The sequence below is a fragment of the Klebsiella sp. 10-1 genome (assembly GCF_009758445.1).
In the GTDB taxonomy this organism is placed as follows: domain Bacteria; phylum Pseudomonadota; class Gammaproteobacteria; order Enterobacterales; family Enterobacteriaceae; genus Klebsiella; species Klebsiella scottii.
The window spans coordinates 114525-228868 of record NZ_WQRE01000005.1 but is presented as its reverse complement, the minus strand read 5'-3'; the positions used below and the strand labels follow the sequence as shown (position 1 = coordinate 228868).

The window sequence follows — 114344 nt, the reverse complement described above, 5'->3', positions numbered from 1 at the left end:
ACGCCGGGGAAGTTGTCTCATTGTGTGGCGAAAATGGTTCCGGCAAATCCACCCTGATGAAGGTGCTGTGCGGCATTTATCCGCACGGCAGCTATGAGGGCGAGATTATTTTCTCTGGCGAAACCCTGCAGGCCGCCAATATTCGCGATACCGAGCGTAAGGGCATCGCCATCATTCACCAGGAGCTCGCGCTGGTAAAACACTTAACGGTGCTGGAGAACATTTTCCTCGGCGCAGAAATTTCCCGCCACGGCCTGCTGGATTATGAAACCATGACCCTACGCAGCCAGAAGCTGCTGGCTCAGGTCAATTTGGCGATATCACCCGATACGCGCGTCGGGGATTTAGGTCTTGGCCAGCAGCAGCTGGTTGAAATTGCCAAAGCGCTCAACAAACAGGTGCGCTTACTGATTCTCGATGAGCCCACCGCTTCATTAACCGAACAAGAAACGGCAATTCTGCTGAACATTATTCGCGATCTGCAAAATCACGGCATCGCCTGTATTTACATCTCCCACAAGCTCAACGAAGTAAAAGCGATCTCCGACACCATCTGCGTGATTCGCGACGGCCAGCATATTGGCACCCGCGACGCCAGCGGCATGAACGAAGATGATGTCATTACCATGATGGTCGGCCGCGAGCTTACCGCCCTTTACCCCAGCGAACCGCACACCCACGGCGACGAGATTTTGCGCGTCGAAAATTTAACCGCATGGCATCCGGTCAATCGCCATATCAAACGGGTGAACAATATCTCCTTCTCTCTGCATCGCGGCGAAATCCTCGGCATTGCCGGACTGGTCGGCGCCGGGCGCACCGAGGCGGTCCAGTGCCTGTTTGGCGTCTGGCCGGGTCGCTGGGAGGGGAAAATCTATATTGACGGTCAGCAGGTGGCGATTCATCACTGCCAGCAGGCGATTGCTCACGGTATCGCCATGGTGCCGGAGGATCGCAAAAAAGACGGCATCGTGCCGGTGATGGCGGTCGGTAAGAATATCACCCTGGCCGCGCTGGACCAGTTTAGCGGCCCGCTAAGCAGCCTCGATGACGCCGGGGAGCAGCTGTGCATTCAGCAGTCTATCCAGCGGCTGAAAATCAAAACCTCGTCGCCGGATCTGGCCATCGGCCGACTCAGCGGCGGTAATCAGCAGAAAGCGATCCTCGCCCGCTGCCTGCTGCTGAACCCGCGCATTTTAATCCTTGATGAGCCCACCCGCGGCATTGATATCGGCGCGAAATACGAAATCTACAAGCTGATTAATCAGCTGGTGCAGCAGGGGATCGCCGTTATCGTTATCTCATCGGAGCTTCCGGAGGTGCTCGGACTCAGCGATCGGGTGCTGGTCATGCACGAAGGCAAACTGAAAGCGAACTTAATCAACCAGGGTCTGACCCAGGAACAGGTAATGGAAGCCGCACTGAGGAGCGAACACCATGTCGAAAAACACGTCGTCTGAGATAAAACTGGCCCCATCAGCCTCCGCCACCCTGCCCGGATTAAAGGGCCTGAATCTTCAGGTTTTCGTCATGATCGCCGCCATCGTGGTCATCATGCTGTTCTTTACCTGGGTTACCGATGGCGCCTACTTAAGCGCGCGCAATATTTCGAACCTGCTGCGGCAGACGGCCATCACCGGCATCCTCGCGGTGGGGATGGTCTTTGTGATCATTTCCGCCGAGATTGACCTCTCCGTCGGCTCAATGATGGGGCTTCTCGGCGGCGCGGCGGCCATCTTCGACGTCTGGCTCGGCTGGCCGCTGCCACTCACCATCGTGGTGACGCTGGCGATGGGGCTGCTGCTGGGCGCCTGGAACGGATGGTGGGTCGCCTATCGCAAGGTGCCCTCGTTTATCGTCACCCTTGCCGGCATGCTGGCGTTCCGCGGCATTCTGATCGGCATCACCAACGGCACCACGGTCTCCCCGACCAGCCCGGCGATGTCGCAAATCGGGCAGAGCTACCTGCCGGACGGCATTGGCTTCGGTATCGGCGTCGTCGGCATGGCCGCTTTTATTATCTGGCAGTGGCGCGGCCGCCTGCGCCGCCAGGCGTTGGGGTTAACCACCTCCGCCTCAACCGCTACCGTCGGCCGCCAGACCCTTACCGCCGTTTTTGTTCTCGGCGCAATCTGGCTGTTGAACGACTATCGCGGCGTCCCTACGCCGGTGCTGCTCCTCGCCGCGCTGCTGCTGGCCGGCATGTTTATGGCCACCCGCACCGCCTTTGGTCGACGGATTTACGCCATCGGCGGCAACCTTGAAGCGGCCCGCCTGTCGGGTATCAGCGTAGAGCGGACTAAGCTGGCGGTGTTCGCCATCAACGGCCTGATGGTCGCCATTGCCGGGCTGATCCTCAGCTCGCGGCTGGGGGCCGGCTCGCCGTCCGCGGGCAACATCGCCGAACTCGACGCCATCGCCGCCTGCGTTATCGGCGGTACCAGCCTTGCCGGCGGCGTAGGCAGCGTGGCCGGCGCGGTCATGGGGGCCTTTATCATGTCCGCGCTGGATAACGGCATGAGCATGATGGACGTCGCCACCTTCTGGCAATACATCGTTAAAGGCGCCATTTTGCTGCTGGCGGTGTGGATGGATTCCGCCACCAAGCGGCGCGCCTGAGACGCTGGACAACAGAATGCCCGAATTATTTGCGCTACCGCCAGATTTACGCATAAGTAGCTTGTAATAGTTCGGGCATTGGCCGGTATTGTATGGCCAGCAAGAGAGACCAGGGAACGAGATTATGTTTGAAAAGCGCCACCGTATTACGCTGTTATTCAACGCCAACAAAGCCTACGATCGGCAGGTTGTGGAAGGCGTTGGCGAATATTTACAGGCGTCGCAGCTGGAGTGGGACATCTTTATCGAAGAGGATTTCCGCGCCCGGATAGAGAACATCAGAGAGTGGCTGGGAGACGGGGTGATCGCCGATTATGACGACCCCGAAATTGAAAAGCTGCTGGCCGGCGTCGAAGTACCGATCGTCGGCGTCGGCGGCTCCTACTATCGCCCCGAGGATTACCCGCCGGTTCACTATATCGCCACCGATAACGCAGCCCTGGTTGAGAGCGCCTTTCTGCATCTTAAAGAGAAAGGGGTTCACCGTTTCGCCTTTTACGGGCTGCCCACCTCCAGCGGCAAGCGCTGGGCCGTTGAACGCGAGCACGCATTTTGCCAGCTGGTAGCAAAAGAGAAGTATCGCGGCGTGGTTTACCAGGGGCTGGAGACGGCGCCGGAAAACTGGCAGCACGCGCAGAACCGCCTGGCGGACTGGCTGCAAACGCTGCCGCCGCAAACGGGGATCATCGCCGTTACCGACGCCCGCGCGCGCCACGTTTTGCAGGCCTGCGAGCTGCTGCATATTCCGGTACCGGAAAAGCTCTGCGTCATCGGCATCGATAACGAAGAGCTGACCCGCTACCTGTCGCGCGTTGCGCTATCGTCGGTGGCGCAGGGCACCCGCCAGATGGGCTATCAGGCGGCAAAGCTGCTGCACCGCCTGCTGGATAAAGAAGCGCTGCCGCTGCAGCGCAGGCTGGTTCCCCCCATGCGCGTCATTGAGCGACGCTCGACGGACTACCGCTCCCTCTCCGACCCTTCGGTTATCCAGGCCATGCACTACATCCGCAATCACGCCTGCAAAGGCATAAAGGTCGAGCAGGTGCTGGACGCCGTCGGGATCTCGCGATCGAACCTCGAAAAGCGCTTTAAAGAGGAGGTGGGCGAAACCATTCATACGGTCATTCACAGCGAGAAGTTAGAAAAAGCGCGCAGCCTGCTGGTTTCGACGACGCTGTCGATTAATGAAATCTCGCAGATGTGCGGCTATCCGTCGCTGCAATATTTCTATTCCGTGTTTAAGAAAGAGTACGACGTCACGCCGAAGGAGTACCGCGACCGGCACAGCGAAGTAATGATGTAGCGGGAAAAGAGCGAAAAAAATGCCCGGGCATGCGCGCCGGGCATTTTTCATTATAGGATTTGCATTACATATGTGCGGCAATCAGACGCTGGTTATCCTGATACATCGCGAAGAGATAGTTGTTATAGCTCGACCCTTTGGTCGAATAGCCCTTCAGCTTATGAATCATCGTGCTGGCGGTCACTTCCTGGTCCGTTTTACGCAGCTGCGCACGGGAGGTGCGGAAGGATTTATACGCCGGATGCGTGTTCAGGTTGGTCACATAGGCCTGCACCGACTGTTCTACAGAATCAAACTGAGAATAGCCTTTCATCGCACCGCTGCAGTTGCCGCCGCCGCACTTCATACCAAACAAATTGTTGTTCATGCGCGCCAGCTTCGACGTACCCCAGCCGCTTTCGGCCGCCGCCATTGTGGCAACCATGCTGTTAGGAATAATGTCGACGCGGTCCATCAGCGTGTTCCACGGAATACGGCGCGTATTGCCGGACCATTTCACCTTATAGCGCGACGTTATATCTTTCAGACGCGTACGCTCGCTCGGCGACCAGCGGGAATCATACTGCTTGGTAACAAGCCAGTCACGATCGGCAGTAATCACCTGATTCTGCTTGGTAATATAAGGCATCACTGTCCGGAGAAACGCTTTTTTCCTTGGTGTTCCGGAAGGGTATTTTCGCAAATCAGGAAGTGAACTGCTCTTTACACTATTGCGAGAATACTCTTGTTTACCGCTGACCTTAACACTACTGCTTTTCTTTACTATCGGGGCTTTATGACTCGTTGTTGCCGTGTGGGTTGTTGCCAACGCACTACCTGAAAATATGCAGGTAAGTAACATGAGTATCGCGGCCCCATATCGTCGAATGGGAATCGATATCATTAGATCTCCTGGTCGGATATATGCATTCCAACACCTTGTTTTATGCGAAAAAACGTTAATTGAATCGCGAATAGTATCAAAAATACCCAGTGAGAGCACTAACAGAAATAGTCCAATTCCTAAAAGCTGTCATCTGAAATCGGTTTCTGCCCGCTGGAAACGTCGTAAAAATGCTAGCGCAGTCTCATTTTTTGGCTATTTTTTGAACTGAATCACTCACCCCTTTTCATCATCCCCGTAAAAGCGCAGGTGGGATGAGTTCATCCTGCGGTCAGACGGGCAAACTGAACAAAAAACCGCTTACAGGACTTCGGCATGAAACTCGCTGCTCTCGCGTCGCTACTGTTGCCTGGGATGGCCTTCGCCGCCTGGACCACCGCTAACTTTCCCACCTTCACCGAAGAAGGCACCGGCAGATTTATTAGCCAAAATGAGGTGGCGAAGGGTACACGTCCGCTGCAAATAAATTTTGACCAACAGTGCTGGCAGCCCGTCGGGACCATAAAACTTAACCAAATGCTCTCCATGGAGCCCTGCCGCGGCGCGCCTGCGCAGTGGCGAGTTTTCCGTGAAGGCCTGTACACCCTTGATGTCGATACCCGCTCCGGCACGCCGACGCTGATGATCTCCCTCAAAGAGAACGAAACGGCGTCAGCGGCGACGCCCCAGCTGCGTCAGTGCCCGAAATGGCAGGGCCAGCCGCTGACGATCGCCGTCGGCCAGACTTTTGCCGAAGGCAGCAAGGTACGTGATTTTTACAGCGGCAACATCGCGACGGTGAGCGGCGGCAAAGTCACCCTACAGCCGGCCCCCAACAGCAACGGCCTGCTGCTGCTCGAACGCGCGGAAACCGACGCCGCCGCGCCGTTTAGCTGGCATAACGCGACGGTCTATTTCGTTCTCACCGACCGCTTTGTTAACGGCAACCCCGCGAACGACAATAGCTACGGGCGGCACAAAGACGGCATGCAGGAGATCGGCACGTTTCACGGCGGCGACCTGCAGGGCCTGACCAGCCGGCTCGACTATCTCCAGCAGCTGGGCGTCAACGCGCTGTGGATCAGCTCTCCGCTGGAGCAAATTCACGGCTGGGTTGGCGGCGGAACCAAGGGAGACTTCCCCCATTACGCCTATCACGGCTACTACGCGCAGGACTGGACGAAGCTGGATGCCAACATGGGTACCGAAGCCGACCTGCGTCGTCTCGTCGATGAGGCCCATAAGCGCGGCATGCGCATCCTGTTTGATGTCGTGATGAACCACACCGGCTACGCGACGCTCGCCGATATGCAGGAGTTCAAATTTGGCTCTCTCTATCTGCAAGGCGATGAGCTGAAAAAGACGTTCGGCGAACGCTGGACCGACTGGAAACCCGGCCCGGGGCAGAGCTGGCACAGCTTTAACGATTACATCAACTTCAGCGATAAGGCCGGCTGGGAAAAATGGTGGGGGAAAAAGTGGATCCGTACCGATATCGGTGACTACGACAACCCCGGCTTTGACGATCTGACCATGTCCCTGGCCTTCCTGCCGGACCTGAAAACGGAATCGACAACGCCTTCCGGCCTGCCGAACTTCTATCATCTGAAAGCGGATACCGCAGCCAAAGAGATCCCCGGCTTCACGCCGCGCGATTACCTGACCCACTGGCTCAGTCAGTGGGTGCGTGATTACGGTATTGACGGTTTCCGGGTCGATACCGCCAAGCACGTCGAGCAGGCCGCCTGGCAGCAGTTGAAAACGCAGGCGACGGCGGCGCTGGCGGAGTGGAAAAAGGCCAACCCCGATAAGGCGCTGGATAGCGCGCCGTTCTGGATGACCGGCGAGGCCTGGGGCCACGGCGTCATGCAGAGCGATTACTATCGCCACGGTTTTGACGCGATGATTAACTTCGATTATCAGGATCAGGCGGCGAAAGCGGCGGATTGTCTGGCAAATATGGACCTCACCTGGCAGCAAATGGCGGACAAGCTGCAGCAGTTTAACGTCCTGAGCTACCTCTCATCGCACGATACGCGCCTGTTCCGCGAAGGCGGCAGCTCGGCGGCCGAACTGCTGCTGCTCGCCCCTGGCGCGGTGCAAATCTTCTACGGCGATGAGTCCTCGCGGCCCTTTGGCCCGACCGGCTCAGATCCGCTGCAGGGCACGCGTTCGGATATGAACTGGCAGGACGTCACGGGCAAAGCCGCGCTTAGCGTGACGCACTGGCAGAAGCTCGGTCAGTTCCGCGCCCGCCACTCCGCCATCGGTATGGGTAAGCAAACCACCCTTTCCCTGCCGCAGGGCTACGGTTTTGTGCGCGAAAACGGCGATGATAAGGTCATGGTCGTGTGGGCAGGCCAGCGCTAACCAGCGGATAAGCGACGCCCTCGGCAGCCGAGGGCGTCATAACAGAATAAATATCTATAAAAAACAAATATCTCAGCATAATAACAAAAGCCTCTCCGCATCCGCAGATTTGCACCTCGCCAACGCTGGCGTTATGGTTACCCACTTTCCAGACATACCGACAGATTATCCGCGATGACATTTTCACTTTTCGGCGACAAATTCACCCGCCATTCGGGCATTACCCGTTTGATGGAAGACCTTAATGACGGCCTGCGTACGCCGGGAGCAATCATGCTGGGTGGCGGTAATCCCGCACAAATACCGGAAATGAATGACTACTTCCACGGCCTGCTTGCCGACATGCTGGCTAACGGTAAAGCCCTTGATGCGCTTTGTAATTACGACGGCCCGCAGGGTAAAAGCGAACTGCTGAGCCTGCTGGCGCAGATGCTGCGTGACGAACTCGGCTGGGAGATTGAACCACAGAATATTGCACTGACAAATGGCAGTCAGAGTGCATTTTTCTACTTATTTAACCTCTTTGCCGGACGCCGTGCGGATGGCACGACCCGTAAAGTGCTGTTCCCGCTGACCCCGGAATATATCGGTTACGCCGATTCGGGTCTCGAAGAGGATCTGTTCGTCGCCACCCGCCCGAATATCGAACTGCTGCCGGAAGGCCAGTTTAAATATCATGTGGATTTCGAACACCTGCAGGTGACGGAAGAGACGGGCATGATTTGCGTCTCCCGACCGACCAACCCCACCGGTAACGTGATTACCGACGAAGAGTTAATCAAGCTGGATGCGTTGGCCAATCAACACGGCGTGCCGCTGGTCATTGATAACGCGTACGGCGTTCCCTTCCCGGGGATTATTTTCAGCGACGCCAGGCCGCTATGGAACCCCAATATCGTTCTGTGCATGAGCCTCTCCAAGCTGGGTCTGCCGGGCAGCCGCTGCGGAATTATCATCGCCAATGAGAAGATCGTTACCGCCATCAGCAATATGAACGGCATTATCAGCCTTGCTCCCGGCGGTATGGGCCCGGCGATGATGTGCGAAATGATTAAACGCAACGACCTGCTGCGCCTGTCGGAAACGGTTATTAAGCCGTTCTATTACCAGCGGGTTCAGGAAACCATCGCCATTATTCGCCGCTATCTGCCGGCAGAGCGCTGCCTGATCCATAAGCCGGAAGGCGCCATTTTCCTCTGGCTGTGGTTTAAGGATCTGCCTATTTCCACCGAGCTGCTCTATCAGCGCCTGAAGAAACGCGGCGTGCTGATGGTGCCGGGCGACTACTTCTTCCCGGGCCTTGATAAGCCCTGGCCGCACACCCACCAGTGCATGCGCATGAACTACGTACCGGACCCGGAGAAAATTGAAGCGGGCGTGAAGATTCTCGCCGAAGAGGTTGAACGCGCCTGGGGTGAACAGGGCGCGTAATCGCACGTTTTGTCGCCCGCCTAAATCGCCAGCGCCGTCCGCCGACGGCGCTCGCCGCTTAATCTCTCCAGCTCCGCCGACGTCATGCAGTACAGCGCCTGGGTCGGACAGGCCGCCACGCAGGCCGGGCCGTCTTCGCGATGGCCGCACAAATCGCATTTCAACGCCTGTACGCCATCGTCGGTCATCATCACGGACATCGCGCCGTACGGACAGGCCAGCATGCAGCTTTTGCAGCCAATACAAAGGGATTGTTCAACGTACACCGCGCCGCTGACCCGGCTAATCGCCCCCACCGGGCAGACGTTGGCGCAGGGCGCATCTTCGCAATGATGGCAGGTCACGGCGGTTGTAAAAGACCCGCTCTTCACCACCCAAATGCGGGCGCTGAAGGCTTTTGGAGAAAGTGCGGCGCAATCCTGATTTGCCTGGTGTGACACCACGCAGGCGACTTCGCAGGTACGACAGCCAATGCATTTAGCCGAATCCGCAATGATAAAACGGTTCATTTTCCACCCCGCCTGACGTTGATTAGCGTCAGAGTGCCAGAAAACGAACCGCCTTCGCTTTGATCCTGGCGGGGATTGTTGCCAGATCTGTCATCTGCCTAACCGCATCTGGCTTTTTGCCTACACGCGTAAGGTAAATCCCAGTTCGTTAGAGATGGCCTGTGCCGTGTCGCGCAGCGGCTTGAGCAAATTTTTCTCACCAATCTGTTTCAGACGTGACGTCGAGAGTGAGATGGAGATGGCATACGGCACACGGTGTTGAATATCAAACACCGGAACAGCAATGCAGGAAACGCCAAGCTCATTCTCTTCGCGGTCCATCGCCATCACGCTTTCACGAATTTGCGCCAGCTCATCGTACATCGCAGGTAGCCCCGTAATGGTGTTGCGCGTCAGAGGCTGAATCTGCTCCTGATGCGTCTCCCAGTACTCTTTCACATATTCCTGCTGACCAAACGCCATGTAAATCTTACCCATTGCCGAACAGTACAGCGGCATATGTTGGCCGATATAAGCGCGGGTACGCAGCATCCCGGTCGTCGGTTCCAGCTTATAAATCAGAATGGCGTGATCGTCCTCACGGCTGGAGAAGTTGATGGTTTCCCCGGTAGAGAGGTTTAGCGCTTCCAGATGCGGCGCCGCCACGTGGATAATATTCAGCGACGTCAGGGCTTTTTGACCGACGGCGATAAATTTCGTGGTTAAACGGTAACTCCCGGCGGCGGGCGCGGGAGTGACGTAGCCACAGGATTGCAGCCCTTGTAGTAATCGGTGCACGGTGCTTTTGTTCAGCCCGGCCAGTTCTGAAAGATGCGCCAGCGGGCAACCGTTGGGGTAATTGCTTAAGATTTCTATCAACATCAAACCGCGAAACAAGCTTTGGCTTCCAGCCGGCCGCTCTTTCTCCGGCGTGTTTTCACTCTCTTTTGTGTTCATCGCTTCCGCTCTCCATTCTGTGGCGACCTGATGGTAGCGCAAAGTGTGTTTCACTTCACGATCTGAACAGAAATTTTGTAATTAACTGATTTTATTGAATTTCAAAAACATCCTCCCCGATTGCTTTGTGAAATCATGATCGATATATTTGAAATCAGATTTCGCATAGTGAAATTTATAGATTGTAAAACGTTCTTATTCCCTCAGCGGGAGGTCACCTTAAATGGCAGAAGCAGCAGTGTTGTCTCCGTTGTTATCCATGCGCCACATTATCAAGCGCTTTGGTGGAAATGTGGCGGTCAATAACGTCAGTCTGGATATTTATCCGGGCCAGGTTGTGGCGCTGCTGGGAGAAAACGGTGCCGGTAAATCGACGTTGATTAAGGTGCTGGCTGGCGTCTATTCCCGTGATGGTGGCGAGATCCTGTTTCGCGGTCAGCCGGTGGATTCTGCCGCCGCGTTACGTCAGGGCAACGAACAGCCTATCGCCTTTATTCATCAGGATTTAGGCCTGGTAGAGTGGATGACCATCGCCGAAAACATGGCGCTGGTGATGGGGTTTCCCCGTCGCTTCGGCCTGATTGACTGGGCGGCCACCAAACGCCAGGCGCAAAAAGCGCTGGAAGATATCGGCATTCAGCTCGACCCGGATGACCGCGTGTTTGACCTTTCCCGCACCGAAAAATCCCTGCTGGCGATTGCCCGCGCGGTGGCAGTTGACGCCTCGGTGCTGGTGCTCGATGAACCGACAGCCTCGCTGCCTGCCGACGATGTACGCCACCTGTTCCGCGTCATGAACATCCTGCGCGAGAAGCAGGTAGGCATGATTTACATCACCCACCGCCTGGATGAGGTGATGGAGATGGCTGATACCGTTTGCGCCATGCGCGACGGCTGCTACGCCGGGGGCGGCGATATCGGCCGCTACAGCCTGCGTGGTCTGGTCGAACTGATTGTGGGCGAAAGCCTGCGCGATGACCAGCGTCAGGCCTTACCCGATGCCAGCGCCCCGGTGCTGTTGAAAATGGACCACGTCAAAGTGGGCGATACCGGGCCGGTCTCCTTCGAGCTGCGTGCCGGTGAGATGGTGGCACTCGCCGGTCTGCGTGGCGCCGGCCAGGAAGAGATTGGACGTTTACTGTTTGCCTGCCGGACGCAGGAAAGTGGACAAATCACTTTAAACGGCGTGCCGTTTACGGCGACAACACCAGGGGAGGCGATGTCCGCAGGCGTCTCTTTTGTCGCAGGCGACCGTCTTCATGAAAGTCTGATCCCGGGCATGATGGTGCGTGAAAACCTGTTTATGAACCCCTGTAAACACGGTCATGCGCTGCTTTCCCGCTATAACGAAAAAAGCGAAGCGCCGCTGAGCCGGGAGAAAATCCGCCAGTTCGACGTGCGCCCTTCGCAGATAAATATTGAAATCAGTGCACTGTCGGGCGGCAACCAGCAAAAAGTGGTAATGGCACGCTGGCTTTCGCTCAATGCCCCTCTGCTCATCCTGGAAGATCCTTCTGCTGGCGTCGACGTGGGCGCACGCGCAGAAATTTACGATTTACTCAATCAGGCGCTGCAAAACGGCGTTGCCATTCTGGTCATCTCCAACGACCTGGAAGAGGTGGCGCACATCTGTAACCGGGCGCTGGTGTTTAACCGCGGGCAGATCGTCGGCGAACTTCTCAACCAGGATGTCACCTTTGCCAGATTGCTTGAGCTGGCATCGGGCAGCGGCACCATACATTAAGTCGGAGTGCGTTATGGCTAAAACATCAATGAAATCGACGGCCCTGGAATCACGCGTATCACTTCATGAACACGGTGCGGCCACCTGGCTTGGACAATTGACCACCCGTTACGGTTTACCCGCGATCTGCGTGGTGCTGGTTATCGTTTTTTCACTGACAACGCCTTCGTTTGCCTCCCTGTTGACGTTGCAGGCGATTCTCGACAGCAAATCGAAAATCGCCCTGCTGGCGCTGGCAGCAACCATTCCGATGATTGTCGGCAAAATCGACCTGAACGTCGGCTTCGGCATCGTACTCTGGCACATCCTCGCCATCACTTTGCAGGTTGAATATGGTTTCTCCTGGCCCGCCGCGGTGGCGATCGTGCTGGTGCTCTCCGCGCTCTACGGGTTGCTGAACGGTATTCTGGTGGCGCTGGCGGATATCGACAGCTTTGTTGCGACCCTGGGTTCCGGTACGGTGCTGTACGCCGTCGCGCTCTGGCACTCTGGCGGTCGGCAGATCGTCGGTGACCTACCGGACGCCTTTATCGCCCTGCATCACTCCGACCTGTTTGGCATTCCGGTGGTGGCCTTCTACGTCCTTTTTGCCGCCGTGGTGTTGTGGATTATCACCGAACATACCCCGATTGGTCGCTGCATGTATGCGGTGGGCGGTAACCCGGTCGCCGCAGCGCTCAACGGCATTTCCGTTAATCGGTACATCATCGGGGCATTTATGACTTCCAGCACCTTAACCGGCTTTACCGGGGTGATCATCGCCGCCGAGCAGGGCGTGGGCCAGGCCAGCGTCGGTATGGATTATCTGCTCCCGGCTCTGGTGGGCGCGTTCCTCGGCAGCACCACCATTCGTCCCGGCCGGGTGAACGTCTGGGGCACGGTGGTAGGTATTGCGGTGCTGGCGATTGGTATTGCGGGCATCCAGCAGTTCGGCGGCGCGTTTTGGGTCGAACCGCTGTTTAACGGCGCGACGCTGCTGCTGTCGATTACCCTGGCAGGCTACGCCCAACGCCGTCGGGCATTAAATAAGAAACTGGTGCAGCGGGCACAATCGCCAGCATCAGGCTCCTCCGTTACCCAATGACTCTCGCGTAAGGAACTGAAAATGAATAACAAAATAGTTCAATACTGTCTGGCTGCCGGGTTGATGATGGCAAGTGGTTTCAGCCTCGCCGACGATACCTTTGTTCAGCAGGCGAAAACGGCGATTGCCAAAGCGACCGCGCCAGTCACCGCATGGGATGGCCCAACCCAGGGCCCGGTGCTGCAGCCTAATAAAAAGATCATTTTCATCGCCTCGGACATGAAAAACGGCGGCGTGCTGGGCGTTAAAGAGGGTCTGGAAGAAGCGGCGAAAACCGCAGGCTGGCAGCTGGATGTGCTGGATGGCGCAGGTTCGGTGAAAGATCAACTGGCGGCACTAAACCAGGCGATCGCCCGCAAACCGGACGGTATCGTCATTGGCGGCTGGAACCCGAACGTCGCCAAAATTCCGCTGAAAAAAGCGGTGAAAGAGGGCATCGTGCTGACCGCATGGCATGCGGTTCCCGCGCCTGGCCCGGTTCCGGCTTACAACATTTTCTACAACGTGACCTCCGACTCGAACGAAGTCTCGCGCATGGCGGCGCTGTATGCGGTGGCGAAATCCAACGGCACCGCCAAAGTGCTTATTTTCACCGACTCGCTGTACCAAATCGCGCTGGATAAAGCCAACGCGATGAAGAAGGTGATTGAGCAGTGCAGCGGCTGCCAGGTGGTGGAGTTTATCGATACCCCGCTTGCCGACACCTCCAACCGCATGCCGGGCATGACCTACAGCCTGATCCAAAAATATGGCGACAGGTTCGAATACTCGCTGGCGATTAACGACCTGTACTTCGACTTTATGGCCCCAGCCCTGCAAACCGCGGGCAAAGGCACCGGAGATAAACCGCCGTACAACATCTCCGCTGGCGATGGTTCCGTCACCGCCTACCAGCGCGTGCGTGAAGGCAAAGCGCAGATCGCAACCGTACCAGAGCCGTTGAAACTGCACGGCTGGCAGCTGCTGGATGAATTTAACCGCGCCTTCGCGGGCAAAGAGCCGTCTGGTTATGTCACCCCGGCACATCTGGTGACCAAAGAGAACATCGGCGCCGACGGCGGCCAGAACAACGAATTCGATCCGGACAACCATTATCGCGATCGCTACAAAGCCATCTGGGGCGTGAAGTGAGATGTTAGCCGTTACGGGAAGTTTTGAACGCCTGTGCTCACCGGCGATCTGGGCGGAAGGCCCGGTGTGGCTGGCAGACCAGCAGTGTCTGATTTTCAGCGATGTGAAGGGCAACAGGATGTTCCGTTGGGATGCGCAAAATGGAGTCAGCGTGTTTCGTGCCGAATCCCACTACGCCAACGGCAACGCGCTGGACAAGCAAGGGCGTTTGTTGACCTGCGAGCACGGTCGGCGCGGTATCAGCCGTACCGACGCCGCGGGCAATCACACCCTGCTGGTGGATAAAGTCGACGGGCTGCGTTTTAACTCCCCCAACGATATCGCGGTGCGCCAGGACGGGTCGATTTGGTTTACCGATCCGCCCTACGGCATCGTCGGTGACGAAGAGGGCTATCGCGCCGCAAGCCAGGTAATTGGCTGCTACGTCTACCGATTTGATGAAGCGCGTAACCAGGTCGCTATTGCCATCAGCGATACCCAGCGCCCCAACGGGCTGGCCTTTTCGCCGGATGATAAATGGCTATACGTGGCAGATATGTCGGTTATTGATTTTCCGAGCCAGGGCCGCCGGGAAATTCGCGCTTACCGTCTTGAAGGCGATAACGCGTTATTTTCCCACGTCGTAACCCAGGTCAAACCGGGTATTCCGGACGGATTCTGCGTCGACCAGGACGGGAATATTTACTGCAGCTGCGAGACAGGGATTTTGATTTTCTCCGCCGCAGGCGAATTACTGGAAACCATTGCGGTCCCCGAGCGCGTCTCTAACTGCACCTTTGGCGGCCCCGACGGGAATACGCTTTTTATTACGGCGACGACATCGCTGTACCGGGTGAGCCTCGCCCCATCCCGCCTTCAGGGATAAACCGGAGTAACACCGAAACGCACCGGTCCTGCCGGCGCGGTTTTGCAACCCAACACTATTTAGTGGAATAACATTCCACTATGTGAAACAAAAAGATGTAATGGAGAAAGCGTATGTTATTGAGTTTTTCTGACCTTAAAAATGAGTTTAACCGTGTCCTGCTGGCACGCGGCGTGGCGGCTGAAACCGCCGATGCCTGCGCGGAAATGTTCGCCCGCACCACCGAGTCAGGGGTCTATTCACACGGCGTAAACCGTTTCCCGCGCTTTATTCAGCAGCTGGAAAACGGCGATATCATCCCGGAGGCCCTGCCAAAACGCACCGCTTCGCTGGGGGCGATTGAACAGTGGGATGCCCGGCGATCCATCGGCAACCTGACCGCCAAAAAAATGATGGACCGGGCAATTGAACTGGCTTCTGACCACGGTATTGGCCTGGTTGCTGTGCGAAACGCCAACCACTGGATGCGCGGCGGCAGCTACGGCTGGCAGGCGGCGGAAAAAGGCTACATCGGCATCTGCTGGACCAACTCCATTGCCGTAATGCCGCCGTGGGGCGCCAAAGAGTGCCGCATCGGGACTAATCCGCTGATCGTCGCCATTCCGTCTACGCCGATCACCATGGTGGACATGTCCATGTCGATGTTCTCCTACGGCATGCTGGAAGTGAACCGTCTGGCAGGCCGCCAGCTGCCGGTTGACGGCGGCTTCGATGACGAAGGCAACCTGACCAAAGACCCGGCCCCCATCGAGAAAAACCGCCGTATTCTGCCGATGGGCTACTGGAAAGGTTCGGGCCTCTCCATTGTGCTGGATATGATCGCCACCCTGCTCTCCGATGGCTCTTCCGTTGCTGCGGTAACTGAAGACAACAGCGACGAGTTCAACATTTCGCAAGTCTTTATTGCTATCGAAGTGGACAAGCTGATCGACGGTGCCACCCGCGACGCCAAGCTGCAACGCATCATGGATTACATCACCAGCGCCGAACGTGCCGACGAAAACGTGCCGGTCCGTCTGCCCGGTCATGAGTTTTCCCGTCTGCTGGAAGAGAACCGCCGCAACGGAATCACCGTTGATGACAGCGTGTGGGCAAAAATCAAAGCGCTGTAAGGAATATCATCATGATTTATGGACATATTTCTCAACCCAACGCCTGCCGGTATCCGGCAGCGATTGAAAAAGCACTGGAATTTTTGCGCACCACGGACTTCAGCAAGCTGGAGACCGGGGTGGTCGAAATTGAGGGGCGCACGATCTTCGCGCAGATCCTCGACCTGACCACCCGTCCGCACGATGAGCTGCGCCCGGAAGTGCACCGCCGCTACCTGGATATCCAGTTTTTATATTCCGGTGAAGAGCAGATCGGTGTCGCTATCGATACCGGCAATAATGCAGTAAGTGAAGAATTACTTGAGCAGCGGGATATTATTTTCTATCACGACAGCGAAAACGAATCGTTAATAGAAATGAGGCCGGGGAACTACGCCATATTTTTCCCGCAGGACGTTCACCGCCCCGCCTGTAATAAATACCGGGAAACGGCAATCAGGAAAATAGTGGTTAAAGTTGCTATTTCCGCTTTAGATTAATCCGTAATTTATTTGTCGAACACCGATAAATAAAAGGAGTGAAAAATGGAAAGAAATGACGCCGGTTATATCATCGGCGCATACCCTTGCGCGCCTTCATTTCACCAAAAGAGCGAACAGGAAGAGACGGAATTCTGGCGCTTACTCGCGGACACGCCCCACATCCGTGGCCTGGAGCAGCCATGCCATGAAAACTTTCACCCCTATGGCGATGAGTGGTTGCTCCAGCATACGCCGCAGGAGTGGAAGATGGTGGTGACTGCCATCCCGGAAACCATGCGTCGCCGTGGCGGCGGCAACACGGCTTTCGGCCTGGCCTCCAGCGATGAAGAACAGCGCCTGGCGTGCGTCGAATTCCATCGTCATTTACGCAACAAAATCAATGCGCTAAACAAACGCTTTGCCGGCAAGGTCATCTCCCTTGAACTGCAGGCGGCACCGCTTGCGGGCAATGCGAACGTAGAGCAGGCAGCCGATGCCTTCGCGCGCTCAATCAAAGAGATTGCGGGTTGGGACTGGTCATGCTCACTCGTACTGGAACATTGTGATGCCATGAACCAGCCCGCGCCACGCAAAGGCTTTCTGCCGCTGGAAAACGTGCTGGAGATCCTGGCAGGTTACAGCATTGATATCTGTATCAACTGGGCGCGTTCGGCGATTGAAGGGCGTGACGCCGCCCTGCCGCTGACGCACGCTCAGGCGGTACATGCCGCAGGCAAACTGGGGGCGCTGATGTTCTCTGGCACCGCGACCGAAGGGCCGTACGGCGAATGGACTGACCTGCACGCACCGTTCGCACCGTTCTGCCCGCAAAGCCTGTTAACGGCGGATCACGCAAAAGAATTATTTAACGTGGCTGATTCAGCAAATTTACAGTTTGCCGGTATTAAGTTACTGGAAATTGATGAGAATGCTGATGCGAATCATCGCATAGCCATATTACGCGATGGCATTAACGCGTTAAACATAGCCCAACAATAAATATAAAGCGTCAATTTAATCGCAAGGTCAGTTAATTTAAACAAGAGATTAATATGAACACTTCCTCTTACGCTACAACCGCGGATATTCCGCGCCAACGCTGGTTAAGAATTATTCCTCCTATTCTTATCGCGTGTATTATTTCTTATATGGACCGCGTGAATATTGCCTTTGCCATGCCCGGCGGGATGGATCAGGATTTAGGCATCACCGCGACTATGGCAGGCCTGGCTGGCGGTATTTTCTTCCTCGGCTATCTATTCTTACAGGTGCCAGGCGGCAAAATCGCCGTTCACGGCAGCGGCAAAAAATTCATCGGCTGGTCGCTGGTCGCGTGGGCGGTGATTTCCGTGTTCACCGGGCTTGTTACCAACCACTACCAGCTGCTGGCACTGCGCTTCCTGCTGGGTGTGGCGGAAGGCGGCATGCTGCCTGTGGTACTCACCATGATCAGTAACTGGTTCCCGGATGCCGAGCGCGGTCGCGCTAACGCCATCGTCATCATGTTCGTGCCGATCGCCGGGATCATCACCGCCCCACTCTCTGGCTGGATCATCACCGCCCTCGACTGGCGCTGGCTGTTCATCATCGAAGGCCTGCTCTCCCTCGTCGTGCTGGTGATGTGGGCGCTGACTGTTTACGACCGCCCGCAGGAAGCCCGCTGGATTTCCGACGCAGAGAAAAAGTACCTGGTGGAAACCCTGGCCGCTGAACAGCGCGCCATTGCCGGTAAAACCACGGTAAATGCCTCTCTGGGCGCCGTGCTGTCTGACCGCACTATGTGGCAGCTGATTGCCCTGAACTTCTTCTACCAGACCGGGATTTACGGTTACACCCTGTGGCTCCCGACCATCCTGAAAGAGCTGACCCACACCAGTATGGGCCAGGTCGGGATGCTCGCCATTCTGCCGTACGTGGGTGCGATTGCCGGGATGTTCCTGTTCTCTTCCCTGTCTGACCGCACCGGCAAACGCAAGCTGTTCGTCTCCCTACCGCTGATTGGTTTCGCCACCTGCATGTTCCTTTCCGTTGTGCTGAAAGAGAGCGTCTGGCTGTCGTACACCGCGCTGGTCGGCTGTGGCTTCTTCCTGCAGTCCGCTGCCGGGGTGTTCTGGACCATTCCTGCGCGTCTGTTCAGCGCCGAAATGGCCGGCGGCGCACGCGGTGTGATCAACGCCCTCGGCAACCTCGGCGGCTTCTGCGGCCCGTATGCCGTGGGCGTGCTGATCACTCTTTACAGCAAAGATGCGGGCGTTTACTGCCTGGCGATTTCACTGGCGATTGCCGCGCTGATGGCGCTGCTGCTGCCGTCCAGGTGCGACGCCAACAGTTCGTCTATCGGTACGGTAAACGCACCGAAACGCGCGATCTGACGCCTTCACCCCAACCCTCTCCCACCGGGAGAGGGTGCAAACCAGGAAAAAAAGATGAGTGAAAAAGAGACCTTCTGGCTGGGTATCGATTGTGGCGGTACTTATCTGAAAGCAGGCCTGTACAACAGCCAGGGTAAAGAATTCGATATTGAACGCCAGTCCGTTCACACCCTCAGCCCGCAGCCCGGTTGGGCGGAGCGCGACATGGCGGCATTGTGGCAGCACTGCGCGGCAACCATTTCCCGTCTGCTGCAGCGCACCGGCATTCGCGGGGAACAAATCAAGGGCGTCGGTATTTCCGCTCAGGGCAAAGGACTGTTTTTACTGGATAAAAATGACCAGCCGCTGGGCACCGCGATCCTCTCTTCCGATCGCCGCGCGATGGAGATCGTCAAACGCTGGCAGCAGGACGGCATTCCACAAAAGCTCTATCCGTTAACGCGCCAGACCTTATGGACCGGGCACCCGGCTTCACTGCTGCGCTGGGTGAAAGAGCACGAGCCGCAGCGTTACGCGCAAATTGGCTGCGTGATGATGGGCCACGATTATCTGCGCTGGTGTCTCACCGGCGTGAAGGGATGCGAAGAGAGCAATATCTCTGAATCCAACCTCTACCATATGACCTCCGGGCAGTACGATCCCTGCCTGACGCAGTGGCTTGGCATCAGCGAAATCGACGCTGCGCTGCCGCCCATTGTCGGTTCATCCCAAATCAGCGGTGAAATCACCTCTCAGGCAGCCGCCATTACCGGTCTCGCGGCGGGAACTCCCGTCGTGGGCGGTCTGTTTGATGTGGTTTCTACCGCTCTCTGCGCCGGGCTGGATGACGAGTACACGCTGAACGCCGTAATGGGAACCTGGGCGGTCACCAGCGGCATCGCCGAAGGGCTGCGCGATAACGAAGCGCACCCCTTCGTCTACGGACGCTACGTCAACGATGGCCAGTACATCGTCCACGAAGCCAGTCCCACCTCCTCCGGCAACCTCGAATGGCTGACCGCACAATTTGGCGACATCAGCTTTGATGAAATCAACAAGCTCGTCGACAGCCTGCCGAAAGCCACCAGCGATGTCTTCTTCCTGCCCTTCCTGTACGGCAGTAACGCCGGGCTTGATATGACCAGCGGCTTTTATGGCATGCAGGCGCTGCACACCCGCGCGCACCTGTTACAGGCGGTCTATGAAGGGGTAGTGTTTAGCCACATGACGCACCTCAACCGCATGCGCGAACGCTTTACCGAGGTACGTTCCCTGCGCGTCACCGGCGGCCCGGCGCACTCTCCCGTATGGATGCAGATGCTGGCGGACGTCAGCGGCCTGCCCGTTGAACTGCCGCAGGTGGAAGAGACCGGCTGCTTTGGTGCCGCCATTGCAGCCCTCGTCGGCACCGGCGTTTACGCAAACTTCACCGACGCCCAGCAGACCCTCAGCTACGAAATGCGCACCCTGACGCCGGACATGAACGCCCACGCGGCCTACCAGCGCAAATACCGCCGTTACCAGATTTTAATTGAAGCACTTCAGGGCTTTCACGCCCGTATTAAGGAGCACTCTTTATGAGCCGACCATTACTGCAGCTGGCGCTCGATCACACCGACCTTGCCGCCGCCCAGCGCGATGTTGCGTTGTTAAAAGACCGCGTGGATATCGTAGAGGCAGGCACCATTCTCTGCCTGAGCGAGGGGCTAAATGCCATTCGCGCCCTGCGCGCCCAATGCCCGGAAAAACTGATCGTCGCCGACTGGAAAGTCGCTGACGCCGGGGAAACCCTGGCCCAGCAGGCGCTGGAAGCGGGGGCCAACTGGATGACCATCATCTGTGCCGCACCGCTGGCCACCATCGAGAAAGGTCACGCCGTTGCTGCTGCGCGCGGAGGCGAAATCCAAATCGAGCTGTTTGGTAACTGGACCTTCGACGATGCCCGCGACTGGTACAGCGCCGGCGTGCGTCAGGCGATTTATCACCGTGGGCGCGACGCCCAGGCGAGCGGCCAGCAGTGGGGCGAAGTGGATCTGGCGCGCATGAAAGCGCTGTCGGATATCGGCCTGGAGCTCTCCGTCACGGGGGGCATCACCCCTGCCGACCTGCCGCTGTTCAAAGAGATTAACGTGAAGGCCTTTATTGCCGGACGCGCCCTTTCCAGCGCCGCCGATCCGCAGCAGGTGGCTGAAGAGTTCCACGCCCGCATTCGCGACATCTGGAGAGCGTAATTATGCGTAACCATCCATTAGGTATTTATGAAAAAGCGTTATCGAAAGACTTATCCTGGCCGGAGCGTCTGGTTCTGGCTAAAAGCTGCGGATTCGACTTCGTGGAAATGTCCGTCGACGAAACCGACGAGCGCCTGTCGCGACTCGAATGGACCACCGCCCAGCGCGCCTCGTTAGTGGAAGCGATGCTGGAAACCAATGTGTCGATTCCCTCGATGTGCCTTTCCGCGCATCGCCGTTTTCCGTTCGGCAGCCGCGACGAAGCCGTGCGTGAGCGTGCCAGAGACATCATGACCAAAGCCATCAAGCTGGCGCGCGATTTGGGCATCCGCACCATCCAGCTCGCCGGTTACGACGTCTATTACGAAGAGCATGACGCGGGCACTCAGCAGCGCTTCGCCGAAGGGCTGGCGTGGGCCGTTGAGCAGGCCGCAGGGGCTCAGGTGATGTTGGCGGTGGAGATTATGGACACCGCGTTTATGAACTCCATCACCAAGTGGAAAAAATGGGACCAACTGCTCGCCTCGCCGTGGTTCACCGTCTACCCGGACGTGGGCAACCTCAGCGCCTGGGGTAATGACGTCCCGGCAGAGCTGGCTCTGGGCATCGACCGCATCGCCGCTATTCATCTGAAAGACACGCAGCCGGTCACCGACACCAGCCCAGGCCAGTTCCGTGATGTGCCGTTTGGTGAAGGATGCGTCGATTTCGTCAATGTCTTCAGCACATTACAAAACCTGAACTATCGCGGTGCATTTCTGATTGAGATGTGGACCGAAAAAGCCAAAGAGCCGGTACTGGAAATCATTCAGGCCCGTCGCTGGATTGAAGCCCGTATGGAGGAAGGAGGATTCGTATGTTAGAGCAACTGAAAGACGAGGTGCTGGCGGCAAACCTGGCGCTGCCCGCTCACGGGCTTGTCACCTTCACCTGGGGTAACGTCAGCGCGGTGGATGCAACCGGCAAACTGATGGTGATTAAGCCTTCTGGCGTGGAGTACGCCGTGATGAAAGCCGAAGATATGGTGGTGGTGGATATCGCCAGCGGCAAAGTGGTGGACGGCAGCAAGAAACCCTCTTCCGATACGCCAACGCACCTGGCGCTATATCGTCGCTTCCCGGAGATCGGCGGCATTGTGCATACTCACTCCCGCCACGCCACCATCTGGTCACAGGCCGGACTGGACCTGCCCGCCTGGGGCACCACCCACGCGGACTATTTCTACGGGACGATCCCGTGCACTCGCCTGATGACCTCTGAAGAGATCGGCGGCGAGTACGAGTACGAAACCGGCGAAGTGATCATCAAAACGTTTGAGGAGCGCGCCCTGAACCCGATGCAGGTTCCGGCGGTACTGGTGCACTCCCACGGCCCGTTTGCCTGGGGTAAAAATGCCCATGACGCGGTGCACAATGCGGTAGTGCTGGAAGAGTGCGCCTATATGGGCCTGTTCTCGCGCCAGCTGGCCCCACAGCTGCCGGATATGCAGGATGAATTGCTGGATAAACACTACCTGCGTAAGCACGGAGCGAATGCCTATTACGGGCAGTGAGCGCGTCCTCTGCGGCCCCCTGGCGATCTTCCTGTAGGAGAGCGCCAGGGGTCAGGGCATCAGACCGCGCAATGCTAAAGCCTCATCCCGAATTAATATGCTCCTTACAATACCGCCGCTTCCATGCGGCGGGCGTTATGCCGGTATGCTTGCGGAAAATCTGCCGAAAATAGCCCACATCGTGAAAACCGCACTGCTCCGCCACCTCTTTTAGCGACAGCGAATCGCTGATCAGCAGCTTCTCCGCTGCCCGTACACGCTGGCGGTGAATGGCTTCGGTTAACGTCAGACGAAAGGCCCGTCGGTAAACCCGGCCTAAATAGTCCACATTGCAGTGCAACTCTTTCGCCAGCAGCGACGCCGAAATGGGCAGATGAAAGTGCGTACCGATCATCTGACGGGCTTTCCAGGCCAGCGCAATGCCCGGGTTATTCCCCGCCCTTTCGCTTAAAGCGGAGGCTGATATCTGCTGCAAAATCAGCAGCAAAATACATTCCAGCGCTACGCTTCGGTGCACATTTTCCTGCTCATTTAAGAATTGTCGAAATAACCCGGTCATATATTGTGGGTCACTTAACGTTGTGTGCTGCGGTAACATCAACACCGATTGATGCGCTTTTTTTTCCACCGTCGGAGTTAATTCAAAATGCAGCCAGTAGAACTTTAAATCTGCCGGAAATTCCCCCACGCCGACATGACGGCGTTGCGGCCAGAGTAATAAACTTTCGCCTGAATTTACCGTGAAAACCTTATCCTCTTCACGGATCGTTAATATCCCCTTTTCAACAAAAATAACTTCCCAGGAATGCAGGGTACGCGACGGGTGGCTCCCCACGCCGCGAGAAATAAATAACCCTCCGTTTTGCACCCGGATCGGAAGTGCTATGGATAATTCGAGCATAACTATGTCAACTCTCGCTATTACGTGATGAAAATAACCACCTTATTATTGATTATTAACGAAAACAGAATAACTGAGCAGATCGAAATCACATTTTCTCAATCAGGTCGGAATCATCACCTTTTTGTACTTTTCCCTTCCCTTGTTGTGTGGTGAATTCAATGCAAAATAAAAAGGTACTTTGCAAACTACACAACAAGAGCCACAACCAGGCGGCTTATTTTCTGGAAACAAAATCTCCGAATACGTGAGGCGTTCTCCATGACTTCGACATTAATTTCCACTACCGATTCGGCGCCAAAAGCGCTGGACGATAAATTATCCGTACGTGAAAAAGTAGGCTATGGGCTGGGGGATGCAGGCGGAACGGTCATTACCTGCCTGATCATGAACTTTTTAACTTTTTTCTATACCGATGTCTTTGGGCTGACGCCCGCGCTGGTCGGGACCCTGTTCCTGGCCCTGCGCGTTTTCGACGCGATTTCCGACCCAATCATGGGCGTTCTGGCCGACCGAACTCAAAGCCGCTGGGGGCGTTTTCGTCCCTGGCAGCTGTGGATTGCCGTGCCGATCGGCATCATCGGCGTACTGACGTTTACCGTACCTGATGCCAGCATGGGGGTAAAAATCGCCTGGGCATTCGGCACCTATCTGCTGCTGTCGATGAGCTACACCGCGATTAACGTGCCGTACTGCGCGCTGATCAACACCATGACCACTCGCCATAGCGAGGTTATCTCGTGTCAGGCCTGGCGCTTTGTCCTGTGCGGCGTAGCGGGTTTTTTGGTCTCCGTCGGGCTGCCGTGGCTGGTAAAAGCGCTCGGTCGGGGCAACACAGCCCAAGGCTATCAGTATGGCGTCGGCGTACTCTGCGCCATCGCGGTGGTGATGTTCCTGTGCTGCTTCTTCTGGGTACGCGAACGCGTCTCGCTGGACATGATGGGTAAATTTACACTGCGGGAGCATATCGCCGGTCTGCGTAAAAACGACCAACTGCTGCTGATGCTGGTGATGTCGTTCCTGCTGATCAACGTCTTTAATATCCGCGGCGGCGGCTACATGTACTTCATCACCTACGTCCTTGAGGGGTCCACCGGCTACACCTCGCTATTTTTCACCATGGTGACCTTCGCGTCGATTTTCGGCTCCGTCATCATCAACCTGCTTTCACGCAGCTTCGATACCGTCAGGCTCTACTACTACACCAACCTGGTGCTGGCCGCCCTGGCCATCGCGATGTGGTTTTTACCGACCGGCCAGGCATACCAGACCCTGTGGCTGGTGGCGATCCTCGGCAACGGCATTATTCTCGGCTTCACCCTGCCGCTGCACTTCTCGTTGATGGCCTTCTCTGACGACTACGGCGAATGGAAAACCGGCGTGCGTTCTTCCGGTATGAACTTTGCCTTCAACCTGTTCTTCATCAAGCTGGCGTGGGCCTCCAGCGCCGGAATTATCAGCCTGATTTTTATCTACGTGGCCTATCAGCCGGGCGCCGGCAACCAAACGGCCCTGTCGCTGTCCGGGATCGCCTCAATGGAAACCCTGCTGCCCGCCCTGTTCCACCTGCTGCTGGCCTTTTCGATCCGCGCCTGCAAGCTCAATAATCCGATGATGGCGCGCATTGCCACCGACCTGCGCGCGCGTCACGTTCAGCCTTAAGGAGTCCGTCATGTCTGTAATGGAAGTCAATCTACGCAAACTGAAAATCAGCGACCCGTTCCTCGGCCAGTACCAGCAGCTGGTGCGCGATGTGGTGATTCCCTACCAATGGGATGCACTTAACGATCGCATCGACGAGGCCGATCCGAGCCATGCGATCGAAAACTTCCGCATCGCAGCAGGGCTGCAGGAAGGGGAGTTTTACGGGATGGTATTTCAGGACAGCGATGTGGCGAAATGGCTGGAAGCCGTGGCCTGGTCGCTGTGCCAGAAGCCGGACGCCGGGCTGGAAAAAACCGCCGATGAGGTGATTGAACTGGTGGCCGCCGCCCAGTGTGAAGATGGCTATCTGAACACTTACTTCACGGTCAAAGCGCCAGCAGAACGCTGGACTAACCTTGCCGAGTGCCACGAACTATACTGCGCCGGGCACATGATTGAAGCGGGCGTCGCCTTCTTCCAGGCGACCGGTAAGCGTCGGTTGCTGGAGGTGGTTTGCCGCCTCGCCGACCATATCGACAGCGTGTTTGGCCCCGGAGAACATCAGCTGCACGGCTATCCTGGGCACCCGGAGATCGAGCTGGCGTTAATGCGCCTGTATGACGTGACCCAGGAGCCGCGCTATCTGGCATTGACGAACTATTTCGTCGAGGAGCGCGGAGCGCAGCCGCATTTTTACGATATCGAATATGCGAAACGCGGCAAAACGTCCTACTGGAATACCTACGGCCCGGCGTGGATGGTGATGGATAAGCCCTACAGCCAGGCGCACCAGCCGATTTCTGAACAGCCCGTCGCCATCGGTCATGCGGTTCGCTTTGTTTACCTGATGACCGGCATCGCCCATCTCGCCCGCTTGAGCCAGGACGAAGGCAAACGTCAGGACTGCCTGCGCCTGTGGAACAATATGGCCCAGCGTCAGCTGTATATTACCGGCGGCATTGGTTCGCAGAGCAGCGGTGAGGCCTTCAGCAGCGACTATGACCTGCCAAACGACACGGTCTATGCCGAAAGCTGCGCATCCATCGGTTTAATGATGTTTGCTCGCCGAATGCTGGAAATGGAGGCCGACAGCCAGTACGCCGACGTGATGGAACGCGCGCTGTATAACACCGTGCTGGGAGGAATGGCGCTGGATGGCAAGCACTTCTTCTACGTTAACCCGCTGGAAGTGCACCCGAAGTCGTTAAAATTCAATCATATTTATGACCACGTGAAGCCCGTTCGTCAGCGTTGGTTCGGCTGCGCCTGCTGCCCGCCGAATATCGCCCGCGTACTCACGTCTCTGGGGCACTATATCTATACGCCGCGTGAAGAAGCGCTCTACATCAATCTGTATGTCGGCAACAGCGCGGAGATCCCGGTTGGCGATAAGACCTTGCGGCTGCGTATCAGCGGTAACTATCCGTGGCAGGAGCAGGTGAAAATAGCAATCGACTCGCCCATACCAATCGACCATAGCCTGGCGTTACGCCTCCCGGACTGGTGCGACAAGCCACAGGTGACGCTGAACGGTGTGCCCGTTCCACAGGATGTGCGCAAAGGCTATCTGCACATCAGCCGTCGCTGGCAGGAAGGCGACATTATCCTGCTAACGCTACCTATGCCGGTGCGTCGCGTTTATGGTCATTCGCTGGTGCGCCATCAGGCCGGCCAGGTCGCCGTACAGCGAGGCCCGCTGGTTTATTGTCTGGAACAGGCGGACAACGGCGAGCAATTGCATAACCTACAGCTGCCGCGTCACGCACGGTTCAGCGCTTTTGAAGGCAAAGGGATTTTTGCTCACAAGATACTTCTCCAGGCGCCGGGCTATAAGCAAACGGCGGAGAATGCCGAAAGCCAGGCGCTGTGGAATTACGACCGTGCGCCGGCCGCGCGCCAGCCGCAGACCTTAACCTTTATTCCGTGGTTTAGCTGGGCCAATCGCGGCGAAGGAGAGATGCGCATCTGGGTGAAAGAAGCGGACGAATAAACACGCAGGACCTGGCTATCTCCCCTGCGCTTAGCGGGGCGACAACCTGCCGCCAGTGGGTAGCCCGGACGGGCGCGTTAAGCGCCTTCTCCGGGAATGACCCTATGATGCTTACAGAAACAGCGCTTTATCGCGCAGAATATGATCGTTTCCGCGCCGGCGGGTGAAGCCAATACGGTCGAAATACTCGAGGATTTGGATCGCCAGCTTTCTGCCGACGTTCAGCTTATCGCGAAAATCAGCGGCACAGGTCGATCCCCTTTCGAGATCAAGCTCGCGGATCAGCCCGGCGAATTCGACAATCCGATCGTTGCGGTAATAGCGATCCTTCACGATCGCGGTAATCATTCCCTGCTGTGCCGCCTGGCGCAGCACCGCGCGCATTAAGGGCTCTTCGACGCGGCTCTCTTTTGCCAGGTCGCGCACCCACCAGGGCTCATCGGCAAACAGGTCAACCACCCGTAGCCAGATGGCCTGCTGCTCATCGGTAAAGCCCGCTTTGTGTTCCGGCAGATGCAGCCAGCCGTGGTGGCTGTGGAGAACCCCGCTTTCGCGCATCTGCTCAATCAGCAGCAGCACCAGCGCTTCGTCTTCCATCGGCAGCGCGATGCGCCGCAGGCGTTCGCGTCCCGTACCCGGCTCATCGCGATGCTGATCGTGATAGCGCGTCAGCGCGTCGACTAATTTCGTCTGCCAGCGCGCCGCCAGCGGGGCGCTTAGCAGGCTGTTGCCCGCCTGCAGATTGCCGGGTTGGCCCATCAGCGCGGCCAGGCCGGTTTCGCTAAGCTGCCGGGCCCAGGCAAAATCATCGAGACGCACCGCATCACGCTGGAGATGAACCTCCAGCGCCCGGGCGTCGTCGTCGGCGGTCGCCAGCGTATGCAGCCACTGCAGGTATTCCGGCCTACGCTTGCCGCGGCGCGGCGGATTCAGCGTCACCACTCTGGCGCCTGCCAGCGTGGTGCGGGCGGAGATATCGCGCAGCACCAGGCGATCGTTATCCGCCAGCCACAAAGGGTTATCAAGCACCAGCTCGGCCAGCGCTCCCTCCAGCAGCGACACGCGTCCGGTAATATGGCGGGCAGCATGATGGATATGTAATGACTGCCACTGGGTTAGCGGCGAGTGGCACTGCAGCTCGACTATCACCCGCCCGGCCGGTTCGGGAGGCTGAACCGACAGCAGCCAGTCGCCGCGGTTTAGCGCCTCTTTTTGCGCATCGCCGACGATATTCAGCGCGATTCGCTGACCCGCCCGCGCCTGCCCGACCGGCTGATTTTGCGCGTGCAGGCCGCGCACGCGCACGGGCTTACCAACGCCGGTAAGCCACAGCGTATCGCCGACCTTAACTTCACCGCTGAGCGCCGTACCGGTGACAACCAGCCCCGCGCCCTTAACGGTAAAGGCGCGATCGATCGCCAGGCGAAAGCGCTGATGCTGCGGATGCCCGCGCTCGGAGAGCTGCAGCAGGTGCTCGCGCAGCTCGCTTATCCCACGACCGACCGGTGCGGCGGTGGCGAATAGCGCCGCGTGCGCAAACCCAAACTCTGCCAGCACCGCTTCTACGTCGGCGCGCACCTCGTCAACGCGCTGCGCCTCGACGCGATCGGCCTTCGTTAGCGCAACCGTCAACGACGGTTTTCCGGTCAGCTGCAGGATCGCCAGATGCTCGCGGGTTTGCGCCATCACGCCATCATCACAGGCTACCACCAGCAGCGCGTGGTCAATACCGCCCACCCCCGCCAGCATATTGGACAAAAACTTTTCATGGCCCGGCACGTCGATAAAGCCCAGCACCCGGCCGTCAGGCTGCGGCCAGTAGGCATAGCCCAGATCGATTGTCATCCCGCGGGATTTCTCTTCCGGCAGGCGATCGGCGTTGACGCCGGTAATCGCCTGCAGCAGCGTGGTTTTGCCGTGGTCAACGTGTCCGGCGGTGGCAATAATCATGGTAATAACATCTCCATAAACCTCGATTCATCTTCGAGGCAGCGCAAATCCAGCCACAGGCGGCCATCGCTAACCCGCCCAATCACCGGCACCGCCAGCGCCCGCCAGCGGGCGGCCAGCGCCTCCAGCCGGCTGCCCCGGCCGTCGCGCGGGGTGAAGGTCAGCGCGGCGCCGGGCAAACGGTCCACCGGCAGCGAGCCGCTGCCGATTTGCGACAGGCAGGGCTCTATCCGCACCTCAAAGTCAGCGTAGTGCGCGGCAAGCTGCGGCTGCAGGCGCGCCGCCTGGGTATGGATCTCCTCGGCGGTGCGGGTCAGCAGGCGCAGGGTTGGCAGGCGCCCGGCGAGGGTTTCCGGATGCAGGTAGAGGCGCAGGGTGGCCTCCAGCGCCGCAAGGGTTATTTTATCGGCGCGCAGCGCGCGCTTGAGCGGGTGCTGCTGCAGGCGGGCAATCATCGCCTTTTTACCGACGATAATCCCCGCCTGCGGGCCGCCCAGCAGCTTATCGCCGGAGAAGCTCACCAGGCTGACGCCGGCGGCGATCGCCTCCTGCGGCATCGGCTCCTTAGGCAGGCCGTATTCGCTCAGGTCCACCAGCGAACCGCTGCCCAGATCGACCACCACCGGAATATCCAGCTCGCGGCCCATCGCCGCCAGCTCCGCCTCATCAACGGTTTTAGTAAAACCGGCAATGCTGTAATTGCTGGTATGCACCTTCATCAGCAGGCCGGTATTCTCACCCACGGCCTGGCGATAATCTTTAGCGTGGGTGCGGTTGGTGGTGCCCACCTCATGTAAAATGCAGCCCGCCTGACGCATCACGTCAGGGATACGAAACGCGCCGCCAATCTCCACCAGCTCGCCGCGCGAGAGAACGACCTCTTTGCCGTTAGCCGTTGCCGCCAGCATCAGCAGCACCGCCGCGGCGTTGTTATTGACGATACAGGCGTCTTCCGCGCCGGTCAGGCGGCACAGCAGGTCCGCCAGCGCGCGGTCGCGGTGGCCGCGTCCACCGTCGTCGAGGCTATATTCAAGGGTAACCGGCGCCCGCATCGCCTGCGCAACCGCCTCCACCGCGGCCTCGGCCTGAATCGCGCGGCCTAAATTAGTGTGCAGGACCGTTCCCGTCAGGTTGAAAACCGGGCGCAGCGCGCTTTCCGTTGTTTGCGCCAGCCGCCGTTCGGCCTCCCGCGCCCAGTCGCCGCACCAGTCGGGCAGCGCCAGGCTCAGGCGAATGTGCTCTCGCGCCTGCTCCAGCATCTGGCGCAGCAGGGCGACAACCTGGACATGGCCATATCGGGCCAGCACGGACGAAAAAGCGGGATCGCGGAGCAGACGGTCGGTGGCCGGAAGCTGGGTGTAAAGCGCACGAGTATCGATAGTCATGAATGAGCCTGGCGATAGGTTATTTTCCCCCTCCCGACGGGAGAGGGAGTCAACAATTGAGCAGCAATTGTAACGCCTGCGCGCAGAAACTGTTACCTGCCTGGGTCAAGTCCTTGGCGGTTCCGTGCGGGCAAAACTGGCGCGCTGAAAGAGTGCCTCAACCAGCGCAATCAGCCGAGGCCGCGTTGCGCACCAGCCCGGCGCCACGCGGCGGAAGTTAAGATAGGCAATGGCGCAGGCGGCAGATATGGACGCCAGATTGATCTCATCGCCGCGCAGGCTGCCGTCGGCCGCGTAGGCCTCCAGCGCATCGAGGCCGCGAGCCACCTTCTCTCGCTGGCGCAGCAGTTCCGTTTCCGACTGCTGGGCCGGCGGACGCGCCTTTTCACGCACCAGCGCCTGGGCCGCTTCCATCACGCCGTCAGCCAGCGCCTCCAGCTGGCGTATTTTCAGCGCCGCCTTCGGGTCGGTCGGGAGCATATCTGGCATCACGCCGAGCAGCTCCAGATATTGCGCAATAATCGGCGAGTCGAACCAGCACTCGCCGTCGTCGGTGACCAGCGCCGGGACCTTGCCTAACGGATTATATTTTGCGACGCCGCTGGCTTCGCTGTAGGGGAATTCATTGACGAACTCGAAGGGGATATCTTTTTCCAGCAGTATGACGGAGATTTTGCGCACAAAGGGACTGGTGTAGCTGCCGATCAGTTTCATAGCCTGCTCCTTTCGCCAACAAAAATCTAAGTATGGTTCAGGAGCAGGCAAAAGGCAGGAAGACTTAGCGTCGGCCTGCCGGTACCCGCCTTAATGATCCAGATAGAGATAGTGCATCCAGCTGGTCATACGCAGCAGGACTTTTCGCATCACCGAAACGTGGGTGAAATGGTCGGAATAGACCGCAACCTGAGCAAAAATACCGTCCGGGAGCGCCTCCACGTCGGCATTAGGATCCAGCTCAATGGTTGCCAGAACGCCATCGGAGCCCGGCGTCATGGTCAGCGACTGCAGCGCGCCCTGCGCCTGATAGCTCCCGCCGGGCACCACCGGTAAAATAGCGGTCAGCCTGCCGTGAAAGACCTGCCCGGGCAGGGCGCTAAAGACCACCTCCGCGTCATCGCCGTTTTTCAGCCGCAGCAGCGAGTTTTGCCGGAACTGCGCCACGATCAGCCGCTTCTGTTCGGGGATAAACACCATCACCGGGCGCAGCGGTAGCGAAGCCGCGTAGGTTCCGGGACGAATCAATACCTGCGTGATGTAGCCATCGCTCGGCGCGCGAACGACGGTCTGATCGAGGTTATATTTTGCCTCGGCCAGCTGCGCACGCAGGCTGACGACCTGCGACTGCTCTCCGCCGACCATACTGTCCAGCTGGCTTTGTATCTGCGCCTGTTCCGCCACCGAGGCTTTCACCATCGCATCCTGGGCGAGGTAGTTTTGTCGGGCGTTATCAATATCGCTTTCAGAAAACGGATTAACCCGCGCCTGGCTGCCTTTCAGGTAGCGCTGATAGTCTTTATAGAGCCGGTCACGTTCTGCGGAAACGCGGACGGTATTGGCCTGCGCTTCCGAGAGCTGCGCCTTCAGGGTATTAATGCTGTGCAGCGCGGTCACCAGATCGGCCTGCAGCCTGTCCACCCTTGCCTGATAGCGCACGGGGTCGATGGTAAAGAGCACCTCGCCTTTACTCACCCGCTGATTCGCTTTATCCGTCACGCTGCTGACCACGCCAGTAACCTGAGGCGTAACGGGAATAGAGATAACCGCCTTCTGCGCGGTAAAAGTATAGGGATGGTTGTAGTTCATTAATAAGATTAGCGCACTAACAATAAATATACCGCCTAGCGCGGCGGTGGGTACCGTCCATTTATTTACCGGGATTTTAAATATTTTAAATATCGACCAGGCAAGAGCCACGTAAGTTAAAATAATCAGCAGATCCATGGTTATTTCTCCGGGGATCGGGCGGAAGCGTGGCGCTGAGCCACTCTTTTCTCAAGGTCGGCAATGCGCTGCCGGAGCTGCGCCAGATCCTGCTCTTCTGTCGCGTCTGCCAGGCCCCCGTCCGGCCGATGCTGCATGCCCCAGCCGCGCTCAGGCTGATAGAGCGTGGCCCAGATCCAGAGGAATGGCCAAATAACATGTAGAGTAAACAGACTGACCCATCCCGCGACGTGAATGGCATCTGCATGTGGGTGGTTACGCTTCTTCGCGATCAGGTAAGGAATATCATGCAGGATGATGATTCCATAAAAGATAACCAGAAAAACGAAGATCAGAACGCCCAGCGCAAAATAATTGAGAAACATATTTTCCTCGAATTTACGCTAATAATTTATATCAGGATGTAGACAGTCAAATAGAATCCCGACTGATGATTTGAGCATAATTCACGCATCTCATTTTTACCATCTGGCGAGAAAAAACGATCGCCAGCGCGACGCGCGTCGCCGTTACATCCCGGCGTATGAAACGGCGGGGAATCTGTCTGAGATCACAGGCGCTAAAAACAAGTCACGATATTTTGTGATTAACATCACATATAAATAATTATTCACAGATTAAAAATTGAGATATGCGTCACATTAAAGCGCATTTTCGGCACCAAATTATCCCTCAGCCGCTTTTTTGCACAGCCATTATGTGACACATATCACTATATACACCTCACGATCGCCTATATTCACGTGATGCAGATCACATAAAGACCCGGTCACTGGACAGTTCTATGATTCAGTGCCAGATTTCGCTTTATCAATCAGGGTCCGGCTTCCTCTGCCGCCACATTAACAACAAGCCTCAGGCTTTTAGCCTACGCGATAAGCAAAACAGAAAAAGGGGTGTTTTATGTCATCCGATATCAAGATCAAGGTGCAAAGCTTTGGTCGTTTCCTTAGCAATATGGTGATGCCAAACATCGGCGCGTTTATCGCGTGGGGTATCATCACCGCACTATTCATTCCGACAGGATGGCTGCCAAGCGAGACGCTGGCGAAGCTGGTCGGCCCGATGATTACCTACCTGCTGCCGCTGCTGATCGGTTACACCGGTGGTAAGCTGATTGGCGGCGAGCGCGGCGGCGTGGTCGGCGCGATTACGACTATGGGCGTGATCGTCGGCGCGGATATGCCGATGTTCCTCGGCGCGATGATTGCCGGTCCGCTGGGCGGCTGGGCGATTAAACATTTTGACAGCTGGGTAGACGGTAAGATTAAGTCCGGCTTCGAGATGCTGGTGAATAACTTCTCCGCCGGCATCATCGGGATGATCCTGGCGATTCTGGCGTTTCTCGGCATTGGCCCTGCGGTTGAAGTCCTGTCCAAAATTCTGGCGGCGGGCGTTAACTTCATGGTTGTGCATGACATGCTGCCGCTGGCGTCTATCTTCGTAGAACCGGCGAAAATCCTGTTCCTGAATAACGCCATCAACCACGGCATCTTCTCGCCGCTGGGTATTCAGCAGTCCCACGAGCTGGGCAAATCAATCTTCTTCCTGATTGAAGCGAACCCGGGTCCGGGGATGGGCGTGCTGCTGGCGTACATGTTCTTTGGTCGCGGCAATGCTAAGCAGTCCGCAGGCGGCGCGGCAATCATCCACTTCCTCGGCGGTATTCACGAAATCTACTTCCCGTACGTGCTGATGAACCCGCGTCTGATCCTGGCCGTTATCCTCGGCGGTATGACCGGCGTATTCACCCTGACTATCCTCAACGGTGGCCTGGTGTCTCCGGCTTCTCCGGGCTCCATCCTGGCGGTACTGGCAATGACTCCGAAAGGCGCCTATTTTGCTAACATCGCTGCGATTATCGCCGCTATGGCCGTCTCCTTCGTGGTCTCCGCCATTCTGCTGAAAACCAGCAAAGTGAAAGAAGAAGAGGATATCGATGCGGCAACCCGCCGTATGCAGGATATGAAGTCAGCCTCCAAAGGCGCGGCGACTCCGCTGGCCGCAGGCGATGTCGCTAACGACCTGAGCCACGTGCGCAAAATCATCGTTGCCTGTGACGCCGGTATGGGTTCCAGCGCAATGGGCGCGGGCGTGCTGCGTAAGAAAGTACAGGATGCGGGACTGAGCAATATCTCCGTCACCAACTGTGCGATTAACAACCTGCCGCCGGACGTCGACCTGGTGATTACCCACCGCGACCTGACCGAACGCGCCATGCGCCAGGTACCGCAGGCTCAGCATATTTCGCTGACCAACTTCCTCGATAGCGGCCTGTACACCAGCCTGACCGAACGTCTGGTCGCGGCGCAGCGTCATACCGACAATGAAGAGAAAGTTCGCGGTAGCCTGAAGGACAGCTTTGACGCTGCCGATACTCACCTGTTCAGGCTCGGGGCGGAAAATATCTTCCTCGGTCGTCACGCGGCGACCAAAGAAGAAGCCATTCTCTTTGCCGGCGAGCAGCTGGTCAAAGGCGGCTACGTTGAACCGGAATACGTGCAGGCGATGCTGGATCGCGAAAAGCTGACCTCAACCTATCTGGGTGAGTCCATCGCGGTACCGCACGGCACTATCGAAGCGAAAGATCGCGTCCTGAAAACCGGCGTGGTGTTCTGTCAGTACCCGCAGGGCGTTCGTTTTGGCGAAGAGGAAGATGACATTGCCCGTCTGGTCATCGGCATCGCCGCCCGCAACAACGAGCACATTCAGGTCATCACCAGCCTGACCAATGCGCTGGACGATGAAAAAGTGATTGAGCGCCTGACGCACACCACCAGCGTGGAAGAAGTGCTGGCGCTGCTGAACAAAGCGTAGCCTGCTGCCCGGATAAGGCGCCTGCGCCGACGTCCGGGCCGTTCTCCGCCGGCGCCGCAACGCGCCCCGAAGCGACGAGAAAGACACCAGCCTCTCTCCACATGCTGGAGAGAGGGTTAGGGTAAGGGACAAGCCTCACCCCAGCCCTCTCAGGTAAAAACATTAATTGAAGGTTAATACTATGAAAGCATTACATTTTGGCGCAGGTAATATCGGGCGTGGCTTTATCGGTAAACTGCTGGCCGACGCGGGAATCACCTTAACGTTTGCCGATGTGAATCAGGTCGTTCTGGATGCCCTGAACGCCCGTCATAGCTATCAGGTTCATGTTGTCGGCGAAAATGAGCAGGTGGATACCGTATCCGGCGTCAATGCCGTGAGCAGCATCGGCGATGAGGTCGTTGAGCTGATTGCCAGCGTTGACCTCATCACCACCGCCGTCGGCCCGGTCGTGCTGGAGCGCATCGCCCCGGCCATTGCCAAAGGCCTGGTAAAGCGCAAGGCGCAAGGGCTTGAAGCCCCGCTGAACATCATTGCCTGCGAGAACATGGTGCGCGGAACCACGCAGCTGAAGGGCCACGTGTTTAACGCGCTGGCCGAAGAAGACAAGGCCTGGGTAGAAGCCCACGTCGGCTTCGTCGATTCCGCCGTCGACCGTATTGTGCCGCCGTCCGCGTCCGCAACCCACGACCCGCTGGAAGTCACCGTGGAGACCTTCAGCGAATGGATTGTCGATAAAACCCAGTTTAAGGGCGTCCTGCCCGCTATCCCAGGCATGGAATTAACCGACAACCTGATGGCATTTGTCGAACGTAAGCTATTCACCTTAAACACCGGACATGCTATAACCGCCTACCTCGGAAAACTGGCGGGCCACCAGACCATTCGCGACGCGATCCTCGATGAGAAAATTCGCGCCGTAGTCAAAGGGGCCATGGAAGAGAGCGGCGCGGTACTGATCAAACGCTACGGCTTTGATGCCCGGAAGCACGCCGCCTATATCCAGAAGATTCTTGGTCGTTTCGAGAACCCGTATTTGAAAGATGACGTTGAGCGCGTTGGCCGCCAGCCGTTGCGTAAACTCAGCGCGGGCGATCGGCTGGTTAAGCCGCTGCTCGGCACGCTGGAATACGCCCTGCCGCACCAGAACCTGGTGCAAGGGATCGCCGCAGCAATGCATTTCCGCTGCGCTGAAGACCCGCAGGCGCAGGAGCTGGCCGCGCTGATCGCTGAGAAAGGGCCGCAGGCCGCGCTGGCACAGATTTCCGGTCTGGATGCCGCAAGCGACGTGGTGCTGGAGGCCGTTAACGACTATAACGCCATCAAATGAGGCACGAACAGGCGCGGCACGAACCGCGCCCACTACTACTCCTGTCAGATATGCAGGCAATAATGGAAGAAACACAGGCATTTGAAAACCGTGTGCTTGAGCGTCTGAATGCTGGCAAAACCGTACGAAGCTTCCTGATCGCCGCCGTCGAGCTACTCACTGAGGCGGTTAATATCCTGGTGCTTCAGGTATTCCGCAAAGATGATTACGCGGTGAAATACGCAGTGGAACCGTTGCTGGACGGCGACGGGCCGCTGGGCGACCTTTCCGTACGCCTGAAGCTGATTTACGGCCTTGGGGTGATTAGTCGCGCCGAATACGAAGACGCCGAGCTGCTTATGGCCCTGCGCGAAGAGCTCAACCACGACGGCAACGAGTACGGCTTTACTGACGATGAGATCCTCGGGCCTTTTGGCGAACTGCACTGCGTCAGCGCGCTGCCGCCTCTGCCGCTGTTTGATGATAGCGATGCGGAACTGCTGGCAATGCAGAAGCTGCGCTACCAGCAGGTTGTACGCTCAACGATGATGCTGTCTCTGACCGAGCTGATTTCCCGAATCAGCTTAAAAAAAGCTTTTCAGAAACTAACGCTCTGACTCCCGCTCATGCTCACCGCATGCTGGCCGATACAGCTGCCTGTAATACTCCAGACGACTGAGAAACAGCTCCTCTTTATTCTGCGGAATCTCGCTCGGCACGTGCTGCAAACGCGGGGATTTCTTCAAATACTCCATAAAAGCCTGGCTTGAAGCCATAAAATCAACCGTCTTATCGATAATAAGCGGTACGCCGTCGCCAATTTTCGCCATTATGACCTCCTCTTCTTAAGGATACTCTTATTAAGAATTAGCTAAAAAAGGGGGCGCGGTTAAGGAAAACGTGCTTAAGTTTCGTCAAGCTTCACAGAATCGAAATTCAGCGTTATTTTAGTAATAATAGTTTTATTATTCAATTAATTAGAATTTACACTGAATGATGCTTCGCCGGGCAAAGCCGCGAGATTTCGATAAATAACTACCCACAACAGAACTCACAGCCCATACTATATGGCGTTGAACCCCCTTTATTAATAGATTAAATCACCATGAAAGAAGTCGAAAAGAATGAAATCAAGCGTTTGAGCGACCGTCTCGACGCCATCCGCCATCAGCAGGCCGATATGTCGCTGGTTGAAGCCGCGGACAAATACGCCGAGCTGGAAAAAGAAAAAGAGACCATTGAAGCGGAAATCGTGCGCCTGCGCGACGTTCAGGGTCAGAAGCTGAGCAAAGAAGCGCAAAAGCTTATGAGCCTGCCGCACCGCCGCGCGATCACTAAAAAAGAGCAGGCCGATATGGGCAAGCTGAAAAAAAGCGTGCGTGGCCTGGTTATCGTTCACCCGATGACCGCTCTGGGGCGTGAAATGAAGCTCACAGAAATGACCGGTTTCTCTAAAATCGCATTCTGATCCCCCTTCCCTCTCCGCCCGGAGAGGGGATTCTCCATTCTCAAAACGCTTCCCCCTTAATTCCGCCCCAATTGGCCCAACCAATTATTTCTTAAACCGTCCAATAGTTCACATATCCATCATTTTTAGTCACAACCATATTGCTCATTAATAACATTTGGTTAACCATTCGTTGTCGTTAACCCTACAACTACCTTTTGGCTGGGCCAGTTTTACAAATGGTGTGACCTGCAAAGAGCGCAGACTCAGCACAGCATCGTGGTGGCCCGATGGAGACCTGCATGAATCTCTGGCAACAAAATTACGATCCGGCCGGTAATATCTGGCTCTCAAGCTTTATCGCATCGCTACCGATTCTGTTTTTCTTTTTTGCCCTGATTAAGCTCAAGCTCAAGGGGTACATTGCCGCCACCTGGACCGTCGCGATCGCGCTGTCGGTGGCGCTGCTGTTCTATAAAATGCCGGTCGATCGCGCGCTGACTTCGGTAGTCTACGGCTTCTTCTACGGCCTGTGGCCCATCGCCTGGATTATTATTGCCGCCGTATTCGTCTACAAAATCTCGGTGAAAACCGGGCAGTTCGAGATTATCCGCTCGTCCATTCTCTCCATTACCCCCGACCAGCGCCTGCAGATGCTGATCGTCGGCTTCTCCTTCGGCGCCTTCCTCGAAGGGGCCGCGGGCTTTGGTGCTCCGGTGGCGATTACCGCCGCGCTGCTGGTTGGCCTCGGCTTTAACCCCCTGTACGCTGCGGGCCTGTGCCTGATAGTAAACACCGCGCCGGTTGCCTTCGGGGCGATGGGGATCCCCATTCTGGTCGCCGGCCAGGTCACCGGTATCGACAGCTTTGCCATCGGCCAGATGGTCGGACGCCAGCTGCCGTTCCTGACGATCATCGTGCTGTTCTGGATTATGGCGATTATGGACGGCTGGCGCGGTGTCAAAGAGACCTGGCCTGCGGTCATGGTCGCCGGCGGCTCCTTTGCAATTGCACAATACCTCAGCTCAAACTTCCTTGGCCCGGAGCTGCCGGACATTATCTCCTCGCTGGTGTCGCTGGTCTGTCTGACCCTGTTCCTCAAGCGCTGGCAGCCGGTGCGCATCTTCCGCTTTGGCGATATGGGCGCCGCGCAGGTCGATCAAACCCTGGCGCGCACGCATTACACCGCTGGGCAGGTCATTCGCGCCTGGTCGCCGTTCCTGTTCCTGACCGCCACCGTCACGCTGTGGAGCATCCCGCCGTTTAAGGCCCTGTTTGCTCCGGGCGGCGCGATGTACGACTTCGTGATTAATATCTCCGTGCCGTTCCTCGATAAGATGGTCGCCCGCATGCCGCCGGTGGTCAGCGCCGCGACGCCTTACGCCGCGGTGTATAAATTCGACTGGCTGTCGGCCACCGGTACGGCGATTCTGTTCGCGGCTATACTTTCCGTGGTCTGGCTGCGCATGAAGCCGAAAGACGCGCTGATCACCTTTGGCAGCACGCTCAAGGAGCTGGCGCTGCCGATTTACTCAATCGGCATGGTTCTGGCGTTCGCGTTTATCTCGAACTACTCCGGACTGTCGTCAACGCTGGCTCTCGCTCTGGCGCATACCGGCCATGCGTTTACCTTCTTCTCGCCGTTCCTCGGCTGGCTGGGGGTGTTCCTGACCGGTTCAGATACCTCGTCGAACGCGCTGTTCGCCGCGCTACAGGCCACGGCGGCGCAGCAAATTGGCGTTTCCGATATCCTGCTGGTTGCCGCCAACACTACCGGCGGAGTTACCGGGAAGATGATCTCCCCGCAGTCCATCGCCATCGCCTGTGCGGCGGTAGGCCTGGTGGGCAGGGAGTCCGATCTGTTCCGCTTTACCGTAAAACATAGCCTGATCTTTACCTGTATGGTCGGCGTCATCACCACGCTGCAGGCCTACGTCTTAACCTGGATGATCCCGTGATAGTTATGCCTAAGCGCCTCGCAGACGACGTCGCCCGTCGCGTGCGGGAGCTGATTGAAGAACAAAACCTGGAGGCGGGCATGCGATTGCCCGCCGAACGGCAGCTGGCCGCTCTGCTTGGCGTGTCGCGTAACTCGCTGCGCGAGGCGCTGGCGATGCTGGTGAACGAAGGTCTCCTGCTGAGCCGACGCGGCGGCGGAACCTTTGTCCGCTGGCAGCACGAGGCGTGGTCGGAACAGAATATCGTTCAGCCGCTGAAAACGCTGCTCGCCGACGACCCCGACTACAGCTTTGATATTCTGGAAGCCCGCCACGCCATCGAGGCCAGTACCGCCTGGCATGCCGCGATGCGGGCTACCGATGCCGAAAAAGAGAAAATCCGCCTGTGCTTTGAAGCCACCCAGAGCGAAGATCCGGATCTGGCCTCCCAGGCCGACGTCCGCTTCCACCTGGCGATTGCCGAAGCGTCGCACAACGTCGTGCTGCTGCAAACCATGCGCGGTTTTTTCGACCTCCTGCAATCGTCGGTCAAGGAGAGCCGCCAGCGGATGTACCTTGTTCCGCCGGTTTTCGCCCGCCTGACCGAACAGCACCAGGCCGTTATGGACGCCATTTTTGCCGCTGACGCCGAGGGCGCGCGTCAGGCGATGATGGCCCATTTAGGCTTTGTGCACGCCACGATTAAACATTTTGATGAAGACCAGGCCCGCCAGGCGCGCATTACCCGCCTGCCCGGTGACCACAATGAGAATTCCAGGGAGAACTCGTGATGATTATTTCAGCCGCCAGCGACTACCGCGCCGCCGCCCAGCGTATCCTGCCGCCGTTCCTGTTCCACTATATCGACGGCGGTGCCTACGCCGAGCACACGCTGCGCCGCAACGTTGAAGACCTCTCCGACGTGGCGCTGCGCCAGCGGGTGCTGAAAAATATGTCGGACCTGAGTCTGGAAACCACGCTGTTCAAAGAAAAGCTCTCCATGCCGGTGGCGCTGGCTCCGGTCGGGCTGTGCGGAATGTATGCCCGTCGCGGCGAAGTGCAGGCGGCGGGAGCGGCGGATGATAAAGGCATTCCGTTTACCCTCTCCACGGTTTCCGTATGCCCGATTGAAGAAGTGGCCCCGACCATCAAGCGCCCGATGTGGTTCCAGCTGTACGTCCTGCGCGACCGCGGCTTTATGCGCAATGCGCTGGAGCGCGCCAAGGCTGCGGGCTGTTCAACTCTGGTCTTTACCGTTGATATGCCGACGCCGGGGGCCCGCTATCGCGACGCCCATTCCGGCATGAGCGGCCCGAATGCGGCGCTGCGCCGCTACTGGCAGGCGATGACCCACCCGCAGTGGGCATGGGACGTTGGCTTAAACGGCCGCCCGCATGACCTCGGCAATATTTCCGCCTATCTCGGCAAGCCGACCGGTCTTGAAGACTATATCGGCTGGCTGGCCAATAACTTCGATCCGTCTATTTCCTGGAAAGACCTTGAGTGGATCCGCGAATTCTGGGACGGCCCGATGGTGATCAAGGGGATCCTCGATCCGCAGGATGCACGGGATGCGGTGCGCTTCGGCGCCGACGGGATCGTGGTTTCCAACCACGGCGGCCGCCAGCTCGACGGCGTCCTCTCCTCCGCCCGCGCGCTGCCCGCTATCGCCGATGCGGTGAAGGGCGATATCGCGATTCTTGCCGATAGCGGTATTCGCAACGGCCTCGACGTGGTGCGGATGATTGCGCTGGGCGCCGATAGCGTGCTGCTCGGCCGCGCCTATCTGTACGCCCTGGCGACGCACGGTAAGCAAGGGGTAGCGAATTTGCTGAACCTGATTGAGAAAGAGATGAAGGTGGCGATGACCCTGACCGGAACCAAAACCATCGGCGAAATCAGCCGCGACTCGCTGGTGCAAAACGCCGAAGCGCTGCAGACCTTCAGCGCGCTGAAGCAGGGTAACGCCGCGTAATCCGCTCCCCCGGCTCTCTCCCGCAGGGATGAGGGCCGGGGAAATATCTGCTATTCTGCCCCCCGCACTCAAGAGCCTAATGAGACAGGGCAGCATGCTGAACATTGTACTATTCGAACCAGAGATCCCGCCGAACACCGGCAATATTATCCGCCTGTGCGCCAACACCGGCTTTAGCCTGCATATCATCGAGCCGATGGGCTTCGCCTGGGACGATAAGCGCCTGCGTCGGGCCGGGCTGGATTATCACGAGTTTACCGCCGTTCAGCGACATCACGATTATGCGGCTTTTGTCGCAAGCGCCAGCCCGCAGCGCCTGTTTGCGCTCACCACCAAAGGCACGCCCGCCCACAGCGCGGTGAGCTATCAGGACGGTGATTTTTTGCTGTTTGGCCCGGAAACGCGCGGCTTGCCTGCCGATATTCTTGACGCGCTGCCGGCACAGCAGAAAATCCGTATTCCGATGATGCCGGACAGCCGCAGCATGAACCTGTCAAACGCGGTGTCGGTGGTGGTGTATGAGGCCTGGCGCCAGCTGGGATATCCCGGCGCGGTATTGCGTAGTTAAGGCGCTACCCGCGATTTGGGCATTTTCGGCGCAGTCTGGAATGGACTGCGCGCAGCGCGTGAGGACGGCCAGCGCGGCCCGACGCCAGGCCGGCCGCTAAGATTGCCCGATTCTAGATCCCGTCGCCGTACTCAAACGTATGGTGGATGCCGTTAAAGTGCTGATCCATATCCATCGCCGGCTTATCGCTCTCCGGCTTGCCGACGATGCGCGCCGGAACGCCTGCGGCGGTGGTATGCGGCGGAACGGGCTGCAGCACCACGGAGCCGGCGCCGATTTTGGCTCCGCGTCCCACTTCGATATTGCCGAGGATCTTCGCCCCGGCGCCAATCATCACGCCTTCGCGGATTTTCGGATGGCGATCGCCGCTGGTTTTACCGGTACCGCCGAGGGTGACGGACTGCAGAATAGAGACATCGTTCTCGATCACCGCCGTTTCGCCAACCACAATGCCGGTCGCGTGGTCGAGCATTATTCCCCGGCCAATATTCGCCGCCGGGTGAATATCGACCTGGAAGGAGACGGAAACCTGGTTTTGCAGGAAAATCGCCAGCGCGCGCCGGCCCTGATTCCACAGCCAGTGCCCGATGCGGTAGGCCTGCAGCGCGTGAAATCCTTTGAGGTACAGCAGCGGCGTGGAGTATTTATCGACCGCCGGGTCGCGGGTACGCACGGCCTGAATATCACAGGCGGCGGCGGCGATCATTTCCGGGTCGGCGGCATAGGCCTCTTCCACCACTTCACGAATCGCGATGGCGGGCATAATCGGCGAGGCCAGCTTGTTAGCCAGCATATAGCTCAGCGCGCTGCCCAGGTTTTCGTGCTTCAGCAGCGTGGCGTGGTAGAAACTGGCGAGCATCGGCTCACAGTCAGCTAAAGCCCGGGCTTCGGCTTTAATATTATTCCAGACGATATCCAGTTCTTCACACGGCATTGCTGACTCCAGGCGATAGCATAATGACCGGCCAGTTCTACGCTGACCGGGTCATCGAGGTGACAAAGGTTCCTTTAAGGTTAATTGCTGCGCTCGTCCTTGCGTGCGCGACCTAACAAGGTCAATGCTGCCTCGCGCGCAATTTTTCCGCAATACAATACCTGATAAATTTGCTCGGTTATTGGCATTTCTACGCCTAAACGCTGTGCCAGAACGCGGACTTCCTTGGTATTGCGGTAGCCTTCAACCACCTGACCAATCTTATCCTGCGCGCTTTGCACATCCATGCCCTCACCGAGCATCATGCCGAAGCGGCGGTTACGCGATTGGTTGTCGGTACAGGTCAGCACCAAATCTCCCAGACCCGCCATCCCCATAAAGGTTTCCGGATCGGCGCCCAGCGCCGCGCCCAGGCGAGACATCTCGACCAGACCACGGGTAATCAGCGCGGTGCGCGCATTGGCGCCAAAGCCGATACCGTCGGACATCCCGGCCCCAATGGCGATAACGTTTTTCACCGCGCCGCCAAGCTGGACGCCAATGAAGTCCGGATTGATATAGACGCGGAAGCTTTTACCGCAGTGCAGCAGGTGCTGCAGATCGTCCGCAAACTGCGGGTCCGTCGAGGCCAGGGAGATGGCCGTCGGCAGCCCTGCGGCCAGCTCTTTCGCAAAGGTCGGGCCGGAGATCACCGCCAGCGGAATATCATCCCCCAGCGCTTCCCGCGCCACGTCCTGCAGCAGGCGGCCGGTTTCGGCCTCAAGGCCTTTCGTGGCCCAGACCAGGCGCGCGTCGGAACGCATTAGCGGCTTAATCTGACGCAGAACCTGGCCGAAGACGTGGCTCGGGACCACAACCAGGATATCACGACTGGCGGCCAGGGCGGCCGACAGGTCGCTCTCCAGATGCAGCGTGTCAGGGAAGGGAACGTCGGGAAGAAAAGCGGCGTTGCAGCGATCGTTTTGCAGCGTCGCGATGTGCTTAGGGTCATGGCCCCAAAGCACAACGTGATGGCCATTTCTTGCCAGGGTGATGGCAAGAGCGGTGCCGTACGAGCCGGCACCGATCACAGTCATTGCAGCATTAAGTTCGTTCATCAGGCATCCTGATGCTGTTCGGCACCTTCGCCAGCCTGCTGCTGCAGATAGTTCATAAACAGCGCATCGAAGTTCACTGGCGCAAGGTTCAGTTGCGGGAAGGTACCGCGAGAAACCAGGCTGGTGATGCACTCACGCGCATACGGGAACAGGATGTTCGGGCAGTATGCACCGAGGCAATGCGCCATCTGGTTGCCGTCAATGCCTTCGATGGAGAAGATGCCGCCCTGCTGTACTTCGCACAGGAATGCGGTTTCTTCGCCCAGCGCGGCGGTTACGGTCACACGCAGCACCACTTCATAGACGCCTTCAGCCAGCTGGCTGGAAGCGGTATCCAGATCAAGTTTAACCTCTGGCTGCCAGTCTTTCTGGAAAACTTGCGGAGCATTCGGCGCTTCGAAGGAGATATCCTTGGTATAAATACGCTGGATCTGGAAAGTCATTTCGGTGCTGTTTTGTTCTGACATAGTAAAACCCTTTCGTGTTGTCCTTAAATACGCCTACCCGGACTGGGTGGACGCAAAATTAGCGCAGCAGGGGATCAAGTCCACCACGTGAATCAAGCGCATACAAGTCGTCACAGCCGCCAATGTGCTGTTCATCAATAAAAATCTGCGGAACCGTGGTCCGACCGCTGCGTTGAATCATCTCTTCGCGCTTCGTCGCGTTGCCATCGATAGGCAGTTCGTTGAACGTTACGCCTTTGCTGTTCAGCAGCGCTTTAGCGCGCACGCAGAACGGGCAGGTCGCTTTGGTATAGATATCAATATTGGCCATGACTTCACTCCTGTTTTTACCCTGGGGATTTTAGGCCGCAAACAAGGCGCTCCCCCAGCGGATAGCCGCAATGAGGGAACCCTGCTACGTCATAAAGGCGTGGGGTAAATTATTTGCCGCGTACCAGCGGAAGGTTTTCGCCACTCCAGCCGGCAATGCCTTCTTTCAGTACAAAGACCTTCTCGAATCCGGCTTTATTCAGCGCGCTCGCAGGCTCTTGTGCCTGCATACCGGAACCGTCTACCACTATAATGGGTTGTGCTTTGTGCTTTTCCAACTCACCAACGTTATTTGCCTTGATATCGCTCGGCAGCAGGTTGAGAGAACCAGCAATGTGGCCTTTACGGAAATCGTCACGCTGACGCAGGTCGACAACCACCGCATCTTCTTTGTTAATCAGACGCGTCGCTTCACCACGGGTAATGACTTTAATTTTCGACGTCAGCCCTTTAAAGGTGGTGAACAGCACCGCACCCAGCAGCGCGATCCACGCGATGCTCAGGACGGGATGACGGCCGACGAATTGCATAATTTCTTGCATGGGGGGTTACAACTCCCGACTAAGTGATAAAAAACCAGGCAAGGAGTATACCTGTGCATTGCGGCAAATACAGCCAGTGAGCGTGATGTAATGCATTTTCTGCGGCACGCCGCGAAAAAAACTCCCCCTTGCCGCTCCCCTTCGCCCCGGGCGCTCCCTTTCTTTGATCTTTAACGGTGATTTGATCGATTCAGCTGTAGTAAAATTACGCAAATTTTCTGTCTTTGAGCATGAGGTTGTCGCAATGTCGGTTTCTAAAAAACCTATGGTACTGGTCATTCTGGATGGCTATGGCTACCGTGAAGACCAGCAGGATAACGCTATTTATAGCGCAAAAACCCCCGTCATGGACGCGCTGTGGGCGAAACGTCCCCATCTGCTGATTGACGCTTCAGGCCTGGAAGTAGGCCTGCCGGATCGCCAGATGGGCAACTCCGAAGTGGGCCACGTTAACCTTGGCGCCGGTCGTATCGTTTACCAGGACCTGACCCGTCTTGATGTTGAAATCAAAGAGCGGACGTTCTTTGCTAACCCGGTACTGACCGCGGCGGTAGACAAAGCGGTTGCCGCAGGTAAAGCGGTACACATCATGGGCCTGATGTCTCCTGGCGGCGTTCACAGCCACGAAGACCACATCATGGCGATGGTTGAACTGGCGGCAGAGCGCGGCGCGGAAAAAATCTACCTGCACGCGTTCCTCGACGGCCGCGATACTCCGCCGCGCAGCGCGGAAAGCACGCTGGCGAAGTTCGAAGACAAATTTGCCACCCTCGGTAAAGGCCGCGTGGCCTCGATTATCGGTCGCTACTACGCCATGGATCGCGACAACCGCTGGGATCGCGTGGAGCAGGCGTATAACCTGATGACCCTGGCGCAGGGCGAGTTCCAGGCCGATACTGCCGTTGCGGGTCTGCAGGCCGCCTACGCCCGTGATGAAAACGACGAATTCGTCAAAGCCACCGTGATTCGCGCCGCGGGCCAGGCCGATGCGGCAATGGAAGACGGCGACGCGCTGATTTTCATGAACTTCCGCGCCGACCGCGCCCGTGAAATCACCCGCGCCTTCGTGAACGCCGATTTCGACGGCTTTGCGCGTAAAAAAGCGGTTAACCTTGATTTCGTCATGCTGACCGAATACGCCGCTGATATCAAAGTCGCCTGCGCCTACCCGCCGGCTTCGCTCGCGAACACCTTCGGCGAGTGGATGGCGAAAAACGATAAAACGCAGCTGCGTATCTCCGAAACGGAAAAATACGCGCACGTCACCTTCTTCTTTAACGGCGGCGTCGAAGAGCCGTTTAAAGGCGAAGAGCGTATTTTGATCAACTCTCCGAAAGTCGCGACCTACGATCTGCAGCCGGAAATGAGCTCTGCCGAGCTGACTGAAAAACTGGTTGCGGCCATCAAAGGCGGCGAGTACGACACCATTATCTGCAACTATCCAAACGGCGATATGGTCGGCCATACCGGGGTCATGGAAGCGGCGATTAAAGCCGTTGAAACGCTGGATAACTGTGTCGATCAGGTGGTTAACGCGGTCGAAGCCGTCGGCGGCCAGCTGCTGATCACCGCCGATCACGGCAACGCTGAGCAGATGCGCGATCCCTCCACCGGCCAGGCTCATACTGCCCACACCAACCTGCCGGTACCGCTGATCTACGTCGGTGATAAAACCGTGAAAGCAGCCGCAGATGGCAAACTTTCCGATATCGCTCCGACCATGCTGTCGCTGATGGGAATGGAAATCCCGCAAGAGATGACTGGCAAGCCGCTGTTCATCGTGGAATAATCCTTCCCCATGAGGGGAAAGGCGACTTATTCAAATACATGGATCGCAACGACAGTACGATCCGTTCTTTACGCCAGCGCGTTCAGCGCTGGCGTATTGCTGTGCGCCGTACCTGCCCATGCGGACGATCGCGATCAGCTAAAATCCATTCAGGCCGATATTGCCGCTAAACAGCGTGCGATACAGCAGCAGCAGCAGCAGCGCTCTTCCCTGCTCGCTCAGCTAAAGACGCAGGAAGAAGCGATCTCTGCCGCCGCCCGCAAGCTGCGTGAAACCCAGGCCACCCTGACCCAGCTGAACAAGCAGATTGACGAGATGAACGCCTCTATCGCCAAACTGGAGCGCCAGCGCGCCTCGCAGGAGCGCAACCTGTCCGCCCAGCTGGACGCCGCGTTTCGTCAGGGGCCGCACACCGGCATGCAGATGATCCTCAGCGGCGAAGAAGGCCAGCGCAACCAGCGTATCCAGGCCTACTACGGTTATCTCAACCAGGCCCGCCAGGAGACTATCGCCCAGCTGAAGCAGACGCGTGAAGAGGTCACCGCGCAAAAGGCCGAGCTGGAAGAGAAGCAGAGCCAGCAGCAAACGCTGGTCTACGAGCAGCGCGCGCAGCAGGCTAAGCTTGAGCAGGCGCGCAACGAGCGTAAAAAGACGCTTTCAGGCCTCGAATCCTCTATCCAGCAGGGTCAACAGCAGCTGAGCGAAATGCGGGCCAACGAATCGCGTCTGCGCGGTCGCGTTGCCCAGGCAGAAGCGGCGGCTAAGGCTCGCGCGGAGCGCGAAGCCCGCGAGGCGCAGGCGGTTCGCGATCGCCAGCAGGATGCATCCCGCAAAGGTACCACCTATAAACCATCCGAAAGTGAACGTTCCCTGATGTCCCGCACCGGCGGACTGGGTTCGCCGCGCGGCCAGGCCTACTGGCCGGTTCGCGGCACGCTGCTTCACCGCTATGGCGAACAGCTGCAAGGTGAACTACGTTGGAAGGGGATGGTTATCGCCGCGTCTGAAGGCACCGAGGTCAAAGCGATAGCCGATGGCCGGGTGATCCTCGCCGACTGGCTGCAGGGCTACGGCCTGGTGGTGGTCGTGGAGCACGGTAAAGGCGATATGAGCCTCTACGGCTATAATCAAAGCGCGCTGGTCAGCGTCGGGACTCAGGTCCGCGCAGGCCAGGCGATTGCCCTCGTCGGCAGCAGCGGCGGTCAAGGCCGTCCGTCGCTCTATTTCGAAATTCGTCGCCAGGGTCAGGCGGTCAATCCACAGCCGTGGTTGGGAAGATAAGTTTTGCTTCAATTTCGCAGAATTGCACTCGCGGTAGCCGGTACGCTGGCTTTCGCCGCGCCGGCTTTTGCTGGCAAACTCTCCATTGTTATCGACGACTTTGGCTATCGTCCACAGACGGAAAACCAGGTGCTGGCGCTGCCGGCCACGATCTCCGTCGCCGTATTACCGAATGCACCGCACGCCCGTGAAATGGCGACCAAAGCGCACGGCCTCGGCCATGAGGTGCTCATTCACCTGCCGATGGCGCCGCTCAGCAAGCAACCGCTGGAAAAAGACACCCTGCGTCCGGACATGAGCAGCGCCGAGATTGAGCGCATCATCCGTGAAGCCTACGGCAAAGTGCCGTACGCCGTGGGTCTGAACAACCATATGGGCAGCGCGATGACCTCCAGCCTGTTCGGGATGCAGAAGGTGATGCAGGCGCTGGAGCGCTACAACCTCTACTTCCTCGACAGCGTGACCATTGGCAACACCCAGGCGATGCGCGCCGCGCAGGGCACCGGCGTGAAGGTGATTAAGCGCAAGGTGTTCCTCGACGATACGCAAAACGAAGCGGATATCCGCACCCAGTTCAATCGGGCGATCGCCCTGGCGCGGCGTAACGGTTCGGCGATTGCTATCGGCCACCCGCACCCCACCACGGTGCGCGTGCTGCAGCAAATGGTCTATAGCCTGCCGTCGGACATTACCCTCGTGCGCCCGAGCAGCCTGCTAAACGAGCCGCAGGTGGATACCTCCACGCCAAATAGCGCACCGCCGTCGCAGACCGTGCCGCCAACGAAGCCGCGTAACCCGTTCCGCGGCGTGAAATACTGCAAGCCGCAGCGTCCGCCTGAGCCGGTGAACGCCAGCCGGTTCTTTACTATTCTGAGCGAAAGCATTAGTCAGAGCGCACTGGTGCAGTATTACCAGCTGAAATGGCAGGGCTGGGATAATCCGACAAACTAGGGGGAGCGGGAATCCGGGCGCTTTTCGGCCGCAGGTTCCCGTTTATCTCCTTCGGCATACCAGGCTTTAAAATATTTCAGGAAGCTGTACAACGTTGCGTACAGCCCGGTCACGACCCCGACCTTTCCGCTACGCCACGCCCCGCTGAACAGATACCACTTAAAAAACGCGCCAGCCGCGCCGATCGCTCCCCGGCTCAGTGACGGCCTGATCTTCTGGTGTTTAACCAGCCGGGTGGTATAGCTATTGAGCTTATTAAAAACTTCATGCAGCGAGTAGAAGGTATCGTGACGTACGCGGCCGGGCAGCTTGATTGAGCGGCTGTGGCCGACGACGCGATCGTCCACCGGGCGGTCGTTAAAGGCCGCCACGGTGCGGTTGAACAAGCGAACCGGGTAATCAGGCGATGAAACGGGATAAATGGTTCTGACGGACTCCCCCAGCACGTACCAGTAACGCGGCAGGCGCCACGCGCAGGTCGGATCGATCTCCGGCCCGGCTTTAAGCCTTAGAATGGCGGCGACAACTTCGCTATCGAGGATTTCGTCACTGTCCATACACAGCACCCAGTCATGACTGGCCAGCGCCGTGGCGTAGTTCATCTGCGCTCCGTGGGCGGTATAGGCGTGGTGATGAACCTGCAACCCGAACTGCTGGCAGATATCCAGCGTCGCATCCGTGCTCCCGGAATCAACGACAATACACTCATCCGCCACTTTTAAAAGCGGGGGCAGAACGTCGCGCAGCAGGCGGGCGGAGTCACAGGTTAGCAGGCAGACGGTGAGTTTAGGCATAGCGTTTATAAGGTTAAAACATGGGTAAACAAACTGTATAAACGACCTGGCAAAAAATCGATTTAGAAATAGTGCGTTTGCAATGAAGTATGTTTGAAATGTTATCCACATCCCAATAAAAAAGCGCCCGCTGGCGCTCAGAATATGCGCCAGCAAACGGATTTCCATCTGCTGGCGCGGCGGATAACGGAGGTTTAATCCCAGCTCAGAATCACTTTACCCGACTGGCCGGAGCGCATCGCGTCAAAGCCCTGCTGGAAATCATCAATGCCGAAACGGTGGGTGATAATCGGCGACAGATCTAAACCAGACTGGATCAGGGCCGCCATCTTGTACCAGGTCTCAAACATTTCACGACCGTAAATCCCTTTGATGAACAGCCCCTTAAAGATGACTTTGGTCCAGTCGATGGACATATCGGACGGCGGAATACCCAGCATCGCAATACGGCCACCGTGATTCATGGTGTCCAGCATGGTGCGAAACGCCGGCGGCGCGCCGGACATCTCCAGACCCACATCAAACCCTTCGGTCATGCCGAGCTCGGCCATCACGTCGGCAAGGCTCTCCTGCGCAACGTTAACCGCGCGGGTCACGCCCATCTTGCGCGCCAGGCCCAGACGGTACTCGTTCACGTCGGTGATCACCACGTTGCGCGCGCCGACGTGCTTAGCGACCGCCGCCGCCATGATGCCAATCGGACCGGCGCCGGAAACCAGCACATCTTCGCCGACGAGGTCGAAGGAGAGCGCGGTGTGTACGGCGTTGCCAAAGGGGTCAAAAATCGACGCCAGATCGTCAGAAATGTTGTCCGGAATTTTGAAGGCATTGAAGGCCGGGATCACCAGATATTCGGCAAAACAGCCGGGGCGGTTAACGCCAACCCCAATGGTGTTGCGGCACAGATGCGTGCGCCCGGCGCGGCAGTTACGACAGTGGCCGCAGGTAATATGACCTTCGCCAGAAACGCGATCGCCCAGCTTAAAGCCGCGAACTTCCTGACCGATACCCACCACTTCACCCACGTATTCGTGCCCTACCACCATCGGCACCGGGATGGTCTTCTGCGACCATTCGTCCCAGTTATAGATGTGTACGTCGGTACCGCAAATTGCGGTCTTACGGATTTTAATCAGCAGATCGTTGTGGCCGACTTCCGGTTCCGGTACGTCGGTCATCCAGATGCCTTCTTCCGCTTTCAGTTTGGATAACGCTTTCATCTCACACCCTCAGGCAATGACGCCCAGTTGTTTACCGATGCGGGTAAAGGCTTCCACCGCACGTTCAATTTGTTCAGGGGTATGCGCCGCAGACATCTGGGTGCGAATACGCGCCTGGCCTTTTGGTACCACCGGATAGAAGAAACCGGTGACGTAAATACCTTCTTTTTGCAGCTCGCGCGCAAAATTCTGCGCCACGGTCGCTTCGCCGAGCATCACCGGGATAATGGCGTGATCGGCGCCCGCCAGGGTAAAGCCCGCAGCGGTCATTTTTTCGCGGAACAGGCGCGCGTTGGACCACAGACGGTCGCGCAGCTCGGCGCCGGATTCCACCATCTCCAGCACTTTGATGGAGGCGGCGACGATTGCCGGAGCCAGCGAGTTGGAGAACAGATACGGACGCGAGCGCTGGCGCAGCCACTCAACCACCTCTTTGCGCGCCGCGGTATAGCCGCCGGAGGCGCCGCCCAGCGCTTTACCGAGGGTGCCGGTGATGATATCCACCCGCCCCATCACCTCGCAGTACTCGTGGGAGCCGCGGCCGTTTTCGCCGACGAAGCCGACGGCGTGAGAGTCGTCGACCATGACCAGCGCGTCGTATTTATCCGCGAGGTCGCAGACGCCTCGCAGGTTGGCAATCACGCCGTCCATGGAGAACACGCCGTCGGTGGCGATCAGCACGTGCCGCGCACCGGCCTCACGCGCCTCTTTCAGCCGCGCTTCCAGCTCCTGCATGTCGTTGTTGGCGTAGCGGAAACGCTGCGCTTTACACAGGCGCACGCCGTCGATGATCGACGCGTGGTTCAGGGCATCGGAGATAATGGCGTCTTCCGCGCCCAGCAGGGTTTCGAACAGGCCGCCGTTGGCGTCAAAGCAGGAGGAGTAGAGAATCGCATCTTCCATGCCGAGGAACTCGGCCAGCTTCTTCTCAAGCGCTTTGTGGCTATCCTGGGTCCCGCAAATAAAACGCACGGAGGCCATACCGAAGCCGTGACTGTCCATGCCGGCTTTCGCCGCGGCAATCAGCTCCGGGTGGTTGGCGAGGCCGAGATAGTTATTGGCGCAGAAGTTAATCACGCTATTGCCGCCGACGGTAATATCCGCCTGCTGCGCCGATGTGATAATGCGTTCTTCTTTAAACAACCCCTCCGCGCGAGCGGTATCCAGGCTATTGGTTAACTGTTGATAAAAATCACCACGCATTGCAACTCTCCAGATTCGGCAAAATTTGGCACATATTACCCAAAGCTATACGCTGATACGAGATGATGCATGCCTGAATGAATTATTTGCAGCATAAATCACGCACGCCCAGCACCTTTTCTGCGAAGGGCTGAAGCCTGTCTCATGTGGTGATATGATAGAAGCATTCATGTCCGGATTATCTCTGGACTCCATACTTCAAAGGTTACTGTTATGATCATCGTTACCGGCGGCGCAGGGTTTATCGGCAGCAATATCGTCAAGGCCCTGAATGACAAAGGCATTACCGACATTTTGGTCGTAGATAATCTGAAAGATGGCACCAAGTTTGTGAACCTGGTTGACCTGAACATCGCTGATTACATGGATAAAGAAGACTTCCTGATCCAGGTTATGGCGGGCGAAGAGTTCGGCGAAGAAATTGAAGCGGTATTCCATGAAGGCGCCTGCTCCTCCACCACGGAGTGGGACGGCAAGTACATGATGGATAACAACTATCAGTACTCTAAAGAGCTTCTTCACTACTGCCTGGAGCGCGAGATCCCGTTCCTGTACGCCTCTTCCGCAGCCACCTACGGCGGCCGTACCAGCGACTTTATCGAATCCCGCGAATACGAGCAGCCGCTCAACGTCTACGGCTACTCCAAGTTCCTGTTTGACGAATACGTGCGCCAGATCCTGCCGGAAGTCGATTCGCAGATAGTCGGCTTCCGCTATTTCAACGTCTACGGGCCGCGCGAAGGCCATAAAGGCAGCATGGCAAGCGTGGCGTTCCACCTCAATACCCAGCTGAATAATGGCGAAAGTCCGAAACTGTTCGAAGGCAGCGACGGCTTCAAGCGCGACTTCGTCTACGTCGGCGACGTGGCGGCGGTCAACCTGTGGTTCTGGGAGAACGGCGCGTCCGGTATTTTCAATCTCGGCACCGGCCGGGCGGAATCCTTCCAGGCGGTAGCCGACGCCACTCTGGCGTTCCACCAGAAGGGCAGCATCGAATATATCCCGTTCCCGGACAAGCTGAAGGGCCGTTACCAAGCGTTTACGCAGGCAGATCTCACCAACCTGCGTGCGGCAGGCTATGATAAGCCTTTCAAAACCGTGGCCGAAGGCGTCACTGAGTACATGCATTGGCTGAACCGCGACAGCGATACAAATTCACAAAATCATTCGGGCAGCTAAGTGAATCTCCGGGAGCTTACAAAAGCAAGTGACCGGAGTGAACGCAGGTAGCCAACGCAGAGACCGTTTGAAGGATGAAGTGAATGAAAATACTGGTGATCGGCCCGTCATGGGTGGGCGACATGATGATGTCGCAAAGCCTCTATCGCACGCTCAAGGCGCGCTATCCCCAGGCAATCATCGACGTGATGGCGCCCGCGTGGTGCCGTCCGCTGCTGTCACGGATGCCGGAAGTCAACGAAGCCATTCCCATGCCGCTCGGCCACGGCGCGCTGGAGATCGGCGAACGGCGCAAGCTCGGGCTCAGCCTGCGCGAACGTCGCTACGATCGCGCCTACGTGCTGCCGAACTCGTTTAAATCGGCGCTGGTTCCTTTCTTCGCCAACATCCCACACCGCACCGGCTGGCGCGGCGAGATGCGCTACGGCCTGCTGAACGACGCCAGAACGCTGGATAAAGACGCGTGGCCGCTGATGGTTGAGCGCTACGTGGCTTTAGCCTACGACAAAGGCGTTATGCGCGGCGCGAAAGATCTGCCTCAGCCGCTGCTCTGGCCGCAGCTGCAGGTGCATGAAGGGGAAAAGTCGCAGGTCTGCAACGCCTTCAATATTTCCGCCCATCGCCCCATTATCGGCTTCTGCCCCGGGGCTGAGTTCGGTCCGGCCAAGCGCTGGCCGCACTACCACTATGCCGAACTGGCCAAACGGCTGATCGATGACGGCTATCAGGTGCTGCTTTTCGGTTCGGCCAAGGACCATGAGGCTGGCAACGACATTCTGGCCGCTCTCAGCACCCAGCAGCAGGCATGGTGCCGTAACCTGGCCGGCGAAACCCAGCTTGAACAGGCGGTGGTACTGATTGCCGCCTGCAAAGCGGTTGTCAGCAACGACTCCGGGCTGATGCACGTCGCCGCCGCGCTCAATCGTCCGCTGGTCGCGCTGTACGGCCCGAGCAGCCCAGACTTTACGCCACCGCTGTCGCATAAGGCGCGGACAATCCGCCTGATCAGCGGCTACCACAAGGTGCGGAAAGGAGATGCGGCTGAAGGATATCATCAGAGCCTGATCGATATTACGCCGCAGCGCGTACTGGAAGAGCTGAACCCGCTGCTGCAGGACGAACCGGAAAAAGAGGAAGCGTAGCGGATGCGGGTATTGATCGTTAAAACCTCGTCCATGGGCGACGTTCTGCACACGCTGCCCGCGCTGACCGACGCCGCGCAGGCCTTTCCCGGGATTCGTTTCGACTGGGTGGTCGAGGAGGGCTTCGCCCAGATCCCCTCCTGGCACCAAAGCGTTGACCGCGTGATTCCGGTGGCCATTCGCCGCTGGCGCAAGGCCTGGTTTTCCGCGCCGGTTAAGACCGAGCGTAAAGCCTTCCGCCAGGCGCTGCGGGCGGAGAAGTACGATGCAATCATTGACGCCCAGGGTCTGGTGAAAAGCGCCGCCCTGGTCACCCGGCTGGCGCACGGCGTGAAGCACGGTATGGACTGGCAAACCGCCCGCGAGCCGCTGGCCTGCCTGTTCTACAACCGTCGCCACCACATTGCCAGGCAGCAGCACGCCGTTGAGCGTACCCGCGAGCTGTTTGCCAAAAGCCTCGGCTATGCCAAACCAGAGACTCAGGGCGATTACGCGATTGCCCGCCACTTTCTGCGCCAGGAAGACGCCGGTGCCGCGCCGTACCTGGTCTTCCTCCACGCCACCACCCGCCATGATAAACACTGGCCGGAAGAGAACTGGCAGGCGCTTATCGCGCTGCTGGCCGACAGCGGCCTGCGGATTAAGCTGCCGTGGGGCGCGCCGCACGAAGAGGCGAGGGCCGGGCGGCTGGCGCAGGGGCACGATTTCGTCGAGGTGCTGCCGCGCATGAGCCTGGAGCAGGTCGCCCAGGTTCTGGCCGGCGCCCGCGGCGTGGTTTCCGTCGATACCGGCCTGAGTCATTTAACCGCCGCGCTCGATAAGCCTAATTTTACCCTCTACGGCCCGACCGATCCGGGTCTTATCGGCGGCTATGGGCAAAACCAGTACGTCGTGCGTCCGGAAAACGGCAGCAGCACGGGGGATATTAGCGCCTCACGGGTTCTGCAATTGTTGACCTCCCAGGGACTGGCCTGATGGGCTCATTGTTTAAGCAAATCTATCGCTACACGCATCCGCGTGCCTTTCGCCATAATGAAAACCTGTGGCCGTGGGCAAAGATAACCCGCGCAGCGTCGGGTGAGATTTGTTCACTAATTTACAAAGGCAAAACGGTACCGCTGTGCAGCCTGAGCGAGCTGAAAAATAGCTTTTCCGGACCACTGCTACTGACCGCCACGGGGCCATCGGTTAAAGATATTGATTTTTCCGTTACCCCTCGTACCGTACCGGTAATGGGCGTGAATGGTGCCTTCTCACTGGAAGGAAAACTCAGTTTCTCCTTATACCTTATCGTGGATATGGAATTTTTCGACCGCAAGCCGGACATCATTTCCGCTATTGTCAGCAATCCGCAGATTCTATTTTTCACAACCGCCCACGGTATTGCCAAAATTATCGATCGCACAGGCATGGAGAATATCCGCTGCCGACTGGCGCTGATTGAAGATGCCTGCTACAAAATTTATCAACCTCGGGTAGTCAGCAAAGATATTCGCGCCCGGTTTACCGACTTTGACACGGTAATATTGCACGAGCGTATTGATAACATTGCTTTTTCTATCGATATTCGTCAAGGGATATTCGATGCAGGCACCGTAGCCTACTGGGCGCTGCAAATTATTGCCTACCTTGGGTTTGATAAAGTTATCATCGCTGGTCTGGATATGAATAATTTCAATCGGCCACGATTTTATGAAAATGATGCAAATAAGCTGCCTTCTTATCTCGAAAGCAAGGTTACTGCGCTGATTTTCCCTGCGCTTGCACTGGCCAGCCGCTATATGCAAAGCTCCGGAATCAACATTATCAATACCTCAATAAATAGCGCGGTTCCTGTCGATATATTCAGTAAAGTGCCGTTCAGCCAAATTGTGAAAGAAGTGACCGAACAGGCCACCTCTTTCACCTGATCATGCTCGCGCTTGTTTGGCTCCCGATAGGCCCGCGAAAATAATGAGACCGGTGATGAGCATGACAATAAATCGGTCATGAATAAAAAGCGAATCCACCGAGCCGAACAAGATAACCGGCGCACATAAAAAAGCGGTGCCGCACGACAATATCCCTTTTCTACGAACATAGAAAACCATTGCCGTGTACAGGCACAGTAAGATGATTCCACCGATAACGCCTTGTAATGACATCGTCTCAATGAGGTCGTTGTGCAAATGGTAAACCATGTTACGCATTCCCTCCGGATTACCATGCTCTTTCTCTTGCATTAACTGCGACAGAATTTCATAGCGGTCCTGAGAGCTGACCCCTGAAGGATGGTGGTATATCTCATAGACCCCCGTATGCCACATACTTAATCTGGCACCCAGCGAGGTATTGTTATCGTTTTGATATTCAGACAGTTCGCTAACGGCCTCCACCGCCCGCACCTTGATGGTCGGAAAAGCAAACTCAATCATCACCAGTGAGGCTAATAAAGACGCCACACACAGCGCTATAAATTTTGCCCTGGACAGCATTTTGCTTTTCAGCAAACAATATAACAAAATTGCCGGGTAAAAAATTAACACTGACCGGGTTTGCGTCAAAAATATAATCCATAACGATAAAACAACAACTGTAATAATTATCGGAGCACGGTAGCGAATTTTCACACATGATAAAGCGTAAAGCGTAATCATGGTATAGAACGCATAAATATAGGCACTTAACGTTGCTGAACTATCTATTCTCAGACGATCATCAGAAATAAAGAAGTGGAAATGCAGTGCATATAATGTTAAATAGGCGAAACCTAATAGCAGCATGTAGTTAATAAACTGCCCTGGATACGGTTTAATTAGGCGTAGCACTGCTGAAATCAGCAGCATCACTACTGAACCAATAATCAAATAGGCACCCGTTCGTGCATAGCTAAGATCAGCCATATAAACTTCGGTAGCATTAGCAGGGAATCTATATGTCCACAGCAACTGTGAAACTCCCATCAAAAAAAGAGTAGCTGCCAGCACAACTTCTTCAGTTTTGAAACGCAGTGCTTTAAAGTTTATTGCTGCATAACTAACGGTAATCATTGAGGAAAGGTAAAAAAGGTTTCTCCCCATTATTTTTTCTGGGGTTACTACCGCGCAAGATAATATTGCCGCCAGCAATATTATTAACGGAAACTTATCTCTGATCATGTCTGATTAGCTTTTCACAAATGGGGGTACCCATACTTCACCGCAATCCCACGGTCTTGGTTTTCCATGGAAGCATACAATTCGAGTTCCGACAGGCACGGAACCGTTTCCGATCGCATGCTCATTTTTCTTCTTACTAATGACATGCTTTTTATAGCTGACAATTTGTCCAGGCAATATGTCCTGCCAGATCGACGCTTGAGGATATATTTTACTAATAAACTCCTGATCCCCACCGCTCTGATAACGCGTCATAAACAACTGTGGATAGCGTCTGAAAGCTTCCCATACTTTAAATTTCTCTTCATGCGGGATACGCATTATTGCCGAGTTTTTAGTTTTCTGCGGAAAGAAGAAATCGCTTAACATAGTCAGGCGGGTATTTTGCAAAATATCCGTAATGTCACCTACGACAACCACATCTAAATCTATATAGAAAATATCATCGTCGACTTTTTGCGGATCAAATATTTCAATTTTTGACCACCAGCCGGGAAGATTTTCAGTCAGTTTAATCGTCTGAACGCCCGGAATGATGAGGTCAGTAAAGCAAATCTTCTCGATATTATCCGGTAATTGCTTATACAACCACTGAACATGATCATGATTATAATCACCACCAGAACGCAATACCGTTACTATCTTCATGAATACCTCAGAAAATGAAAACACACCGTACAGAAAGAACCCGAAAGCTCAATATATAAACGCGGATAATGTTACACCAGAAAGGTCAGATATCTCTATGATACCTGACCTTTTTAGGTAGGATTTCTCCGGAAGGCAGAGTACTCCGCCAACGTCATCCCTTTGACCTGCGGCGCCAGCCAGCTGAAGAAGCTTTCGAGATCCGCATACAAACGTTCGATATCCTGCTCGTTTTTAAACGTCGGGCTGCCGCCGGGCATGTACTCAGAAGAGTGGAGCATATATTCGACGTAGTCATTACCCTGAGTCAACGTCTGTTCGACGACCTTTTTCATCGTCTCAACGTTACCGCCCATCGGCCGCAGCCAGTGAACCGACGGCGAGCGCACCTTGCCGCGCAGGCGGTCATAGCCCTGCTTAATGCCGTTCATCAGAGCACTGTGTTTGTACTGGATGCTCATCGGCACCTCCAGCAGCGAAGAACGCCCTTCCCGGCTGATATCGTTCTCGTCGAGGAAATAGGCGTGCTGCGGGAAGCGGCGATAATCGGTGCCGCCATCGCCCTGCGGGGCGCCTTTCGCCGTTTTCCAGTTGACCCGCGGCGTCACCGAGCAGTCGACCTGATAGCCATGCTCCACCAGCAGGCGCGCATAGCGCTCATCAAACGCCCAGCGTCCGGCGCGATGGCTGACCATTTTAGTCTGGAAGGTCTCTTCCAGCAGATGGGTCATATAAGCGACTTTTTCACGCATCGCCGCATCGCTGTATTCGATAAGATAGGGCTTATGTCGCCAGTCATCGGCGGTCAGCGGGTCGGTCGGCGGGCTGTTCCAGGCATGCAGGTGCATGCCGATTTCGGCGGTGCCGCGGGCAATCACATCTTTGGCGAATTCGATATAGAATGGATCTATCGCCATCTCGTAGTTGGTTAAATAGACCGGCTTAAAGCCATACTTTTCGCAAAGCTGCTGAAAACGCGGTAAATAACGCGCATTCTCGGTGGTAATGCTGTCATGTTTTTGCCAGAGGTTATCACCCTCGGTATCAATCGTGATGAGAAATGCGGGATTGTGCACGAAAACGTCCTCAGACCATACGTATCGGGTCATGGTAGAGCAAGACAACGCTTCTCTCAATCTATCTGATCCCCTAGAATCGGAACCCTGATACTGAATGAAGAACAGAGAATGACGCCTGAAACCCGCTCTCCCGGTCCCGTGAACCCGGCGCGCATCCTGGTCATCAAGCTGCGCCATCATGGCGATATGCTGCTGATCACGCCGCTCGTTCACGCCCTCAAACGGCAGTATCCCGCGGCCAGCGTTGATGTGCTGCTTTATGAAGAGACCCGGGATATGCTCGCGGCGAACGCGGATATTAACCAGATTTACGCGATTGACCGCCGCTGGAAAAAACAGGGAACCGTCCATCAGCTCAAAATGGAGCTGCGGCTGATCCGCACGCTTCGCCAGCAGCGCTACGATCTGGTGCTCAACCTTGCCGATCAGTGGCCCAGCGCCATTATTACCCGCTTAACCGGCGCCGCCACGCGCATCGGCTTTGATTTCCCGAAACGCCGCCATCCGGCCTGGCGCTTCTGCCATACCGCCCTGGCCTCCACCCGGGAACATCAAAGCCTGCATACGGTGCGGCAGAACCTCTCCATTCTGGCCCCGCTCGGTCTGGCAGCTAACGACGCTCCGGCGCGCATGGGCTACAGCGAACAGGACTGGGACAGTAGCCGAACGCTGCTGCCGGAGGGGTTTGAGGATAACTATATCGTCATTCAGCCCACCTCCCGCTGGTTCTTTAAATGCTGGCGGGAAGAGCGGATGAGCGCGCTGATTAACGCGCTCTCCGCGGCGGGACATGCCGTGGTGCTAACGTCGGGGCCCGACGCGAAAGAGAAGCGCATGGTGGAGACCATTATCGCCGGCTGCCCGGACGCCCGCCTGCACTCTCTTGCCGGCCAGCTGACCCTGCGCCAGCTGGCGGCGGTCATCGGCCACGCCCGCTTATTTATCGGCGTTGATTCCGTACCCATGCATATGGCTGCCGCCCTCGGCACGCCGCTGGTCGCGCTGTTCGGCCCATCAAAGCTAACCTTCTGGAGCCCGTGGCAGGCGAAGGGCGAAGTCATCTGGGCCGGAGACTTTGGTCCTCTGCCCGACCCTGACGACATTGATACCGGTACAGAAGAACGCTATCTCGATTTAATTCCCGCCGACGTCGTTATTGCGGCGGCAAAAAAGGTGCTGGCATGAGCAAATTCAGGCTCGCCCTGGTGCGGCAGAAATATCGCCCCGACGGCGGTGCGGAGCGTTTCGTTTCCCGCGCGCTGGAGGCCCTCGATAGCAGTAATCTTGAACTGAACGTCATTACCCGCGAATGGCAGGGGCCGGTGAAGCCCGAGTGGAATATTCGCATCTGCAACCCACGCAAATGGGGACGCATCAGCCGTGAACGCGGCTTTGCCGACGCCGCGCGCCGGCTGTGGCAGGCCGAAAACTTCGACCTGGTTCAGAGCCATGAGCGCATCCCGGGTTGCGATTTGTATCGCGCCGGCGACGGCGTGCATCGCCGCTGGCTGCAGCAGCGCTCGCGCATACTGCCCGGCTGGAAAAGCCGCCTGCTGTTTGCCGATCGCTACCACCGCTACGTCATGCGGGCCGAACGCGAGATGTATCACGACCCGCACCTGCGCGGGGTCATCTGCAACGCGGAGATGATTAAACAGGAAATTATTGCAGACTTCGGCCTGCCGGCGGAGAAGATCCGCGTTATCTATAATGCGATTGATAACCAGCGCTTCCTGCCGCCAACGGAAGAAGCCTTTATCGCGCTGCGTGACCAATGGAACCTGCCGCGCCAGGCAACCTGCCTGATCTACGTGGGCTCCGGCTTTGAACGCAAGGGGCTGGAGGCGGCGATTCGCGCCATCGCCCCCACCGATCGCTATCTGCTGGTCGTGGGCAAAGACAAAGAACAGAGCCGCTATCAGGCGCTGGCTAACACGCTGAACTGCGCAGAGCGGGTACGCTTCTTCGGCATGCAGTCAGAGACCCTGCCCTTCTACCAGATGGCCGACGGGCTGCTGCTGCCTACGCTGTACGATCCGTTCCCTAACGTTATCCTTGAAGCGATGGCCTGCGGCCTGCCGACGATCACCACCACCGGCTGCGGCGGATCGGAGTTTATTATTCAGGGCAGCAACGGTTTTGTTTGCGACGCGCTGGATATTTCGGCGCTGCAGCAGGCGGTAGCCGCGCTCCCCGCCCGCGCCTTAGGTTCAGCGGAAGGCATCCGGGCGCGCGAACGCATTATGACCTGCACCAGCGAGCGGCTATCGGCGCAGCTGCTCTCTTTCTATCAGGACCTGGTAAAATAGCTATGCGCATACTGTTTGTCATCGACGGCCTGCCCGGCGGCGGAGCGGAAAAAGTGGTGCTCACGCTGGCGGAACATTTTTTGCGCCAGGGAGAGCGCGTCTCGCTGTTTTCACTGCGCGACGTTTGCGACTACCCTCTGCCGGAAGGGCTGGATTACCGGGTAATTACTGACCGCTGCCGAAAACCGTGGCGCAAGCTGACCGAGCTGTCGCGCCGTGCGGGCCAGCTTGACGCGGCCATCGCCGAGTCTGAGCAGCAGGGCAGTTTCGATCTGGTGCTCTCCAATCTGCACAAAACCGACCGCATCGTCGCCCGCAGCCGCGCGCTCGCGCAGCGTAACGTCTGGTTCTGCCTGCACGGCGTCTTCTCTACGTCGTATCTCGGCCACCGCACCGGCTTTGACCGCTGGATGAAACAGCAGAAAATCAAACGCGTCTATCAGGGACGCAATGTGGTAACCGTCTCCGATGCGGTCGGGGAGGATCTGGTCAGGCAGTTCGCCATTCGCCCGGCGCAGCTGAAAACGATTTATAACCCGTTCGATATTGCCGCCCTGCGGGCCGGCGCGGAGATGCCGGGCGAGCAGCCAACCGGCGACTATATTATCCACGTCGGGCGTTTCCACCCCGGGAAGCGCCACGATCGGCTGATTGAAGCCTATGCCCAAAGCGGTATCCAGGCGCCGCTGGTTCTGCTGGGACAGGGCAAGCCGGAGCAGGAACAGCGCCTGCGCCAGCTGGCAGAGCGGCTACAGGTCGGCGATCGCGTGCTGTTTAAAGGCTTTCAGAAAAACCCGCTGCCGTGGATTAAACACGCGAAGATGCTGGTGCTCAGCTCGGATAGCGAAGGCTTTGGCAACGTGATCGTGGAGGCGCTGCTGCTGAATACGCCGGTTGCCAGCACCCGCTGCCCGGGCGGGGTAACGGAGATTCTCACCGGCGAATTAGCCCGCGGCCTGGCCGAGCTCGACGGCCCGGCTCTGGCTCAGACGATGCAAAGCATTTACCATAACCCGCCTGTCATCGAACAATCCGCGCTGGAAAAGTTCAGCGTCGATACGATTTGTCAGCAGTACCGTCAGCTGCGCCGCGCCTGACGCCGTTATTTAACCAGGATCGAATGATTTATGAGTCAAACGCCTTTACTGAGCATCGTGGCCGCCGTCTATAACGGCGAAAAATTCCTTGCGCAATTCTTTGAATGCCTTGAGCAACAGCAGCTGGAAAGCTATGAACTGATCCTGGTGAACGACGGCTCAACGGACGGTAGCCTCGCGGTTATCGATGCGTGGAAAGCGCGGCTACAAAACGTGAGGGTGCTGGAGCAGGAAAACCAGGGAGTTTCGGTCGCGCGCAACACCGGGCTGGCGGTAGCCACCGGTAAATACCTGGCGTTCCCGGATATCGACGACAAGCTTTACCCCGGCATGTACCGCAGGCTGCTGGCGATGGCGGAGCAGGGCAATCTCGATATCGCCACCTGCAACGGCCGCTACGTGTACGAGAGCAAAAATGATATTCACCCGATCCTGCCTCCGGACCGGCTGCCGTCTACCGGCGTGCTGCCGGGCCACGTGTGGCTAAAACAGGCGCTGGATTCGCGTAAGTTCCTGCACGTGACCTGGCTGAATATCTACCGCCGCGAATTTATCATGCAGCATCGCTTTCACTTCGAGCCAGGCCTGCGCCATCAGGATATTCCCTGGACCACCGAGGCGCTGCTGGCGGCCGAGCGCGTGCAGTACACCAGCGAACAGTTTTACGATTACTATATCCATTCAGAATCGGTATCGCATAAGCCGGATAACGACGACACGCTGATGCGCTCAGCCCGCCACTATATGAAGATTCTGGAGATGCTCGACGCCATTAACCAACGCTATCCTGATAAGGTGCGTCATATTTCCGCCTGTCGCTGGCAGATTGCGAAAGAGGGTCTGGGAATTATTCATACCTTCGATAGCATGAAAGATGAATCAAAAAAGCATATTATCATTACCGAGTTCTTCGACCGCGGCATCTGGCACCTGATCTGGAAAAATGCCCGAACGTTCCGCTTACGCTGGCGCCTTGGACGGCGCTACCTGCGTATTAAGCGCTATCGCAACGCGGCCTGACGCTGAATCCCTTTGTTTCCGCCAAAGGGATAGCTTTACATGGGCTAAATGCTTAGAATTTGCCCGCTAAAACATAAAACGGATAAATCGCTTGGAATTGCTTTATACCACCCTACTCTATCTTATTCAGCCGCTGGTATGGCTGCGACTGCTGCTGCGCAGCCGTAAGGCCCCCGCCTACCGCAAACGCTGGGCTGAACGTTATGGCTTCTGTCAGAACAAGGTAGCGCCGGATGGGATTCTGCTGCATTCCGTTTCCGTGGGTGAGACGCTTGCTGCCATCCCGCTGGTACGCGCCCTGCGCCACCGCTATCCTTCGCTGCCTATTACCGTCACCACCATGACGCCCACGGGCTCCGAGCGCGCGATGTCCGCATTCGGCAAAGACGTGCACCACGTCTACCTGCCTTACGATCTCCCCTGCGCGATGAACCGCTTCCTCAACACCGTGCAGCCGAAGCTGGTTATCGTGATGGAAACCGAGCTGTGGCCAAATATGGTCGCCGCGTTGCACAAGCGTAAAATTCCGCTGGTTATCGCTAACGCCCGCCTGTCAGAACGCTCGGCGAAGGGTTATGCCAAACTGGGCAAATTTATGCGCCGTCTGCTGAGCCGCATTACGCTTATCGCCGCGCAGAACGAAGAAGACGCCAGCCGCTTTATCGCCCTCGGGCTGAAGCGCAACCAGCTGGCGGTCACCGGTAGCCTGAAGTTTGATATTTCCGTCACGCCCGAGCTGGCCGCCCGCGCCATCACCCTGCGCCGCCAGTGGGCGCCGCACCGCAAGGTGTGGATCGCCACCAGCACCCATGACGGCGAAGAGCAAATCATTCTGCAAGCGCATAAAAAGCTGCTGGAAACCTTCCCCGACCTGCTGCTGATCCTCGTCCCTCGCCACCCTGAACGCTTCGGCGACGCGCGGGAGATGGTGCAGAAAGCGGGGATGAGCTTTACCCTGCGCAGCACCGGCGAGATCCCCTCCAATAGCACCCAGGTGGTGATTGGCGATACTATGGGTGAGCTGATGCTGCTGTACGGCATTGCCGATCTTGCCTTTGTCGGCGGCAGCCTGGTCGAGCGCGGCGGTCATAACCCGCTGGAGCCAGCGGCGCACGCCATCCCGGTCCTGATGGGCCCGCATACCTTCAACTTTAAAGATATTTGCGCCAAGCTGCAGCAGGATGATGGCCTGATCACCGTGACCGACCTGAACTCACTGGTCACGCAGGTTTCTAATCTGCTGACCGACGAAGATTACCGCCTGTGGTACGGCCGTCACGCGGTGGAAGTGCTTCACCAAAACCAGGGCGCACTCTCCCGTCTGCTACAGTTACTGCAACCTTATCTGCCACAGCGGAGCCACTAATGTCGATCCGACTGTCCGTCGTGATGATCGCCAAAAACGCGGCGGATCTGCTGCCGGACTGTCTGGCGTCGGTAAGCTGGGCCGATGAGATCGTGCTGCTGGATTCCGGCAGCAGCGACGGCACCGTCGAGCTGGCGCGCAGCCTGGGTGCTCAGGTTTTTATCAACACCGACTGGCAGGGCTACGGCATTCAGCGCCAGCGCGCCCAGGATTACGCCACCGGCGACTATGTGCTGATGATTGATACCGACGAGCGCGTCACCCCGGAACTGGCACAGTCCCTTCGTCAGGCGCTGACGGCGCCAAAAGAGGGCGCTATCTACAGCATTGCCCGGCGTAACTATTTCCTTGGCCGCTTTATGCGCCATAGCGGCTGGTACCCCGATCGCGTGATGCGCTTGTACCCGCGCCATAGTTACCGCTATAACAATAATCTGGTGCACGAATCGCTCGATGCCAAAGGCGCGCAGATTATCGAACTTGCCGGCGATCTGCTGCATCTGACCTGCCGCGACTTCTCCGGCTTTCAGCAAAAGCAGCTGGCCTACGCCACCGCCTGGGCGCAGGAACGTCATCAGAAGGGGAAAAAAACCTCTCTGCTGAGTATCTTCGGCCATACGCTGGGGGCATTTGTCAAAACGCTGCTGCTACGCGGCGGCGTGCTGGATGGTAAACAGGGCTGGCTGCTCGCCGTGGTCAACGCGCAGTATACGTTTAATAAATACACCGAGCTGTGGGCGCTGAGCCGCGGCTACTCGGAGAGAGTGTAATTATGAGCACAAAAGCGATTTATCCGGGTACCTTCGACCCTATCACCAACGGTCATATCGATATCGTCACCCGCGCGGCCAGCATGTTTGACAAAGTGCTGCTGGCGGTTGCTGCCAGCCCGAGCAAGAAGCCGATGTTCAGCCTCGACGAACGCATTGCGCTGGCGCAGCAGTCAACCGCGCACCTGGTCAACGTTGAGGTCATCGGCTTTAGCGATTTAATGGCCAATTTCGCCCGCGCGCAGCAGGCCAACATTTTGATTCGCGGCCTGCGGGCGGTAGCGGATTTCGAATACGAGATGCAGCTGGCGCATATGAACCGCCACCTGATGCCGACCCTCGAAAGCGTCTTCCTGATGCCGTGCAAAGAGTGGTCGTTTATCTCGTCATCGCTAGTCAAGGAGGTCGCGCGCCATCAGGGCGACGTTTCCCACTTCCTGCCGGCTAACGTGCACCAGGCGCTGCTGAAAAAGCTCTAATCTTTACGCCTTCGGGGACGCGGCCCTACTTCTGACACTGGCGACAATAAAACGTCGCCCGCTGGGCGTGCTTGCCGGCGATAATCGGCGTACCGCAGGTGCGGCAAGGCTCGCCCTTGCGCCCGTAGACCTGCAGCTCCTGGGCAAAATATCCCGGCTTACCGTCGCTTTGCAGGAAATCCTTCAGCGTTGTCCCGCCCTGCTCAATCGAGCGGAGCAGCACGGCTTTAATCACCTTAACCAGCCGCTCGCACTCTTCATACGATAGCGACGATGCCAGCCGATCCGGATGGATCCCGGCGGAAAACAGCGATTCGCTGGCGTAGATATTCCCGACCCCCACCACCAGCTTGTTATCCATCAGCCAGGGCTTAATGGCGGTTTTCTTTTTCGCGCACCTCAGCTGCAGGTAGGCGCTGTTGAAATCATCGCTCAGCGGCTCCGGACCGAGATGCGCCAGCGCCGGATGCCCTTCCAGCTCTTTGGTCCACAGCCAGGCGCCAAAGCGTCGAGGGTCGGTATAGCGCAGCACCTTGCCGTTGCTCATCACCAGGTCGACATGGTCATGCTTCTCTGCGGGCAGCTCTTCGCTCAGAATGCGCAGGCTTCCTGACATTCCCAGGTGAATGATAATCCAGCCGCCAGGCAGCTCCAGCAGCAGGTATTTGGCGCGTCGACGCACGCTGAGCACCGGCACGTCGCTCAGACGATAGATCTCTTCAGAAACCGGCCAGCGCAGGCGTCCATTGCGAATAGCGGCGTGCAGAATGGTTGCGCCAACCAGATGCGGTTCAATCCCGCGTCGGCTGGTTTCCACCTCAGGTAATTCAGGCATAGCGTCTCCGGCTGTATTGCAGATGTCTTTATTATGGGGATGGCCAGAAAACAAAAAACCCCGCCAGGGCGGGGTTTTTTTTACATCGAATCTAAAATTATTTGATTTTAGCTTCTTTGTATAAAACGTGCTGACGGACAACTGGATCGAACTTTTTCAGTTCCAGTTTTTCCGGCTTAGTACGCTTGTTCTTCGTGGTGGTATAGAAGTGACCAGTACCAGCAGAAGAAACCAGCTTGATTTTCTCACGAATACCTTTAGCCATGATTTATTTCCTCTTAGTACTTAGTACTTTTCGCCACGGGCACGCAGTTCGGACAGAACTGTATCGATGCCTTTCTTATCAATAACACGCATACCTTTAGCAGATACGCGCAGGGTGACAAAACGCTTTTCGCTCTCAACCCAGAAACGGTGAGAGTGCAGGTTCGGCAGGAAACGGCGTTTGGTCGCGTTCAGTGCGTGGGAACGGTTGTTACCGGTCACCGGACGCTTGCCAGTAACTTGGCAGACTCGGGACATGTCTATTCTCCAAAAATCAAATTAGCTCGAGCTTCGTATGGGGTATTGGCGCCTCGTCAGGCTTTACAGCCCGGTCATCGCAGTTCTACACGTCATCCTTCAGGCCGCCTTGATGCAACCTGAATGATTGGGTGTCTAAGTGAACCATCGATTGCCAGGCCCAAATGCCAAACCCGAGATTCTCAAAGGTGGCGTAGTATACGCTGACTCGGCGATGTGCTCAAGTCCCGAACAGACAAAGATCCCGCAGGATCGCGTGATCGGGGCTAAATCCAGCCGCGCTCGGCAAAAGATACGTACGCACCGCGGCCAATAACAAGGTGATCGAGCACGCGTATCTCCATGAAACCACAACACTTTATCACTCTTTCGGTAATCAACCTGTCGGCCTTACTCGGCTCGGGGCTACCGGATGGATGATTATGTGCCAGGATCACCGCAGCGGCGTTCACTTTGATGGCTTCGCGTACAATTTCTCGCGGATGCACCTCAACGTGGCTAAGAGTACCAGAAAAAAGCCGGCTATGTTTCAATACCCGATTCTGATTATCTAAAAAGATCACCATAAAGATCTCCCGCTCCTCGTCCATCAGCTGGCTTTGCAAAAACTCCCGCGTCATCAGCGGCGTCACCAGAGAAGGCTCCTCAACCAGCCGCCGGCTAAAATAGCGCCGCGCCAGCTCAGCGACGCCTTTTAGCTGGGCGTATTTCGCCAGTCCAATCCCGTCGATCTCGTCGAACTGCGCCTTGTCCGCCGATAGCAGACCGTATAGCGAGCCAAAGCGCGCGAGCAGGTCGTGCGAAAACGTCATCACGTCCCGCTCCCGCGTGCCGGTACGTAAAAACAGCGCCAGCAGCTCAACGTCCGACAGCACTTCGATACCGTAGAGCAGCATTTTTTCCCTTGGCAGCAGGGGTTCCGGTAAATCCATCGCAGCCTCTCCTTTCCAGTGCGCCCCACATCCTGGCATAGCCTCTCGCCGCTGCCGACGGTCGCCTTTTACCCTTGCGTAGCGACTCGCAAAGTCAATTCCAGGCAGGCGCACGACGCCGACGGGATTGTGGTAAGATGCGCGAATTCTGGTGTACTCCAACAGGAAAGAATCATGATGAGTCTGGCTGGTAAAAAGATCGTTCTCGGCGTGAGCGGCGGCATTGCTGCCTACAAAACGCCTGAACTGGTACGCCGCCTGCGCGACCGCGGCGCCGATGTACGGGTCGCCATGACGGAAGCCGCGAAAGCCTTCATTACGCCACTCAGCCTGCAGGCGGTATCAGGTTATCCGGTTTCCGATAGCCTGCTCGACCCGGCAGCAGAAGCCGCGATGGGCCACATTGAGCTGGGGAAATGGGCCGATCTGGTTATCCTCGCTCCTGCAACCGCCGATTTGATCGCCCGCGTTGCGGCCGGCATGGCGAACGACCTGGTCTCCACTATCTGCCTCGCGACGCCGTCTCCGGTCGCGGTGGTGCCCGCAATGAACCAGCAGATGTATCGCGCCGCCGCGACGCAGCATAATCTTGAGGTCATCGCCTCACGCGGCCTGCTGGTCTGGGGCCCGGACAGCGGAAGCCAGGCCTGCGGCGATATCGGCCCGGGCCGAATGCTTGACCCGTTGACCCTCGTCGATATGGCGGCCGCGCATTTTTCGCCTGTCAAAGATTTGCAACATCTCAACATCATGATTACCGCGGGTCCCACCCGCGAGCCGCTGGATCCGGTACGCTATATCAGCAATCAAAGCTCCGGTAAGATGGGCTTCGCTATTGCCGCCGCTGCGGCAAACCGCGGCGCCAACGTCACGCTGGTCAGCGGCCCGGTTTCGCTACCGACGCCGCCGTTTGTACAGCGGGTTGATGTCACTACCGCTTTGGAAATGCAGGCCGCGGTCGACAGCGGCGTCCGACAACAGCATATTTTTATTGGCTGTGCGGCCGTCGCCGACTACCGCGCCATCACCGTTGCTGAGAAAAAAATCAAAAAGCAAGATGATGAATTAACAATAAAAATGGTCAAAAACCCGGATATCGTTGCCGGGGTCGCTGCGCTAACGGATAGCCGACCTTATGTCGTTGGGTTTGCTGCCGAAACGAATAATGTGGAAGAATACGCGAGGCAAAAACGCGCTCGCAAAAATCTCGACCTGATCTGCGCCAATGATGTATCTAAGCCAAATCAGGGATTTAACAGCGACAGCAACGCATTACACCTTTTCTGGCAGGATGGAGATAAGCGCTTGCCACACGAGCGCAAGGAACTCCTCGGCCAATTATTACTCGACGAGATCGTGACCCGTTATGATGAAAAAAATCGACGTTAAGCTTCTGGACCCGCGCGTTGGCAAGCAGTTTCCGCTGCCAACCTATGCCACCTCCGGCTCTGCCGGACTTGACCTGCGGGCCTGTCTCGACGCCGCCGTAGAGCTTGCGCCGGGCGCAACAACCCTGCTGCCAACCGGCCTGGCTATTCATATCGCCGATCCGTCTCTGGCGGCGGTCATCCTGCCGCGCTCCGGGCTGGGCCATAAGCACGGCATCGTGCTGGGCAACCTGGTGGGTCTTATCGATTCCGACTATCAGGGGCAGCTGATGGTTTCCGTCTGGAACCGCGGCCAGCAGAGCTTTACTATTGAACCCGGCGAGCGTATCGCTCAAATGGTATTTGTACCCGTCGTACAGGCGGAATTTAACCTGGTGGAAGATTTTGACACCACCGAACGTGGCGAAGGTGGCTTTGGTCACTCAGGGCGCGCATAGGCCCGGCCACACAAAACCTGCATCCCAAAGCGCAATAATGCAATAACATCGCCGCAAATGACCATTTGCGGCCGCTTTGTGGATGTCTGCCTGACAAGTGCTTATTTTCAGGGGTATTTTAAAACATGGCAGAAAAACAAACTGCGAAAAGGAATCGTCGCGAGGAAATACTTCAATCTCTGGCGCTAATGCTTGAATCCAGCGATGGTAGTCAACGTATTACCACGGCGAAACTGGCGGCGTCCGTCGGCGTGTCCGAAGCGGCGCTGTACCGTCATTTCCCCAGCAAAACCCGCATGTTCGATAGCCTGATTGAGTTTATCGAAGACAGTCTGATTACGCGCATCAATTTGATTTTAAAAGATGAAAAAGACACATCCGCGCGCCTGCGCCTGATTGTGCTGCTGATTCTTGGGTTTGGTGAGCGTAATCCTGGGCTGACGCGAATTCTGACCGGCCATGCGCTGATGTTTGAACAGGACCGTCTGCAGGACCGGATCAACCAGCTGTTTGAACGTATTGAAGTTCAGCTACGTCAGGTCATGCGCGAGAAGAAAATGCGCGAAGGCGAAGGTTTCGTCACCGATGAATCTTTGCTGGCCAGCCAGCTGCTGGCGTTCTGCGAAGGCATGCTGTCGCGCTTTGTTCGCAGCGAGTTTAAATATCGTCCGACGGACGATTTTGACGCCCGCTGGCCGCTGGTCGCCGCACAGCTGCAATAATCCTAAGCCCGGAGGCATAACGCCCCGGGCTTTGTTACCTATACGCCAAACTCTTCGCGATACGCACGCACCGACGCCAGATGCCCGGCCATCTCCGGCTTCTCTTCCAGATAGCTAATCAGGTCCTTGAGGGTGACGATAGAAATTACCTTGCAGCCGTAATCGCGTTCAACTTCCTGAATCGCGGAAATTTCGCCGCGACCGCGCTCCTGGCGATCCAGCGAGATCAGCACGCCGGCGAGCTCGGCGCCGTTGGCCTGGATAATCTCCATCGATTCGCGAATAGCGGTACCTGCGGTTATCACATCGTCGACCAGCATGACGCGACCCTGCAGGGCGCTGCCAACCAGATTGCCGCCTTCGCCGTGCGTTTTGGCTTCTTTACGGTTAAAGCAGTACGGTAAATCCCGGTCGTGATGTTCGGCCAGCGCAACCACCGTGGTAGTAGCGATGGGAATGCCTTTGTAGGCCGGGCCAAACAGCAGGTCAAAATCGATTCCGGAGTCGACCAGCGCTTCTGCATAGAAACGGCCCAACAGTGCCAGATCGCGCCCGGTGTTAAACAGGCCGGCGTTGAAGAAATAGGGGCTCTTGCGCCCGGATTTCAGCGTAAACTCGCCAAACTTAAGAACCTGTTTGTTAAGCGCAAACTCAATAAACTGGCGCTGATATGGTTTCATGGATTCGCTCCTCATCATGCTTTCTATGGATCTACGGACAAAAAAAAGGCGACTTCTCAGTCGCCTTAAAAACTAGTTTTCTAACGCCGCCTTCTGCGTCGCGACAATGGATTCGATACCCCCTCGGGCCAATGCCAGGAGGGTCAGGAGCTCTTCATGGGTAAACGGCTCGCCTTCCGCCGTGCCCTGCACCTCGATGATGCGGCCGTCTTCGGTCATCACCACGTTCATATCGGTTTCCGCTGCGGAATCTTCCACGTACTCCAGATCGCAAAGCGCTTCGCCGTTAACGATACCGACGGAAACGGCAGCAACCATGCCTTTCATCGGGTTAGTTTTCAGCTTGCCGGCGGCGACCAGCTTGTTCAGAGCGTCGGCCAGCGCCACGCAGGCACCGGTGATTGATGCGGTACGGGTACCGCCATCGGCCTGCAGCACATCGCAATCGAGGGTAATGGTGAACTCGCCAAGCGCCTTCAGGTCTACCGCAGCGCGCAGCGCGCGGGCGATAAGACGCTGGATTTCCATGGTACGACCGCCCTGCTTACCTTTGGCGGCTTCACGCGCGTTACGGGTGTGCGTAGCGCGCGGCAGCATGCCGTATTCTGCGGTGATCCACCCCTGGCCCTGGCCTTTCAGAAAGCGCGGTACGCCTTCATCGATCGACGCGGTGCACAGCACTTTGGTGTCACCAAATTCGACCAGAACAGAGCCTTCAGCGTGTATGGTATAGTTACGGGTCAGGGTTACGGGACGCACCTGATTAGCGCTACGGCCTGCTGGACGCATGATGTTCTCTCCGGCTTGAAACGAATATGGCTGCGCATTATACGGATAATGGTTGCTTATTCCTATCCTGATAAGGCCCTGAAAGCTATAATCCCCCCCACTCTCCTTTAAAAACAGGAACGTCTATGATCCGCAGTATGACCGCCTATGCCCGTCGTGAAATCAAGGGCGAATGGGGCAGCGCCGCGTGGGAACTGCGCTCGGTAAACCAGCGCTACCTGGAAACCTATTTCCGTCTGCCGGAGCAGTTCCGTAGCCTGGAGCCCGTCGTGCGCGAGCGTATTCGCGCGCGTCTGACCCGCGGCAAAATCGAATGTACCCTGCGTTTTGAACAGGATCCCAGCGCTCAGGGTGAGCTGATTCTGAACGAAAACCTGGCAAAGCAGCTGGTCAACGCCGCCAACTGGGTAAAAATGCAGAGCGATGAAGGGGAAATCAACCCGGTTGATATCCTGCGCTGGCCCGGCGTAATGGCCGCGCAGGAGCAGGATCTCGACGCCATTGCCTCCGATATTCTCACCGCACTGAACGGCGCGCTGGACGACTTTATCGTCGCTCGCGAGACCGAAGGCCAGGCGCTGAAGACGCTTATCGAACAGCGCCTGGAAGGCGTCAGCAGCGAAGTCGGCAAAGTTCGCGGCCATATGCCGGAAATCCTGCAGTGGCAGCGCGAGCGCCTGGTATCCAAGCTGGAAGACGCGGAAGTTCAGCTGGAAAATAATCGTCTCGAACAAGAGCTGGTGCTGATGGCGCAGCGCATCGACGTTTCCGAAGAGCTGGACCGTCTGGAAGCGCATGTCAAAGAGACCTACAACATTCTGAAGAAAAAAGAAGCCGTTGGCCGTCGCCTTGACTTTATGATGCAGGAGTTCAACCGCGAGTCGAACACCCTGGCGTCAAAATCGATTAATGCGGAAGTCACCAATTCTGCCATTGAGCTGAAAGTGCTGATTGAGCAGATGCGCGAGCAGATTCAGAACATCGAGTAACCGCAGGCACATCGATTAAAGGCTGGTTTTACCAGCCTTTTTTTATCTCTTCAATTCAGAATCTGTACTTTCCGTCCAGTATCCGACAGGTCATAAACGCGCCCGCAGCGCACAGCAGCGTGGGGGCCAGATAGCTATGGTCCATATGGGTAAACTCCATCACCAGCGCAACCGCCGTCAGCGGCATCTGCATTGACGCCGCCAGAAAAGCCGCGGCCCCAACCAGCGCAAAGCTGCTGGCGTCGCCGCCGGGCACCAGCTGCTGCCAAAGCATACTCAGCAGCAGGCTCATCAGGCTTCCCACCGCCAGGCCAGGGGTCAGCAGCCCTCCTTCCGCACCGCCGCGCAGCACCGCCAGAATAACGATCGCTTTCAGGACCAGAAGTACCAGCGCGCTATGAAATCCCAGCCCGTCGCCGATCGCAAGCTGCAGTGGGCCTTTGCCATTGCCGGGTAGCTGAGGAAAATAGAGGCTCAGCCCGGCAAGAAGGGCAAACGCCAGCAGGCAAAATAGCGGCATCTGCCAGTTCGCCCTGACCCGCGCCCGCGCGGCGCTGGTAGCCTGACGAAACAGCCACGCCGACGCCCCAAGCAGCGGACTGACGATTATCGCCCACCACATAAACGAGCCCGGGAGCGCCCCGGAGATAAAGTGATACTGAGACTCATCCCCCAGCCCCAGAGCTGCCGTCCAGGCGGCAACGGCGGACGTCACAACGGCCGCCAGGGTCTTCTCCCAGCTAAACGACAGCAGCATCACTTCGAGGCTAAACAGGGCGCCGGCCAGCGGCACGTTATATACCGCCGCCAGCCCGGCACCGGCGCCGCAGGCAATCAGCGTGCGGGTTTCATCTTCATGCAGGCCCATTCTGCGCGCCACGATACCGGCCCCCAGCGCCCCCATCTCTCGCGGCGCAACCTCCCGACCGAGCGGGGAGCCCAGCGCCACGGTGACGATCTGCAGCAAGGCGTGCAGGGTTGTCGTGCCAGCGGGCATCGGCACCGCGGGCGTGGCGACGGCGGCGGAAATCGATACCCGCTTCTGGCCGTAGCGGCCCAGCAGCCACCAGCCAAACCCGGCGATCGCTCCGCCGACCGCGATGGCCGTGAAACGTCGAGGCCAGGAGGCGTCCGTTACGCCCTGCAAAAATGACTCCGTGCCGATAATACGATCGAGGCTGTATCCAAAAGCAACGTGTTGAATAGCGTGCAAAATCATCGCCAGAACCATTCCCGACAGGCCGGCCAGGACGCCGGTCAGAACAACGGCAGCCAGGCGGAGCAGGTAGTTTTTCTCGCCGGTCACTCCGGTCATATTCACAAGCCTCGGAAAGAGGAAAATAAAATGATAAAGGTCGTGAGTTAAATATTAAGTATTTATCGCGTATTTTCCTGACCAGCGCTGGCTGAGCCTGAATCATTACTTTTTCTAATCTTAAAACTAAAATAAAAATCCTTTAAACCCCACAAATAAAGGTAATTGAGAAAATCAGGCATTATTTTTTCAAGGCATAAATCGTTCACCTTAGAAAATCTCAGTCGTGATCCTGCGCACAAATCGCTAACCTGCCCGCTCTCATCGTGGGGGATCTATGCTGCTTCATATTCTGTATTTAATTGGTATTACCGCGGAAGCGATGACCGGCGCTCTGGCAGCCGGACGCCGTCGTATGGATACCTTCGGCGTTATCATTATTGCGACCGCCACCGCGCTGGGCGGCGGGTCGGTGCGGGATATTCTGCTCGGCCACTACCCTCTGGGCTGGGTCAAGAACCCGGAATACGTCATCATTGTTGCCGTCGCCGCGGTGCTCACCACGATTGCCGCCCCGGTTATGCCCCACCTGCGTCGGCTGTTTTTGGTCCTCGATGCCCTCGGCCTGGTGGTGTTTTCGATTATCGGCGCGCAGATTGCCCTCGATATGGGAGAAGGACCGGTTATCGCCTCCATCGCGGCGGTCATCACCGGCGTATTCGGCGGCGTACTGCGGGATATGTTCTGTAAGCGCATCCCGCTGGTGTTTCAGAAAGAGCTGTATGCCGGGATCTCTTTTGCCGCCGCCATTCTGTATATCGCCCTGCAGCACTATGTCAGCAGCCACGACGTAGTGGTCATCGCCACCCTGCTGTTCGGCTTCACCGCCCGCATGCTGGCCCTGCGCTGGAAGCTAGGTTTGCCTGTCTTCCACTACAATCACAGCGCGCACTGAGCGGGTTAAAACCCGGAGATGCCCTGGCCGCGGAGCCACTGCGCCAGCGCGGCAACGTCCGGATGCCGAAGAAAGGCCACCAGCTGACGCGCTTTTTCATCCCCCACTCCCGGCAGGCGTCGCCACTGCTCTGCGTTTCGCGCCAGCAGGCGCGGCCAGCTATCTCCGGCCAGGCCCGCCAGCGCCGCCTGCGGCAACGGCACTCCCAGGGCCTGCACCCAGCGCAGAAAGGGCTGCCGGCGGGCGAGGTTAAACTGGTGCCAGAGCCGCTGCCCGCGTAGCGCAGAGATCCCCGGGACTGACTGCAGCTGCTGAGGGGTAAACGACAGCCACGAAAAAAGATGCTCCATACGGAGAGAGTGATAGGCGGTGCGCCACGCGGACTCACCGACGCTGTCCAGGTCCAGTACGGATTTTGACGATAGCCAGACCAGCCTTGAAACAAACTGCCCGGCGCACTCGGGGGAGGAAAAATAGCAGGTCAGCGCGTTAAAATGCGCCGGAGGCGGTTGCGGCTTCTGACGCTGGGCCGTTCGCCACACTACGCCGTCTATCCGCGGTATTCCCTGTCCCGCCAGGCTAATTTGCAGCTGATCGCCAATAGCAATATCCAGACTTTGCCAGCGGGCCACCGACCCGACGTTCACGCGTTTTACCTGCTTATCATCCAGCCGCTGCGGTTCAAGCCCTGCCACCACGGCAATTTTCCCGCTACGCCCGACGTAAAAGCGGATGTCGCGCACCTCCATGATGCGGATGGCCGGAGGGTACTTCCACGCGGCGACCCAATCACCCTGCCCCGGCGACCAGAAGCGCCCGGCTGGTTCTCTCCCAAGACGCACAACGACGCCATCGGTAGCAAAAGGCAGCGCTGACGTTAGCCAACGTTCGCGCCAGCGCGCAACCTCCGCCACGTCCGATACCGGCTGAGAAAAGCCCGCGCTGTCGCTAAACCCGGCCTTCTGCAGCAGAGCCCGGCGTTGACGCATCTCGCCGGGCCCATCCGGCCATGCCCAGATAAAGACGCCCAGATCCGCTAACGATGTCGACATATCCCGCCGCATCATGGCGCCGGCCGCTTTCGCCCGGGCATTCACTCCCCCCATCCGCTTCTGGATATGTCCGGCGCGGCGGAGAAACAGCTCCCCTTGCAGCACGCTATTTGCCAGCGCGCCCTTCGTGGCCCTCGGCACGCCGGAAATCTGCCGCACTTTTGCCGTCCAGTCTTCGCCAGCTCGGCCATCTCCCCGGCTGATTGCCTGTACCAGCCGCCCGCGGCGGTAAACCAGCGTCACCGCAACGCCATCCACCTTTGGCTGCACCCACAGATCGGTTTTGCCCCGCATCCAGCGCGCAACGTCGGTTTTTTCCGCCAGCTTGCGCACGCCGGTGTGGGCAACCGGATGCCGGACCTCGCCGCGGGGCGGCGGTAAATCATCGATTACCGGCGCTTTGATGGCAAAACAGCGCCGCCACTCGATTAACCGAGCTAAAAGCCGATCGTAGACGTCATCAGCGACTTCGCTGCTGCCGCGCAGCCAGTAGTCGTTTTTCCACCCGGCAATCTGCTGACTCAGGCGGCTGACCTCCTGTTCAGCCCGCGCCTGCGTCCAGGTGGGACAGGCCGACTGACAGTATCCCGCCGTCATCCACACTCCTATCGCCCAAAGCCATTTTTGCACAACGCTACCCTCCTTTTTTGCCCACCGGCATTCTGCCGCCGACGGGGCCTCATCGGCGATAAGGGCTTTTCCGCGCCGCGAGCCGGCTTCCAGGGTTTGTACGTCATTGCGGCAATTCACAGAGAAATCAGGGAAACAGCAGGCAAAATGAAAGAAACAGAGGTAAAAAGTGTGACAGGGACTACGTCACAGCGCGGCGGCGTGTATAATAGGCTCGTATGTAGTTTCTCTTTCGACCATCACATACAAAAGACTCTCATGGCTCAAGGCACGCTTTATATTGTTTCCGCCCCAAGTGGCGCGGGTAAATCCAGCCTGATTCAGGCTTTATTAAAAACCCAACCGCTGTACGACTCCCAGGTCTCTGTTTCGCATACCACGCGCGCGCCGCGTCCTGGCGAAGTGCACGGTGAACACTATTTCTTTGTTAATCACGACGATTTCAGAGCGATGATTGGCAGAGATGCATTTCTTGAGCACGCAGAAGTTTTTGGCAACTATTACGGCACCTCGCGCGAAGCCATCGAGCAGGTACTGGCAACCGGCGTTGATGTCTTCCTCGATATCGACTGGCAGGGCGCTCAGCAAATCCGTCATAAAATGCCGGGCGCGCGCAGCATTTTTGTTCTGCCGCCGTCCAAAGATGAGCTTGACCGTCGCCTGCGTGGCCGCGGCCAGGACAGCGAAGAGGTGATCGCAAAACGTATGGCGCAGGCTGTTGCAGAAATGAGCCATTACGCGGAATATGATTACCTTATTGTGAATGATGATTTTGATACCGCCCTCGGCGATCTGAAAAACATCATCCGCGCCGAACGCCTGCGCATGAGCCGCCAAAAGCAGCGACATGGCGCTTTAATCACCAAACTGTTGGCAGACTGAACCGACATTCAGTATCATGCCCAGTCCTTTCTTCATCTGTGGAGCATTTTAAGTATGGCACGCGTAACTGTTCAGGACGCTGTAGAGAAAATTGGTAACCGTTTTGACCTGGTACTGGTCGCCGCGCGTCGCGCTCGTCAGATGCAGGTTGGCGGAAAAGATCCGCTGGTAGCGGAAGAAAACGATAAAACTACCGTTATCGCACTGCGCGAAATCGAAGAAGGTCTGATCAACAACCAGATCCTCGACGTGCGCGATCGTCAGGAACAGCAAGAGCAGGAAGCCGCTGAATTACAAGCAGTTACCGCTATTGCTGAAGGTCGTCGTTAATAACGCAGTGGGTCGCCCTTGTATCTGTTTGAAAGCCTGAATCAGCTGATTCAAAACTACCTGCCGGAAGAGCAAATCAAGCGTCTTCGGCAGGCGTATCTCGTTGCACGTGACGCTCACGAGGGGCAGACACGTTCAAGCGGTGAACCCTATATCACGCACCCGGTTGCGGTAGCCTGCATTCTGGCCGAGATGAAACTCGACCACGAAACGCTGATGGCTGCCCTGCTGCATGACGTGATTGAAGATACCCCTGCCACCTACCAGGATATGGAGCAGCTCTTTGGTAAAAGCGTTGCCGAGCTGGTAGAAGGGGTATCAAAACTTGATAAGCTCAAGTTCCGCGATAAGAAAGAGGCGCAGGCCGAAAACTTTCGCAAGATGATTATGGCGATGGTGCAGGATATCCGCGTCATCCTCATCAAACTTGCCGACCGCACCCACAACATGCGCACGCTGGGCTCATTACGCCCGGATAAACGCCGCCGTATCGCCCGCGAAACGCTGGAAATCTACAGCCCGCTGGCCCACCGTTTAGGTATCCACCACATTAAAACCGAGCTCGAAGAGCTGGGCTTTGAAGCGCTGTATCCCAATCGTTATCGCGTCATTAAAGAAGTCGTTAAAGCGGCGCGCGGCAACCGTAAAGAGATGATCCAAAAGATCCTCTCCGAAATCGAAGGGCGTTTACAGGAAGCGGGGATCCCCTGTCGCGTTAGCGGTCGCGAGAAGCATTTGTACTCCATCTACTGCAAAATGGTGCTTAAAGAGCAGCGTTTTCACTCGATCATGGATATCTACGCGTTCCGCGTAATCGTGCATGATGCCGACACCTGCTACCGCGTGCTTGGCCAGATGCACAGCCTCTACAAGCCGCGTCCAGGGCGGATGAAAGACTACATCGCCATTCCGAAAGCGAACGGCTATCAATCTTTGCATACCTCGATGATCGGCCCGCACGGCGTCCCGGTTGAGGTACAGATTCGTACCGAAGACATGGACCAGATGGCGGAAATGGGGGTTGCGGCGCACTGGGCTTATAAAGAGCACGGCGGCGAGAGCAGCACCACGGCGCAGATCCGCGCCCAGCGCTGGATGCAGAGCCTGCTGGAACTGCAGCAGAGCGCGGGCAGCTCGTTTGAATTTATCGAGAGCGTCAAATCCGATCTGTTCCCGGATGAGATTTACGTTTTCACCCCGGAAGGGCGCATTGTCGAACTTCCCGCCGGCGCGACGCCGGTGGACTTTGCCTACGCGGTGCATACGGATATCGGCCATGCCTGCGTTGGCGCACGCGTTGACCGCCAGCCGTATCCGCTGTCGCAGCCGCTCTCCAGCGGCCAGACGGTAGAGATCATCACCGCACCGGGCGCGCGTCCGAACGCCGCATGGCTGAACTTTGTCGTCAGCTCGAAAGCGCGCGCGAAGATCCGCCAGCTGTTGAAAAACCTCAAGCGCGATGACTCCGTCAGCCTTGGCCGCCGGTTGCTCAACCACGCCCTCGGCGGCAGCCGTAAGCTGGCTGAAATCCCGCCAGAGAACGTTCAGCGCGAGCTTGATCGCATGAAGCTGGCGACGCTGGACGATCTGCTGGCGGAAATCGGCCTCGGCAACGCGATGAGCGTGGTGGTGGCGAAAAACCTGCAGCAGGGTGAAACCGTCACCGCACCGGCGCAAAGCGCCTCTTCAGGCCACGGCCATCTGCCGATTAAAGGCGCCGACGGCGTGCTGATTACCTTTGCCAAGTGCTGCCGCCCGATTCCCGGCGACCCGATTATCGCCCACGTCAGCCCCGGCAAAGGCCTGGTCATTCACCATGAGTCCTGTCGTAACATTCGCGGCTATCAGAAAGAGCCCGAGAAGTTTATGGCCGTCGAATGGGATAAAGAGACCGCCCAGGAATTTATCACCGAAATTAAGGTGGATATGTTTAACCACCAGGGCGCGCTGGCGAACCTCACGGCCGCGATCAATACCGCCGCTTCCAATATTCAAAGCCTGAATACGGAAGAAAAAGATGGCCGCGTCTACAGCGCCTTTATTCGCCTTACGGCGCGCGACCGCGTGCATCTGGCGAATATCATGCGCAAAATTCGCGTGATGCCGGACGTGATAAAAGTCACCCGTAACCGGAACTAGTTTTCAACACAACAGCATTCGGGTTGCATCACAAAATACTTTAGCGTTTTGCACAGCGTTTACGCTGGCCCGTAAGGGCGAGGCTCATGGATGAGCCGAGTAATCAGAAGCCAACGCCGAGGCAATTTGAAGGATGAAGTGGTTATGAATTCGCAGCGTTATGCGCGTATCTGTGAGATGCTCGCCAGGCGTCAGCCTGACCTGACGGTCTGCATGGAGCAGGTCCACAAACCTCATAACGTCTCTGCGGTGATTCGTACCGCAGATGCCGTTGGCGTGCACGAAGTGCACGCTATCTGGCCCAGCAGCCGCATGCGCACGATGGCTTCCGCCGCCGCGGGCAGCAACAGCTGGGTCCAGGTCAAAACACACCGTACCATTGGCGATGCCGTCGGCCACTTAAAGAGTCAGGGCATGCAGATCCTCGCCACCCATCTTTCTGATAAAGCCGTCGACTTTCGTGAAATCGACTACACCCGGCCCACCTGTATCCTGATGGGCCAGGAAAAAACCGGCATCACCGCGGAAGCGCTAGCGCTGGCAGACCAGGACATCATTATTCCGATGACGGGCATGGTGCAGTCGCTAAACGTCTCCGTCGCCTCCGCCTTAATTCTGTATGAAGCACAGCGCCAGCGGCAGAACGCGGGCATGTATAAACGCGAAAACAGTACGCTGCCGGAAGAAGAACAGCAGCGCCTGCTGTTTGAGGGCGGTTATCCGGTGCTGGCGAGGGTGGCAAAACAAAAAGGCCTGCCCTATCCCCACGTCAACGGCCAGGGCGAAGTTGAAGCCGACGCCGCGTGGTGGGCCACGATGCAGGCAGCGAGGTAAACCGATGCAAAGCCGTCTGCTGGATGCTGTCCCGCTCAACACGTTAACCGGCGTTGGCGCAGCGCAGAGCAGCAAGCTGGCGAAAATCGGCCTGCACACCGTGCAGGATCTTCTGCTGCATCTGCCGCTACGCTACGAAGACCGTACCCATCTTTATCAAATCGGCGAACTGCTTCCTGGCGTCTACGCCACCGTTGAAGGCGAAGTTCTCAACAGCAATATCACCTTCGGCGGCCGCCGGATGATGACCTGTCAGATAAGCGATGGCTCCGGTATTCTCACCATGCGCTTCTTCAACTTCAACGCCGCGATGAAAAACAGCCTTGCCGCCGGCCGCCGGGTGCTGGCCTACGGTGAAGCGAAGCGCGGCAAATACGGCGCGGAGATGATCCACCCGGAATACCGCGTGCAGGGCGATATGAGCACGCCCGACCTGCAGGAGACCCTTACTCCGGTCTACCCCACCACCGAAGGTATCAAACAGGCCACGCTGCGTAAGCTGACCGATCAGGCGCTGGAGCTGCTGGAGACCTGCGCTATCGCCGAGCTGCTGCCGCCCGAGCTGGCGCAGGGGATGATGAGTCTCCCGGAGGCGCTGCGCACGCTGCATCGCCCGCCGCCGTCGCTCCAGCTCAGCGAGCTGGAAACCGGTAAGCACCCGGCCCAGCAGCGCTTAATTCTGGAAGAGCTGCTGGCGCATAACCTGAGCATGCTGGCGGTTCGCGCTGGCGCCCAGCGTTTCCACGCCCTGCCGCTCAGCGCGAACGACGCTCTGAAAAACAAGCTGTTGGCTTCTCTGCCCTTTAAACCTACCGGCGCGCAGGAGCGGGTTACCGCTGAAATCGAGCGGGATATGGCGCTCGATGTACCGATGATGCGCCTGGTACAGGGCGATGTCGGCTCCGGTAAAACGCTGGTTGCCGCCTTCGCGGCGCTGCGGGCCATCGCCCACGGCAGGCAGGTGGCGCTGATGGCGCCGACGGAGCTGCTGGCGGAGCAGCATGCCGCCAACTTCCGCAGCTGGTTTGCACCGCTGGGCGTTGAGGTCGGCTGGCTGGCCGGCAAACAAAAAGGCAAAGCGCGTCAGGCGCAGCAGGATGCCATCGCCAGCGGGCAGGTGCAGATGATTGTCGGCACCCACGCTATTTTTCAGGAGCAGGTCCAGTTTAGCGGCCTGGCGCTGGTGATTATCGATGAACAGCACCGCTTCGGGGTGCATCAGCGCCTCGCGTTATGGGAAAAGGGCCAGCAGCAGGGCTTCCATCCGCATCAGCTGATCATGACCGCAACCCCCATTCCGCGCACCCTGGCGATGACCGCTTACGCCGACCTCGACACCTCGACGATCGACGAGCTGCCGCCGGGCCGTACGCCGGTCACCACGGTGGCTATCCCGGACACCCGCCGCAGCGATATTATCGACCGCGTGCGCAACGCCTGTATCCAGGAAGGGCGTCAGGCCTATTGGGTCTGTACGCTGATTGAAGAGTCGGACCTGCTGGAAGCCCAGGCGGCAGAAGCCACCTGGGAAGAGCTGAAGCTGGCGCTGCCGGAGCTGAATATCGGCCTGGTGCACGGCCGGATGAAGCCGGCGGACAAGCAGGCGGTTATGCAGGCCTTTAAGCAGGGCGAGCTGCATCTGCTTATCGCCACCACGGTTATCGAGGTCGGGGTGGACGTGCCTAACGCCAGCCTGATGATTATCGAAAACCCGGAGCGCCTGGGGCTGGCGCAGCTGCATCAGCTCAGAGGCCGCGTCGGGCGCGGCGCGGTGGCCTCCCACTGCGTGCTGCTCTATAAATCGCCGCTGTCGAAAACGGCCCAGCTGCGCCTGCAGGTCCTGCGCGATAGCAACGACGGTTTCGTCATCGCGCAAAAGGACCTCGAGATCCGCGGCCCAGGCGAGCTGCTCGGCACCCGACAGACCGGCACCGCCGAGTTTAAAGTCGCCGACTTACTGCGCGATAAGGCAATGATCCCGGACGTTCAGCGCATTGCCCGCCATATTCATCAACGTTACCCACAGCAGGCTCAGGCGCTTATCGAGCGCTGGATGCCGGAAACCGAACGCTATTCCAACGCCTGACGCGTCTGTTCCCGCAGGAGCAGACGGCGCCGCGCGCAATTTTCCTTCAGAACGAGTGAATTATGAAACGAGAACTGGCCATCGAATTTTCGCGTGTTACCGAAGCCGCCGCGCTGGCGGGCTATAAGTGGCTGGGCCGCGGTGATAAAAACACCGCCGACGGCGCCGCGGTCAACGCCATGCGTATTATGCTCAACCTGATTAATATCGACGGCACTATCGTCATCGGCGAAGGTGAAATCGATGAAGCGCCGATGCTCTATATCGGCGAAAAGGTCGGCACCGGCAGCGGCGACGCGGTGGATATCGCCGTCGACCCGATCGAGGGCACGCGGATGACGGCGATGGGCCAGGCGAACGCGCTGGCCGTCATGGCGGTTGGCGATAAGGGCTGCTTCCTGAATGCGCCGGACATGTACATGGAAAAGCTGATTGTCGGCCCGGGGGCTAAAGGGGCGATTGACCTGAATCTGCCGCTGGCTGAGAACCTGCGTAACGTGGCGAGCGCGCTGAATAAGCCGCTCAGCGAGCTGACGGTGACCGTGCTCGCCAAGCCGCGCCATGATGCGGTGATTGCCGAACTGCAGCAGCTGGGCGTTCGCGTCTTCGCCATTCCCGACGGCGACGTGGCGGCCTCTATTCTGACCTGCATGCCGGATAGCGAAGTTGACGTCCTGTACGGCATTGGCGGCGCCCCGGAAGGCGTGGTTTCCGCCGCGGTTATCCGGGCGCTGGACGGCGATATGCAGGGCCGCCTGCTGGCCCGCCACCACGTCAAGGGCGACAGCGAAGAGAACCGCCGTATCGGTGAGAACGAGCTGGCGCGCTGTAAAGAGATGGGCATTGAAGCCGGTATCGTGCTGCGCCTCGACGAGATGGCGCGCAGCGATAACGTGGTCTTTTCCGCCACCGGGATCACCAAAGGCGACCTGCTGGACGGCATCACCCGCAAGGGCAATATGGCCACCACCGAGACGCTGCTGATCCGCGGAAAATCACGCACCATCCGCCGTATCCAGTCCATTCACTATCTCGATCGTAAAGATCCGGATATCCAGCTGCATATCCTGTAAGCCCTTCGGCCTGCGGGCAGGCTGAAGCAGGCGCTAATATTTGATCAATAGAGCTTTCCGGCCCCGTTGGGCTGGAAATCTTTGTCGTCTGCAACGAAGATAGGGCAACGCTTCGCAACGGGAGAAGATCATGGCGGACTGGATTAGCGGCAAAGTAACAAAAGTAGAATACTGGACCGATGCGCTGTTTAGTTTGCACGTACGGGCCCCTGTTCATCCGTTTACCGCCGGGCAGTTTGCCAAACTGGGCCTGGATGTTGACGGCGAGCGCGTGCAGCGCGCCTACTCCTACGTTAACGCCCCGAGCAATCCCGATCTTGAATTCTACCTGGTGACGGTTCCGGAGGGCAAACTCAGCCCACGGCTGGCCGCGCTGCAGCCGGGCGATGACGTGCAGATCGTCAGCGAGGCCGCCGGTTTCTTCGTGCTCGAAGAAGTGCCGGATTGCGATACCCTGTGGATGCTGGCCACCGGCACGGCAATTGGCCCGTACCTGTCGATTCTGGAAGAAGGCAAGGACCTGGAGCGCTTTAAAAACCTGGTGCTGGTCCACGCCGCGCGCTATGCCGCCGATCTTAGCTATCTGCCGCAAATGCAGGCGCTGGAGGAACGCTATAAGGGCAAGCTGCGCATCCAGTCGGTGGTCAGTCGGGAAACCGTACCGGGCATGCTAACGGGGCGTATTCCGTTCCTGATCGAAACCGGCGCTCTGGAAGAGGCGGTTGGCCTGCCGATGAACGCTGACAATAGCCACGTGATGCTCTGCGGCAACCCGCAGATGGTGCGGGATACCCAGCAGCTGCTGAAGGAAACCCGGCAGATGAGCAAACATCTGCGCCGCCGGCCGGGCCATATGACAGCCGAACACTACTGGTGATCAGGACTCCGCCTTCCAGCGAACGTCCTGCGTCTCTTTACCAAATTTATTTTCGCCCTGGGTGCCGACGAATGCCCCCAGGTCGATCAGCATCATCACCATAATCAGCGTCGGCACAAAGCGGCCGACAACCCACTGCCAGGCCCCCGGGAGCACCGCCCAGTTCCCCGCCAGCAGCATCCACGCCAGAACCATCAGCAGCGCCCAGATACCCGACCTGCCGCGATCGTGCAGCCGTTTGATGGTCACCGCCGCCGTTGGCCAGAGCAGGCAAACCAGCATAAAGGCCGCAGTCTGTAGATTAAGCAAATTTGACCCGGCCAGGGTGAACAGCGCGCTCATGGTCAATATCCAGATAACAATCCAAATCCAGAAATCACGGCGTCCAATACGCCCTTTAATTGAGAACATCCACTGCTGTAGGGTCATGTTTTATTCCTTATCATCATCATTCGCGTAGTTTACCCTGAAGCGGTGACTTTTTGACAAGCGCGACGGTTCCCGTTTTAATCGTCAGCAGGCAAAAAAAGGAAGGACGGGTATGAAGAAGTGGGCAACCTTATGTTTGATTGGGCTGACAGCGTTATCTGTCGGCCATAAGGCGCTGTCCGCCGAGCCAGAATCATCCTCCGCGGCGCCCTATCTGCTCTCCGGCGCGCCGGTCTTTGATATCTCCATCAGCGAGTTTCGGGAAAAATTCAACGCCGATAACCCCAAACTGCAGCTCAACGAATTTCGCGCGATTGCCTCCAGCCGCGATCGGGCTAACCTGACCCGGGCGGCCAGCAAGATTAACGAAAACCTGTACGCCTCCACCGCCCTGGAGCGCGGCACGCTCAAAATCAAATCGATGCAGATTACCTGGCTGCCCGTTCAGGGGCCGGAGCAGAAAGCGGCAAAGGCGAAAGCACAGGAGTATATGAGCGCCGTTCTGCGCGTTTTCGTCCCGATATTAAGCCCGGCGCAAAGCGGGCAAAAGCTGCAAAAACTGCTCGCCGCAGGTAAAGGGAAACGCTACTTCGCCGAAACCGAAGGCGCTATCCGCTATGTGATAGCAGACAACGGCGAAAAGGGGCTTACCTTCGCTGTTGAACCGATTAAGCTAGCGCTATCTGAAACGCTGGAGAGCAATAATAAATGACAAAAAGCAAAGCCTTTCCAACGACGAAACTCTATACTGTTTGACAGACCATGCTGCCCCCAGGGGCGGCTATATTCCTTAATTCGCTTATGTAGCGTGGAGAATTAAAATGCGACATCCTTTAGTGATGGGTAACTGGAAACTGAACGGCAGCCGCCACATGGTAAACGAACTGGTGGCTAACCTGCGTACCGAGCTGGCCGGCGTGACCGGCTGTGCTGTTGCTATCGCTCCGCCGGAAATGTATATCGATCTGGCTAAGCATGCGGCAGAAGGCAGCCATATTCACCTGGGCGCGCAGAACGTTGACCTGAACCAGTCCGGCGCATTCACCGGTGAAACCTCTGCCCAGATGCTGAAAGATGTCGGCGCTGAATACATCATCATCGGCCACTCTGAGCGTCGTACTTACCACAAAGAGTCTGACGAATTTATCGCTAAGAAATTCGCCGTGCTGAAAGAGCAGGGCCTGATCCCGGTTCTGTGCATCGGTGAAACTGAAGCTGAAAACGAAGCGGGCAAAACGGAAGAAGTTTGCGCACGCCAGATCGACGCCGTGCTGAAAACTCAGGGCGCAGCGGCATTCGAAGGCGTGGTTATCGCTTACGAACCCGTATGGGCTATCGGTACCGGCAAATCCGCTACCCCGGCTCAGGCTCAGGCCGTGCACAAATTTATCCGTGACCACATTGCTAAAGTGGACGCCAAAGTGGCCGAGCAGGTCATCATTCAGTACGGCGGTTCCGTTAACGCATCTAACGCCGCAGAGCTGTTCACCCAGCCGGACATCGACGGCGCGCTGGTTGGCGGCGCATCGCTGAAAGCAGACGCTTTCGCGGTCATCGTTAAAGCAGCAGAAGCAGCGAAAAAAGCGTAATTCAATACGCCGGTAACCCGGCGAGATGAATCCGCAGCCCGGCTTAGCGTAGCGCTAGCCGGGTTTTTTTATAGTTTCCCCAGCAGCTGATACCACGCGTAATTCAACGGCAGCAGCAGCAGATAGCTGACCGCCGCCAGCGCAATGCACAGCAGTATCCCCGAACGAGCCGGAACTTTTCCCAGCGCCATCGCCACCACGATAGGCGATGCCTGATACGGCAGCAGCGGCGTCGAATAGCCCAGAACCTGAATCATGATCACGCTCAGCAGCGGAAAGCCGGTGGCGTCAGCAAAGCTCTGCGCAAAGGTGGTGTACAGCGCGGGTACGCCGTTGGCGGTCATAATAAAGTTCAGGGCGCTGGTGATCCCCGTCAGGGCGAGAAAGCTGGTAAAAGGGCTCTCTTTGTCGAGCGGCATAACGTGCAGCAAAGCGTTGCCGACCACGCCGCCAATCCCCGTTTGCGTGACGGTAATCGCCAGCCCTAAGATCCCGGCGACGTAAATGCAGGTGCTAATATTCACCCCGCTGGAGAACTCTTCCCCGCTGATAAATCCCACCCGCGGCAGCAGCGTAATCACCGCCGCCGCCAGCCCCGTCCAGGCGGGACCAATCCCGTGCCAGCTCTCACTCACCCAGAGGGTCAATACCACCGCCAGCAGCCAGGAGAGGCGCTTCTCATCCCGGCTCATCGGCGGCAGCGGCACCCGCTCCCGCGGCGGATGCGGCCTGCCGGGGAACAGCCAGCAAATCAGCGCGATCAGCGCCGCGCCTTTCAGCCAGCCCAGCACCGGCGTGTGCAGCAGCAAATACGGCAGGTAGTTGAGGTGAATACCGTACGATCCCTCCGCCGCGCCGCTCATCACTAAATTCGGCACGTTGGCGGGCAGGATCGTCGCCGATAGCTGGAAGGTGCCGAAGCCGACCGCCAGCGCCAGCCCGTACCAGGCGCGGGTTCCGTCCTCAATCCCGGCGCGCTTCGCCATCGCCGCGACGATCGGCATCAGCAGCGCGATACGCCCCATATTGGAGGGCATAACGAAGGCCAGGGCATAGCTGAACAGCACCACGCTGCCCACCATCAGCGGCCAGGAGTCCGTCAGCCTGGCCGATAGCGCCTGCGCCGTCCTGTCCGCCAGCCCGGTTTTACGGATCGCGATACCGAGGACAAAGCCGCTGAACACCAGCCAGAACGCCGATGACGCAAAGCCGCCAAAGATAACCTCCGGCGGCGCGATTTTCGCCATCATCGCCACGGCAAAAAACAGCAGCGCGGTAATAAACTCCGGCAGCAGCGAGGTCGCCCACAGCAGGATGGTAATACCGACAATCAGAGCGGGAAGGAACAGAGGGTGAGAAAGCCAGAGCGACATACCTGTCTCCTGTCGTTTTTTTCAGCAAGAATACGACGCCGGGTCAGACAGGTAAATGCCATATATGGTGGGGTCATTGCAGAATTGCGCAGCTATGGTCCTGAATCTCTTCCGCAGACGCGCGGTTCAGAGTTAGCAAATTGCGTTCCGTTGCCAGCAGCACCAGCGAACCGTCGCTCTGTTCGGCCATCGCCAGCGCGAAGCGTCCCATATGTTCACGCGCCTCGGGCACCTCTTCCGCCAGCATCAGGAAGGGGCTGCGCTGGGCAAGTTCCGCTTCGGTCACCCTGCGCGCCAGATATTCATGACCGAGCAAACCGCCCGGCAGCGGCAGCCAGCGGCTGCTAATCGTGGAGGCCTCGCGGTCCAGCTGGGCACGAACGTCCTGGCGCAGGCAGGAAATATGAATATGGAGGTGGTTCTGCGTGCGGCCGCTGCGGGAGTTAATCGTCAGCGCAACCGCGTTATCGGGTACCGGCGAACCGTGTCGTTCGCTCATAATTTCCCGCCCTTGCCAGGCCTGCCAGAAGAAGTTTGCCGTCAACGGGTTGAGCAGGAGCGGGCTCTCGGTGCCGTTAATCCGGTACGTCGGCATCAGCAAATACTGCAGCGGCCCGTTGCGGTCTTTAAACAGGACATAGCCGCCTTTCAGATTTACCTCGGCGCAGGGGGCCGGGTTTTTCTGCTGCTGCTGATTGACCACGCACTGCTGCAAAACAATGCGTCGCAACGCATCCGGGTTACCGGAGTGCAGCCAGTACCAGCCGCCTGCCGCCGCCGCAACCACCACCAGCAGTCCCAATAAAAGGTATCGTACTCTTCGCATTATGTTTTCCTGTCTCAGCCAGAAACGGAAGAGTAGCGTAATTTGATGACCAAATGAAAACGCCCGGTCATTTAACCGGGCGTTGAGGGGGAGAGATTAACGCTGACTAATTTGGTCGAAGGTGCCGCCGTTAGAGAAGTGCTCCTTCTGAGCTTTGGTCCAGCCGCCGAACTCCTGGTCGATAGTAAACAGCTTCAGCTTCGGGAACTCGCTGGCATATTTGCTGGCAACGGCCGGATCGCGTGGGCGATAGTAGTTCTTCGCCGCAATCTCCTGACCTTCCGGGGAGTAGAGATACTTCAGGTAGGCTTCTGCCACCTGGCGAGTCCCTTTTTTATCGACCACTTTATCCACCACCGAAACGGTCGGCTCGGCCAGAATCGATTCGCTCGGGGTGACGATTTCAAACTTGTCTTTACCCAGCTCGTTTGCCGCCAGCAGGGCTTCGTTTTCCCAGGCAATCAGCACATCACCAATCCCACGTTCGACGAAGGTATTCGTTGAGCCACGGGCGCCGGAATCCAGCACTTCGACGTTTTTAAACAGCGCCTTCACGAACTCCTGGGCTTTCGCCTGGTCGCCGTGATTCTGGTGCAGGGCGTAACCCCAGGCTGCCAGATAGTTCCAGCGCGCGCCGCCGGAGCTTTTCGGGTTCGGCGTAATGACCGACACGCCCGGTTTAATCAGGTCGTTCCAGTCATGAATCTGCTTCGGGTTGCCCTTGCGCACGAGGAACACGATGGTTGAAGTATAAGGAGCAGAGTTATCCGGCAGGCGTTTCAGCCAGTTTTTATCAATGCGGCCGCGCTCGGCAATCGCATCGACGTCATAGGCCAGCGCCAGGGTGACGACATCGGCTTCAATGCCGTTAATGACCGAAGTTGCCTGCTTACCGGAACCGCCGTGAGACTGACGAATCACCACGTTGTCGCCGGTTTCCTGCTTCCAGTGCGCGCTGAACGCTTTGTTGTACTGTTCGTACAGCTCGCGCGTCGGATCGTAAGATACGTTTAATAGCTGAATGTCTTTTGCCAGAACGCTGGCGGATGCCAGCAACAGAGTTAACCCCACGCCCCACTTATTCATCGCACCGCTCTCTATATGTCGTGTTGTGATGGGTTAAGCGTGCCAGAAAGCGAAACAATGATTAAAGAATAAAAAAAGATTGGCTATAACTTGAGGGAATATACGAAAGAGTAAAGCTGACCCCCTCCCGAGTGGGAGAGGGTGAGGACGAGAGGGTTACACTTCTTCCATGCGGCCCAGCAGCGCCTGCAGACGGTCCTGCCAGCCCTGCTGTTGCTCTCTCAGCTGGCCGTTTTCACGCTCCAGCTCTTCACGACTGTGCTGAGCGCCCTGAACTTCCTGCGCCAGCGTGTTGTTCTTTTCTTTCAGCTCTTCGATTTCCATCTGCAACAGCGTGATGGTATCAATCGCCTGCTGTACTTTTGACTCTAATTTCTCAAACACTTCTAATGACATCGTCATACCTCTCCTGAACTTGCAAGGCGTTGATAGAAACCGTCCGTTTCGTATACGCGTTGACGCCTTAACGAAAATAAGCGCACTACAGTGGTCATGCTGTCGATTGTATGAATCCCCGCCTTCCCTGTCCAGCGACAACCCGCGCAGATTGCGGTTGGCAACACTTTTCAGCCTTTACCTGGCTCATTCGGCGCCTGTCCCCGGAACTTCTCCGGCAATTGTTAATCATTGGGTTAGCGGAACGCGTCCGTAAACGCTCTTTAATGTGCTACAACACGCGTTTATGGCGCGAAAACGCTCATTTTATTGACCTGGCACACACATTTCGAGTTCGATATTTCTCGTTTTTGTTCGTTAACGATAAATTAACACTATGCCTACATGGCAGCGTGGTCGACGACGACCTTCATACTTACAATAATCACCACTTTGTTTCAGGATTCGATTATGAGCCAAACATCAACACTAAAAGGCCAGTGCATCGCAGAGTTCCTCGGTACCGGGTTGTTGATCTTTTTCGGCGTTGGGTGCGTCGCTGCGCTCAAGGTCGCGGGAGCCAGCTTCGGTCAATGGGAAATCAGCATCATCTGGGGTCTGGGGGTCGCGATGGCGATTTACCTGACCGCAGGCGTTTCCGGTGCTCACCTTAACCCGGCGGTTACCATCTCGCTGTGGCTGTTCGCCTGCTTTGACGGACGTAAAGTTGTTCCTTTTATCGTTGCGCAATTCGCTGGCGCCTTTTGCGCTGCGGCATTAGTTTACGGGCTTTATTACAATCTTTTCCTCGATTTCGAACACTCCCATAATATGGTGCGCGGTAGCGTAGAGAGCCTTGAACTGGCGGGCATCTTCTCGACTTATCCGAACCCGCATATCAATTTTGTGCAGGCCTTCGCGGTAGAGATGGTGATTACCGCTATCCTGATGGGCGTGATTCTGGCGTTAACCGATGACGGTAACGGCGTGCCTCGCGGCCCGCTGGCTCCGCTGCTGATCGGCCTGCTTATCGCCGTGATCGGCGCATCGATGGGCCCGCTGACCGGCTTCGCCATGAACCCGGCTCGCGACCTCGGACCAAAAACCTTCGCCTGGCTTGCCGGCTGGGGCGACGTCGCCTTCACCGGCGGCAAAGATATTCCCTATTTCCTGGTGCCGCTGTGCGCACCGGTGGTCGGTGCCGCTCTGGGTGCGTTCAGCTACCGCAAGCTGATTGGCCGCCACCTGCCCTGCGACATCTGCGAAGTTGAGGAGCAGGACACAACCTCCGCCTCTACGACGCAACACAAAGCTTCGCTGTAATCTGACTACGAGACTCATACTATGACCGACAAAAAATATATCGTTGCGCTCGACCAGGGCACCACCAGCTCCCGGGCCGTAGTGATGGATCACAATGCCAATATCGTCAGCGTTTCTCAGCGTGAATTTGAGCAAATTTATCCCCGGCCGGGCTGGGTTGAACACGACCCGATGGAGATTTGGGCCTCGCAAAGCTCCACGCTGGTAGAAGTGCTGGCGAAAGCGGATATCAGCTCCGATGAGATCGCCGGCATCGGCATCACCAACCAGCGTGAAACCGCCATCGTCTGGGAACGTGAAACCGGCAAACCGATTTATAACGCCATCGTCTGGCAGTGCCGCCGCACCGCCGAGATCTGCGAGCAGCTCAAGCGTGACGGCATGGAAGAGTACATCCGTCAGGCCACCGGCCTGGTCGTGGACCCGTACTTCTCGGGCACTAAAGTGAAGTGGATCCTCGATCACGTTGAGGGCGCGCGCGAACGCGCTAAGCGCGGCGAGCTGCTGTTCGGGACCGTTGATACCTGGCTGGTGTGGAAAATGACCCAGGGCCGCGTGCACGTGACCGACTACACCAACGCCTCGCGTACCATGCTGTTCAATATCCACGACCTGGACTGGGACGACAAAATGCTCGACGCGCTGGATATTCCGCGCGCCATGCTGCCGGAAGTGCGCAAGTCCTCCGAGATATACGGCCAGACCAACATCGGCGGTAAAGGCGGCACGCGTATTCCTATCGCGGGTATTGCCGGCGACCAGCAGGCGGCGCTGTTCGGCCAGCTGTGCGTCAAAGAGGGGATGGCGAAAAATACCTACGGTACCGGCTGCTTTATGCTGATGAATACCGGCGAGAAAGCGGTTGCCTCCACCCACGGCCTGCTGACCACCATCGCCTGCGGCCCGCGCGGAGAAGTTAACTATGCCCTTGAGGGCGCGGTATTTATGGCCGGCGCCTCTATTCAGTGGCTGCGCGACGAGATGAAGCTTATCAACGACGCGTTCGATTCCGAATATTTCGCCACCAAGGTGAAGGATACCAACGGCGTGTACGTGGTTCCGGCGTTTACCGGCCTCGGCGCACCGTACTGGGACCCGTATGCTCGCGGCGCGATCTTTGGCCTTACCCGCGGCGTAAACGCCAACCACATTATCCGCGCAACCCTGGAGTCTATCGCCTATCAGACCCGGGACGTGCTGGAGGCGATGCAGGCTGACTCAGGTATCCGTCTGCACGCGCTGCGCGTCGACGGGGGCGCGGTCGCCAACAACTTCCTGATGCAGTTCCAGTCCGATATTCTCGGCACCCGCGTCGAGCGCCCGGAAGTCCGTGAAGTCACGGCGCTGGGTGCGGCTTACCTGGCCGGTCTGGCGGTTGGCTTCTGGCAGAACCTGGACGAGCTGCAGGAGAAAGCGGTGATCGAGCGCGAATTCCGTCCGGGGATCGAAACCACCGAACGTAACTACCGCTACAGCGGCTGGAAAAAAGCGGTGAAACGCGCCCTGGCGTGGGAAGAGCACGAAGAGTAATCCCGCCGAAACCGTCCCGGTAGCGCAGCGCTTACCGGGACGACGGCTTCATGCGCAACGTTTTTTCTTCGCCCGGATAAGGTGCCCGGCACCGGCTCCGGGCTTATTTTTCGTCCCGCCATGCGAATGCCTTTTCCCCACACCTTTTCGGCGAAATTATTTTTCCCCAAACGCTGGCAAACGTTTGCTTTTGCACTACAGTCCGATAAAATTTCCGCTTTGCCACCTTGGGATTGCTTGTGATGTCCGTGAATACCGCCGAGCCAGAAAATGCGCAACCGGTTGCGCATAAACAAACCAGCGAATTAATCTACCGCCTCGAAGACCGCCCCCCGCTGCCACAAACGCTGTTCGCCGCCTTCCAGCACCTGCTGGCGATGTTTGTTGCGGTGATCACGCCGGCGCTATTAATTTGTCAGGCTCTGGGTCTTCCCGCCCAGGATACGCAGCACATCATCAGCATGTCGCTGTTTGCTTCCGGCGTGGCATCCATTATTCAGATTAAGGCCTGGGGACCGGTCGGCTCCGGGCTACTCTCCATTCAGGGCACCAGCTTTAACTTCGTCGCCCCGCTGATTATGGGCGGTACCGCGCTCAAAACCGGCGGCGCCGACGTGCCGACGATGATGGCCGCGCTGTTCGGCACCCTGATGCTGGCCAGCTGCACGGAAATGGTCCTCTCCCGCGTTCTGCACCTTGCGCGACGCGTCATTACCCCGCTGGTCTCCGGCGTGGTGGTAATGATTATCGGCCTGTCCCTGATCCAGGTTGGCCTGACCTCCATCGGCGGCGGCTACTCGGCGATGGCCGACCACACCTTCGGCGCGCCGAAAAACCTGCTGCTGGCGGGTATCGTGCTGGGGCTGATCATTATTCTTAACCGCCAGCGCAACCCGTACCTTCGCATCGCTTCGCTGGTTATCGCGATGGCGGCCGGCTACCTGGCGGCATGGTTGCTCGATATGCTCCCCACCAATACCGCGGCAACCAACAGCAGCCTGATTATGGTGCCCACCCCGCTCTATTACGGTCTGGGGATTGACTGGAACCTGCTGCTGCCGCTGATGCTGGTGTTTATGATCACCTCCCTGGAAACGATCGGCGATATCACCGCCACTTCCGACGTTTCCGAGCAGCCGGTTTCCGGCCCGCTGTATATGAAGCGTCTGAAGGGCGGCGTGTTGGCCAACGGCCTGAACTCGTTTGTCTCCGCGGTATTTAATACCTTCCCGAACTCCTGCTTCGGTCAGAATAATGGCGTGATTCAGCTCACCGGCGTTGCCAGCCGCTACGTTGGTTTTGTGGTGGCGCTGATGCTTATCGTGCTCGGGTTGTTCCCGGCGGTAAGCGGCTTTGTGCAGCATATCCCCGAGCCGGTGCTCGGCGGCGCGACGCTGGTGATGTTCGGCACCATCGCCGCATCCGGCGTGCGCATCGTCTCCCGCGAGCCTCTGAACCGCCGGGCGATCCTGATTATCGCCCTGTCGCTGGCGGTCGGTCTCGGCGTTTCCCAGCAGCCGATGATCCTGCAGTTCGCCCCTGACTGGCTGAAGAACCTGCTCTCCTCCGGTATCGCCGCCGGCGGTATTACGGCGATTGTGCTGAATTTGGTCTTCCCGCCAGAGAAAAACTGATCCCGCCTTGCTCCCCGGCCGCGCACGGCGGCTGGGGCAGCCTGAAGTTTGCCCCTTTTAGCCCCCTCACATCATCTGATTACACAATTCCTGTCTTGAGGATTGCGTATAATTCGGGCATAACAGCCTTATGTGCCTCGCTCAGGATGTAAGACCATGAAATTTCCTGGAAAGTTGATTCTCTGGCTGCTGGCCGTTCTGCTGGTCGCGATCGTTGCCGCCTGGTTCCTGCTACAGACCCACTGGGGCTCGCGTCAGGCCAGCGCCTGGCTGAGCGACGGCACCGGCTGGCAGGTCTCCTTCGATGCGATGGATCACGACTTCTCTGCGCCTCTCCACCTGCGGCTGCAAAACGTGACGTTCGGTCGCGACGGCAAACCCCCGACGCTGGTTGCCAAAACGGTGGATATCGGTTTCAGCACGCGCCAGTTCAGCGATCCGCTGCATGCCGATGAGATTGTGCTCAGCGACGGGACGTTAAACCTCTCCCCCTCCTCCGCCTCTTTGCCCTTTGCCGCCGACCGCCTGCAGCTGCGCAATATGGCGTTTAACAGCCCGGAAACCGGCTGGGACCTGAGCGCGCAGCGGGTGACCGGCGGCGTCAGCCCGTGGGCGCCGGAAGCGGGCAACGTGCTGGGCAAAAAAACGCAGATTCAGATGAGCGCGGGCTCGCTGACTCTTAACGGGGTTGAGGCCAGCAACGTCCTGATTCAGGGAAGTATTGATAATGGCGAAGTCACGCTGTCCACTCTCGGCGCCGATATCGCCCGCGGAACGCTAACCGGCAACGCTAAACGCGGCGCCGACGGCAGCTGGCTGGTTGATAATCTGCAGCTTAATGAAACCCGCCTGCAGAGCGATAAAGCGCTGGCTGACTTCTTCGCCCCGCTGACCACCGTCCCTTCGCTACAAATTGGCCGCCTCGATGTGACCGATGCCAGCCTGCAGGGAACCGACTGGGCGGTCACCGGCCTGGACCTCAGCCTGCGCAATCTGACCTTAAGCCACGGCGACTGGCAGAGCGAGGACGGTACCCTGTCGATGAACGCCAGCGAATTCATTAACGGCTCGCTGCACTTCCTCGATCCAATCCTTAATGCCGAATTCTCGCCGCAGGGTATCGCCCTGCGTCAGTTTACCTCGCGATGGGAAGGCGGGATGGTGCGCACCTCCGGCCGCTGGCTGCGCGACGGCAAGGCGCTGGTGCTGGATGACACCGCCTTTGCCGGGCTGGAATATACTCTGCCGGAAAACTGGAAACAGCTGTGGATGGAGCCGCTGCCGGCCTGGTTACAGAGCCTGACGCTGAAGAAATTCGGCGCCAGCCGCAACCTGGTTATCGATATCGACCCGCAGTTCCCCTGGCAGGTCACCGCCCTGGACGGCTACGGCGGCGAGCTGCAGCTGGTGAAGGATCGGCGCTGGGGCGTATGGAACGGCAGCGCGACGCTCAACGCCGCCGCCGCGACCTTTAACCGCGTTGACGTCCGCCGCCCGTCGCTTAAGCTCAGCGCCAACGCCTCAACGGTCAATATCAACGAGCTTAGCGCCTTTACCGAGCGCGGTATTTTACAGGCCACCGCCGCGGTGTCGCAGCTTCCCCAGCGCCAGGTTAACCTCAGCCTGAGCGGGCGCGGCGTACCGCTGAACGTCCTGCAGGCGTGGGGCTGGCCCGCGCTGCCGGTTTCCGGTGACGGCAATTTCCAGCTAACCGCCAGCGGCAGCGTGCTGGCCGATGCGCCGCTCAGGCCCACGGTGAACGGCCAGCTCAGCGCGACCAATATGGAAAAACAGCAGGTTGCGCAGGTGATGCGCAGCGGCGAGGTAAGCGGCGCCCAGCCCGCGCCTGTCACTCCTTAATTTCCTCGTCCTCCAGCCTTCTCCCTGCGGGGAGAAGGTCCCCCTATATTCCCCACCCCTGAAACCTGTTGCCATTTTGCGGCTGTTTGTGCCTATTTCCCGCAACATGTTCCTTTCAAATAGCAGAATTGCTATAACCAAAATACTGGAAGTCAAAAAAATAATTAAAGTCCCTGTAGCTACAAAAATAAAAGGAACAACTATGTCCGCAATACGTCAACATGCGCTGGAGAATATGCAAAAATTCTCCAGAGCGATGATCGGTGCTGTATTGTTCTTGCCGGTCATCGGTTTAATTCTGGCACTCAGTTCTGTCTTAACTAACCCAACATTAATTTCTGAAACCAGTTTTTTACATCAGCTTGGTCAACTGCTCGGCGATACCTTCTGGCCATTATTCGGCAATCTCGGATTACTGTTTTGCGTTGGTATTAGCTACGGCCTGGCAAAAGATAAAAAAACGGAAGTGGCGCTGGTTTCGGTAATGTGTTTTATCATGTTCCTGGGGGCCAACCACTCGTGGCTGGAGCATACTCACGGGATTGCCGAAAAAATTAACGGCGAATATTACGGTACCGGCCAGACGCAGATCTTAGGGTTCGTGGTGGTCGATATGGGGGTATTCCTCGGCATTATTCTCGGCTGCACCATCGCCTGGGTACATAATAAAGTCTCGACCATTGAGCTGCCCGGCGCGCTGTCGATGTACGGCGGCGCGAAGCTGACCCTGGTGGCAATGACGCCCGTTATCATCTTCTATGCGATCGCCTTCACCTGGATCTGGCCGTTTATGACCCACGGCATCGCGGCGTTAACCGGGTTTATGAAAAACGCCGGCGTCGCGGGCGTCTTCGTCTACGGCTTCTTTGAAAAATTTCTTATCCCCACCGGCCTGCACCATTTCGTGTGGTCGCCGTTCCAGCTGACGCAGATCGGCGGCACGCTGAACGTTGACGGTCAGGTCGTTTCCGGCACCCAGGCCATTTTCCTCGCCTATATGCGCCATCCGGATCTCACCCCGGTGATGAACGAAGCCCTGCGCTTCTCCCAGCAGGGGATGACCACGATTTTCGGCCTGGCCGGCGCCTCGCTGGCGTTTTACCACACCGCGAAGCCTGAGAAGAAAATGCTGGCCAAAGCGATTCTGCTGCCCGCCATTATCACCTCGATGCTGACCGGGATTACCGAGCCCATTGAGTTCACCTTCCTGTTTGTTTCGCCGCTGCTGTGGGTGATCCACGCGACGTTAACCGCCGCCTCGCAGGCCATTTGCGACATCTTCACCGTTCGTCCGTGGGGCGCATCCGGGCTGATCGAATTCCTGATTTATAACCTGCCGCTGCCGGTTTCGTTAACGCGCTGGCCAGGCTATGTGCTTATCGGTATCGGTCAGTTTGCCGTCTACTACGTTATTTTCCGCACCCTGGTGGTAAAACTGAATTTGAAAACGCCGGGCCGCGAAGACGATGAAAATGTGAAGCTATATAGCAAAGCGGATTATCGCAAAAAGATGAGCGATAAGTCGGCGGTCACCGATGAAATTATTAATGGCTTAGGCGGCAAGGATAATATTATTTCCGTTGATAACTGCTTCACCCGCCTGCGGGTCGCTATTAAAAATATGCAACTGGTTGACGATGATATATTGAAAAGCACCGGCGCCAACGGCGTGGTGCGCAACAGAAATGAAGTACAGGTTATTTATGGCGTCAAGGTGGGACAGGTTCGTTCCCGGGTTGATAGCTGGCTCGCAGAAAATTAATCAGGAGTTATTTATGAAATTAACCGTATTAGGCGGGGGCGGCGTTCGCTCCGCGTTCCTGGCAAAATCACTGGCTTATAACGCGCACCGCATTGGTTTAACGGAAGTGGTATTTCTCGACAGCTCCGCTGATAACCTGGCCATCTTCGGCGAGATCGCCCGCTACGTCTTCCAGGCTATCCGCCCGGATATTCACTTTAGCGTTACCCGCGATCCGGTCGCCGCGCTGACGAATACCAACTATGTTATTACCACCCTGCGGGTCGGCGGCGACGAGAGCCGTATTCGCGACGAGCGCATTGCGCTTGAGCATAATACGTTAGGCCAGGAAACCACCGGCGCCGGCGGTTTTGCCATGGCGATGCGTTCAATACCGGCGATTCTGGACTACTGCCGCCTCATCGAAGAGCACGCCGCCGAGGACGCGATCCTGTTTAACTTCACCAATCCGTCGGGGCTGGTGACCGAGGCGATTATCAAGTCCGGCTTTAAGCGCCGGGTGTACGGTATCTGCGATGCGCCGTCGGAGCTGATTCGCGAGCTGCCGGAGATCCTCGGCTGCGACGAGCGTGACCTTGGCGTCGAGTGCTACGGCCTGAACCATTTCTCCTGGTTTACCCACTTCACGGTGCGCGGAGAAGACGTGACCGAACGCCTGATCGCCAGCCCGGACCTGTATCGTAAAACGGCGATGCAGTATTTCTCACCCGAGCTGGTTCAACTGTGCGACAAGCAGCTGCTGAACGAATATCTCTATTATTACTACTACCGCGAGGTGGCGTTAAAAGCGATTCAGGAAGCGCCGGAAACCCGCGGGGAGCAGATCGCCCGCATCAACCGCGATATGCGCGATGAGCTGCAAACCGTTGACGTACACGCCAACCCGGAAGCGGCGTTCAATATCTGGATGAAACACTACCTGCGCCGGGAAAACAGCTATATGCAGAATGAGTCGCAGCAGGAGAAGTTCCATACCCGCGAGCCGCTCACCCTGCAGCAGTTTATCGAAGAGCCGGATACCGGCGGCTACGCGGGCGTGGCGCTGGATATCCTGGAGGCGGTCAACAGCACCACCACCAAGCGTATCGTGGTGTCGATATCCAATAACGACACTCTCGATTTCCTGCGCCCGGATGATGTGATTGAGATTAGCTGCGATCTGAGCAAGGACGGCCTGAAGCCGGTCACCCCGGCGCACGTGCCGACGGCGCAGAAGAACATGATCGCCAGCGTCAAAGAGTATGAACGCCTGGCGGTGGCGGCGATCCTGCAGCGGGATAAGTCGCTGGCGATACGGGCGCTGATGGCTCATCCGCTGGTCGGCTCCTGGTCGCTGGCGCAGAAGCTGGTTAACGCCTACCTCGATGATAAGCTGGTTGCCGACTGGCGGTAATCACCCCCAGCCTCCGGGCTGCAGCCTCAACGCCGCAGCCCGGAAGCGCTGCGGCGCCGCGTCTAAAGGGCATCGTCCGCCCTGCCTTTTGCGGTCTGAATAAACCACATCTTCAGAAAGCGCTCAAAGCCCAATATGCAGTAGCCGAAAAACGGGTTGCTCCAGTAAATATCATCATCGAACTTCTGCGGATCGTGAATAATAAACGCGGTATCCGCCGCCTGAGCCAGCGGGCTTTGATAGTCGCCGGTAAAGCAGACCAGGTTAATCTCTTTCCCCTCCAGCGCCTTTACCCAGTTTAGCGCCGAGCTGCTGCGCCCGGATTTAGAAATTATCCAGATCGAGTCAAATTTGGCGGCGTTTTTCTGTTCGAGAATTTCATAATCCGGCCACAGCGCGAGGCTGGCGTTTACGCCGGTCACCAGAAACTTATTATAAATATATTGCGCAATCAGCTGCGAGAAGCCGCTGCCGTGGACCAGGATGCGGTGCTGCTGCAGGCTTTCCAGCAGCGGGGTGACCTGCTCCGCCGGCAGAATGCTCATATAGTCGATGTCGTTGGTGACATCGAGCTTAGGCATGGTGATATTGAATTTAATAAAATAGACCAGCTCCAGCCAGCCGCTGAACTTGAGCTTCTTTGCCAGACGCACCAGTGAGGAAGGATTGCTGTAACAGCGCTCGGCGACGGCGCGGATCCCCTCCCGCACGCAGCGTTCGGGATCGTGCTGAATACAGCGCAGGACGGTCATTTCCGTTTTACTCAGCTTAACGTCACGAAAGATGTTTTCTAAATCCATTCCTGGCTCCTCTCAGCGGCAGATTACGCTATCACCGAACGGCGATAGTGTCTGTGGGGTGAGTCACCGCAATGAAACAGATATTACTTTTTGCTAATAAATAGAATAAAAAAACCCTTTCATCGCTGCAATATCGGGGGCGGTCAGAAGGAAAAACGGCGAAGTCGGCCACCCAACGGAGCGGCGCTTCAGGCTTTTCTGAACGCCAGCGGCATCATGCACAGCATCTTTTCGGGCTTTTTTAGCGGGCGACCCGGCACAGGGACCCCTTCGCGGACGATATTGCGCTAGCGCGCGAGAATGTAAAAAAGTGTAAGCCACGGATTTTGAAAGGGTTTGACCAGGAGTGTTCTGTAAAGTCCAGTTTTAACAGTAAAAAAGTGCGTTTAGGTATGTGGTAAATGACTGAAAGTAGCTATAATGCGCCCCGCCTCCATGTAGCAATCGAGGCGCGGAAGATCGTCATCTCCGGTGAGGTGGCTGGACTTCAAATCCAGTTGGGGCCGCCAGCGGTCCCGGGCAGGTTCAACTCCTGTGATCTTCCGCCAGTTGCTCTCCTCTACACCATTTGATGGTGAATTCTGTGCCAGGCGCGGGTAATCACTCTTTCAATCCGTCATTAAAATCGATTCTGCATTCAGCATATTTTCGACCTTTTCGCTTTCTCCCATCCAGGCGTAGAATTTAACCTTTAGCTTTCAGCGCCATGCATGACCGTTTGGCAAATGGCTCCGGATGTTGCGCGAGGAAAACCAGAGCCTGCCCTGGCCGGTAAAAACAGCAGGATCCTCCTTGCCTCGCTTCTCATCAGAAGTAGTAGCCAATATTGACGTTAGTGCGGAAGTACCATTTGCCGCTGCCCTCGGATTCGGTGCTGGTCCAGCCCGTGGCGTTCAGCGCGCCGCCCCAGGGATTGGCATTCTTCGCCCAGCTGAGGTCGAGCCACAGCATCACCGGCAGGGCGAATACCTGTACCCCCACGGTATTCATCTGCGAATCCTGCCAGCCGCTTTTATCTTTCCACAGCACGCTGTAGTCGTTATAGAAACGCAGCTTTGATACCGCTCCCCACTTCACATCGACGTCGCGAGCGAGGTTTAGCGACGCGGTGGTGCCCTTAGCCGGAATAAGATAGGCCGGCGTCAGGCCGTTGCCGCCCATCAGGATCGTATTGTCGCTGATGCCCGCCGGGTTCTTAGGATCGTACTGATAGCGAATCACCTGCGACGTGAGCTGCCACGGCCCGTTGTGCACCATTCCGTGCAGGCCTGCCGCCCAGAAGGTGCCGTCATCGTCCGTTTCGCGATTGTGCAGACGCGCCAGCGCCAGGGAGCCGCCCAGCTCGTTACTCCAGCCTCCGCCGTGAAAATCCCTGGCGATGCGGACGTTAACCTGATCGCGCTTCTCGTTACGCTGCTGATGCTGGCTCGGGTAAATGGTGTTCTTCAGGCGGCTGTAGTCGCCCACCTCCGGCGCATAGCGCAGATTTTCCGGCTCCATCCACGGAAAATAGGCCATATCCAGCGACCAGTTATTATCATGATATTGATAGTTCACCCCGCTGCCGGCATTGACGCCAAAGCCTAAATAAAAGGGAATGCCGTAGGACCAGCCGAATTGCGGATAGGGTTCAAGGCCAAAAGGTTTACCCGGAATACCGAGCGTAATATTGTTATTATCGTTTAAACGATAGCCCACATAGGCCCGGTCGATGGCATATTTATGGTGATCCTGAAACCAGAAGCCGGCGTCAAAGAAATAGTTATTATAAAACCCGCTGCTGTCGATACGAAAGGTATCAAAACGCAGATGCGGCAGGTGGCGATAATTACTGCCGTGCCAGTCTTCATAGCGGTAGTTGGCCCGCAGGGCGCCGCCGAAATCCACGCCGGCAAGATTATCGGCGCTGCGCCAGCCGAGATGCGGAAACGGCTTTCCTTGCTCCGCATGCGCGAAGCCCCCGGTACACGCGCCCAGCAGCAGCGTGATGATAATTTTACGCATAGCACATGCCTCACTTTATATTTTAATAAGCAACAGAAGTCCGCCGCCGCTAAATAGCGGCGTTTTTAATTAATTTGTCTCAGCGGTGAAACAATCAGCTAAATATCGCGATGATGATATTTTTGTCTCAAATATGAAACTCTGTTTATTATTTGATATAAAGAAAGTCGCATGCAGCGTGGCGTGAGTCAAGGCGTAAACTTTGCGCTATAACGCAATATTATTATTCATTACTTCAGGAATTAATATTTTTGAAGTCTACGCAAAATTATTCTCAAATATGAAACTGCGGGGGCCGGACTGTCCGATCCTTGTCGGGTAAGCGATTTTCTCTTTTTGAATATAACTCTTATCGCCGCCGGGCCGTTTTTCCCCGGCCGACAGAGGTCTATCCTCGACGCATTCAACCGATGAACCCCATTTGAAGACCGGAGAGTATATGAAAGCAATCGCGATTACCCGCGCAGCGGCAGAAGGCCGCAATATCCCCTTTTTAAGCGCCATCGAGCTGCCGGTTCCTACCGCCGAGGGCCATGACCTGCTGGTTGAGGTAAAGGCGATTTCCGTTAACCCGGTGGACACCAAGGTGCGCGCCGGATTCTCTGCCGATACGCCTCGGGTGCTGGGCTGGGATGCGGTTGGCACGGTAAAAGCCGTTGGCGAGGCGGTCACGCTGTTCGCGCCGGGCGATGAGGTCTGGTACGCCGGCGCGCTGGGCCGCCCGGGAAGCAATCAGGAATTTCAGCTGGTGGACGAACGGATCGTCGCCCTGAAGCCTCGCTCGCTGGATAATGCTTCCGCGGCCGCCCTGCCGCTCACCGCTATTACCGCCTGGGAATTGTTATTCGATCGCCTGGGCGTCCAGGAGGGCGGCAATACGGGCGACACGCTGCTGATCGTCGGCGCGGCGGGCGGCGTCGGCTCAATCCTTACCCAGCTGGCTCGCAGACTGACCGGGATGACGGTGATCGGGACGGCGTCGCGCCCGGAGAGCCAGAAATGGGTGCTGGACGCCGGCGCGCATCAGGTTATTGACCACAGTAAGCCGCTGAGCGAAGAGCTGGCCCGTATCGGAGTGAAGGAAGTGACCCACGTCGCCAGCCTGAACAACACCGAACAGCACTATTCGCAGCTGATTGATGCCCTGGCGCCGCAGGGTAAACTGGCGCTGATCGACGATCCGCAAACCCTCGACGCCCGGCCGCTGAAGGCCAAAAGCATCTCGCTGCACTGGGAGTTTATGTTTACCCGCTCAATGTTTGAAACGTCGGATATCATTGCCCAGCATCGGCTGCTGACCCGCGTCGCCGCGCTGATTGATGATAAAACGATTAAAACCACGCTCGGCGCACACTACGGCGCGATCACCGCGGAGAATCTGCAGAAAGCCCACGTTCAGCTCGAAACCGGACGCGCGGTGGGCAAAATCGTGCTGGAAGGGTTCTAAGATGACGGCGGAAGCAATCTCTATCATTGCGGTACTGAAAGCGCAGCCAGGAAAAACCGAGACGCTGCGCCAGGCCCTGCGGGCGCTGCTGCTGCCTACCCGCCAGGAGCCGGGTAACGTCGATTACTCCCTGTTCCAGCTTCGCGACACGCCGGACACCTTCTACATGCGCGAGTCCTGGCGCGGCCAGGCGGCGCTGGAGGAGCATATCGCCCTGCCGCATTTCCAGGCGTTTATCGCGCAGATGGACGACCTGCTGGCCGAGCCGCTACGCCTGGATTATCTGACGGCCGTTGAGCCCTAATGTGGCCCCAGCGCCCCCGCCTGCCGGGGGATCGTCCGCCCTTTTTTAACCCTTTGAGCTAATCCCCTCCCGCCCGGCGCTGGCCAGGCTACGCTTAGCGTTGCCGCGCAAAAAACACGCATCTCCCTCCGCCCTATTCAGCACGTTTATTCAGAAGAGGTTTCGCTATGCAGATCAACGCTATTGGTACTAACTCCGCCAGCCAGCCGCTGGCCGCGATGGCCATCTCCCGCCGCGAGCCTGGGCCGCACGATGTGCAGATCGCCATCGACTACTGCGGCGTCTGTCACTCCGACCTGCACCAGGCCCGCTCCGAATGGGCCGGGACGATCTACCCCTGCGTGCCGGGGCATGAAATCGTTGGCCGGGTCACCGCCGTCGGCGAGCACGTCTCCGGCTATGCCGCGGGCGACCTGGTGGGCGTCGGCTGTATGGTCGACAGCTGTAAGCAGTGCGAAGAGTGCGAGGAAGGACTGGAAAACTACTGCGACCACATGGTGCTCACCTATAACGGCCCCACTCAGGATGCTCCCGGCCATACGCTGGGCGGCTACTCTCAGCAAATCGTCGTTCACGAGCGTTACGTGCTGCGCGTGCGCCACCCGCAGGAGCAGTTGGCCGCCGTAGCGCCGCTACTGTGCGCCGGTATCACCACGTACTCGCCGCTGCGCCACTGGAACGTCGGGCCGGGCAAAAAAGTGGGCATCGTCGGCATCGGCGGGCTGGGGCACATGGGGATCAAGTTGGCCCACGCCATGGGCGCTCACGTGGTGGCCTTTACCACCTCGGAATCCAAGCGTGACGCGGCCAAAGAGCTGGGAGCGGACGAAGTGGTGGTGTCGCGCAACGAGGCGGAGATGGCGGCGCACGTCAAAAGCTTCGACTTTATTCTTAACACCGTGGCGGCCCCACACAATCTCGATGCCTTCACCACGCTGCTTAAACGCGACGGTACCCTGACCCTGGTGGGCGCGCCGGCAACTCCGCACCCGTCGCCGGAAGTGTTTAACCTGATATTTCGTCGTCGGTCGATTGCCGGGTCGATGATTGGCGGGATCCCGGAAACCCAGGAGATGCTCGATTTCTGCGCCGAACACGGCATCGTCGCCGATATTGAGCTGATCCGCGGAGATCAGATCAACGAAGCGTGGGAAAGGATGGTCAAAGGCGACGTCAAATATCGCTTCGTGATCGACAGCGCGACCCTCGCCGGCTAAGCCCCGCGGCGAAAGGTCCGCCGCCACTCCGCCGGGCTGACGCCGAAGCGGGACTTAAACTGCTGGCGCCAGGTGACGGCGGAGCGAAATCCGACCATTTCCGCCACCTGCTCAACGGGCATCTCGCCCGCTTCGAGCAGGATCTGGCTGCGCCGCAGCCGCTCGGCGGTGAGCCAGTCGGCAATGCTCATCCCGGTGGCCTTTGCAAAATGACGGGTCAGGGTGCGGCGGCTCATCGCCACCACCTGCGCCAGCGAATCGAGATTATGCGCTTCGTGAATATGCTGCTGGAGATACTCAAGCAGGCAGTTAATGCGCGCATCGCGGGTGCTTTTCGGCACCGGCTGGGCGATAAACTGCGCCTGGCCGCCTTCGCGATGGGGCGGAACGATCATCCGCCGGGCAATCTGGTTGGCCGCCAGGCTGCCGAAGCGCTGGCGAATAATATACAGGCAGCAGTCGAGCGCCGCCGCGGTGCCCGCCGAGGTGATTATCCGCCGGTCATCGACGTACAACGCGTTGATATCCAGCCGCACCTGCGGAAAAAGACGCTGAAAATCCTGCTCAAACTCCCAGTGGGTCGCCGCTCGCCTGCCGTCCAGCAGCCCGGCGTAGCCCAGCACGAATGCCCCCAGGCAGAGACCAACTATTTCGGCGCCGTTATCCCGCGCCCGCACCAGGCTATCGAGCAGGGCCTGCGGCGGGCGCTGATTCACCGCCCCCCAGTAGGGCACCACCACAATATCCGCCCGCTCAAGGGCGGTAAAATCATCCCGGGCGTGGAGCGCGAAGCCGTCGCGGGCGGCCAGCAGCCCCGGCCGCTCGGCGCACAGATGGAGATTAAAACGCTTGGTTTCTGACACGCTGTCGCCAAACAGCATGCAGGGAACGGAGTAGTGAAACGGGCTAAACCCTTCCACCGCGACAATCGCCACGTCGGTTAATTTCATCGCTGCCTCCCCTCCCGGCCAGGAGCTTAAAATACCACGCTTTCCCCATCCTGCGGGATGCTGACCACCCCGGCAATCTGGTTATCAGCCACGTACTCACTCAGCTCCCGGCGGCTCAGCAGGCAGTGGTTCACCGCTTCCATATGGCCGACGACGATCTGCGCCTCCGGCAGGGTAAAGTGCGTTTTCAGCACGTCTTCTTTGCCCATGATGATCGGCCCAAAGCCGATGACGTGGGCATATCCGGCATTCAGCACCACCACGTCGGGGCGCAGGCGGATCATGTCGGCTTCGATTTCATCGCGCCAGATGGTGTCCCCCACCAGCCACAGCGTTTTCTCCTGCGGATGACGCAGCACCACGCCGCAGGCTTCGCCCAGGCGCTCCGCCATCGCCGGCACGGCGTAGGTGCGATCGCTCCCGTGCTGCCCGGAGGTGGTTTTCCGCAGGCTCACGCCGGCAAATTCGCTGCTCTCAGACAGCAGGCGAATATCGCTAAATCCCTGGCCCCGCATCAGCCGGGCATCAGCCTCATGCTGGACAAAAACCGGCAGCGCTTTGGGGATCGCGGCGATCGCCGCCTCGTCCCAGTGATCCTCATGGGTATGGGTCACAATCACGGCGTCGACATCAATAATGACAGAGAGCGGTAAAGGCAGCGCCACCAGCGGGTTACGCAGCTCGCTGCGGGCGGTGCCGGCAAATCCCGGCCAGGCGGCCTTATCCGCCAGCATCGGGTCGATGAGGAATTTCTTACCTGCGTATTCAATAAGTTGGGTCGCGTTACGGATGTGGGTGATGTTCATGATGCTCGTTCCTCTTCGGGGTAATCTGGCGAACATCGTACGTCCCACAAGCCTGGCGCAATATGGGCATTCGGGCAATGATCGATGAGATTGGGCCAACTTTCCCCGCTTGCCAGCCGCCACCGGCTATGCTGTGCTGAACGCTCAATTTTCTGGAGAAGTGGCCCCGATGAAAAAGAGACTGACCGCCGCCGATATGCACGACGCCGAAGTGATTGCCCATACCCCGTGGTTCAGTATGCGCAAGGTGGCTATCGACATCACCGCCAGCGAACGCCGCGACTTTTACGCCATCCACTACCCGCGCCCGGCGGTAGGCATTGTGGCAATGCAGCATAATAAAGTGCTGCTGATCCGCCACTACCGCTATCTGATTGACCAGGTGGTGTGGGCCATCCCGTCAGGCGGCGTCGATGAAGGCGAAGAGCCGCGCGCGGCCGCCCTGCGTGAGCTGCGCGAGGAGACCGGCTGGCAGGCCAAAAACGCCGAAGAGATAATCCGCTATAACCCCTCCTACGGCAGCAGCGACCAGCTGTTCATCACCTGGCTTGCCCGCGATCTGGAGTACGTCGGAATGGACGCCGATCAGGATGAGGTGATGGAAACGGGGTGGTTTACCTTCGAAGAGATCCGGGAGCTGATCGCCCGCGGCGAGATGCCGGACGGGCTATCGCTGGTGCCGCTGCTGCACCTGATGGCGCAGCAGCACGGTGGTTTAGCGTAGCGGCTTAAGCATGCGCCAGCGGAACCACAGCTGGGCAACGAGGATCAGCACGCCGCCGATAATCTTCTGCAGCGGCAGCTGTTCGTGATACCACAGGGCGGCGGCAATCACCGTCAGCAGCGGTTCCAGCACCATAATAATCGCCGCGCTGGCAACCGCCGCGTACTTCTGCCCCTTCATCTGCAGGCCGAAGCGCAGGCTGGTGGCGATAACGATACTGGCGAGCAGCCAGCCGAAAGTGGGCAGGGTAAACGGCCGATCCCAGCTTTCAACCGCCGCGGAGATCGCCAGCCCCACCAGCCCGGTGATCCCCAGCTGCACGGCAGTCAGCGGGATCAGCGGCACCTCGCGGGCGCAGCGGCTGGTGTAGCAGAACCAGATTGACTGCACCAGCGCGGTAAGCAGAAACCAGCCCTGGCTGGGGTGGAAGGCAATCGGCATATGCAGGCTCAGCAGGCCAAGACCAACGATCGCCAGCGGCAGGCACTCCCAGTATGCGCGCGCCGGACGCGTTTTCATCATCGCCCACGCGGTCAGCGGTACAAACAGCATCGACAGGCTCATGATAAACGCCCCCTCGCCCAGCGACGGCGTGGTCGATACCGCGTAAATCCACAGGCACAGGTTTAGCGCAAACCACAGGCCGCTGATGAGTATCGGCGGCCACTGCCGTTTCTCTACGCGAAAACCGCGGCAGAAAGGCAGCAGCAGCAGCGCGGCGAAAAAGAAGCGCAGGCCGAGGAAGGCAAAAACCGGCATCCCGGCGATGGCTTCACGCGAAAATATCCACCCGCACGCGGCGATGACCGTGGCGGCGACCAGCAGCACATCCGCCTGACGTTGCCGAATCATATACACCTCTCCCAGTGTCAGTCATTACCAGCCCGGCACCGCGCCGCCGTTGAAGATCGTCTCCGCCGCCTTCGCCACTTCCGGCGACTGATAAGACTGCATGAACTCCTTCACGTTCTGCGCATCTTTATTGTCTTCGCGGGTGACGATGATGTTAACGTAGGGCGAGTTTTTATCCTCGATAAAAATGCCGTCGCGCACCGGAGAGAGCCCGGTTTGCTGGAGATAGGTGGTGCTGATGATCGCCACATCGACCTTGGGATCGTCGATCACCCGCGGCAGCTGCGCGCCTTCCAGCTCCATAATTTTCAGGCTATGCGGGTTGGCGGTGATATCGATTGCTGTCGGCAGCAGCCCGGTGCCCTCTTTGAGGGTAATCAGCTTCTGCTGCTGCAGCAGAAGCAGCGCGCGGCCGAGGTTGGTCGGATCGTTAGGAATGGCGATGGTCGCCCCGTCCTTGAGGTCAGCGACCGATTTAATCTTGCGCGAGTAGCCCGCCATCGGGAACACGAAGGTGTTGCCGACCGCCACCAGATGATAGCCGTGGGCTTTATTATCCTGTTCGAGGAACGGCCGGTGCTGGAAGACGTTGGCGTCCAGATCCCCGGCGTTCGTCGATTCGTTCGGCAGCAGGGAGCCGCTAAAACCAACCAGCTCAACGTCGAGGCCATACTTCTCTTTCGCCACCTTCTTCGCCACTTCCGCCACATCCTGTTCGGCGCCGTTAATAACGCCGACTTTAATGTGTTTTGCATCGCCGTCTTGCCGATCGCAACCCGCCAGCAGCAGGCCCGCCAGCACCACCGCGGCGGCTGTCCGTAAACGCAATTTCATTATCTTCACCCTGTTAGTCCATTAGAAAGTCATTATTATTTTCGTACGAAACTATAACGGCTTTATGGTCGGCTTTTAAACATCAAAAGCAGCAACAGGAAATAAAATCATCTGCTGAATTTAGCCTCATGGGCCAGCAGCCACTCTTTGCGCGCCAGGCCGCCGCCGTAGCCGGTGAGTGAGCCATCTTTGCCGATAATTCGGTGGCAGGGAATAATAATCGCCAGCCGGTTGGCGCCGTTGGCGTTGGCCACCGCCCGCACCGCCCCCGCGTTGCCCATCAGCGCGGCAAGCCCTTGATAATGTTCGGTCGTGCCGTAAGGTACCGCCCGCAGCTGTTGCCAGACCGCCTGCTGAAAATCGCTGCCCGGCGCGTCAAGAGTCAGGGAGAAGCGCTGCCGCTGGCCGGCAAAGTACTCCCCAATCTCCGCCACAGCCTGGCGCGTATGGGCGTTTTCCCCGGCAATAATATTGGCCGCCAGCAGGCGCTGAAGGTCGCGAAATTCGCTTTCCAGCATCCGCCGGTCGACAAACTCCAGCAGGCAAACTCCGCGCTCGGTGGCGCAAACAAACATCGGCCCGATGGGGGTGGTAAAGCGGTGGATCAGGATCACCCGCCCCGCTTTGCTCGGCGCCCGGCCGGTGAGCTTTTTGCAGGTATAGCCGAAGCCGCTGAGCGAATCGTAGCCGCTGTCAAACGCCACGTCAGTCGCGCTGCGCCCGCCCTGTAGCTCCTGCAGGGCGGTATTGACCCGCAGCATCCGCTGGAAGGCCTGAAAGGTCATGCCGTAGTTCTGGCTAAACCAGCGCCGCATGCGCTCCGGGCTGATGTGCTGCTGGCGCAGCTGGTCATCGGTGATCCGCACCTTCGGCGCGGCGCGCAGCTGCTGCATCACCTGCTCCACCATCGGCGGCGCGGAGCTGGCGTTTTCCGTCGGCCGACAAATCTTACACGGGCGAAAGCCGGCGCTGAGCGCGGCTTTAAAATCGCTATAAAACTCCACGTTTTCCCGCTTTGGCTTGCGGGCGCGGCAGGTGGCGATGCAGAACACGCCGGTGGTTTTCACGCCGACGTAAAAAAGCCCGGCGTATTGGGATGAGCGGGCCACCAGCGCCTCATACCAGGTATCGCATAACCCTTTATCAGTCACCTGCATTGCGGAATACCCCTTTAAACGATTGCTGCTGCCGCACGTTATGTAGCAGAGAGCGCAGATACCCCTGCAGGGCGCTATGCAGCGCGTTGCCCATAGAAATCCGCTTCACTCCGAGACGAGTCAGCTGGTCAATATCGGGCAGCGCGGGCAGCGCCATGACGTTCAGCGGCAGAGCAACCGCCGCCGCTATCGCCGCAATATCCGCCGCCTCGGTAACACAAGGGACAAACAGGCCGTCAGCCCCATTTCGCGCATACAGCTGACCTCGGGCAACCGTCTCAGCCAGCGCCTGCGGTCGGTTAAGCAAAAACGGATCGGTACGAATATTAAGAAACAACGCGACGCCCGCCTGCTCCAGTCCGGTTTTGACCGCCCGCAGGCGGTGGGCATAGGTTTCAGCATCCACCAGGCGCCGCTCACCGTCGGCCACCAGGCTGTCCTCGAGATTAACGCCTGCCACGCCGGTTTGCGCCAGCGCGTGCAGATTATCTACCACCTCTGCGACGCTGGCGCCATACCCGAACTCCATATCCACGCTCAGCGGCAGCGCAACCTGCTCGCGGATACGCGTGACGAGCAAGAGCAGCTCAGCAAACGAGAGCTCTTCACCATCGTTATAGCCAAAGGTGTTGGCAATCGCGGTGCTGGAAGTGCCCAGAGCCGAATAGCCCGCTGCAGCAGCTGCTCTGGCGCTGGGGACATCCCAGACGTTAGCCAGCAGCACCGGCGTGGCCTGGTGATGTTGTTGTGCGAAATCCATATGTCCTCCGGTTTTGTTGTTATGCGCAGGATTCTGGGGCTTCTGCCCTAAAGACGACAACCGAAAACCGGACGACTATTTTCTCCTGAACCGGCGTCACCACTCGCCGGACACCATTCTGTTCACCAACATGGTGAACCGGGTTAACGATACAGTTGTCGATTTCCCGCAAGCCGATTAACCCGTAAGTTAACGCCTGCTTTACAGCCCCAGAGAGCTAAGCCCCGGATGGTCATCAGGGCGGCGGCCTTGGGGCCAGTGAAACAGGCGTTCGTTTTCGGCGATCGGCAGATCGTTGATGCAGGCGTAGCGCGTGCGCATCAGGCCGTGCTCATCAAACTCCCAGTTTTCATTGCCGTACGAGCGGAACCAGTTGCCGCTGTCGTCATGCCACTCGTAGGCAAAGCGCACCGCAATGCGGTTATCGCTCCACGCCCACAGCTCCTTAATCAGCCGATACTCCTGCTCTTTGCGCCACTTGCGCTGCAGGAAGCCGACGATTTCCGCGCGCCCGTGCACAAACTCGCTGCGGTTGCGCCATTCGCTATCGGGGGTATAGGCCAGCGCCACCTTCTGCGCATCGCAGCTGTTCCAGCCGTCTTCGGCGGCACGTACTTTTTGCGCCGCGCTTTCGCGGGTAAACGGCGGCAGAGGCGGGCGTTGT

General features: G+C 57.7%; 108 protein-coding genes, 1 tRNA gene and 1 pseudogene (2 of these 110 cut by a window edge). 67 read left to right on the top strand and 43 right to left on the bottom strand.

The genetic code is table 11. The annotated features are described in order from the left end of the window. The 3 genes from GO007_RS19215 to xylR all read left to right on the top strand — a co-directional run. A protein-coding gene (locus GO007_RS19215) for a xylose ABC transporter ATP-binding protein (protein ID WP_095102748.1) crosses the window boundary here: on the top strand, positions 1 to 1460 show its 3' portion. The gene continues 82 nt to the left of window position 1, outside the view; only the last 1460 of its 1542 coding nucleotides appear in the window; its start codon lies beyond the left edge, outside the window; its stop codon occupies positions 1458 to 1460. Beyond that, a complete protein-coding gene (gene xylH / locus GO007_RS19210) occupies positions 1438 to 2619 on the top strand; it encodes a xylose ABC transporter permease XylH (protein WP_095102747.1) in 1182 nt (393 codons plus the stop codon). Before GO007_RS19215 ends, xylH begins: the two co-directional genes overlap by 23 nt. A 124-nt stretch (positions 2620 to 2743) precedes the next feature. Next, positions 2744 to 3922, top strand: coding sequence for a D-xylose utilization transcriptional activator XylR (gene xylR / locus GO007_RS19205; protein WP_041143169.1), 1179 nt, complete (start codon positions 2744 to 2746; stop codon positions 3920 to 3922). A gap of 64 nt (positions 3923 to 3986) precedes the next feature. Here xylR and GO007_RS19200 read toward each other — a convergent pair whose 3' ends face one another. After that, positions 3987 to 4805, bottom strand: a complete 819-nt coding sequence (locus tag GO007_RS19200) for a protein bax (RefSeq protein ID WP_095102988.1) — start codon at positions 4803 to 4805, stop codon at positions 3987 to 3989. Between the two features lie 315 nt (positions 4806 to 5120). On the opposite strand from GO007_RS19200, the gene GO007_RS19195 reads away from it, so the two are divergent. Together GO007_RS19195 and avtA are read left to right on the top strand one after the other, a co-directional pair. Next, the gene (locus GO007_RS19195) at positions 5121 to 7154 is read left to right on the top strand and encodes an alpha-amylase (protein WP_095102745.1); all 2034 of its coding nucleotides are present in this window, start codon (positions 5121 to 5123) and stop codon (positions 7152 to 7154) included. A 174-nt stretch (positions 7155 to 7328) separates the two neighbouring features. Further along, positions 7329 to 8585 (top strand): valine--pyruvate transaminase, encoded by a 1257-nt coding sequence (gene avtA, locus GO007_RS19190; RefSeq protein WP_095102743.1) that lies wholly within the window; start codon positions 7329 to 7331, stop codon positions 8583 to 8585. A gap of 20 nt (positions 8586 to 8605) precedes the next feature. Here the strand turns inward: avtA and GO007_RS19185 are convergent, their stop codons facing one another. Further along, complete coding sequence (locus tag GO007_RS19185) at positions 8606 to 9094, bottom strand: 4Fe-4S dicluster domain-containing protein (protein ID WP_095102742.1); 489 nt, start codon at positions 9092 to 9094, stop codon at positions 8606 to 8608. A 120-nt stretch (positions 9095 to 9214) separates the two neighbouring features. Continuing rightward, entirely contained in the window at positions 9215 to 10030 is an 816-nt protein-coding gene (gene yiaJ / locus GO007_RS19180; RefSeq protein ID WP_047663575.1) for an IclR family transcriptional regulator YiaJ, read from the bottom strand. Between the two features lie 223 nt (positions 10031 to 10253). Here yiaJ and GO007_RS19175 point away from each other — a divergent pair, with 223 nt between their 5' ends. The 12 genes from GO007_RS19175 to araD all read left to right on the top strand — a co-directional run bounded on the left by GO007_RS19175 (position 10254) and on the right by araD (position 22561). Next, positions 10254 to 11774: a sugar ABC transporter ATP-binding protein gene (locus GO007_RS19175; protein ID WP_047663576.1), complete on the top strand. Its 1521-nt coding sequence runs from the start codon at positions 10254 to 10256 to the stop codon at positions 11772 to 11774. 13 nt (positions 11775 to 11787) lie between these two features. After that, the gene (locus tag GO007_RS19170) at positions 11788 to 12858 is read left to right on the top strand and encodes an ABC transporter permease (RefSeq protein ID WP_095102741.1); all 1071 of its coding nucleotides are present in this window, start codon (positions 11788 to 11790) and stop codon (positions 12856 to 12858) included. A gap of 63 nt (positions 12859 to 12921) precedes the next feature. Continuing rightward, positions 12922 to 13989, top strand: a complete 1068-nt coding sequence (locus GO007_RS19165; RefSeq protein ID WP_223261800.1) for an ABC transporter substrate-binding protein — start codon at positions 12922 to 12924, stop codon at positions 13987 to 13989. A 1-nt stretch (position 13990) separates the two neighbouring features. Then, complete coding sequence (locus tag GO007_RS19160; protein WP_095102740.1) at positions 13991 to 14854, top strand: SMP-30/gluconolactonase/LRE family protein; 864 nt, start codon at positions 13991 to 13993, stop codon at positions 14852 to 14854. Between the two features lie 113 nt (positions 14855 to 14967). Continuing rightward, complete coding sequence (gene yiaK / locus GO007_RS19155; protein WP_047663579.1) at positions 14968 to 15966, top strand: 3-dehydro-L-gulonate 2-dehydrogenase; 999 nt, start codon at positions 14968 to 14970, stop codon at positions 15964 to 15966. An 11-nt stretch (positions 15967 to 15977) separates the two neighbouring features. Beyond that, positions 15978 to 16445 carry a NanQ anomerase/TabA/YiaL family protein gene (locus tag GO007_RS19150; protein ID WP_095102739.1) on the top strand — a complete coding sequence of 156 codons (468 nt, stop codon included), beginning with the start codon at positions 15978 to 15980 and terminating at the stop codon, positions 16443 to 16445. Between the two features lie 45 nt (positions 16446 to 16490). Then, on the top strand, positions 16491 to 17426 hold the full coding sequence (locus tag GO007_RS19145; RefSeq protein ID WP_095102737.1) for a DUF4862 family protein: 936 nt from the start codon (positions 16491 to 16493) through the stop codon (positions 17424 to 17426). Positions 17427 to 17479: 53 nt separating this feature from the next. Continuing rightward, positions 17480 to 18799, top strand: coding sequence for an MFS transporter (locus GO007_RS19140; RefSeq protein ID WP_095102734.1), 1320 nt, complete (start codon positions 17480 to 17482; stop codon positions 18797 to 18799). 54 nt (positions 18800 to 18853) lie between these two features. Then, positions 18854 to 20359: an FGGY-family carbohydrate kinase gene (locus GO007_RS19135; protein ID WP_095102732.1), complete on the top strand. Its 1506-nt coding sequence runs from the start codon at positions 18854 to 18856 to the stop codon at positions 20357 to 20359. Beyond that, the gene (ulaD, locus tag GO007_RS19130; protein ID WP_095102730.1) at positions 20356 to 21009 is read left to right on the top strand and encodes a 3-keto-L-gulonate-6-phosphate decarboxylase UlaD; all 654 of its coding nucleotides are present in this window, start codon (positions 20356 to 20358) and stop codon (positions 21007 to 21009) included. Before GO007_RS19135 ends, ulaD begins: the two co-directional genes overlap by 4 nt. 2 nt (positions 21010 to 21011) lie before the next feature. After that, positions 21012 to 21872, top strand: coding sequence for an L-ribulose-5-phosphate 3-epimerase (locus GO007_RS19125; protein WP_047663584.1), 861 nt, complete (start codon positions 21012 to 21014; stop codon positions 21870 to 21872). Beyond that, on the top strand, positions 21866 to 22561 hold the full coding sequence (gene araD / locus GO007_RS19120; protein ID WP_095102728.1) for an L-ribulose-5-phosphate 4-epimerase: 696 nt from the start codon (positions 21866 to 21868) through the stop codon (positions 22559 to 22561). The genes GO007_RS19125 and araD overlap by 7 nt, the downstream gene beginning before the upstream one ends. Before the next feature lie 82 nt (positions 22562 to 22643). Here the strand turns inward: araD and GO007_RS19115 are convergent, their stop codons facing one another. Further along, entirely contained in the window at positions 22644 to 23462 is an 819-nt protein-coding gene (locus GO007_RS19115; protein WP_095102726.1) for an AraC family transcriptional regulator, read from the bottom strand. A gap of 261 nt (positions 23463 to 23723) precedes the next feature. Here GO007_RS19115 and GO007_RS19110 point away from each other — a divergent pair, with 261 nt between their 5' ends. Then, positions 23724 to 25124, top strand: a complete 1401-nt coding sequence (locus GO007_RS19110; protein WP_095102719.1) for an MFS transporter — start codon at positions 23724 to 23726, stop codon at positions 25122 to 25124. A gap of 10 nt (positions 25125 to 25134) precedes the next feature. Then, complete coding sequence (locus GO007_RS19105) at positions 25135 to 27096, top strand: glycoside hydrolase family 127 protein (RefSeq protein ID WP_095102712.1); 1962 nt, start codon at positions 25135 to 25137, stop codon at positions 27094 to 27096. A gap of 111 nt (positions 27097 to 27207) precedes the next feature. Here the strand turns inward: GO007_RS19105 and selB are convergent, their stop codons facing one another. The 5 genes from selB to GO007_RS19080 form a co-directional block, all read right to left on the bottom strand. Next, complete coding sequence (gene selB / locus GO007_RS19100) at positions 27208 to 29046, bottom strand: selenocysteine-specific translation elongation factor (RefSeq protein WP_095102710.1); 1839 nt, start codon at positions 29044 to 29046, stop codon at positions 27208 to 27210. Then, positions 29043 to 30431: an L-seryl-tRNA(Sec) selenium transferase gene (gene selA / locus GO007_RS19095; protein ID WP_095102709.1), complete on the bottom strand. Its 1389-nt coding sequence runs from the start codon at positions 30429 to 30431 to the stop codon at positions 29043 to 29045. The genes selB and selA overlap by 4 nt, the downstream gene beginning before the upstream one ends. A gap of 105 nt (positions 30432 to 30536) precedes the next feature. Beyond that, on the bottom strand, positions 30537 to 31145 hold the full coding sequence (locus tag GO007_RS19090) for a glutathione S-transferase (RefSeq protein WP_095102708.1): 609 nt from the start codon (positions 31143 to 31145) through the stop codon (positions 30537 to 30539). A gap of 90 nt (positions 31146 to 31235) precedes the next feature. Then, positions 31236 to 32372, bottom strand: a complete 1137-nt coding sequence (locus GO007_RS19085) for an HlyD family secretion protein (RefSeq protein WP_095102705.1) — start codon at positions 32370 to 32372, stop codon at positions 31236 to 31238. 2 nt (positions 32373 to 32374) lie between these two features. Beyond that, complete coding sequence (locus GO007_RS19080; RefSeq protein WP_095102703.1) at positions 32375 to 32737, bottom strand: DUF3302 domain-containing protein; 363 nt, start codon at positions 32735 to 32737, stop codon at positions 32375 to 32377. 538 nt (positions 32738 to 33275) lie between these two features. Here GO007_RS19080 and GO007_RS19075 point away from each other — a divergent pair. The 3 genes from GO007_RS19075 (at position 33276) to mtlR (ending at position 37115) form a co-directional block, all read left to right on the top strand. Beyond that, the gene (locus GO007_RS19075) at positions 33276 to 35189 is read left to right on the top strand and encodes a PTS mannitol transporter subunit IICBA (protein ID WP_095102701.1); all 1914 of its coding nucleotides are present in this window, start codon (positions 33276 to 33278) and stop codon (positions 35187 to 35189) included. A 181-nt stretch (positions 35190 to 35370) separates the two neighbouring features. Next, entirely contained in the window at positions 35371 to 36519 is a 1149-nt protein-coding gene (mtlD, locus tag GO007_RS19070) for a mannitol-1-phosphate 5-dehydrogenase (protein WP_095102699.1), read from the top strand. Further along, positions 36516 to 37115: a mannitol operon repressor MtlR gene (mtlR, locus tag GO007_RS19065; RefSeq protein WP_095102697.1), complete on the top strand. Its 600-nt coding sequence runs from the start codon at positions 36516 to 36518 to the stop codon at positions 37113 to 37115. Before mtlD ends, mtlR begins: the two co-directional genes overlap by 4 nt. Here the strand turns inward: mtlR and GO007_RS19060 are convergent. Then, positions 37104 to 37328 (bottom strand): hypothetical protein, encoded by a 225-nt coding sequence (locus tag GO007_RS19060; RefSeq protein WP_095102695.1) that lies wholly within the window; start codon positions 37326 to 37328, stop codon positions 37104 to 37106. The two genes, mtlR and GO007_RS19060, sit on opposite strands and share 12 nt — an antisense overlap. Before the next feature lie 275 nt (positions 37329 to 37603). Here GO007_RS19060 and GO007_RS19055 point away from each other — a divergent pair, with 275 nt between their 5' ends. From GO007_RS19055 to trmL, 5 genes are all read left to right on the top strand, one after another. Beyond that, complete coding sequence (locus GO007_RS19055; protein WP_095102693.1) at positions 37604 to 37966, top strand: YibL family ribosome-associated protein; 363 nt, start codon at positions 37604 to 37606, stop codon at positions 37964 to 37966. 281 nt (positions 37967 to 38247) lie between these two features. Next, a complete protein-coding gene (lldP, locus tag GO007_RS19050; RefSeq protein WP_095102690.1) occupies positions 38248 to 39903 on the top strand; it encodes an L-lactate permease in 1656 nt (551 codons plus the stop codon). Next, positions 39900 to 40673 carry a transcriptional regulator LldR gene (lldR, locus tag GO007_RS19045; RefSeq protein WP_095102688.1) on the top strand — a complete coding sequence of 258 codons (774 nt, stop codon included), beginning with the start codon at positions 39900 to 39902 and terminating at the stop codon, positions 40671 to 40673. Before lldP ends, lldR begins: the two co-directional genes overlap by 4 nt. Continuing rightward, the gene (lldD, locus tag GO007_RS19040) at positions 40673 to 41857 is read left to right on the top strand and encodes an FMN-dependent L-lactate dehydrogenase LldD (protein ID WP_095102686.1); all 1185 of its coding nucleotides are present in this window, start codon (positions 40673 to 40675) and stop codon (positions 41855 to 41857) included. Before lldR ends, lldD begins: the two co-directional genes overlap by 1 nt. Positions 41858 to 41951: 94 nt before the next feature. Then, a complete protein-coding gene (gene trmL, locus GO007_RS19035; RefSeq protein ID WP_095102683.1) occupies positions 41952 to 42425 on the top strand; it encodes a tRNA (uridine(34)/cytosine(34)/5-carboxymethylaminomethyluridine(34)-2'-O)-methyltransferase TrmL in 474 nt (157 codons plus the stop codon). A 112-nt stretch (positions 42426 to 42537) separates the two neighbouring features. Here trmL and cysE read toward each other — a convergent pair whose 3' ends face one another. The 5 genes from cysE to GO007_RS19010 all read right to left on the bottom strand — a co-directional run bounded on the left by cysE (position 42538) and on the right by GO007_RS19010 (position 45774). Further along, a complete protein-coding gene (cysE, locus tag GO007_RS19030; protein ID WP_041143199.1) occupies positions 42538 to 43359 on the bottom strand; it encodes a serine O-acetyltransferase in 822 nt (273 codons plus the stop codon). A gap of 80 nt (positions 43360 to 43439) precedes the next feature. After that, entirely contained in the window at positions 43440 to 44456 is a 1017-nt protein-coding gene (gene gpsA, locus GO007_RS19025) for an NAD(P)H-dependent glycerol-3-phosphate dehydrogenase (RefSeq protein WP_095102680.1), read from the bottom strand. After that, positions 44456 to 44923 carry a protein-export chaperone SecB gene (secB, locus tag GO007_RS19020; RefSeq protein ID WP_041143201.1) on the bottom strand — a complete coding sequence of 156 codons (468 nt, stop codon included), beginning with the start codon at positions 44921 to 44923 and terminating at the stop codon, positions 44456 to 44458. Before secB ends, gpsA begins: the two co-directional genes overlap by 1 nt. Before the next feature lie 58 nt (positions 44924 to 44981). Further along, complete coding sequence (gene grxC, locus GO007_RS19015; protein WP_041143202.1) at positions 44982 to 45233, bottom strand: glutaredoxin 3; 252 nt, start codon at positions 45231 to 45233, stop codon at positions 44982 to 44984. A 109-nt stretch (positions 45234 to 45342) separates the two neighbouring features. Then, entirely contained in the window at positions 45343 to 45774 is a 432-nt protein-coding gene (locus tag GO007_RS19010; protein ID WP_095102677.1) for a rhodanese-like domain-containing protein, read from the bottom strand. Between the two features lie 244 nt (positions 45775 to 46018). On the opposite strand from GO007_RS19010, the gene gpmM reads away from it, so the two are divergent. The 3 genes from gpmM to GO007_RS18995 are packed head-to-tail and all read left to right on the top strand — an operon-like array spanning position 46019 to position 49795. Beyond that, on the top strand, positions 46019 to 47563 hold the full coding sequence (gpmM, locus tag GO007_RS19005; RefSeq protein WP_095102674.1) for a 2,3-bisphosphoglycerate-independent phosphoglycerate mutase: 1545 nt from the start codon (positions 46019 to 46021) through the stop codon (positions 47561 to 47563). 9 nt (positions 47564 to 47572) lie between these two features. Beyond that, positions 47573 to 48844: a murein hydrolase activator EnvC gene (gene envC, locus GO007_RS19000; protein WP_045853854.1), complete on the top strand. Its 1272-nt coding sequence runs from the start codon at positions 47573 to 47575 to the stop codon at positions 48842 to 48844. Between the two features lie 3 nt (positions 48845 to 48847). After that, complete coding sequence (locus tag GO007_RS18995) at positions 48848 to 49795, top strand: divergent polysaccharide deacetylase family protein (protein ID WP_095102671.1); 948 nt, start codon at positions 48848 to 48850, stop codon at positions 49793 to 49795. On the opposite strand, the gene GO007_RS18990 is transcribed toward GO007_RS18995, so the two are convergent. The 3 genes from GO007_RS18990 to kbl form a co-directional block, all read right to left on the bottom strand. After that, the gene (locus GO007_RS18990) at positions 49792 to 50589 is read right to left on the bottom strand and encodes a glycosyltransferase family 2 protein (protein WP_095102987.1); all 798 of its coding nucleotides are present in this window, start codon (positions 50587 to 50589) and stop codon (positions 49792 to 49794) included. The genes GO007_RS18995 and GO007_RS18990 overlap by 4 nt on opposite strands. 194 nt (positions 50590 to 50783) lie before the next feature. Further along, complete coding sequence (tdh, locus tag GO007_RS18985; RefSeq protein WP_041143208.1) at positions 50784 to 51809, bottom strand: L-threonine 3-dehydrogenase; 1026 nt, start codon at positions 51807 to 51809, stop codon at positions 50784 to 50786. 9 nt (positions 51810 to 51818) lie between these two features. Then, positions 51819 to 53012: a glycine C-acetyltransferase gene (gene kbl, locus GO007_RS18980; RefSeq protein WP_095102668.1), complete on the bottom strand. Its 1194-nt coding sequence runs from the start codon at positions 53010 to 53012 to the stop codon at positions 51819 to 51821. 213 nt (positions 53013 to 53225) lie between these two features. Here kbl and rfaD point away from each other — a divergent pair, with 213 nt between their 5' ends. From rfaD to GO007_RS18960, 4 genes are all read left to right on the top strand, one after another. After that, positions 53226 to 54191, top strand: coding sequence for an ADP-glyceromanno-heptose 6-epimerase (rfaD, locus tag GO007_RS18975; protein ID WP_095102665.1), 966 nt, complete (start codon positions 53226 to 53228; stop codon positions 54189 to 54191). Between the two features lie 83 nt (positions 54192 to 54274). Continuing rightward, positions 54275 to 55333, top strand: a complete 1059-nt coding sequence (gene rfaF / locus GO007_RS18970) for an ADP-heptose--LPS heptosyltransferase RfaF (protein ID WP_095102663.1) — start codon at positions 54275 to 54277, stop codon at positions 55331 to 55333. Between the two features lie 3 nt (positions 55334 to 55336). Then, positions 55337 to 56308, top strand: coding sequence for a lipopolysaccharide heptosyltransferase RfaC (rfaC, locus tag GO007_RS18965; protein ID WP_095102660.1), 972 nt, complete (start codon positions 55337 to 55339; stop codon positions 56306 to 56308). Beyond that, a complete protein-coding gene (locus GO007_RS18960) occupies positions 56308 to 57243 on the top strand; it encodes a sugar glycosyltransferase (protein WP_095102657.1) in 936 nt (311 codons plus the stop codon). The genes rfaC and GO007_RS18960 overlap by 1 nt, the downstream gene beginning before the upstream one ends. Here GO007_RS18960 and GO007_RS18955 read toward each other — a convergent pair whose 3' ends face one another. The 3 genes from GO007_RS18955 to GO007_RS18945 all read right to left on the bottom strand — a co-directional run bounded on the left by GO007_RS18955 (position 57244) and on the right by GO007_RS18945 (position 60194). Then, positions 57244 to 58470: an O-antigen ligase family protein gene (locus GO007_RS18955; RefSeq protein WP_095102654.1), complete on the bottom strand. Its 1227-nt coding sequence runs from the start codon at positions 58468 to 58470 to the stop codon at positions 57244 to 57246. Between the two features lie 6 nt (positions 58471 to 58476). After that, positions 58477 to 59118: a hypothetical protein gene (locus GO007_RS18950; protein ID WP_095102652.1), complete on the bottom strand. Its 642-nt coding sequence runs from the start codon at positions 59116 to 59118 to the stop codon at positions 58477 to 58479. Between the two features lie 113 nt (positions 59119 to 59231). Continuing rightward, positions 59232 to 60194 (bottom strand): polysaccharide deacetylase family protein, encoded by a 963-nt coding sequence (locus GO007_RS18945; protein WP_095102651.1) that lies wholly within the window; start codon positions 60192 to 60194, stop codon positions 59232 to 59234. A 111-nt stretch (positions 60195 to 60305) separates the two neighbouring features. Between GO007_RS18945 and rfaQ the strand changes: the two genes are divergently transcribed. From rfaQ to coaD, 7 genes are all read left to right on the top strand, one after another. Beyond that, the gene (gene rfaQ / locus GO007_RS18940) at positions 60306 to 61382 is read left to right on the top strand and encodes a putative lipopolysaccharide heptosyltransferase III (RefSeq protein ID WP_095102649.1); all 1077 of its coding nucleotides are present in this window, start codon (positions 60306 to 60308) and stop codon (positions 61380 to 61382) included. Then, positions 61379 to 62506: a glycosyltransferase family 4 protein gene (locus tag GO007_RS18935; RefSeq protein WP_095102646.1), complete on the top strand. Its 1128-nt coding sequence runs from the start codon at positions 61379 to 61381 to the stop codon at positions 62504 to 62506. The genes rfaQ and GO007_RS18935 overlap by 4 nt, the downstream gene beginning before the upstream one ends. Before the next feature lie 2 nt (positions 62507 to 62508). Next, the gene (locus tag GO007_RS18930; RefSeq protein ID WP_095102644.1) at positions 62509 to 63603 is read left to right on the top strand and encodes a glycosyltransferase; all 1095 of its coding nucleotides are present in this window, start codon (positions 62509 to 62511) and stop codon (positions 63601 to 63603) included. Positions 63604 to 63633: 30 nt separating this feature from the next. Then, positions 63634 to 64623, top strand: a complete 990-nt coding sequence (locus GO007_RS18925; RefSeq protein ID WP_095102643.1) for a glycosyltransferase — start codon at positions 63634 to 63636, stop codon at positions 64621 to 64623. A 91-nt stretch (positions 64624 to 64714) separates the two neighbouring features. Continuing rightward, complete coding sequence (waaA, locus tag GO007_RS18920) at positions 64715 to 65989, top strand: lipid IV(A) 3-deoxy-D-manno-octulosonic acid transferase (RefSeq protein ID WP_095102640.1); 1275 nt, start codon at positions 64715 to 64717, stop codon at positions 65987 to 65989. Next, on the top strand, positions 65989 to 66759 hold the full coding sequence (locus GO007_RS18915; protein ID WP_095102638.1) for a glycosyltransferase family 2 protein: 771 nt from the start codon (positions 65989 to 65991) through the stop codon (positions 66757 to 66759). Before waaA ends, GO007_RS18915 begins: the two co-directional genes overlap by 1 nt. 2 nt (positions 66760 to 66761) lie before the next feature. After that, entirely contained in the window at positions 66762 to 67238 is a 477-nt protein-coding gene (coaD, locus tag GO007_RS18910) for a pantetheine-phosphate adenylyltransferase (protein WP_095102636.1), read from the top strand. A gap of 25 nt (positions 67239 to 67263) precedes the next feature. Here the strand turns inward: coaD and mutM are convergent, their stop codons facing one another. From mutM to radC, 4 genes are all read right to left on the bottom strand, one after another. Continuing rightward, positions 67264 to 68073, bottom strand: coding sequence for a bifunctional DNA-formamidopyrimidine glycosylase/DNA-(apurinic or apyrimidinic site) lyase (gene mutM, locus GO007_RS18905; RefSeq protein WP_095102634.1), 810 nt, complete (start codon positions 68071 to 68073; stop codon positions 67264 to 67266). Positions 68074 to 68170: 97 nt separating this feature from the next. Continuing rightward, positions 68171 to 68338, bottom strand: coding sequence for a 50S ribosomal protein L33 (gene rpmG / locus GO007_RS18900; RefSeq protein ID WP_003024094.1), 168 nt, complete (start codon positions 68336 to 68338; stop codon positions 68171 to 68173). 20 nt (positions 68339 to 68358) lie between these two features. Further along, the gene (gene rpmB, locus GO007_RS18895) at positions 68359 to 68595 is read right to left on the bottom strand and encodes a 50S ribosomal protein L28 (protein ID WP_002436699.1); all 237 of its coding nucleotides are present in this window, start codon (positions 68593 to 68595) and stop codon (positions 68359 to 68361) included. Positions 68596 to 68861: 266 nt separating this feature from the next. Next, positions 68862 to 69527: a RadC family protein gene (gene radC / locus GO007_RS18890; RefSeq protein WP_095102632.1), complete on the bottom strand. Its 666-nt coding sequence runs from the start codon at positions 69525 to 69527 to the stop codon at positions 68862 to 68864. Between the two features lie 177 nt (positions 69528 to 69704). Between radC and coaBC the strand changes: the two genes are divergently transcribed. From coaBC to slmA, 3 genes are all read left to right on the top strand, one after another. After that, positions 69705 to 70916, top strand: coding sequence for a bifunctional phosphopantothenoylcysteine decarboxylase/phosphopantothenate--cysteine ligase CoaBC (gene coaBC / locus GO007_RS18885; RefSeq protein ID WP_095102985.1), 1212 nt, complete (start codon positions 69705 to 69707; stop codon positions 70914 to 70916). Further along, entirely contained in the window at positions 70894 to 71352 is a 459-nt protein-coding gene (dut, locus tag GO007_RS18880; protein WP_189339894.1) for a dUTP diphosphatase, read from the top strand. The genes coaBC and dut overlap by 23 nt, the downstream gene beginning before the upstream one ends. A 125-nt stretch (positions 71353 to 71477) precedes the next feature. Beyond that, entirely contained in the window at positions 71478 to 72074 is a 597-nt protein-coding gene (gene slmA / locus GO007_RS18875; RefSeq protein ID WP_095102630.1) for a nucleoid occlusion factor SlmA, read from the top strand. A 38-nt stretch (positions 72075 to 72112) separates the two neighbouring features. Here slmA and pyrE read toward each other — a convergent pair whose 3' ends face one another. Together pyrE and rph are read right to left on the bottom strand one after the other, a co-directional pair. Further along, positions 72113 to 72754, bottom strand: a complete 642-nt coding sequence (pyrE, locus tag GO007_RS18870; protein WP_095102628.1) for an orotate phosphoribosyltransferase — start codon at positions 72752 to 72754, stop codon at positions 72113 to 72115. A gap of 72 nt (positions 72755 to 72826) precedes the next feature. Then, positions 72827 to 73543: a ribonuclease PH gene (rph, locus tag GO007_RS18865; protein WP_032690259.1), complete on the bottom strand. Its 717-nt coding sequence runs from the start codon at positions 73541 to 73543 to the stop codon at positions 72827 to 72829. A 125-nt stretch (positions 73544 to 73668) separates the two neighbouring features. On the opposite strand from rph, the gene GO007_RS18860 reads away from it, so the two are divergent. Beyond that, on the top strand, positions 73669 to 74532 hold the full coding sequence (locus GO007_RS18860) for a YicC/YloC family endoribonuclease (RefSeq protein WP_095102626.1): 864 nt from the start codon (positions 73669 to 73671) through the stop codon (positions 74530 to 74532). Between the two features lie 55 nt (positions 74533 to 74587). On the opposite strand, the gene GO007_RS18855 is transcribed toward GO007_RS18860, so the two are convergent. Further along, positions 74588 to 75847, bottom strand: a complete 1260-nt coding sequence (locus GO007_RS18855) for a chloride channel protein (protein ID WP_095102624.1) — start codon at positions 75845 to 75847, stop codon at positions 74588 to 74590. A 277-nt stretch (positions 75848 to 76124) separates the two neighbouring features. Between GO007_RS18855 and GO007_RS18850 the strand changes: the two genes are divergently transcribed. Beyond that, positions 76125 to 76742 carry a trimeric intracellular cation channel family protein gene (locus tag GO007_RS18850; protein ID WP_045853830.1) on the top strand — a complete coding sequence of 206 codons (618 nt, stop codon included), beginning with the start codon at positions 76125 to 76127 and terminating at the stop codon, positions 76740 to 76742. Between the two features lie 5 nt (positions 76743 to 76747). Here the strand turns inward: GO007_RS18850 and ligB are convergent, their stop codons facing one another. Continuing rightward, positions 76748 to 78424 (bottom strand): NAD-dependent DNA ligase LigB, encoded by a 1677-nt coding sequence (gene ligB, locus GO007_RS18845; RefSeq protein ID WP_095102622.1) that lies wholly within the window; start codon positions 78422 to 78424, stop codon positions 76748 to 76750. Between the two features lie 258 nt (positions 78425 to 78682). Here ligB and gmk point away from each other — a divergent pair, with 258 nt between their 5' ends. The 7 genes from gmk to fpr all read left to right on the top strand — a co-directional run bounded on the left by gmk (position 78683) and on the right by fpr (position 86645). After that, a complete protein-coding gene (gene gmk, locus GO007_RS18840; protein WP_095102619.1) occupies positions 78683 to 79306 on the top strand; it encodes a guanylate kinase in 624 nt (207 codons plus the stop codon). 54 nt (positions 79307 to 79360) lie between these two features. Further along, complete coding sequence (gene rpoZ / locus GO007_RS18835; protein WP_006817787.1) at positions 79361 to 79636, top strand: DNA-directed RNA polymerase subunit omega; 276 nt, start codon at positions 79361 to 79363, stop codon at positions 79634 to 79636. Between the two features lie 18 nt (positions 79637 to 79654). Further along, positions 79655 to 81775 (top strand): bifunctional GTP diphosphokinase/guanosine-3',5'-bis pyrophosphate 3'-pyrophosphohydrolase, encoded by a 2121-nt coding sequence (spoT, locus tag GO007_RS18830; RefSeq protein ID WP_095102616.1) that lies wholly within the window; start codon positions 79655 to 79657, stop codon positions 81773 to 81775. A 144-nt stretch (positions 81776 to 81919) separates the two neighbouring features. After that, positions 81920 to 82609: a tRNA (guanosine(18)-2'-O)-methyltransferase TrmH gene (trmH, locus tag GO007_RS18825; RefSeq protein ID WP_095102614.1), complete on the top strand. Its 690-nt coding sequence runs from the start codon at positions 81920 to 81922 to the stop codon at positions 82607 to 82609. 4 nt (positions 82610 to 82613) lie between these two features. Further along, positions 82614 to 84695, top strand: a complete 2082-nt coding sequence (recG, locus tag GO007_RS18820) for an ATP-dependent DNA helicase RecG (RefSeq protein ID WP_095102612.1) — start codon at positions 82614 to 82616, stop codon at positions 84693 to 84695. 62 nt (positions 84696 to 84757) lie between these two features. Next, positions 84758 to 85768 (top strand): class II fructose-bisphosphatase, encoded by a 1011-nt coding sequence (gene glpX, locus GO007_RS18815; RefSeq protein WP_095102610.1) that lies wholly within the window; start codon positions 84758 to 84760, stop codon positions 85766 to 85768. Positions 85769 to 85898: 130 nt separating this feature from the next. Continuing rightward, positions 85899 to 86645, top strand: a complete 747-nt coding sequence (gene fpr, locus GO007_RS18810; RefSeq protein ID WP_095102608.1) for a ferredoxin--NADP(+) reductase — start codon at positions 85899 to 85901, stop codon at positions 86643 to 86645. Here fpr and GO007_RS18805 read toward each other — a convergent pair whose 3' ends face one another. Beyond that, entirely contained in the window at positions 86646 to 87074 is a 429-nt protein-coding gene (locus GO007_RS18805) for a DUF805 domain-containing protein (RefSeq protein ID WP_095102606.1), read from the bottom strand. Positions 87075 to 87186: 112 nt separating this feature from the next. Here GO007_RS18805 and GO007_RS18800 point away from each other — a divergent pair, with 112 nt between their 5' ends. Together GO007_RS18800 and tpiA are read left to right on the top strand one after the other, a co-directional pair. Then, positions 87187 to 87786, top strand: a complete 600-nt coding sequence (locus GO007_RS18800) for a DUF1454 family protein (protein WP_095102603.1) — start codon at positions 87187 to 87189, stop codon at positions 87784 to 87786. Between the two features lie 109 nt (positions 87787 to 87895). Beyond that, positions 87896 to 88663 (top strand): triose-phosphate isomerase, encoded by a 768-nt coding sequence (gene tpiA, locus GO007_RS18795; protein ID WP_095102601.1) that lies wholly within the window; start codon positions 87896 to 87898, stop codon positions 88661 to 88663. A 68-nt stretch (positions 88664 to 88731) separates the two neighbouring features. On the opposite strand, the gene GO007_RS18790 is transcribed toward tpiA, so the two are convergent. The 4 genes from GO007_RS18790 to zapB all read right to left on the bottom strand — a co-directional run bounded on the left by GO007_RS18790 (position 88732) and on the right by zapB (position 92350). Then, on the bottom strand, positions 88732 to 90036 hold the full coding sequence (locus GO007_RS18790) for an SLC13 family permease (RefSeq protein WP_095102599.1): 1305 nt from the start codon (positions 90034 to 90036) through the stop codon (positions 88732 to 88734). Positions 90037 to 90109: 73 nt separating this feature from the next. Then, entirely contained in the window at positions 90110 to 90862 is a 753-nt protein-coding gene (locus GO007_RS18785) for a CDP-diacylglycerol diphosphatase (protein WP_095102597.1), read from the bottom strand. 96 nt (positions 90863 to 90958) lie between these two features. Next, positions 90959 to 91948, bottom strand: coding sequence for a sulfate ABC transporter substrate-binding protein (locus GO007_RS18780; RefSeq protein ID WP_045853817.1), 990 nt, complete (start codon positions 91946 to 91948; stop codon positions 90959 to 90961). Between the two features lie 156 nt (positions 91949 to 92104). Beyond that, complete coding sequence (gene zapB, locus GO007_RS18775) at positions 92105 to 92350, bottom strand: septal ring assembly protein ZapB (RefSeq protein ID WP_095102595.1); 246 nt, start codon at positions 92348 to 92350, stop codon at positions 92105 to 92107. Between the two features lie 444 nt (positions 92351 to 92794). Here zapB and GO007_RS18770 point away from each other — a divergent pair, with 444 nt between their 5' ends. The 6 genes from GO007_RS18770 (at position 92795) to GO007_RS18745 (ending at position 101825) form a co-directional block, all read left to right on the top strand. Beyond that, positions 92795 to 93646 (top strand): MIP/aquaporin family protein, encoded by an 852-nt coding sequence (locus GO007_RS18770; RefSeq protein WP_095102592.1) that lies wholly within the window; start codon positions 92795 to 92797, stop codon positions 93644 to 93646. 21 nt (positions 93647 to 93667) lie between these two features. Beyond that, complete coding sequence (gene glpK, locus GO007_RS18765; RefSeq protein WP_095102590.1) at positions 93668 to 95176, top strand: glycerol kinase GlpK; 1509 nt, start codon at positions 93668 to 93670, stop codon at positions 95174 to 95176. 242 nt (positions 95177 to 95418) lie between these two features. After that, positions 95419 to 96810 (top strand): nucleobase:cation symporter-2 family protein, encoded by a 1392-nt coding sequence (locus tag GO007_RS18760; protein WP_095102588.1) that lies wholly within the window; start codon positions 95419 to 95421, stop codon positions 96808 to 96810. Between the two features lie 156 nt (positions 96811 to 96966). Further along, positions 96967 to 98670 (top strand): AsmA family protein, encoded by a 1704-nt coding sequence (locus tag GO007_RS18755; RefSeq protein ID WP_095102584.1) that lies wholly within the window; start codon positions 96967 to 96969, stop codon positions 98668 to 98670. A gap of 202 nt (positions 98671 to 98872) precedes the next feature. Further along, positions 98873 to 100432 (top strand): PTS transporter subunit EIIC, encoded by a 1560-nt coding sequence (locus tag GO007_RS18750; RefSeq protein ID WP_095102580.1) that lies wholly within the window; start codon positions 98873 to 98875, stop codon positions 100430 to 100432. A gap of 13 nt (positions 100433 to 100445) precedes the next feature. Beyond that, positions 100446 to 101825 carry a family 4 glycosyl hydrolase gene (locus GO007_RS18745; RefSeq protein WP_095102577.1) on the top strand — a complete coding sequence of 460 codons (1380 nt, stop codon included), beginning with the start codon at positions 100446 to 100448 and terminating at the stop codon, positions 101823 to 101825. Between the two features lie 62 nt (positions 101826 to 101887). Here GO007_RS18745 and GO007_RS18740 read toward each other — a convergent pair whose 3' ends face one another. Beyond that, complete coding sequence (locus GO007_RS18740; protein WP_095102574.1) at positions 101888 to 102625, bottom strand: MurR/RpiR family transcriptional regulator; 738 nt, start codon at positions 102623 to 102625, stop codon at positions 101888 to 101890. Positions 102626 to 103078: 453 nt separating this feature from the next. Between GO007_RS18740 and GO007_RS18735 the strand changes: the two genes are divergently transcribed. Continuing rightward, a tRNA-Sec gene (locus GO007_RS18735) sits at positions 103079 to 103173 on the top strand. Between the two features lie 259 nt (positions 103174 to 103432). On the opposite strand, the gene GO007_RS18730 is transcribed toward GO007_RS18735, so the two are convergent. Further along, positions 103433 to 104629 (bottom strand): porin family protein, encoded by a 1197-nt coding sequence (locus GO007_RS18730; RefSeq protein ID WP_095102571.1) that lies wholly within the window; start codon positions 104627 to 104629, stop codon positions 103433 to 103435. Between the two features lie 439 nt (positions 104630 to 105068). On the opposite strand from GO007_RS18730, the gene GO007_RS18725 reads away from it, so the two are divergent. The 3 genes from GO007_RS18725 to GO007_RS18715 all read left to right on the top strand — a co-directional run bounded on the left by GO007_RS18725 (position 105069) and on the right by GO007_RS18715 (position 107597). After that, on the top strand, positions 105069 to 106076 hold the full coding sequence (locus GO007_RS18725; protein WP_095102569.1) for a zinc-binding alcohol dehydrogenase family protein: 1008 nt from the start codon (positions 105069 to 105071) through the stop codon (positions 106074 to 106076). A gap of 1 nt (position 106077) precedes the next feature. Beyond that, positions 106078 to 106380, top strand: a complete 303-nt coding sequence (locus tag GO007_RS18720) for a putative quinol monooxygenase (RefSeq protein WP_095102567.1) — start codon at positions 106078 to 106080, stop codon at positions 106378 to 106380. Positions 106381 to 106547: 167 nt separating this feature from the next. After that, positions 106548 to 107597, top strand: a complete 1050-nt coding sequence (locus GO007_RS18715) for an NAD(P)-dependent alcohol dehydrogenase (RefSeq protein WP_095102565.1) — start codon at positions 106548 to 106550, stop codon at positions 107595 to 107597. Here GO007_RS18715 and GO007_RS18710 read toward each other — a convergent pair. Next, complete coding sequence (locus GO007_RS18710; protein ID WP_095102562.1) at positions 107594 to 108547, bottom strand: GlxA family transcriptional regulator; 954 nt, start codon at positions 108545 to 108547, stop codon at positions 107594 to 107596. The two genes, GO007_RS18715 and GO007_RS18710, sit on opposite strands and share 4 nt — an antisense overlap. Before the next feature lie 26 nt (positions 108548 to 108573). After that, positions 108574 to 109353: an MBL fold metallo-hydrolase gene (locus GO007_RS18705; protein ID WP_095102560.1), complete on the bottom strand. Its 780-nt coding sequence runs from the start codon at positions 109351 to 109353 to the stop codon at positions 108574 to 108576. A gap of 169 nt (positions 109354 to 109522) precedes the next feature. On the opposite strand from GO007_RS18705, the gene GO007_RS18700 reads away from it, so the two are divergent. After that, complete coding sequence (locus tag GO007_RS18700) at positions 109523 to 110077, top strand: NUDIX hydrolase (RefSeq protein WP_095102557.1); 555 nt, start codon at positions 109523 to 109525, stop codon at positions 110075 to 110077. On the opposite strand, the gene GO007_RS18695 is transcribed toward GO007_RS18700, so the two are convergent. The 4 genes from GO007_RS18695 to GO007_RS18680 all read right to left on the bottom strand — a co-directional run bounded on the left by GO007_RS18695 (position 110069) and on the right by GO007_RS18680 (position 113680). Next, complete coding sequence (locus GO007_RS18695; RefSeq protein WP_095102554.1) at positions 110069 to 110929, bottom strand: DMT family transporter; 861 nt, start codon at positions 110927 to 110929, stop codon at positions 110069 to 110071. The genes GO007_RS18700 and GO007_RS18695 overlap by 9 nt on opposite strands. Before the next feature lie 24 nt (positions 110930 to 110953). Beyond that, the gene (gene nlpA, locus GO007_RS18690; protein WP_095102549.1) at positions 110954 to 111763 is read right to left on the bottom strand and encodes a lipoprotein NlpA; all 810 of its coding nucleotides are present in this window, start codon (positions 111761 to 111763) and stop codon (positions 110954 to 110956) included. Between the two features lie 107 nt (positions 111764 to 111870). Then, a complete protein-coding gene (locus tag GO007_RS18685; protein ID WP_095102546.1) occupies positions 111871 to 112920 on the bottom strand; it encodes a bifunctional transcriptional activator/DNA repair enzyme AdaA in 1050 nt (349 codons plus the stop codon). Next, positions 112907 to 113680, bottom strand: coding sequence for an isocitrate lyase/PEP mutase family protein (locus GO007_RS18680; RefSeq protein WP_095102543.1), 774 nt, complete (start codon positions 113678 to 113680; stop codon positions 112907 to 112909). Before GO007_RS18680 ends, GO007_RS18685 begins: the two co-directional genes overlap by 14 nt. Positions 113681 to 113795: 115 nt before the next feature. Here GO007_RS18680 and GO007_RS18675 point away from each other — a divergent pair. Next, positions 113796 to 113861, top strand: a pseudogene (locus GO007_RS18675) (carboxymuconolactone decarboxylase family protein); the annotation flags it as partial. A 20-nt stretch (positions 113862 to 113881) separates the two neighbouring features. Here GO007_RS18675 and GO007_RS18670 read toward each other — a convergent pair. Beyond that, positions 113882 to 114344, bottom strand: partial view of a nuclear transport factor 2 family protein gene (locus GO007_RS18670; RefSeq protein ID WP_095102539.1) — the 3' portion only. The gene runs 8 nt beyond the window's last position; the window shows 463 of its 471 coding nt (coding positions 9-471); its start codon lies beyond the right edge, outside the window; the stop codon is at positions 113882 to 113884.

Bases quoted from the DNA above. Each gene is read 5' to 3' on its own strand.
- GO007_RS19110 (WP_095102719.1), top strand. From the start codon at position 23,724: ATGACTTCGACATTAATTTCCACTACCGATTCGGCGCCAAAAGCGCTG.
- GO007_RS19125 (WP_047663584.1), top strand. From the start codon at position 21,012: ATGCGTAACCATCCATTAGGTATTTATGAAAAAGCGTTATCGAAAGAC.
- GO007_RS18680 (WP_095102543.1), bottom strand. From the start codon at position 113,680: ATGGATTTCGCACAACAACATCACCAGGCCACGCCGGTGCTGCTGGCT.
- fpr (WP_095102608.1), top strand. From the start codon at position 85,899: ATGGCGGACTGGATTAGCGGCAAAGTAACAAAAGTAGAATACTGGACC.
- GO007_RS18960 (WP_095102657.1), top strand. From the start codon at position 56,308: ATGGGCTCATTGTTTAAGCAAATCTATCGCTACACGCATCCGCGTGCC.
- kbl (WP_095102668.1), bottom strand. From the start codon at position 53,012: ATGCGTGGTGATTTTTATCAACAGTTAACCAATAGCCTGGATACCGCT.
- GO007_RS18780 (WP_045853817.1), bottom strand. From the start codon at position 91,948: ATGAATAAGTGGGGCGTGGGGTTAACTCTGTTGCTGGCATCCGCCAGC.
- GO007_RS18805 (WP_095102606.1), bottom strand. From the start codon at position 87,074: ATGACCCTACAGCAGTGGATGTTCTCAATTAAAGGGCGTATTGGACGC.
- GO007_RS18785 (WP_095102597.1), bottom strand. From the start codon at position 90,862: ATGCGAAGAGTACGATACCTTTTATTGGGACTGCTGGTGGTGGTTGCG.
- xylH (WP_095102747.1), top strand. From the start codon at position 1,438: ATGTCGAAAAACACGTCGTCTGAGATAAAACTGGCCCCATCAGCCTCC.
- rpoZ (WP_006817787.1), top strand. From the start codon at position 79,361: ATGGCACGCGTAACTGTTCAGGACGCTGTAGAGAAAATTGGTAACCGT.
- GO007_RS18745 (WP_095102577.1), top strand. From the start codon at position 100,446: ATGAAATTAACCGTATTAGGCGGGGGCGGCGTTCGCTCCGCGTTCCTG.
- GO007_RS19150 (WP_095102739.1), top strand. From the start codon at position 15,978: ATGATTTATGGACATATTTCTCAACCCAACGCCTGCCGGTATCCGGCA.
- cysE (WP_041143199.1), bottom strand. From the start codon at position 43,359: ATGCCGTGTGAAGAACTGGATATCGTCTGGAATAATATTAAAGCCGAA.
- GO007_RS18750 (WP_095102580.1), top strand. From the start codon at position 98,873: ATGTCCGCAATACGTCAACATGCGCTGGAGAATATGCAAAAATTCTCC.
- ulaD (WP_095102730.1), top strand. From the start codon at position 20,356: ATGAGCCGACCATTACTGCAGCTGGCGCTCGATCACACCGACCTTGCC.
- rph (WP_032690259.1), bottom strand. From the start codon at position 73,543: ATGCGTCCAGCAGGCCGTAGCGCTAATCAGGTGCGTCCCGTAACCCTG.
- GO007_RS19115 (WP_095102726.1), bottom strand. From the start codon at position 23,462: ATGCTCGAATTATCCATAGCACTTCCGATCCGGGTGCAAAACGGAGGG.
- GO007_RS18955 (WP_095102654.1), bottom strand. From the start codon at position 58,470: ATGATCAGAGATAAGTTTCCGTTAATAATATTGCTGGCGGCAATATTA.
- GO007_RS18770 (WP_095102592.1), top strand. From the start codon at position 92,795: ATGAGCCAAACATCAACACTAAAAGGCCAGTGCATCGCAGAGTTCCTC.
- rpmB (WP_002436699.1), bottom strand. From the start codon at position 68,595: ATGTCCCGAGTCTGCCAAGTTACTGGCAAGCGTCCGGTGACCGGTAAC.
- GO007_RS18720 (WP_095102567.1), top strand. From the start codon at position 106,078: ATGACGGCGGAAGCAATCTCTATCATTGCGGTACTGAAAGCGCAGCCA.
- GO007_RS19090 (WP_095102708.1), bottom strand. From the start codon at position 31,145: ATGAAACTGATCGGCAGCTACACCAGTCCCTTTGTGCGCAAAATCTCC.
- GO007_RS18760 (WP_095102588.1), top strand. From the start codon at position 95,419: ATGTCCGTGAATACCGCCGAGCCAGAAAATGCGCAACCGGTTGCGCAT.
- rfaQ (WP_095102649.1), top strand. From the start codon at position 60,306: ATGACGCCTGAAACCCGCTCTCCCGGTCCCGTGAACCCGGCGCGCATC.
- tdh (WP_041143208.1), bottom strand. From the start codon at position 51,809: ATGAAAGCGTTATCCAAACTGAAAGCGGAAGAAGGCATCTGGATGACC.
- GO007_RS19185 (WP_095102742.1), bottom strand. From the start codon at position 9,094: ATGAACCGTTTTATCATTGCGGATTCGGCTAAATGCATTGGCTGTCGT.
- recG (WP_095102612.1), top strand. From the start codon at position 82,614: ATGCAAAGCCGTCTGCTGGATGCTGTCCCGCTCAACACGTTAACCGGC.
- selA (WP_095102709.1), bottom strand. From the start codon at position 30,431: ATGACTATCGATACTCGTGCGCTTTACACCCAGCTTCCGGCCACCGAC.
- GO007_RS18705 (WP_095102560.1), bottom strand. From the start codon at position 109,353: ATGAACATCACCCACATCCGTAACGCGACCCAACTTATTGAATACGCA.
- GO007_RS18715 (WP_095102565.1), top strand. From the start codon at position 106,548: ATGCAGATCAACGCTATTGGTACTAACTCCGCCAGCCAGCCGCTGGCC.
- GO007_RS19175 (WP_047663576.1), top strand. From the start codon at position 10,254: ATGGCAGAAGCAGCAGTGTTGTCTCCGTTGTTATCCATGCGCCACATT.
- coaBC (WP_095102985.1), top strand. From the start codon at position 69,705: ATGAGTCTGGCTGGTAAAAAGATCGTTCTCGGCGTGAGCGGCGGCATT.
- rfaF (WP_095102663.1), top strand. From the start codon at position 54,275: ATGAAAATACTGGTGATCGGCCCGTCATGGGTGGGCGACATGATGATG.
- GO007_RS19085 (WP_095102705.1), bottom strand. From the start codon at position 32,372: ATGGATCTGCTGATTATTTTAACTTACGTGGCTCTTGCCTGGTCGATA.
- avtA (WP_095102743.1), top strand. From the start codon at position 7,329: ATGACATTTTCACTTTTCGGCGACAAATTCACCCGCCATTCGGGCATT.
- coaD (WP_095102636.1), top strand. From the start codon at position 66,762: ATGAGCACAAAAGCGATTTATCCGGGTACCTTCGACCCTATCACCAAC.
- lldP (WP_095102690.1), top strand. From the start codon at position 38,248: ATGAATCTCTGGCAACAAAATTACGATCCGGCCGGTAATATCTGGCTC.
- GO007_RS18790 (WP_095102599.1), bottom strand. From the start codon at position 90,036: ATGTCGCTCTGGCTTTCTCACCCTCTGTTCCTTCCCGCTCTGATTGTC.
- GO007_RS19170 (WP_095102741.1), top strand. From the start codon at position 11,788: ATGGCTAAAACATCAATGAAATCGACGGCCCTGGAATCACGCGTATCA.
- GO007_RS19105 (WP_095102712.1), top strand. From the start codon at position 25,135: ATGTCTGTAATGGAAGTCAATCTACGCAAACTGAAAATCAGCGACCCG.
- GO007_RS18860 (WP_095102626.1), top strand. From the start codon at position 73,669: ATGATCCGCAGTATGACCGCCTATGCCCGTCGTGAAATCAAGGGCGAA.
- GO007_RS18915 (WP_095102638.1), top strand. From the start codon at position 65,989: ATGTCGATCCGACTGTCCGTCGTGATGATCGCCAAAAACGCGGCGGAT.
- rfaC (WP_095102660.1), top strand. From the start codon at position 55,337: ATGCGGGTATTGATCGTTAAAACCTCGTCCATGGGCGACGTTCTGCAC.
- GO007_RS19060 (WP_095102695.1), bottom strand. From the start codon at position 37,328: ATGGCGAAAATTGGCGACGGCGTACCGCTTATTATCGATAAGACGGTT.
- GO007_RS18695 (WP_095102554.1), bottom strand. From the start codon at position 110,929: ATGATTCGGCAACGTCAGGCGGATGTGCTGCTGGTCGCCGCCACGGTC.
- glpK (WP_095102590.1), top strand. From the start codon at position 93,668: ATGACCGACAAAAAATATATCGTTGCGCTCGACCAGGGCACCACCAGC.
- GO007_RS19135 (WP_095102732.1), top strand. From the start codon at position 18,854: ATGAGTGAAAAAGAGACCTTCTGGCTGGGTATCGATTGTGGCGGTACT.
- GO007_RS19195 (WP_095102745.1), top strand. From the start codon at position 5,121: ATGAAACTCGCTGCTCTCGCGTCGCTACTGTTGCCTGGGATGGCCTTC.
- GO007_RS19055 (WP_095102693.1), top strand. From the start codon at position 37,604: ATGAAAGAAGTCGAAAAGAATGAAATCAAGCGTTTGAGCGACCGTCTC.
- trmH (WP_095102614.1), top strand. From the start codon at position 81,920: ATGAATTCGCAGCGTTATGCGCGTATCTGTGAGATGCTCGCCAGGCGT.
- GO007_RS18740 (WP_095102574.1), bottom strand. From the start codon at position 102,625: ATGGATTTAGAAAACATCTTTCGTGACGTTAAGCTGAGTAAAACGGAA.
- mtlR (WP_095102697.1), top strand. From the start codon at position 36,516: ATGAGGCACGAACAGGCGCGGCACGAACCGCGCCCACTACTACTCCTG.
- GO007_RS18710 (WP_095102562.1), bottom strand. From the start codon at position 108,547: ATGAAATTAACCGACGTGGCGATTGTCGCGGTGGAAGGGTTTAGCCCG.
- envC (WP_045853854.1), top strand. From the start codon at position 47,573: ATGAGGGGAAAGGCGACTTATTCAAATACATGGATCGCAACGACAGTA.
- GO007_RS18935 (WP_095102646.1), top strand. From the start codon at position 61,379: ATGAGCAAATTCAGGCTCGCCCTGGTGCGGCAGAAATATCGCCCCGAC.
- GO007_RS19145 (WP_095102737.1), top strand. From the start codon at position 16,491: ATGGAAAGAAATGACGCCGGTTATATCATCGGCGCATACCCTTGCGCG.
- dut (WP_189339894.1), top strand. From the start codon at position 70,894: ATGATGAAAAAAATCGACGTTAAGCTTCTGGACCCGCGCGTTGGCAAG.
- GO007_RS18800 (WP_095102603.1), top strand. From the start codon at position 87,187: ATGAAGAAGTGGGCAACCTTATGTTTGATTGGGCTGACAGCGTTATCT.
- glpX (WP_095102610.1), top strand. From the start codon at position 84,758: ATGAAACGAGAACTGGCCATCGAATTTTCGCGTGTTACCGAAGCCGCC.
- lldD (WP_095102686.1), top strand. From the start codon at position 40,673: ATGATTATTTCAGCCGCCAGCGACTACCGCGCCGCCGCCCAGCGTATC.
- GO007_RS19165 (WP_223261800.1), top strand. From the start codon at position 12,922: ATGATGGCAAGTGGTTTCAGCCTCGCCGACGATACCTTTGTTCAGCAG.
- mtlD (WP_095102699.1), top strand. From the start codon at position 35,371: ATGAAAGCATTACATTTTGGCGCAGGTAATATCGGGCGTGGCTTTATC.
- GO007_RS18755 (WP_095102584.1), top strand. From the start codon at position 96,967: ATGAAATTTCCTGGAAAGTTGATTCTCTGGCTGCTGGCCGTTCTGCTG.
- nlpA (WP_095102549.1), bottom strand. From the start codon at position 111,763: ATGAAATTGCGTTTACGGACAGCCGCCGCGGTGGTGCTGGCGGGCCTG.
- gpmM (WP_095102674.1), top strand. From the start codon at position 46,019: ATGTCGGTTTCTAAAAAACCTATGGTACTGGTCATTCTGGATGGCTAT.
- GO007_RS18730 (WP_095102571.1), bottom strand. From the start codon at position 104,629: ATGCGTAAAATTATCATCACGCTGCTGCTGGGCGCGTGTACCGGGGGC.
- gpsA (WP_095102680.1), bottom strand. From the start codon at position 44,456: ATGAACGAACTTAATGCTGCAATGACTGTGATCGGTGCCGGCTCGTAC.
- selB (WP_095102710.1), bottom strand. From the start codon at position 29,046: ATGATTATTGCCACCGCCGGACACGTTGACCACGGCAAAACCACGCTG.
- GO007_RS18700 (WP_095102557.1), top strand. From the start codon at position 109,523: ATGAAAAAGAGACTGACCGCCGCCGATATGCACGACGCCGAAGTGATT.
- GO007_RS18685 (WP_095102546.1), bottom strand. From the start codon at position 112,920: ATGCAGGTGACTGATAAAGGGTTATGCGATACCTGGTATGAGGCGCTG.
- araD (WP_095102728.1), top strand. From the start codon at position 21,866: ATGTTAGAGCAACTGAAAGACGAGGTGCTGGCGGCAAACCTGGCGCTG.
- GO007_RS18930 (WP_095102644.1), top strand. From the start codon at position 62,509: ATGCGCATACTGTTTGTCATCGACGGCCTGCCCGGCGGCGGAGCGGAA.
- GO007_RS19075 (WP_095102701.1), top strand. From the start codon at position 33,276: ATGTCATCCGATATCAAGATCAAGGTGCAAAGCTTTGGTCGTTTCCTT.
- yiaK (WP_047663579.1), top strand. From the start codon at position 14,968: ATGTTATTGAGTTTTTCTGACCTTAAAAATGAGTTTAACCGTGTCCTG.
- GO007_RS18850 (WP_045853830.1), top strand. From the start codon at position 76,125: ATGCTGCTTCATATTCTGTATTTAATTGGTATTACCGCGGAAGCGATG.
- GO007_RS19140 (WP_095102734.1), top strand. From the start codon at position 17,480: ATGAACACTTCCTCTTACGCTACAACCGCGGATATTCCGCGCCAACGC.
- yiaJ (WP_047663575.1), bottom strand. From the start codon at position 10,030: ATGAACACAAAAGAGAGTGAAAACACGCCGGAGAAAGAGCGGCCGGCT.
- mutM (WP_095102634.1), bottom strand. From the start codon at position 68,073: ATGCCTGAATTACCTGAGGTGGAAACCAGCCGACGCGGGATTGAACCG.
- radC (WP_095102632.1), bottom strand. From the start codon at position 69,527: ATGGATTTACCGGAACCCCTGCTGCCAAGGGAAAAAATGCTGCTCTAC.
- trmL (WP_095102683.1), top strand. From the start codon at position 41,952: ATGCTGAACATTGTACTATTCGAACCAGAGATCCCGCCGAACACCGGC.
- gmk (WP_095102619.1), top strand. From the start codon at position 78,683: ATGGCTCAAGGCACGCTTTATATTGTTTCCGCCCCAAGTGGCGCGGGT.
- GO007_RS18950 (WP_095102652.1), bottom strand. From the start codon at position 59,118: ATGAAGATAGTAACGGTATTGCGTTCTGGTGGTGATTATAATCATGAT.
- zapB (WP_095102595.1), bottom strand. From the start codon at position 92,350: ATGACGATGTCATTAGAAGTGTTTGAGAAATTAGAGTCAAAAGTACAG.
- secB (WP_041143201.1), bottom strand. From the start codon at position 44,923: ATGTCAGAACAAAACAGCACCGAAATGACTTTCCAGATCCAGCGTATT.
- tpiA (WP_095102601.1), top strand. From the start codon at position 87,896: ATGCGACATCCTTTAGTGATGGGTAACTGGAAACTGAACGGCAGCCGC.
- GO007_RS18855 (WP_095102624.1), bottom strand. From the start codon at position 75,847: ATGACCGGAGTGACCGGCGAGAAAAACTACCTGCTCCGCCTGGCTGCC.
- grxC (WP_041143202.1), bottom strand. From the start codon at position 45,233: ATGGCCAATATTGATATCTATACCAAAGCGACCTGCCCGTTCTGCGTG.
- GO007_RS19160 (WP_095102740.1), top strand. From the start codon at position 13,991: ATGTTAGCCGTTACGGGAAGTTTTGAACGCCTGTGCTCACCGGCGATC.
- GO007_RS18725 (WP_095102569.1), top strand. From the start codon at position 105,069: ATGAAAGCAATCGCGATTACCCGCGCAGCGGCAGAAGGCCGCAATATC.
- slmA (WP_095102630.1), top strand. From the start codon at position 71,478: ATGGCAGAAAAACAAACTGCGAAAAGGAATCGTCGCGAGGAAATACTT.
- GO007_RS18990 (WP_095102987.1), bottom strand. From the start codon at position 50,589: ATGCCTAAACTCACCGTCTGCCTGCTAACCTGTGACTCCGCCCGCCTG.
- GO007_RS19200 (WP_095102988.1), bottom strand. From the start codon at position 4,805: ATGATATCGATTCCCATTCGACGATATGGGGCCGCGATACTCATGTTA.
- pyrE (WP_095102628.1), bottom strand. From the start codon at position 72,754: ATGAAACCATATCAGCGCCAGTTTATTGAGTTTGCGCTTAACAAACAG.
- GO007_RS19080 (WP_095102703.1), bottom strand. From the start codon at position 32,737: ATGTTTCTCAATTATTTTGCGCTGGGCGTTCTGATCTTCGTTTTTCTG.
- xylR (WP_041143169.1), top strand. From the start codon at position 2,744: ATGTTTGAAAAGCGCCACCGTATTACGCTGTTATTCAACGCCAACAAA.
- rpmG (WP_003024094.1), bottom strand. From the start codon at position 68,338: ATGGCTAAAGGTATTCGTGAGAAAATCAAGCTGGTTTCTTCTGCTGGT.
- GO007_RS19010 (WP_095102677.1), bottom strand. From the start codon at position 45,774: ATGCAAGAAATTATGCAATTCGTCGGCCGTCATCCCGTCCTGAGCATC.
- rfaD (WP_095102665.1), top strand. From the start codon at position 53,226: ATGATCATCGTTACCGGCGGCGCAGGGTTTATCGGCAGCAATATCGTC.
- GO007_RS18925 (WP_095102643.1), top strand. From the start codon at position 63,634: ATGAGTCAAACGCCTTTACTGAGCATCGTGGCCGCCGTCTATAACGGC.